The sequence below is a fragment of the Xanthomonas euvesicatoria pv. euvesicatoria genome (assembly GCF_020880415.1).
Taxonomy (GTDB): domain Bacteria; phylum Pseudomonadota; class Gammaproteobacteria; order Xanthomonadales; family Xanthomonadaceae; genus Xanthomonas; species Xanthomonas euvesicatoria.
Map to the genome: position 1 here is coordinate 1 of NZ_JAJIUJ010000069.1, position 115343 is coordinate 115343.

The following is a 115343-nucleotide window of genomic DNA, read 5'->3' on the forward strand; positions in this document are numbered from 1 at the left end:
GCCAGCGCGGCACCTGCACCGACCGCCGCGGTGGCCGCCATGCCCTGACGCAGAAAGGTTCTACGGTCCATCGTTGCTCCCTCGAATGATCGTGGCCCATCGTGCGCGCGTTCATGCACGACGTCTTGTGACAGCGGTCAGACACCCGTGCGGAAATCCGCACATCACGCCCAGGCAGTGAAGCCTGCCGTCGTCCGCGCCGGCGCCCTGGATGCGCCAGGCCGCCAGCGCCGCAAGCCACGCGGCCACACGGCACGCTGTCGCAGGATCTGAGGCGCAGGCAGGCGATGCTGATCTTGCTGCAACCGCTTGCCGTTGCGTGCCATTGGCCGGTGGCCCACCAATCGATGCGTCCGTGCTTCGTATTGCAGTCCATCGCACGCGGTACCCCGCTGCACAGACAGCTCGCGCATGGCATTGAATGCACACTGCCGTGCTACTGGCAGCCGCGCGTGCCGCGGTGGTCGCGCAGCACGCGCCGGCTACATTTGGATCTGCACTAACCCACTTTGACTCACCACTTCGATGGAGTTCTCCCCCGCATGCACACGATCCTGGCTGGCAGTGAGCGCCGTATCGCCCCCTCCACCATCGAGGCCGGACAACCGCCGCAGGACGAACGCATGCGCGTCCTGCTCGCGGTGCGGATGCCGGCATTGAATGCCGCTGCCGATGCGCTGCTGCACCTGCAGCCCAATACGCTACCGATTGCGCTCACGCGCGCGGAGTTCAGCGAACGCTTCGCCGCCAGTGCGACAGATCTGCAGGCCGTTGCCGACTTTGCCGCCCGCTATGGTTTGACGATGGAGCACGCGCACGCAGACAGCGGCAACGTGATCCTGGAGGGCACCGTGCAGCAATGCGAGGCCGCATTCCAGGTCAGCTTGCGCGACTATGTCGATGGTGCGATGCGCTATCGCGGACGCACCGGCCCGGTATCGATTCCACAGACCCTGGGCGGCATCGTCACCGCCGTGCTCGGGCTGGACGCACGCCCGCAGGCTCAGACGCTGCCCAGCGCGCCCGAGGCGACTGCATCCTCGCCGCCTGCGCTACAGGCCACTGCACCGGCCGGCAGTGAAGATGGTCCGATCATGCAATACACCCCGCCGCAGCTGGCGCAGCTCTACGGCTTTCCCGAGCACGACGGGCAGGGTCAATGCATCGGCATCATCGTGCTGGGCGGCGGCTATGCACGCGCGCAGATGGCCGCCTATTTCGCGCAGCTGCGCGTCCCCATGCCGACACTGGTCGATGTGCTGTTGCCCGGGGCCACCAACACCGTCAGTCGCGGCAATGCAGATGCCGATGTCGAAGCGCAGATGGATATCCAGATTGCCGGGGCAATCGCACCGGGCGCCAAACTGGTGGTGTATTTCGCGCCCAACACCGACAACGGTTTTCTGGAAGCGATCAACGCCGCCATCCACGATGCAGAGCATTCTCCCGGCGTCATTGCCATCAGCTGGGGTTTCACCGAATCGCAATGGACGCCGCAATCGCGCCAGGCCTACAACTGTGCGTTTCAGGCCGCTGCACTGATGGGCATCACCGTATGCATTGCCGCTGGCGACGATGGCGCCAGCGACGGGCAGCCAGGATTGAATGTCTGCTTTCCCGCATCCAGCCCGTTCGTGCTCGCCTGCGGCGGCACTCGGCTCCAGGTCACGGCCGACAGCGCCACCGAACAAGCCTGGGCGAACGGCGGCGGCGGAGAAAGCAGCTTCTTTGCACGCCCTGCCTGGCAGAAGTATCTGCGCATCACCGATGCACGGCACCAGTCGCGCCAGCTGGGCATGCGCGGTGTTCCCGATGTGGCGGCCAATGCCGACGCGCAGACCGGTTACTACCTGTCGATCAATGGGCAGCCGGCCGTGATGGGCGGCACCAGCGCCGCCGCGCCGTTATGGGCGGCCTTGCTGGCACGCATCTACGGCGCAAACCGCATGCAACCCCATTTCGTGTTGCCGCGCCTGTACGGTCGACCGGACGCATTCCGCGACATCGTTGCCGGCGATAACGCCGGCTTCCGTGCATCCACCGGCTGGGACGCCAATACCGGCTTGGGCGTGCCCGACGGTGCACGCCTGACGGAGGTGTTGCGACCCGATTGACCGGCGCGCACATCGTGTGAACGGCCGGGGCCATATGCGGGTTGGCGTTGAGTGCCAATGCACCGGCCGCAAGGGCACCGCTCCACTGCGCAGTCGCATGAAGGCGCTGCATTGGAAACGCGAACGGCTGTGGCGTTACAAGCAAGGTATGCGCAGCGCATCCCGACGCGAAACGACGACGGCATGGCGGCCGGACCGCACCAGGTGGCACCAGGTGGCACCAGGCGGGCCATCAAACGGGGACCCGTGCCCCTGGGGCAACGGGTCGGTGGCAGCTTTCATCCACTTCGAACTGCTTAGGTCACCACATCCAGCAAGCTCCCCAGCATCTCGTCGGAGCGCCGCAACACATTGGCATTCGCCTGGAAATCGTTGCGTGCCGATAGACCTTCGACCAGATCGCCGGCTGGCGCAGATGGATCGGCGTTGGCATTCACCACACTGGCCGCCACGCCGCCATTGGCCTGGGTCGTGGCCGCGACAGACTGACGTGGGCTGCCGTCCACTGGCTGACGGGCCACATTGCTGGCCGCCACCTGCTGGCGCAGCGCGGCGACCTGCATTCCGGAACTTGCGATGCTGCTGATGCTCATGGTGGCTCCGGCGTGGCGGTGAAGATTCGAACAAGGCTCAACCCATTGCAGACAACAGGCCGAAGGCAGCAGCGACACGGTCAGCAAGGCTCAGTAAGTCCCTACCCGCACCCGCAACACCACAGGCACATTGCCGGTTGCATCCACACGCCCGAAGTTGAGGCCGTAGTCGGTCTGGTCGCCGTTGAGCTGCCTTTCCATCTGCCAGCGCCCGTCGACATACCGTCCCTGCTCCACCCGCAACAGTTGTCCATGACGGGTATCGGCCGCGTCGCGAAAAAATCCAATGCGCGCAGCCATACCGGTCACCAGGAATTCCTCCGGCCCCAGTTGGGCCACCAGCAGCCGGCCGGCGTGGTCGTCGTTGCCGATGGGCGGCGCATCGCCCCACATGGGCGCACCGAACGACACCTTGGCCTCCCACTCGCCGAAGCGCAGCGTGCGCTGCGGTGCGCCGGGCTGCTCGGCCACCGCCTGCAGGCGGCCGTCGAAGGCGGCCTGCGCCAGGATCCGCTGCATCGGCGCCAGCAGCGTGAAGTTGGCCGCATGGGCTGCAACCGCCGCGCGGTTGGCCTCGCTGTCGGGGTTGCCATCCATGCCGAACACCGAAAAGCCGACCCCGCCCTGCCCCAGCACATGGAACAGATACGGCGCAGTGGCAGCTTCGAAGCCGGTTTCCGAGACCCAGGCCGGATTATCGGGCCGCGCGTATTGGCCGACGACCTTGGTGTATTCGGTGTAGTCGCTGGTGTATATGTCGGTACCAATGAAATCGATCGACGGCGTGGCCGCGCGCCACAACGCGAATACGTTCACCGTCGCGCCGCCGGACGGATAGTCCATGCCCGGATAGCGCTTGCCCTTGTAGCGCAGCCAGGTGTTGACGTAGAACGGCAGCGGATAGACACGCTTGCCCGCGGCGGCCACCTGTTCGATATACGCAGCGGTTGCATATGCGTTGAACGCTTCGGCAGCTTCGGCGCCGAACAGTTGCTGCCAGCTGCCCTGCGGTTTGCCGAGTGCGCGCGCAATCGCGGCTGGTACCGGTTGCGCAAACGCTGCCTCGCCTGCCGGGCCGTGATCGCGCACGGTGCCGATCGCGCCGGGCTCGTTTTCCACCTGCACCAGAATCACCGTGTGGCGGTCGCCATCCACCTTGCGCAGATGCTGCATCAACGCGGTGAACGCCCACGCATCGGCCTGCATGTTGGCGGCCACATGGGGCGACAACACATCCACCGGCTCGCCATTGGCATCGCGCATGCGCGGGTACGTCGCCTCGTCGCGCTTGATCCATTCGGGCACGTAATGCATCTGGCCGTTCTTCCAGCTACCGAACCACAGGAGCGCGACACGCAGGCCACGCTTGCGGGCGCCGGCAATCAGCGCGTCCACATTGGTCGTGTCGAAGCGGCCCTGTGCCGGCTCGAACTGCTCCCAGTACACAGGCGCTTCCACCGTATTGGCGTGCAGGGCAACCACATCGTCCAATGCCTTGGGTAATACCGCCGGCCATGCGCTGGAGTTATGCAACTGCGCGGCCAGGATGGTATACGGCGCACCATCGACAAACAGCGCGTGGCGGCCATCCTTGGTGACGAAGCGCGGCAGTTCTTCGGCGGCCGCAAGCAACGGTGCGTTGCCAGCCAGCAATGCCAGCGACCACAGCAGACCCGCCACCCGGCTGCGCCGCTGCGGCTTGAATCGAGCAGACAAACGCATCATTGCGCCTCCGATGGCAGGGAATTCCAGTGCGGCGTGGGCTCGTTGCGCAGATGGCGCACGAAGAAGTCGTACTGTCGACGTTGCACGTAATCGATCGGCCCGCTGGAGCGGCCAACCGAATGCTCGCCACCCGGCACGGTGAGCAGGTCGAATTCCTTGCCGGCCTTGATCAGGGCATCGACGACTTGTGCGGTGGACGCCGGATCCACATTGCTGTCCTGCTCGCCCACGATCAGCAGCAGGTCGCCCTGCAGCTTGCTCGCATTGACCACGCCCGAGGCTGCGACGTAGCTGGCATCCACCGGCCAGCCCATCCACTGCTCGTTCCAGCTGATCTTGTCCATGCGGTTGTCGTAGCACCCGGCGAACGCAACGCCCACCTTGTAGAACTCCGGGTGACGCTCGAGCGCTCCCAGCGTGCTCTGCCCGCCGGCCGATGCACCGTAGATGCCGACGCGGCTGATGTCGTAGGACGGGTCCTTGGCCGCCAGCGCACGATGCCAGGCAATGCGGTCGGCAAACCCTGAATCGCCCAGGTTTTTCCACGCGACATCATGAAACGCCTTGGAGCGGTTGGCGGTCCCCATGCCGTCGATCATTACCACGATGAAACCCAGATCGGCCTGCGCCTGCATGCCGATCTGCTTGTCGCCGCCGGAGTGATAACCGAACGGCCAGAACGTCTTGGGCACGAAGGAATCGTGCGGCCCCGCATAGATGTTTTCGATCACCGGATAGGTCTTGCGCGGATCGTAGTCGCGCGGACGCACCACCATGCCCCAGATATCGGTGGTGCCGTCGCGCCCCTTGGCCACGAAGGTCTCCGGCGCGCGCCAGCCGGCGGCCTGCAGCTTGTCGATCGTGCCACGCTCCACGGTGTGCAGCAGCTGGCCATCGATGGCGTGCAGCTCCATCACCGGCGGCAGGTCCGGACGCGAATAGACATCGACGTAATGCAGGCCATCATCGGCAATGGCCACGTCGTGGTCGGCATCGGCGTGGGTCAGGCGGGTCAACCGGCGGCCGTCGAAATCAACGCTGTAGAGCTGCCGGTCGTACGGGTCCTTGCCCGCATCCATCCCGCTGGCAGTGAACCAGATGCGGCGTTGCGCATCGTCCACGCGCAGCACATCGCGCACCACCCACGGCCCGCGGGTGAGCTGGCGCTTCACCTTGCCGCTGCGTCCATCGAACAGATACAGGTGCCGCCAGCCATCGCGCTCGGAGATCCACAGCACCTCATCGCCACGCGCGTCTACGTCGTGGCGAAAGCTGCGGTCGGCATACACGAAGGTGCGGGCGTCTTCGCCGACTGCCACGCGCGCGCGCCCGCTGCGTGCATCCACCGCAATCACGCGCATGCGCTGGAAGCCGCGTTGCACATAGTCGAACGCGACACTGCGCCCGTCGCTGCGCCACTGCAGCGGCGACAACGAATACGGGTTGTCGAACAACGCCGTGTCCACGTCGCGACGTGTTCCGTCCAGGGAGAACAGCACCGGCCGTTCCACATCCACCGCATCGCCCGGCTTGGGATACAACTGGGTGTGCACCACCGGTTGCCCACCGCCGGCAGGCGCGGCTTCGACGCGGGTGACACGGCGAGCCAGCCCCGGACGCACGCGATACACCGCCAGCTGCCGCGAATCCGGCGACCAGGCAACACTCTCCAGATCGAAATAGTCATCGGCACGGCCGTCACTGCTGAGCCGGGTGACCTGCCCGTCGGCGACACGGCGCAACACCAGGTTCCAACCATCGGCCAACACCTCCCACCTGGCATCCGGCGAGCGACGCGGCGTGGTGTCGGCCGGCACCAGCGGGTCGCGCACCACGCCGAAACCGCGTGGGCGTGAAGTGGCCTGCAGCCGAGCATCGGGCGCGCAGTGGTAGGTGGTCAGCGTGCAACGCCAGGGCGCATCGTCCAGTGCGAAAACAATGGCGCCATCGCTGCGTTCGCCCTCGGTTGAAAACGAAAACTGCTCGAACGGCAGACGCAGCGCCGCATAGGGCTTGCCGGTTGCCGCACTCAGGCCCTGCGCCACGCGTGCCTGATCGAAGGCCGGCTGCTTCTGCAAGGTGGCCACATCGGCACTGACAAACGCAAAGCCGCCCGGCACCGTCTTGCGGTAATAGAACCTTCCATTGTCCTGCCATTGCGCCGGCCAGGCGACATTCTCCGTCAGCGTGATCCACTGCTCGCGCAAACCCAGCGAACGTTGGTAATCGGCAACGCTGGGCGCAGCCTGCACAGCACCCGACAACACCATCATGTACCCGGCCAGCGCAGACCATCGACGCAAACCAAATGCGCGGCGGCGCGCATCACTCACCATCGTCCTCCTCCAGCGCAAGCTCGTCGCTGCGCAAACCGCTGCGTGCGCCCCAGTGATAGATGCAGAACGCGATGACCGCCACGCTCAACGTATCGAAGGGATGCGCAATCCAGCCATGTCCACCGAACGTGCCCGCCCACGACACCAGCATCACCAGCACGAAGAACACGATCAGCCACAGCGACGCGCGTACCTGCCGCACCAGGCGCGCGCGGCCCTGGCGCAAAGGCAGGCGAAATAGCACGTACAGCACGAACGCCAGCACCTGCAAGCCGAGCAACCACGACAAGGTCGGCCAGGTGGACCAGTACACGATCAACGCCGCAACCATGAACGACAGCGGCCCCATCACCGGCAGGCCACGCACGAAAAATGGGCGTGGCAAGTCCGGCGCGCTGCGGCGCAGGGCCGCCACCGTGATCGGCGCCACCGCATAGCTCAGCACCAAGGCGGCCGACACCACCCCGATCAGCGTTTCCCACGAGGGGAACGGCAGCGTCCAGAAGATCGACAACCCCAGGCTCAACCACAGTGCCGGACGCGGGATACCCGAAGCCGGGTCCACCCGCGTCAGCACCGGCAAGAACCCGCCACTGCGCGCCCAGCCGTACACCACGCGCGGCGTGGCATTCATGTAGATGTTGCCGGTGCCGCTGGGCGAGACCATCGCATCGCAGATCACCAGCGCAGCCAGCCACGCCATGCCCAAGGCCAGGGCGATGTCGTGATACGGCAGCGAGAAGGCCTTGTCGATGCACGCCCAGCCTTGCGCGAGCTGCGCGGCCGGGATGCTGCCCAGGAACGCCAGCTGCAGCAGCACGTAAATCACCGTGGACAGCGCCACCGACAGGATCAGCGCAATCGGAATATTGCGCTGCGGGTCGCGCACCTCACTGGCCACCGACACGATCGGCGTCAACCCCAGATACGCGAAGATGATGCCGCCGGCCGAGATCGCTGCTTCCACACCGGCCATGCCAGAGGGCGCGAACCCATGCACGCTCAGATTGCCGGCATCGAAGTGCTGCATCAGCAGCACGATCACCAGGATCGGCACCAGAAACTTGAAGATGCTGACGATGTTGTTGGCCAGCGCGAAGGTCTTGACGCTGAAATAGTTGAGTACGAAGAACAGCACCAGCAAGGCCAACTGCACCAGCCAACCCGCCACGCTGGGATGGGTGCTGTGCGGCTGGCTCAACCACGGGAACCACGCCGCTGCGTATTGCCGCGCCGCCTCCACTTCGATCGCGATCAGGCTGGAGAATGCGATCAAGGTGATGAAGCCGGTCAACGAACCGAGCAAGGCGCCATGCGAATACTCCGGGTAGCGCACCACTCCGCCGGCGCGCGGCAATGCCGCGCCGAGTTCGCAATACACCAGCCCAAGCAGCAGCACCGCGATACCGCCGAGTATCCACGACACGATGCCGGCCGGCCCCGCGATCGATGAGACGTGGCTGGCCGAAAACAACCACCCGGAACCGAAGATCGAACCCAGCCCGATAAAGGTCAGGTCGGTGAGGCTGAGGCGCTTGTGGAACTTGCCTTGCGTGGTCGCAGCGTGTGTGGTCATACGTCGCCCCGAAGTGTGGAAAGCGCGGTTACTGCACTTAGAGCATCACGTGCGCGCACGTGTCAGTCGCTGGCAGAGGCCTTCGCCTCTGCCGATGCCTCTGCCTGGTCATCCGGCGGGTATGGCGACACGCCGCCATCGGCGATGAAGCGGTCGATGCGCGCTTCCAGCACCGGTAATGGCACCGAACCGGTCTGCAGCACCGCATCGTGGAAGTTGCGCAGGTCGAACTTTTCGCCAAGCGCAGCTTCTGCCTTGCGGCGTAGCTCCAGTATTTTCAGCTCGCCCAGGTAATACGACAGCGCCTGCCCCGGCCAGGCGATGTAGCGGTCCACCTCGGTGGTGACTTCGTGCTCGCTGAGCGCAGTGTTGTCGCGCAGGTAGGCCTGCGCCTGCTCGCGCGTCCAGCCCTTGTGGTGGATGCCGGTATCGATCACCAGGCGGCAGGCGCGCCACATCTGGTAGGTCAGGTAACCGAAGCGGTCATAGGGCGTGTCGTACATGCCCATTTCCTGGCCCAGATACTCCGAATATAGCGCCCAACCTTCACCGTAGGCGGAGATGAAGCCGTAGCGACGGAACTCCGGCAAGCCTTGCGCCTCTGCCGCGAGCGGCATCTGCAATGCGTGGCCCGGCGAGGACTCATGCAGTGTCAGCGCGGTCAGGTTGTACAGCGGCCGCGACGGCAGGTTGTAGGTATTGACCAGATAGATGCCCGGCCCACCGCGACCGCCGGTGTAGAACGGCGCCAGCTCCGGCGGCACCGGCTCGATGGCGAAGCGACGGCGCGGCAGCCGGCCGATGTAATCGCCCACCTTGGCGTCCACGCGCTTGGCGATCCAGGCCGCCTGCTTGAGCAACTCTTCCGGCGTCTTGGCGTAGAACTGCGGGTCGGTCCGCAGGAAGTGCAGAAACGCCGGGAATACCGCCTGCCCGGCCGGCGGCTTGAAGCCGCTGGCCACGATGGTCTGGTCCATCTGCGTGCGCAGCTTGGCCACCTCCTGCAAGCCGATCTGATGGATCTGGTCAGGGCTCAAATCCAGCGTAGTGAACTCGCGAATCTGCGCACGGTAATACGCCTGGCCGTCCGGCAACGCTTCGCCGGCCAGCGTGGTGCGTGCGCGCGGCTGGTAGTCATTGCGGATGAAATCCAGCAGCTTGGCGTATGCCGGCACCACCTGTGTATCGATGGCCTTGACTGCCTGCTGGCGCAGTTGCGCCTGCACATCGGCCGGCAGCGTCGCCGGCATCTGCTTGAACGGCGCGTAGAACGGGTTGGCCTCGCCTTTGGCCTGCGCCACATCGGCGATGGACTGGTCGCGCCCGGTCATCGTGACCCGCGGCTGGGTGAAACCGCGCGCCAGCCCGGCGCGCATATTGTGGGTGTGCTCGGCGAAATAGCGCGGGATGTCGGCCAACATCTTCAGATAACGCTGGTAATCCTCGCGCGTGCGCAGCGTGGCCTCGGCGCTGAAGCCCAGATCGCTCCAGAACGCCGAGTCGCTATTGAACGGCATTTCCCAGGCGCGAAAATGCTGCTGGTCCAGCAGTACCTGCAATTGCTGCCGATACACTTGGTAGCTCACCTGATCTTCGGCCGACAACTGTGCCTGCGGGATGGCATCCAGTTCCTTCAACACCTGTTGCCAATACGCCGTGCGCTGGTTCTGCGTGGCGACATCGACCTTGGGCAGATGGTCGGCCTGTTGCTCCTGCGTGGCCTGGTTGTCTTCATCCACCGCGCCCGACGCCTGCGCCTGGCGCCAGCGCCACTCGCGTGTGTACAAGGCCTTGAAGCGTGCCGCTGCAGTGTTCTGCGTGGCCGCAGCCGCAGCCTCGGCCGCGTGCACAGGCAAGGCCAGCCCGCCCAGGCAGGCCGCAATCAACAGGGTCAATGTGCTTGCGCGTAACGCGCTGGTGGTGCTCATGGGTGTGCCTCCGGCGCCGCCTTGGCCTGCGCAATCCACTGCCGCACCCGTTGCTGCAACAGTGTCAGCGGCATCGCGCCTCCGCCCAGCACCGCATCGTGGAAGGCACGCACATCGAAGCGCTCACCGAGTTCCTTCTCGGCTTCCGCACGCAGCGCCAGGATCTGCAGCTGGCCGAGCTTGTACCCCAGCGCTTGGCCCGGCCACACGATGTAGCGATCGGTTTCAGACTGGATGCTGGGCTCGTCATCGGACGGATGTGCGTGGAAGAAATCCACCATTTGCTGGCGGTTCCAGTGCTTGTAGTGCACGCCGGTGTCGAGCACCAACCGGTTGGCGCGCAGCAATTCGCCGGACAGGCGCCCATAGTCGTTGTACGGATCTTTGAAGAAACCGATCTCCTTGCCCAGGCGCTCGGCATACAGCGCCCAACCTTCGATATAGGCGTTGTAGCCGGCCTGCTGGCGGAACGGCGGCAACGGCAATGTCTGCGCAAGCGAGATCTGCAGGTGATGCCCGGGCACGCCTTCGTGGTAGGCGGTGGTTTCGATATTGATCAACGTGCGGCTGGCGAAGTCACTGGTGTTGACCTTCACGATCGCCGGCTTGGTGCCTTCCGGATTGCTCTGCCAGTATTCGGCGCCCGGTGCGGTACGCCGGAACGCCGGCATCGCCTGCACTTCCAGCGGGGTCTTGGGCAGATGGCCGAACAACTTCGGCAGCTGCGGTTGCATCGCTGCGATGTACTGGCGGTATTGCTGCAGGATCTGGTCGCCCGAGGTGGCGAAGTGTCGCTTGTCGGTCTCCACGGCCTTGCGGAAGCTGGCCAGATCCGCAAAACCCTGCGCCTTGGCGATCTGCGTCATCTCGCCTTCGATGCGCGCCACCTCCTTCAGACCAATCTGGTGGATTTCCTCCGGCGCCATGTCGGTGGTGGTCTGGGTGTGGATGGCGTAACGATAGCGGCGCTCGCCATCGGGCAGCGACCAGACACCTTCCTGCGCGCGCCCCTGCGCGGCATATTCGTCGCGGACGAACGCGGCCAGCTTTGCGTAAGCCGGGCGCACCTGTTGGTCGATCGCGGCGAGCAGCTGTTGGCGCAGCACATCGCGTTGATCGGCCGGTACGGCGGCGTCGAGCTTTTTCAATGGCGAGGCGAACGGGCTCTGCTCCCCGGTCAAGGCCGCAATCTTGTCGATCTGCTCGGGTAGGCGCTCCAGCAGATAACGCGGCTGGGTGAGGCCCTCCTTCGCCCCCTGCCGCGACACCGCGATCACCTGGTCGATCACCGTCGGAATCGCCTGCAACCGCTTGATGTAGTCCTGGTAATCCTTGGCATTTTCGAACGGGAAGGCATCGCCGTAGCCGGCCAACGCCAACTGTATGCCGCCGATCGGTTCCAGCGGCATTGCATAGGTTTTCAGGTCGATCCCTTCCAGCTTGTCGCGCAACTGGCCCAGCATCATCTGCAGGCTGAGCTGGCGTTGCTCGTCCAGCGTCTTGGCATCCACCGCTTCGAACTGCTTGAGCAGGTCGGCCGTTGCGCTGCGCTCTGCCTGCACGGCCTCCAGCGAGTAATCGCTCCAGCGGTCGTTGTAGCGCTTGTCGCCGATGATGCTGGCGAACTCGGGGTTGTGCTGCAGTTGGTACTGCCACTGCTTGTCCAGCAGCGCATCGAAGGCCTTGGCAGCCTGCTCGCCGGTCGAGGCGGAGGCAGGTGTAGCCGCCCGCTCCGCTGCGGGCGGCGCCGGCTTGCAGGCGGTGACCAAGGCCGCGGCGAGTAGACCGATGGCAACGGGACGCAGGTGTTTCATGCATTCACTCCAAGATGCAATGGCGGCTGCAGGAGCGCGCCTGAGCGCGACGGCTTCATCGGGACTGCCCGTCGCGCCCGGGTGCGCTCCTACGCGTGCGTGAACCTGTAACGGCTCACGCAAACGGTTGATCGATCGCCACCGACGGCGGCGTGAACCACTGCGCGCCATCGTCGGTCACGTGGAAATGGTCTTCCAGGCGCACGCCGAACTGTTCCGGCACCACGATCATCGGCTCGTTGCTGGCACACATGCCCGGCTGCAACGGCAGCGCATTGCCGCGCACCAGGTAAGGCGCCTCATGAATCGCCAGGCCGCAGCCATGACCGGTGCGATGCGGCAACCCGGGCAATCGATAGTCGGGGCCGAGCCCGGCTGCCTCCAGCACCTTGCGCGCAGCCTGATCCACCGCCTCGCATGCCACGCCCGGGCGGATCGCTGCGAATGCCGCCGCCTGCGCGGCCTGCTCCAGGTCCCAGATGCGCTGCTGCGCGTCGTTGGCCGCGCCATAGATCCAGGTGCGGGTGATGTCGGAGTGGTAGCCCTGCACGGTGCAGCCGGTGTCGATCAACACCAGTTCGCCTTCGCGCAGGTGCTGGACACCCGGGATGCCGTGCGGAAACGCAGTGGCGTGGCCGTACTGCACGATGCAGAAGGTCGATCCGTTGTCGGCGCCCAGCGCGCGGTGCGCCTGGTCGATGAAGCGCACCAGTTCATCGGTCCCGATGCCCTCGTGTGCGATACCGGCCGCCAGCCGCTGCACCAGCAAGGTCATATCGCAAGCCTGCTGCATCAATGCCAGCTCGGCCGGCGACTTGCACATGCGGCAGCCATCGATGATCGCGCCGGCATCACGAATGGCCTTGCCCAGATGCGCACGCAGACCGGTATGCACGGCGAACGCAATGCCCGGGTCCAGCGCCAGGGCATGCGCATGGCGCTCGTCCATGGCCTGTACCACCAGTGCGTACGGGTCGTCGTGCTCTTCCCACAGGTATTTGGTCACCGGGATCTTCAGCACCGCATCCAGCGAGCCTTCCTCGAACATCGGGCAGATCAGCACCGGCTCGCCATCCAGCGTCAGCAGCAGGGCCACCAGACGCTCGCTCGCCCCCCACGGCCCGCCGGTGAAATAGCGCAGCGACGTGCCGGCACCGATCAACAGCGCATCCACGCCATGCGCGCGCATGAGGGTGCGCGCACGCTCGATGCGGCGCTCGTATTCGTCCGTGGCGATCGGCGCGGCGCATTGTGTCCACGGCGTCAGTTGCGCACGCGCTTGCGCAAGCGACAGCCCGCCGATCTGGCTGCTCATGCGCCGGCTCCAAGATCGGCCGTGCTCCATTGCCCATCGACCAGACGTGCCACGCCGCCCGGATTGCGCTGGCGCAGTTCGGCAGGCAGCAGTGCATCGGGCACCGCGTCGTAGCTGTGCAAGGCGGCAAAACGGCGGATGGCGCCGGGCATGCCCACCGCCGTGAAGCCCGGATGCCCGGTGCTCGGGAACGGGCCGCCGTGGTTCTGCGCCGCGCTCACGGCCACGCCGGTCGGCATCTTGCTGTTGATCAACCGCCCCACCCGCGCGCGCAATACCGGGGCAATGGTCTGCCACGCCGCATCGTCGCTGCCGTCGGCCGCGCGGTACAACGTGCCGGTCAGGTTGCCTTCGAACGCGGCAGCCACCTGTGCCATCTGCGCCACATCGGCTGCGCGCACCAGCAGGCTCACCGGGCCGAAGGCTTCGGCCTGCAGGGCGTGCGGGTTGGCCAGAAAGGCTTGCGCATCCACGCTCAACAAGGTCGGCGCATAACGGTAGCCATCCTCGCCGGTGTGTCCGCCGGCCAGCATGCTGGCGCCGGCGGCACGCAGGCTCGCCACACCGCGTTGCACGCCTTCTACACCGGCGGCGGAGAACAGCACCATCGGCATGGCCGCTTCGAAATGCGCCTTGGTGGCCGCAATGAACGCCTCGCCAGCCGCGCCATGCGGCACCACCACCACACCGGGGTTGGTGCAGAACTGCCCGCTACCCAGCGTGCAGGAGGCGAAGAATTCCTGCGCAAGCGCGTCGCCGCGTTCGGCCAGCGCGCCCGGCAACAGGAAGACCGGGTTGACGCTGGAAAGCTCGGCATAAAACGGCACGCCCGCCGCGTCTGCGGCCGCCTTCAGTGCCAGCCCACCGGCACGGCTGCCAGTGAAACCGATCGCGCCCAGCCGCGCATCGCCCGCCAAGCGCAGGCCGACGGCAGTGTCGAAGTGATACAGCAGTTGCACCGCCGCCGCAGGCAGACCGGCCCCAACCAAGGCCTGATGCGCGAGCTGCGCCATGCGCTGGCTGGTGGCCGGATGCAACGGATGCGCCTTGGCAATGACCGGGTTGCGCGCGGCAATCGCCGAGGCGAAATCGCTGCCGGCAATTGCATTGAACGCGAACGGAAAGTTGTTCGGGCCGAACACCAGCACCGGTTTGCCCAGTGGCGCCAGGTGCGAACGCAGGTCTGCCGCGCTGTCGATGATGGGCTGGGTCCAGCTGTAGCTGCGCACGGCCTGTGCGGCCTGCCGCAGTTGGCCGCTGGTGCGCGGCAGTTCGTTACCGCGCAAGCGTGTGGGCGCCGGTAACGCCGTCTCGGCATGCGCCAGCGCGACCAGGGTCTCGGCATCGGCATCCAGCGCGTCGGCATAGCCTTCCAGAAAGGCCGCGATCCGCTCGACCGGTGCGGCCGCCAACGCCGCCGCCACTGACTGCGCCGCAACCACGGCCGCTTCCACATCGTCCGCACCACTGACCGGAAAGTACGGCCCGATCGGCTCGCCGGTGGCCGGGTCGGCAGCGCGGAAACTGCCGGTGGCGGCGCGGCTGGCTTGCCATTGCCCTGCCAGCAGGATCTCGGCTGCGGCCGCGGGAATGGAGTGGTTCGTCTCGTTCATTGCGGCACCTTCGGTGACAGGGAGGCAGGACCTGCGCTCGGTGCGCTGGCGGCAGACCAAAAAGACGATGAGGATGCAGCACTGGATGCCACATCCGCATCGGCCAACGCATCGCGGCGCGCGCAGGCAGGGCGCGTGCTACGAATCGGCACAACTGGCACCTGGCGCTCACCCGCAGGCACGACGGACCAGGGCAGCATCAGTGCGCCATCAAGACAATGTAGGCGCGGTGGCGATGGCATGGTCGATCACCTTCAAGGCGGCATCGCGCTCGGCGCCGGCCACCACCAGGCGTGGCGCACGCACCTGCTCGCTGCCCATGCCGACCTTGGCCTGCACCAGTTTGATCAGCTGCACGAAGGTGGGCACCGTATCCAGGCGCAGCAGCGGCAGGAACCAGTGGTAAAGCTCCCTGGCCGCCGGGTAACCGCCATCGCGGGCGAGTTCGAACAGGCGCACCGATTCCTTCGGATACGCATTGACCAGGCCGGCGATCCAGCCCTTGGCGCCCATGCTCAGGCCTTCGACGATGGCATCGTCCATGCCCACCAGCAGCGCCAGGCGATCGCCCAGCAATTCCTGCAGCGCAGCGAAGCGGCGCACGTCGCCGGAGGATTCCTTCACGGCCTGCAGGTTCGGGAATTCGGCGGCCAGCTCGGCGATCTGCGCCGGGCCGAAATCGGTCTTGTAGGCCACTGGGTTGTTGTACAGGATCACCGGCAGATCGGTTGCGCCGATCACCGCGCGCACATGCGCGCCCATCTCGCGCCAGTCGGTGGAATACACGTACGGCGGCAGCACCATCAAGCCGCCGCAGCCGATGTCCTTGGCCGCCTTGGCCAGCGCGACCGCTTCGCCGGTGGCCAGGCTGGCGATGCCCGGCACCACCGGCACGCGGCCGTTCAGGGCGGTGCCCAGGGTGCGCAGGATCGCCAGCTTGTCTTCCACGCTCAAGGTCGCGGCCTCCCCCAACGAGCCCAGCGGCACGATCGCGGTGCAACCGGCATCCACCAGTTGATTGGCGTGCTTGCCGAGGAACTCGTGGTCGATGTCGCCGTTGGCGGTGAACGGGGTGGTGATGGCCGGCAGCACACCGTGCCAGAACGCAGCATTGCTCATGGATGTTTCCCTTGCGAGTCGGAAGTGAACGAGTCGGCCAGCGCCGCGAGGCGGACCGGGAACAACGGCGGCCGGCGGCCGGCGTCGGTAGAAAGATCGGGCGGGCAGCGCCCCAGTTCGGCCAGCGCCGCGCCGCAGATACGGCCCTGGCAGGCGCCCATGCCGCAGCGCGAGGCGAGCTTGGCGTCGCGTGCATCGTCGAAGCTGTCCAGGGCGGCCAGCGGCACGTCTTCGCAGCGGCAGATCAAGGTGTCCGCCTGTGCCAGCGTGCGGATGCGCGGGTCAAGCGCGAAGTGCTGCTGCAGCAGATCGGCAAACGCACGCGCGGCGTGACGCCGTGGCTGCAGACGCAGCGCCGCCTCCGGTGCATCGGCCGCCATGTGTCCGGCCATCGCTCCTTCGATCAATGCGCAATCGCGCCCGCCGATGCCGCAGACTTCGCCGGCGGCAAAGATCTGGTTAACGCTGGTACGCAACAGCGCATCCACCTGCACCTGCTGGTGCGCGCCGCAGGCATGCAGCTGGCAACCCAGCAATTGCGCAAGCTCGGTGTTGGGTACCAGCCCATAGCCCACCGCCAGTTGATCGCAGGCCAGACGCGTGCGGCCGCCGGGCCCGGCGAGCTCCACTTCGCGCAGCTGCGTGTCGCCATGCGCGGCAACCACGATGCTGCCGGCGCGATATGCCACTGCACGCAGCTGCAGGCGCAAGGCCACCGCCTGCGCGGCCTTGCCCGGCCAGCGCCACAACTGCAGTGCGAACTGGCGCAAGGCGGCCGGCGAGGTCTGTTCGTGAATGCCGAGCACCTGCGCGCCATGCCGTTGCAACGTGGCCGCACTGGCCAGCAACAACGGGCCACTGCCGGCCACCAGCACGCGCTTGCTCGCCAGCGGCCAGCCCTGCTTGGCCAGCGCCTGCGCGGCGCCGGCACCGGTGACGCCGGGCAAGGTCCAGCCTGGAAATGGCAACAGCAATTCGCGCGCACCGGTGGCCAGCACCAGGGCGGCGTAATGCAGTTGCAGCGTGCCGTCGGGGCCATCGGCCAGCAGCCAGCCCGGTTGCGCCAGCAGAATCTGCGTCCGCGTCAGCACGGTGATCGATGCATTGCCCGCCACCTGCTGCCGCAATGCGCGCGCATCGGCCGGCGCGCCGTGTTGCACATCGCTGCGCCACACCTGACCGCCGGTACGTGGCTGCATGTCGACCACGCCCACGCGCACGCCTTGGCTGGCCGCCGCCTGCGCCGCCGCCAGCCCGGCCGGGCCGGCGCCGATCACCAACACATCGAAATGCAGCACGCGCTCAGCCATCGGTGCGCACCTGCATGCCATCGCATGCGTCCACCAGGCAGGCGCGTTGCTGTCCCACGCCATCGATGCGCACGCGGCATTCGAAACACACGCCCATGCCGCACAGGGGCGCGCGCGCTTGCCCACTGCTCGATTGGCGAAACTGCAACGTCGCCTGCGCCACGGCCGCCGCCACGCTGGCACCGGCCGGCACCTCGACCATGCGCCCGTCCACCTGCAGACGCACCGTCGCGCTCATGCGGGCGCTCCTTGCACGGCACGCGCCGGTGCGTAGGGCGCCGGGTCGATGGCCGGGGTGCGCCCGAGCAGGCTGTCCACGATCACCCGTGCGCTCCCCAGCGCCGTGGTGACCCCCAACCCCTCGTGACCGGCGGCCACCCACACATCGCGTCGGCCGGGCACCACCCCCAAATACGGGCGCCCGTCCGGCGTGGCCGGACGCAGGCCGGTCCACACGCGGATCGCCTGCAGCTCGCGCAGGACCGGCAGGTACGCAAAGGCGCGCTGCAGCATCTGCTGCAGCACCGGCATCGACAAGGCGCGGTCGTGTTCGCCGAACTGGCGCGAGGAGCCGATCAGAATCTGCCCGGTGGGCCGCGGCTGCACATTGAAGGCCACGCTGGTGTCGTCGGCCCCGTGCGCCGAATCCGCATAGCCCAGTTCCAGCAGCTGATGCCGGATCAGCCCCGGGTGCCGGTCGGTGATCACCAAATGGCCCTTGCGCGGGCGCAGTGCCAGCTCGGGCAGCAACTGCGGCAAGGCCACACCGCTGGCCACCAGCACCGGCCCGGCGAGCGTCTGCCCATCGTCCAGACGCACCGCATGCGCCTGCAGCTGCACCACGCGGCGGCCGGCAAACAAGCGTGCACCGGACGTGCAGGCCACGCCCACCAAATGCCGCGCGACCCGCGGCGGATACACCACAGCTTCATCGGGCACGCGCATGCCGCCAGCCAGCCCGGGCACCAGCTCTGGCTCCAGCGCATACAGCTGCGCGGCATCGATCGCTTCGGCATGCAGGCCGGCCGTTGCCAGGCGCGCGATCTTGGCTGGCACCGCCGCCAGTTCGCGCGCGTCGCGGGCCACCCACAGCGTGCCGCAGCGGCTGAATTCGGCGTCGCTGAGCGTGGCGAAGCGTTCCCACAGCCGCAGCGAATACGCCGACAACGCCAGCTCGGCGGGGTCGTCGTCCATCGCCACCAAATGCCCCATCGCCGCGGCCGTGGCGCCGCCGCCGATCGGTCCCGGCTCGACGATCGCCACGCGAAGGCCCTCGCCCGCCGCCGCTTCCGCGCAAGCGGCGCCCACAATGCCGGCGCCGATCACGATCAGGTCGTAACTGCGTCGCGTGTACGCGGCAGACGCGGCGGACCCGGATTCGGCAACCGCACCCAATCCAAGCGCCGCTGCCGACGCAGGCGTTGCAGCAGCAGTTCCTGCCAGCGCAGCAGACAGTGCTGCGCCAGACGGCGTGACCGACGCAAGCACCGGTGCGGGCCGCTGGGGTTCCATCAGGCCACGATGCCCCAGGCGAACGGGTCCGCCGGGTCGATCACCAGTTGCGCGCGCGCGGTGATGTACGCCCGCCCACTGATGCGCGGTGCGATGCCACGCCCGCTCAACCGATAATTGCCTTCGAAGGCGCTGCCCAGAATGCCTTGCTGCACCCAGCGCTCGCCTTCGGCCAATTTGCCGTCCGCCGCCAGGCAGGCCAGCTTGGCGCTGGTGCCGGTGCCGCACGGCGAGCGGTCGTAGGCCAACCCCGGGCACAGCACGAAATTGCGCGCCACGCCGCTACCGTCGGGCGCAGCGCCGTTGACTTCGATATGGTCGATCTCGCCACCGGCCTCGCCCGTGATTCCGGCCGCTTCCAGGGCCAGCCGAACCGCCTCGGTATAGGCGGTCAGCTCGCGCTGGTGCGCCAGGTCCAGCGCGCACGGCGCCTGCTCGGTGATGAAGAACCAGTTGCCGCCCCAGGCCACGTCGCCGCGCACCCGGCCATGCCCCGGCACCTCCACCTCCACCCCGCTGGCAACGCGATAGCTCTCGACATTGTCCACCCACACCGTGCCGTCGTCGGCCAGCTCCACGCCCACCGTGCCGACCGGCGTCTCGATCCGGTGCTGGCCCGGGCCGATGCGCCCCAGCTCGGCCAGCGTGCGGACCACCCCGATGGTGCCGTGCCCGCACATGCCCAGGTAGCCCACGTTGTTGAAGAAGATCACCCCGGTGCAGGCGCCTGGGTCGCGCGGGGGCAGCAACAAGGCGCCCACCATGGTGTCCGACCCACGCGGCTCGCAGGCGATGGCGCTGCGCCAGTGGTCGAACTTGCTGCGAAAGCGTTCGCGGCACTGCGCCAGGTCGCCATCGCCCAGATCTGGAAAACCGGAAAGGACCACGCGGGTAGGCTCGCCAGCCGTGTGGGAGTCGATGACGTCGATGGTGTGCATACCCCATGCTCCCACTGCCGACCTGCGGGCGACTAGCGTTCAATGCCAAGTGAAAATGCGGAAATCCGCACAATCATCAACCCGAATCACAACCGCGCGTTTGCGCTAGGATCATTGCTGGGCTGCACCGTCGTGCAACCGTCTAATCGTGACCGCTACCATGACCCTGATGGACCTCAACCTGCCCGCCCTGGAAATGCAGACGCTGTTCGATGCACTGCCGGATGTGGTGTTCTTCATCAAGGACAGCGAGGGCCGCTACACCCATTGCAACCTGACCCTGGTGCGCCGGTTGGGACGCAAGCTGCGCAGCGAGATCATCGGCCGCTCGCCGCTGGAAGTGTTCCCGTTGCCGCTGGGCGGCAGCTACATGATGCAGGACCGCCGCGTGCTGTGCGGCGAGCTCATCGACAACCAGCTCGAAGTGCATCTGTACCCCAACCGCCTGCCGGGCTGGTGCCTGACCTTCAAACGCCCGCTGTGCGAGGCCAATGAGGTGATCGGCGTGGTCGGCATCTCACGCGACCTGGGCCAGCCCGACAGCCGACATTCCGCGTACGAACGCTTGAGCCAGGTGATGGAACACATGCAGGCCAACTTCGGCGACAACCTGCGCGTGCAGAGCCTGGCCGACCTGGCCGGGTTATCGGTGGCGCAACTGGAACGCCACTTCCGCCGCGTGTTCCAGGTCACCCCGCAGCAATTGCTGACCAAGTTGCGCATCGAATCGGCGATGCGGCTGCTGTACGGCGACGACAGCATCGCCAGCATCGGGCAACGCTGCGGGTTCGCCGACCAGAGCGCGTTCGCGCGTCAGTTCAAGGCCACCGTCGGCATGACGCCGCGCGATTACCGCGCGCTCAAGGGTCAGTTATAAGGACACAACTTCGCGTTGACACATCGCTGGCACAAATGCCGAATTCGGCAGGATTTGCCATGCACTGGCGCAGCCGGGGCAGTCGCCAGACCTGCGGGACTGCGCTGCATGCAATGCGTCCGGACGCGGCGCCGCGCTAAAGGCAGCGTCAAGGTGTCAGCAGGGCCGGATGATAGAATTTCCGGTTTCCCCTACTGCGTTGCCAATGGCCAGCTTTTTTCGCCGTAACAAGCCAACCACGCCCGACAGCTCGCGTACCTCTCGCTACAGCCTGGAAGAACTGGCAGCCGCATTCCCCACCGCGCCGTCTGCCGCCACCCCGGCATCGCCGGTCGACGCGCTGCCCACGGCCGAGCCAGGCAGACAGACGGCCGCAACGCCGGCTATTGCGCCTGTCAGTCCTGCTTCGGCAGGCAGCGAGCCTGCGGCGCCAGCACCGCCGCAGACCACCGCCGCGCCGGCCGACCAGCTGGCGCAGGAAATCGCTGCACGCACTGGCCAGGCGCAGAGTATTGCCGCCGTCCCCAGCGCGCCTGCAACTCCGGCGGCGCCCGCGCCGACCGCATTGCAGGCGCTGCCAGACCCAATGCCCGCCAGCGCGCCCCGCGCGCCGGTCGTGGTGGTGCCGCCGGTCGTGGTGGTGCCGCAGACCGTTCCAACGCCGCCTCCCGTCGTGCCTGCCCAGCCGGCCACACCTTCGCAACCCGTAGCCCCTGCCGTGGTCGCACCGCCGGTGGCCGCTGCGCCGGTCTCGACGCCTGCACCGGCTGCTTCAGCTCCCGCCAGCGCGCCCCCGACCAGTACCGCGCCGACGGTCACCGCACCGGCCATCGTCAGTGCACCGCTGGCGAGCACGCAGGACGACAGCATCGTCGGCCAGCGCGACGCCCTCCCCGCCGCGCCGGCGGGAAAACCCGGCTGGCGCGAGCGGCTGCGCAACAGCACCTTCGCACGCAGCTTCGGCGGCCTGTTCTCGCGCAATCCCAAGCTCGATGACGACCTGCTGGATGAAATCGAAACCGCACTGATCACCGCCGACGTCGGCATCGGCGCCACCACTGCGTTGATCGACGGCCTGCGCAAGCGGATGAAGTCGCGCGAATTCGTCGACGCCCAGGCTCTGTTCAAGGCCTTGCGTGCCGATCTCATCGCGCTGCTGCAGCCGGTCTCCAAGCCGCTGGTGATCGACCGCTCGCTCAAACCGTTCGTGGTGCTCACCGTCGGTGTCAACGGTGTCGGCAAGACCACCACCATCGGCAAGCTCGCCAAGCGCTTCAAGGACGAAGGCAACAGCCTGATGCTGGCCGCCGGCGACACCTTCCGTGCTGCGGCGGTGGCGCAATTGCAGGCCTGGGGCGATCGCAATGGGGTGGCCGTGATTGCGCAGGGGCAAAATGCCGATGCCGCGTCGGTAGCGTTCGACGCGCTGCAGGCCGCCAAGGCGCGCGGCACCGATGTGTTGATCGCCGACACCGCCGGCCGCCTGCACACCCAGACCGGGCTGATGAACGAGCTCGGCAAGATCCGCCGCGTGCTCGGCAAGATCGATGCCGCCGCGCCGCACGAAGTCCTGATGGTCATCGACGGCACCACCGGCCAGAACGCCATCTCGCAGCTGCGCCAGTTCCACGCTGCCGTGGGCGTCACCGGCCTGGTCGTGACCAAGCTCGACGGCACCGCCAAGGGCGGCGTGGTGTTCGCGCTGGCACGCGAGTTCAATATTCCGATCCGCTTTGCCGGTATCGGCGAGCGCCCGGAAGATCTGCGCGTCTTCGACCCGGTCGCCTTCGTCGACGCGCTGTTGCCCGACGCTTTGGGCGGCTGATTGGAAGATGCCTGCCCGCACCTGCAACCGCTGTGCGCGCAGGCGCTACAGGCAGGTTGCACGGTGCGCCGGGTGCCATGCGATTGGTTGCAGGCAAGATGCGTCCTGGAGGTTGCCCAGCCCTTGCGCGCAGGACGCTGAAGGCAAGGTCGCGCGGATGCGTCAGCGGCCTGCTCCCATGCGCCGACACCACCGCATCGGGCTGGCGATGAAGGATCCTTCTGCGAACGGTGCCTGGGCGGAATGACGTTTGCGCTGCAGCGAAGGGACGCCACGCACGACACGCGCAGCAGATCCACTCCCCCGTCCCGCCACTCTCGCCTCGCCCTCCATCGCCCGCAAAGCTCATGCCAGCCGACCACGCCACTCCCTCCGCCGATGCCTTTGTCGACCGCCTGTTGCACTGGTTCGACGGCCATGGCCGCCATGATCTGCCCTGGCAGCACCCACGCACGCCCTACCGGGTGTGGCTGTCGGAAATCATGCTGCAGCAGACCCAGGTCGCGGTGGTCATTCCGTATTTCCACAAGTTCATGGCGCGCTTCCCCGCGCTGGCCGATCTGGCGGCGGCCGACAACGACACCGTGATGGCGCAGTGGGCGGGACTGGGCTACTACGCCCGCGCGCGCAATCTGCATGCCGCCGCCAAGCAATGCGTCGCGCTGCACGGTGGGCAATTGCCGCGCGACTTCGATGCACTGCTTGCGCTGCCGGGCATCGGCCGCAGCACGGCAGGCGCGATCCTGAGCCAGGCCTGGAACGATCGCTTCGCGATCATGGACGGCAACGTCAAACGCGTGCTCGCGCGCTTCCACGGCATTGCCGGGTATCCCGGCCTGCCGGCGATCGAAAAACAGTTATGGCAACTGGCCACCAGCCATGTTGCGCATGTCCCGGCTGGCCGCCTGGCCGACTACACCCAGGCGCAGATGGATTTCGGCGCCACGCTGTGCACGCGCGGCAAGCCCGCCTGCGTGCTGTGCCCGCTGCAGGCCGATTGCATCGCACGCCGCGATGGCCTGGTCGAGGCATTGCCCACTCCCAAGCCCGGCAAGCAGCTGCCCGAACGCGAGGCCACTGCGCTGCTGCTGCAGAATGCCGAGGGCCACATCCTGCTGCAGCGACGCCCGCCAACCGGCATCTGGGCCGCGCTGTGGACGCTGCCGCAGGCCGATACCCACAGCGGCATGCGCGCCTGGTTCGCAGCGCATATCGACGGCAACTACGAGCGCGCCGACGAGATGCCGCTGATCGTGCACACCTTCAGCCATTACCGGCTGCATTTGCAGCCCTTGCGCCTGCGCAAGGTCGCGCTACGTCCGGCGGTGGGCGACAATGACGATCTACGCTGGGTAGCGCCTGCCGATCTTGCATCGCTGGGCCTGCCGGCGCCGATCCGCAAGTTGCTCGACGCGCTGTAAACGCGTGTCCCAAAGGAATCCGAATGTCCCGCACCGTGTTCTGCCACTACCAGCAAAGCGACGCCGAAGGCCTGGATTTCGTGCCGTATCCGGGCGAGCTCGGCCAGCGCATTTTCGTGCAGATCGGCAAGACCGCCTGGCAAGCGTGGCTGGCGCATCAGACCATGCTGATCAACGAAAACCGGCTGTCGCCGCGCGACCCAAAACACCGCGCCTTTCTCGAAGCCGAACTGCAGAAGTTCCTGTTCGAGCGCAATGCCGACAAACCCGAAGGTTATGTGGCGCCGGTGCGTGACTGAGCGCGCGGAGGTGGGATCGGCAGCAGCAGCACTGCCTTTACGCGACCAGTGCGTTTTTGGACGTGATCGCGGGAACCTGCCTGTGGTGCAGAGCGTGCCGGAACGATCAGCTATTCACCGACGTGCTATTCACCGACGTGACCTGGATGTTTTCGCCGCAAGACAAGCTTGGTGATCTGGCCACAGCCCCGCGCAGGACGTCGGTGATCTGGCGGAGGCGACAGGCGCCCAGCTCCGCTGCCTCACGCTGCCAGGCTGCTCCCGACGCCTGCGGCTGCGGGCGCTGCGCTGGCGAACTGACGCAATCTTGAAACTGCGATCGCGGCTGCAGTGCGATGCCGCAGCGGCATCGCACTGGCGGTCTGCCGGCCTCAACCAACCCCGGTCGGCCCATCCAGCAACATGCGGATGCGCTTGAGCAGTTCCTTCTGCGTATAGGGTTTGTCGACCACATCGAATTCGGCGCCGCCCACATCGGTGCGCTGGATGCTCGCATCGGCGTAGCCGGTGGTGAGCAATATCTTGATCTTCGGCAACATGCGGCGCGCCTCACGGGCGAGCATCACCCCGTTCATACCACCAGGCATGATCAGGTCGGTGAACAGCGCATCCACCTGCGGGGTCTTCTCCAGGATCTCCATCGCCTCGCGTCCGCTGGATGCAGACAGGACGCGGTAACCGGCGTTTTCCAGAAACATCCGCGCCACCACCGCCACGTCCTGCTTGTCTTCCACCACCAGGATGGTTTCGTTGCCACCCTTGTCGATGGCGCGGCTCTTGGCGGCCTGCAAATCGTTTTCGAATTCGCTCGAGGCGGGGAAATACAGCCGCACCGTGGTGCCTTCGCCCACCTCGCTATAGATGCGCACGGTGCCGCCAGACTGCTTGACGAAGCCGTACACCATCGACAGGCACAGGCCGGTGCCCTGCCCTTCCTCCTTGGTGGTGAAGAACGGTTCCATCACCCGGCTGACCACCTCCGGCGGCATGCCCGAGCCGGTGTCGGTCACGGCGATGCTGACGTAGCGGCCCGGGGACAGCTGGTGATACATCGCCAGGTCGTGGCCTGAGATCTCCACGTTCTGGGTCTGCACCGTGACTTCCTTGCGTTCTGCCTGCGCCATCGCGTCGCGCGCATTGATCAACACATTCAACAGCGCCACCTCTGCCTGGGTGGTGTCGATCTGGCAGTTCCACAGCCCTTCTTCCAGCGCTTGGCGCAGGGTGACGCCGCCCCCCAGCGCGCGCTCGGCCATGTTGGTCATGCCGGCCACCAGCCCGTTGAGGTTCACGACCCGCCCGCGCAGTTTCTGCTTGCGCGAAAACGCCAGCAACTGCTGGGTCAAGGTGGCCGCCTTGGCAGCGGCGGCCGCCGCGTGTTCGGCACTGAAGGCAATCCGCTCGGCATTCCCCGCGCCGGCGCTGGCCATCATCTGGATCACTTCCAGATGTCCAGACATCACCTGCAGCAGATTGTTGAAATCGTGCGCGATGCCGCCGGTCAGCTGGCCCAGCGCTTCCATCTTCTGCGCCTGGCGCAGCGCATCTTCGGCATCGCGTCGCCGGCTCACATCCAATTGCGAGCCGAAGAAATAGACCAGGTTGCCCTTGTCGTCGAACACCGGCGAGATGAAAAGCGCATTCCAGAACGAGGAGCCGTCCTTGCGGTAGTTCAGCACCTCGGTGGCAAATTCGCTGCGGCTTTCGATCGATGCGCGCACATCGCTGATGCTGGCCGGATCGGTATCGGGCCCCTGCAGGAAACGGCAGTTGTTGCCGATGACCTCATCGGCGGCATAGCCGGTCATCTCCAGGAACGCGCGGTTGGCGAACACGATGGGGTTATCCGGAAGATGGGGGTCGGTCACCGTCATCGGCATGCGCGTGGTTTCCACTGCGGCAAAGAAGATGTCCGAGCGGTGCTTCTCGACAGGCAGGCCGCGTGTGTCGCTGATCTGAGGCGCCCGCAGCTCTCCGTGACCGGGATCGTTCAAGTGATGTTCTCCGCGGGGCCATTCCCGTGGCCACAGTCTAGTTGGGTCCGGTGAGGCGATTCGTCACATCCATGAGCCTTTCCCGTACGGCCGCGCCCGCCATCGAACCGGATGCGCTGCGATAGCGCCATCACGGTGCAGGCGTATAGGCAGAGAGCAGGACCGGCTTACGCGGGTCGGCGGCAATTTCCTTGTGCTCGCTCAGGCGCAGCGCTTGGGCATCGGGCGTGTCCTGGGTGTTCATTTCCCATGATTCGATCACGCGCTTGTGGAACACGAAGACGCCGCGGCGGCGGTCGTAACGAAAGGTGATGTAGTCGGTCCAGTGTTGTCCGCACGCCACCGCGTTTTGCACGGTGAAATACGCGCCCTTCGTGACCAGGCCCTGGTCGCTGTCCAGAAATGGATCGCACTGCCCGCCTTCGTCGGCGTTGAAGATCACCCGCATGTTGCGCGCGGCTTCCACAAACCCACCGTCGGCGTTTGCAACCAGCACCAGCAGGGTACGCGGCGGTGCTGCATGGCCAGGGCCGCGCAGCGTTTGTTCTGCGGATGCACGCAACGCAACCACGTAATCCTGCCGGCCATCGCCGGTGAGATCCGCACTAGCGACACTCATCACCGACTGCCCGGCAGGTAACAGTCTGGTGGCACCGGCTGGCAGCGTGGCGGCGCCGGCTGACATGGCCAGCGTCGCGGTCGTTGCCAGCACGGTTGCCCACCATCGGCATCGTGTCGTCATCGCGGTGTCCTGGTCTGCGTCGGGGCTGCCAGCATAGCCGGCCGCTCCTGCCCCGCGCACCGGCATCGGCGCGCAACACGTAGGGGCGTGTCGTCGCACGGTCGCCGCATGCCATTCGGCGCACGCGCACGATGGGGCCGCAATCCTGTCGAGCGTCCGCCGCATTGCGTCGCCACACCGCGTTTTTCGCCAGTGAAGATCGCGCGTCAAGTCCGCTTGCCGGCTCACGCCCGGCTGTCGAAATCCCCACGTCCGATTGATGCCTCCACCGCGATGCTGGCCTTGCACCACGGCGTCCAGTGGTGCATTCCCCAACCGACGAAACGAGAATCTGCAATGGCAAATCAGAACGACAACAAGGGTGGCACCAGCAACCGCGGCTTTGCTTCGATGGACGAAGACAAGCAGCGCGAAATCGCTTCCAAGGGCGGCAAGGCGGCCCACGAAAGCGGCAACGCCCACGAGTTCACCTCGGAAGAAGCACGCGAGGCCGGCAAGAAGGGCGGCCAGGCGAGCGGTGGCGGCAACAACCGCTGAGCTCCACAACACGGCAGGTACCACGGCGCTTCCGCAAGGGCTGCAGCTCTTCCGGAAGCGCGTTCTTTTCAAGAATCGGGCGGCGTCTCAGCTGATGCGACAGCACATAGGCACGCTGCCGCCCGATGACCACGATGTTCCGCACACACTCACACCCCACCGTGCATGCAGCAGCGCCAGGCCCCCTGGATGGTTGCGCACGCGTCGATCCACTGACGCAGCAGCAGAGCAAGGTCCGCCGTGGCACGCAGTGAACGCGTTCGCCGCGGGCTCGGTGCGGTCGAATACGCCTACCCCGAGCATTTGCGCAGCACGCTCGAAACCTTGCCGACGACTGCCGGGGTGTATCTCTTCCACGGCCAGGACAGCGAGCTGCCGTTGTACATCGGCAAGAGCGTCAACTTGCGGGTGCGGGTGATGGATCACTTTCGCACGCCACGCGAAGCCTCGCTATTGCGCCAGACCCGTCGCATCAGCGTGTTCGAAATGGCCGGCGATCTCGGTGCGCAGCTGCTGGAATCGCAGCTCATCAAATCGATGCGCCCGCTGGTATAACCAGAAGCTGCGGCGCGTCCCGCGTCAGTTTTCGATCCGGCTGTATTGCGGCGACGTGTCCATCGTGCATTTGGCCGAGCGCGACCCGGCGGTCATACCGTGGCTGTATGGGCTCTATTCCAGCCCACGCGCCGCCCAGGAAGCGCTGCGGCGGCTGGCCGATCGCGACCGCCTTTGCTACGGGCTGCCCGGCCTGGAACGCGCCACCGATGGTCGCCCGTGTTTCCGCGCCATGTTGAAGCGCTGTGCCGGTGCCTGCCATGGCGCCGAATCGCTGGGCGACCACGAGATGCGTTTACGCGCCGCCCTTGAGCATCTGGAACAGGCCGTCTGGCCGTTTCCTGGCGCGGTGGCGTTGAAGGAAGAGGGCAAGCAGTTGCGTCAGTTTCACGTGCTGCGCAACTGGCACTATCTGGGCAGCGCCACCTCGCTGGCTGCGGCCCGCAAACTGAAGACCGCACCCGGCGACTTCGATCGCGATTGCTACCGGATTTTGCGCAAGGGCCTTCAAACGCATTTGCACAACGTGGTGTTGCTGTAGGCACGACATGGGTGGCGTGTTCACTTGGGCACGCGCAGCAGGTGCTGAGTTCATGCGAGGCATCGCGCGACGCGACGCCGGCCTGTCCTGTTCCCCCACCAACAACGGTCCCGCCGCCTACGCTCTCCAAGCGCATGCGAGAGCCCGCGATTCAGCCACTCTGCCTCTCGCAGCTGCGGTATTCCTTGGGGTCCAGAAACTCCGCCAGACAAGAACCGACGCGCAGCGCCTGCTCGCGTGCGTCGCCCCGGTATTCGCCCTGCCCTGCGCCCTCGATCGTGGCTACGGGCGCGGCACGGTCGCGGTGGTAGACGAACGCGGTGGAAAGCCACAGCGTCGCGCCAGGCGCCTGGCTTTCCAGGGTCTCCACGCGGAATTCACCGCAGTAACCGTGGATCAGGGTGCGTCGAAGTGTCTTGTGCGTCATGCGCGCAGTATCGCCATGCGCATTTGAAGACCACGTCGAAATCGATTGCATTGCGTGCACATAGGACCTACGCGGATGAACGGGTGGCCGGACCAACGCGCGAGTCTGCGTCCACGCTGGATCACGTCAGCGCAAGCACGCGCGCATGCAGCACAAAGACTGTGCAGCGCGCGCAAAATCGAGGCAGTGACGGGGGAACAACAGATCCGGTGAGAACCGGGAAGCCTTGCGAACGAAGGCTTGGATATGGTGGCCGAGGACGGAATCGAACCGCCGACACGGGGATTTTCAATCCCCTGCTCTACCAACTGAGCTACTCGGCCACTTAACCTGCAACACGATGCCTGCGTTGCGAGGACGCGCACTATAGCGAGCAGGCGCAGTTTGGGCAAGCGTTGCGAGCAACTTTGTTGCCGGCCGCCGTGGGGGCCGCGTTTCTTGCACCGCTTCACGCCGCGCGGCCGGCGACATGGCCTAGCCTGCGCGCGTCCACCGGAGATTGTCATGCGCCTGCCCCGCCTGCTGTTGTCGTTCGTCGCCCTGCTGCCGCTGACAGCGTTTGCGCAACAACCGGTGCGCGCGGTGCCGCAGCTGGACATCTCGCGCTATGCCGGCCAGTGGCATGAGATTGCGCACCTGCCGGTGTCGTTCCAGAAAAAGTGCCGCAGCGACATTACCGCCAGCTACACCTTGCGCGACGATGGCTTGATCGGCGTGCGCAATGGCTGCCGCACCGCCGATGGCAGCCTGACCCAGGCCGACGGCGTGGCGCGCCCGGTCGCCGGCCAGCCCGGGCAGTTGCAGGTGCGCTTTGCTCCCGAGTGGCTGGGTTGGTTGCCGCTGGTGTGGGCCGACTATTGGGTAATCGCGCTCGACCCGGATTACCAATGGGCGGTGGTCGGCGAGCCGGATCGCAAGTACCTGTGGATCCTGTCGCGCTCGCCACAGATGCAGCGCGCGCAACTGGAACGGCTCAAGGCGCAGGCGACCGAGATGGGCTACGACCTGTCGACGTTGATTGTGGCCGCGCCGTTATTGTGAGGCTGCGTATCACCTGGCGTAATGATCCGGCACCCGCGCTTCGCGCACTCGGGAGCGGCGACCGTACTGCGTAGTATTCTTGGCGCCGCCTTATTCCGCCAAGGACCCGAGTCCATGCGTCGTGCCTATCGCCTTCTTCTTGTGTCGCTGGCCTGCGGGCTGCTGCTGAGCGCCTGCGGCGGCGCAGTCCGCCGGGTGTCCGAGCCGGCCGCCAGCATCCAGCAACTGACCGTGCGTGCCGACGGCTCCTGGTCGGTGGACCTGCGCCTGCAGAACTACAGCAGCATCCCGATGCAGTTCGAACGCGTGGCACTGGAAATCTCTGCCGGCGATCAACTGGCCGGCAAGCTCGACCAGGCCGTGGGCATGTCGATCGGCCCGGAAACCGCAGACGTGGTCACCGTCACCGTGCAACCCACCTCGCTGGGCCGCATCACCGCGGCCGACGTGCTGGCCGGCGGCCGCTCGTTCCCGTACACACTCAAGGGCACGGTCTGGGCGACCCCACAGGACAAGAAACAACGCGAGTTCAGTGTGGAATCGCGCAATACGCTCAGCCCGGCTCCCGGCCTCAACGGCGTGCTGCGCTAAGAGTCGCTAAGGCGCACGCGCACGCCTCCCGTACCCGCTTCCAAGGATCCCGCATGAGCAGCTATACCGCCCCGCTGACCGATTTCCGCTTTGCCCTGCACGACGTGCTCGGCGCGCACGCCCTGTTCGCCCGGCTCGGCTACACCGAGGCCAGCACCGACATCATCGACGCCGTCCTCGAAGAGGCCGGCCGCTTCACCTCGCAAGTGCTGGCGCCGCTCAACAGCGTGGGCGACGAGATGGGTTGCGCGTTCGACAAGAGCACGCACGCGGTGACCACCCCGCCCGGCTTCCGCGCCGCCTACGATCAATTCGTGGAAGGCGGCTGGAACGGGCTCACCGCCGAACCGCAATTCGGCGGCCAAGGCATGCCGCACACGCTGGGCGTGCCGCTGAGCGAAATGATCAACGCTGCCAACCTGGCCTGGGGCAACTTTCCGCTGCTGTCGCATGGCGCGATGGAAGCCCTGCGCCAGCACGGCGAGACCTGGCAGCAGGACGTCTTCCTCAAACCCCTGATCGACGGCCGCTGGACCGGCACCATGTGCCTGACCGAACCGCATTGCGGCACCGACCTGGGCCTGCTCAAGACCCGTGCCGAACCCAATCCCGATGGCAGCTACGCCATCACCGGCACCAAGATCTTCATCACCGCCGGCGAGCACGACCTCACCGACAACATCGTGCACCTGGTACTGGCCAAGCTGCCGGACGCACCGGCCGGCGCCAAGGGCATCTCGCTGTTCGTCACCCCCAAGTTCAAGGTGGGCCGCGACGGCAGCGTGGGCGAGCGGAATGCGCTGCATTGCGGCTCCATCGAGCACAAGATGGGCATCAAGGGCTCGGTCACCTGCGTGATGAACTTCGAGGGCGCGCAAGGCTACCTGGTCGGCCAGCCCCACAAGGGACTGCAGGCGATGTTTACGATGATGAATACCGCACGCCTGAGCGTGGGCCTGCAAGGCATCGGGTTGTCCGAGCGCGCCTACCAGAACGCCCTGCGCTACAGCCGCGAGCGGTTGCAATCGCGGGCGCTCAGCGGGGCCAAATTCCCGGACAAGCCGGCCGACCCGATCATCGTGCACCCGGACGTGCGCCGCATGTTGCTGACCATCAAGTCGCTGACCGAAGGCAGCCGCCTGCTCGCGTTGCATGCGGCCAGCCTGGTCGACGTCGCCCATCGCGGCGAGAGCGAACGCGAACGCGCCGACGCCGAGACCCTGGTGAGCTTCCTCACCCCGATCTCCAAGGCCTGCCAGACCGAATGGTCGATCGAGAACACCTACCACGCGCTGCAGTGCTTCGGCGGCCACGGCTACATCCGCGAATACGGCATGGAGCAGCTGGCCCGCGACGCGCGCATCACCACCATCTACGAAGGCACCACCGGCATCCAGGCGCTGGACCTGATCGGCCGCAAGACCGCCGCCAGCCAGGCCGCCGGGCTGAAGCTGTTCCTGGCCGACGTGGAAGCCTTCGCCAACGCCCAGGACGGCAACGCTGCGCTGGCCGAGTTCATCAAGCCGCTGCGCGACAAGTGCAGCGAATGGGCGATGCTGACCCGCGATGTGCTCGATCGCGCCGCGCGCAACCCGGACGAACTGGGCGCGGCCAGCCACGACTACCTGTTTTATTCGGGCTACGTGGTGCTGGCGTACTGGTGGGCGCGCAGCGTGGCCGCTGCCGACGCATCGGCGCACAGCGAGGACTTCAAGCGCGCCAAGCGGGAGACGGCGCGGTTCTACTTTGCCCGCATCCTGCCGCGCACCCTGACCCATGCCGCCGCCATCCGCAGCGGCGCCGCACCGCTGATGACCCTGGAAGCGGAGCTGTTCGGCGAAGGCTGAGCGCCTCGCGGCCAGGTGCGCTCCTACGGCTCACGCCGCGGAATTCTGCCGCTGTCGTAGGAGCGGACCTGGCCGCGACAGAGCGGTATCGCTCGACAAAGCCTCGCGCCCGGGGGCGCTCCTACGGCTCATCAACGCCATCACTGCGTTCGACGAGCGATTCCGCAGCGCGGCGGCACGCAATGGCGGGCAACGGGACTTGCCGAGCCAGTGCTTTGAAGACACGCGCCAACGCCATTCGCTGCGATACACAAACTGTCAACGATCGGGTATAAGCTGTTTTCCCGATGGAGACAGACACGCACGTTCGTGATGTGATCGTCCCCGGAGGCAGCGCTGCCCCGGACACGGGCAGCGCTGTCGCCGCAATCCACCAACTCCCCACGCTTCGCCTGCTGTCGCTCGATGCGCATGGCCGCGTTCTGGACTGGATCAACTGGCAAGACGCTGCCTGCCTGTACGCCCGCGATGCGGTGTCGTGGACGCTGGGCGAGCCATGCATGCAGATCCACGGCGGCATCTCGCGGCTGACCGGCGAGCGCAGCACGCTGGAACTGCACCCCATCATCGCCGCGCGCGGGCATGCCCGGTCGCGCGCGCTGGACCCGACCCCGACCCTCAGCAACACCGCGTTATTCGCGCGCGATTCGCAGCTGTGCATGTATTGCGGCCAGCATTTCAGTCGCCCGCACCTGACCCGCGACCACGTCATGCCGGTGTCCAAAGGCGGTCGCGACAGTTGGGAAAACGTGGTGACCGCCTGCTTCCAGTGCAATTCGCGCAAGGCCAACCGCACGCCGCAACAGGCGCATATGCCGCTGCTGGCGGTGCCCTACCGGCCGAGCTGGATCGAGCACCTGATCCTGTCCAACCGCAACATCCTGTCCGATCAGATGGCCTTTTTGCGCGCGCAACTGCCCAAACGCTCCAAGCTGTCGCTGTAAGCCGGCTGGCCACGCGTTGCGCCTGCCGGCTGGTGAGTGGCCGCGCCACCCTTCGGCCGAGTGCCAAGACAACCACGGGCGCTTGGGCCTGGATGCGCGTGCGGTTGCCCCACTCGCGCCGCAGCGCTGGCGGCTTCGCTGGCGCACGGGGTGTCCGACGTGACATCGAACCCGGCCACGGCGATCCAACGCATGAGGCACCCGGACACGGCCAAGCGTCCCATCCCACGCAGGCAAGGGCCAAGTGGTCTAGAGGACTCGGCGCAATCGGTCCATCGAACGGTGCGGCAGATTGCCGCAGGTGTGGGTAAGCATCGCGCGCGCCAGGCGTGACGGTGTGTGTGCCCATCACTTCCCGCTGACAGCTGAACCGGTTTGCTTGCCGGGCCTTCGCATGGGGAGGACAATACGGCTTCAGAAGATTGACACGATGATGATCGACACCACCCGCTATCCGCGCCTGTCCCGCATCCAGACTCCCGACGATCTGCGCCGCTTCGACGAAGCCGAGCTGACCGCGATCGCCGAAGAACTGCGCTCCTATCTGATCGAATCGGTGGGCAAGAGCGGCGGGCACTTCGCGGCCGGCCTGGGCGTGATCGAGCTCACCGTCGCCCTGCACTACCTGTATCAGACGCCGGTGGATCAACTGGTGTGGGACGTCGGGCATCAGACCTACCCGCACAAGATCCTCACCGGCCGGCGCGACCAGATCCACACGGTCAAGCAGAAGGACGGCGTGGCGCCGTTTCCCAAGCGCGAAGAGAGCATCTACGACACCTTCGGCGTGGGCCATTCGTCGACCTCGATCTCGGCCGCGCTCGGCATGGCCATCGCTGCGCAGCGCAACGGCGACGACCGCAAGGTGGTGGCGGTGATCGGCGACGGCGCAATGACCGCCGGCATGGTCTACGAAGCGCTGAACCACGCTGGCGGCATGGACCCGGAACCGAATCTGCTGGTGATCCTCAACGACAACCGCATGTCGATCTCCGAAGCAGTGGGCGGGTTGACCAAGATGCTGGGGCGCGCCAGCGGCAGCCGCACGCTCAATGCGATCCGCGAAGGCGGCAAGAAGATCCTCGGCGACAAGAAGAACAACCCTACCGCGCGTTTCGTGCGGCGTTGGGAAGAACACTGGAAAGGCATGTTCGTGCCGTCCACGCTGTTCGAGGAGATGGGCTTCCATTACACCGGCCCGATCGATGGCCACGACCTGCCCAGCCTGGTCGGCGCACTGAAGACCCTGCAGACGCTCAAGGGCCCGCAACTGCTGCACGTCATCACCACCAAGGGCAAGGGCTACGAGCTGGCCGAAGGCGATCAGATCGGTTATCACGCCGTTGGCCCGTTCGATCCGAGCAAGGGCCTGGTGGCAAAGGCCGGCGCCAAGAAGCCGACCTATACCGACGTCTTCAGCGACTGGGTCTGCGACATGGCCGCCGCCGAACCCAAGCTGTTGGTGATCACACCGGCGATGCGCGAGGGCTCGGGCCTGGTGCGCTTCAGCAAGGAATATCCGCAGCGCTATTTCGATGTGGCCATTGCCGAGCAGCACGCGGTAACGCTGGCCGCTGGCATGGCGACCCAGGGCGCCAAGCCGGTGGTCGCGATCTATTCCACCTTCCTGCAGCGCGGCTACGACCAACTGGTGCACGACGTGGCGGTGCAGCAACTGGATGTGCTGTTTGCGATCGATCGCGGCGGCGTGGTCGGCCCGGATGGCGCCACCCATGCCGGCAATCTGGATCTGAGCTTCCTGCGCTGCGTGCCGCACATGGTGGTGATGGCGCCGGCCGATGAGGCCGAATGCCGTCAGATGCTGAGCACCGGCGTGCAGTACCAGGGCCCGGCAGCGGTGCGCTACCCGCGCGGCACCGGCCCGGGTGTGGCGCTCGATGCCTCGCTGGCCACCCTGCCGATCGGCAAGGCGCAGCTGCGCCACAGCGGCACCCGCATCGCCCTGCTCGGCTTCGGCGCGACGGTGGATGCGGCAGAGGCGGTCGGCCGCGAACTGGGGCTGACGGTCGTGAACATGCGCTTCGTCAAGCCGCTGGACAAGGCGATGCTGCTGGAGCTCGCAAAAACTCACGACGGCTTCGTCACCATCGAAGACAACGTGGTTGCCGGTGGCGCAGGTGCTGGCGTGTCGGAACTGCTCAACGCCGAAGCCATTACCATGCCGATGCTGCACCTGGGCCTGCCGGACAGCTTCCAGCATCACGCCAGCCGCGAAGACCTGCTGGCCGAGGCCGGCATCGACCAGGCCGGCATTCGCGCCGCCGTGCTCAAGCGCTGGCCGCAGCTGATGACCAGCAAGACGCCTGCGTTGAACGCTGCGGCAGGCTGAGCGCGCCAACAGATTCGTTGTGGCGCGCGCCGCATTACACTGGCGGCACCGCGCCAGTACGCGCGAAACCCTCCACCAGCTGCGCGATGCGCGCCTGCGATTGGATCAGTTGTAGCGCCGCCTGCAGGCGACGCACGCCGTGTGGCACCTCGCCGGCGCCGAGCGCCTGACGCAGCAACGCCGGCAAGCCATCCAGATCGCGCAACCACCAGGCAGCACCTGCCACCTGCAGGCGCGCGGCGTGATCGAACTGGTCGTAATCCAGCGGGTAGACGATGGCCGGCAATCCCGCGGCGAGGCAGGCGTAGAGAATGCCGGCACCGCCGTGATGGATCACCAAGGCGTAGCGGTGCAGGTGCTGGGCGTAATCCACATAGGGCAGCCGCTGATAGTTGCCCTGCCCCGGCTGCGGCGAAGCGCCGGTGTCGCCGTCGCTGAAATGGAAGACCACCTCCGGGAACTGCGGCGCCAGCGCACGCAGCACGCCATCCATGCGCTGCTTGACCCATTGCAGATGCGTGCCCAGCGTCACCAGCACATGCCGGCGACCGTCGACGAAGGTGGGCGCCGGCACCGACGAAGGCGGCGTGCACAACTGCGGCCCGACAAAGCGCACGGCCGTCGGCCAGCGTTGCGCCAGCTCGAACGACGGGACTCCCAGGGCCAGGATGCACTGCGGCGAATACACCGCCTCGCTGCGATCGCGTCGATAGATTGCCGGCAACCCGCACGCGCGCATCTGGCGCCGATAGCAAAGGTGCAGGGTCCGTTTGAAGCCACGTGTGAGCCGGCGCGCCGCTGCATGCCAGACACGCTGCAAGGGTGTGGTCGCAGGCAGCAACCCGCCAAAGTATGCGGGCGGCCCATCCGTGGTTTCGATCACGCATGGCGACGGCATGCTGGTCCACCAGGCAATGCCCATCGTCTGTGCGGCCAGTCCTGCGCTGGGCAGGGTGAAGTCGACGATCACCAGATCCGGCCGCCGCGCGCGCCAGCGCTGCTGCAGCGCTTCGCCGAGCTGCGCCATGAGCCTGAGTGCGTTGTGCAACTGCCGACGCAGGCGCACGGGGTTGTGGCCCACTGCATGCGGCGGGTTGGCGATGGAAAGCAGCAAGCGATCGGCATGCGCATCCAGCACGCTGGCAGCGGCGAGCCCACATGCCTCGATGTGCGCCCGCGCAGCAGGCGTGCTGATGACGCAGACCTCGTGCTGCGCGGTGAGCTGTTGCGCGATCGCCAGGATGGGATGCAAATGGCCGCTGTAGGGCGGTGCGATCAGATCAATGCGCATGCGCTGCGCCCTGTCGCATTCGTTCGATCTGCGCGACAAAGCGCTGGCACTCGGCAAGCACCTCGGCGTTGCGCAGGTACGCCATGTGTCCGCACGCAGGCCTGGCATCGACCTGCCCATCGAACAGTGTTCGAGAAATCCAGTCGCTGCGGCCCTGTACCACGCGCAGCTGGCCGAACACTGAGGGCGCATCACACACCGGGCCGTACGCAAAAACCGCCAGGCGTGCACGCAGCGCATCCGGCAACTGCAATGCGGTCAACAGCTGCAGTCCGCAGCTGCCGGCAAGAAGCAGCGTCATCGGCGCCTGATCCAGCAGCGCATGGACACGCTTGCGATCGGCTTCGGCAAGGCGTGCATGTCGGGCCGCAAGATACTGCCGTGCATTGGACAGGCTGGCACGCCACAACGGCGTGCGCCGGTGCGGCGCGCCGTTGCGGCGATACGGGTAATTGCAATCCAGCAGCTGCCGGCCTGCGCCCTGCAGCTGTTGCAGAAATGCGCCCTGCTCCGCACTCAAGGCGCAGCTTGCCGGATCGCTTTGCCCGGTGAGGAAGGCGATCTGCAGCGGCCCCGACTCACTCCGCACGAAAGCACCCATTCGGTAGCACGCGGTAACGCCGCGTGCGCCAGCGGATCGTGCGCACCAGCGCTGCGTGCAGCAGATGCAGCGGCTGCAGGCATTCGGCGCATAGCGACACCAGCAGGCGGTGGCGAACGGCGCCGGTGACGCGCCATTGCACAGCGCACAGCAGCAGCGCACGCACCAGCAAGACGATCAGCACGCAGAGTGCAGCCGGCCAGGTGTGCTGCACGCAAGCGCAGACCAGCATGGCCACCAGCAGCAACGGCGGCAGCCCCTGCAACACGCCGATGGCAGTGCGTACGTGCAGGCGTTGACGGCCTAGCAGGATCGATGCGAACAGCATCCAGCGATGCATCTGGCGCACATAGCCACGCAGGTCGGGCATGGCGGTACGCATCGCCACCGGCGCAGTGGATTGCCAGAGCCGCCCGCCGCGGTCGCGCACCAGGGTGGCGAAGGCCAGATCGTCGGTCAGCTGCTCCAGCAATGCAGTAAAGCCATCCCAGCTGCGCAGTTGTTCGGTACGCGCGGCGTAGCACATGCCATTGATGGTCAGCGGCGCTGCGAATGGCAGCCAGCCCAAGTACGTGAGCGCGGCATTGTTGTTGACGAACTGCGCCAACAGGCGCCCGGCCAGCGTGGCGCTGTCGCGGTAATACGGCAGTGCGGTGACCACATCTGCATGCGTGAGGTCCGACAATAGTTGCGACAGCGCATGGCCGCCGAGGTGCGCATCGTCGTCGAGAATCAGGCTGACAGGCGCATCGATGTGCGGCAGCGCGTAATCGAGTTTCCAGGCCTTGGGGTTGATGCCTGGTGGCGCCGCGGGCACGAGAATGCGCGCGATCCGCAGCTGCGGATATTGTGCAACGACAGCAGCGGCAGCGGCGTTTCCCGGGCCATCGTCGGCATCCAGCAACCAGACGAACTGCGCCTGCGGCAATGCCTGCGCGTTGGCAACAAGCACCTCTTGCAAATGCGCATCGCCACCAAGAATAGGCTGCAGGATCGCCACCTCGGCCGGCGTGGCAACGGCACGGCGCGCCGGCCTCGCGCGTTCGCCACGCATGACCCACAGCACGGCCGCCGTCTTGACCAGCAGCACGGCCAGATACAGCGCCGCCAGGATGGGAACGATCAGGTCCACTGCGCTGCCTGCCAGTGCACGAAGGCGTCCACGCCCTCGTCCAGGCCGACGCTGGGCGGGCCCAGATCGGCAAGCGTGCGGCGCGGATCGAAGGTCTTGGAATATGCGAACACGCCAACGCCGAAGCGCGTGATCGGCGGCTCGCCCCGCAGCCGCAGCCCGCGATACACCGCCTCCACCACGCTGGCCATGCGCAAGGCGGTGCCGATGCGCACCTCGCGCCGTGGCAACGGCAGCTGCAGGCGCGCCAGCACCTCCAACAACAACTGCTGCAGGTCCACCGGGTGTGCGTTGGTGAGATTGTAAGCAGCCTGCAACTGCGGCGCGGTGGCCGCGCGGTACAGGTAATCGCACAGCGTATCGATATAGATCAGGTCGCCGATCACCGGCTGGGTCTGACCGACGAAACGTGGCAATGCACCCTTGCGCGCGGCGGCGATCACGCGCGGAAACAGCACCGTGTCGCCGGGCCCGAATACCGCACGCGGGCGCAACACGCTCTTTTCCCCGGGATAGTCATCCAGCAACGTCTCGCCAAGATACTTGGTTTGTGCGTATGTATTGACGAACGCCGGGCCGATCGGGCTGTCTTCATCCAGGCCGTATTGATGCGCTTCGCGATAGAACACCGAACTGGAGGAGACATACAGCAGGCGCGGGCAGCCGTTGCGCTTGCAGAAGTCGATGAGGTTGGCGGTGGCCTGGACATTGTGCCGCTGAAACTGCGCACGCGTGCCCCACGGCGAGGCCAAGGCAGCTGCATGAATCACCACATCCGGTTGCCAGTCCAGCGAGAAGGCCTGGCTCAGATCGATGCGATGGTAGTTGGGCAGGTCGCTGGCGCGGCGGCCGATACCGTGAATCTCGACGCCCGGCTGCCCCTGAAAGCGCCGCAGGAATGCACCACCGACAAAACCGGACGCGCCGGTCACGAGAATGCGCAGGCTCATCGCCACTCCGGTTGATAACGGTCAAGACTCGGCTGGCAATGCGAAGGCAGGATGACCAGTTCCGGATGGGCGTGCGACAAGGCGTGCAAGCGATGCACGGTGTGCTGGAATGCGTGCCAGTCGTGCATCAGCAGACGCGTGGGCCAGGCCGGCCATTGCAGCGTGGCCCAGGTGGCCGAGGACCATACCGCGTCCGCACACAGCAACACCTCGCGGTCGTGCTGATCGCGTACCCACAGTCCCATCTGGCCGGGCACGTGCCCGGGTAGCGATACCGCGAGCACGCTGCCGTCCTCGAACAGATCGTAGGCCGGGCCGAGCCCCTGCCAGGCTCCAGTCAACGCGCGCTGCGGCGCCTGGTCGGCAAACTGCAGCCGCTGGTCGAAGTCGTCCGGCAGCAGCTGCGGCAGCAAGGCGCGGCGCAACCCACCCATGCGCGAACAGCTGCGCAGCTGCTGGTAATCCGCGCGCAGGCAGAGAAAGCGCGCATTGGGCAGATCGCGCAGGCCGCCGACATGGTCGGCGTGGAAGTGCGAAATCAGGCACCAGGCGATGTCATCCAGCGATACGCCACGTTTGTTCAACTGCGCGCCCAGGGTTTGGTCGGCGGGCAAGCTGACTGGCGTGGTCCAGCGGTACAGGCGCTCCGGCCAGGGATCGGTGGCACGAAAAAAATGCGCGGCATAGCCGGTGTCGTACAACAGCGCGCCACGCTGCGGATGCCGGATCAGCACGCTCAGTGCGGGGAATTCCACCGCATGCCAGTGACCATCTGCACGCACCATGCGTTCGCAATGGCGACAGTGGCCCACGCGCAGCAGCTCGAGCGACACGCGGACCGGCATCAGTAACGCAACACCATGCCGCCGATGGCAAGCCCTGCCCCGGTGCCGAGCAGCGCGACCAGATCGCCACGCTGCAGGCCCAGGTCGACGCGTGCGTGATGCAGCGCATGCGGCAACGACGCGGCGACCTGGTTACCCGTGTGTTGCAGGATGCGCACCACCTGTTCGGGGCGCAGTCCCAAGGTCTGCACCACATGATCCAGGCCGCCGCCGGAAGCCTGGTGCGGTACCAGGCAACGCAAGGCTGCGGTGGCGGTGCCGGCCTCGTGCAGCAGCTGTTCCCAGAACGCCGGCAGATGCCGCGCAGCGAAACGGTAGGCGCCGCGTCCGTCCATGCAGAACACGCGCGAGGCATCGGGCGCGCTGTCTTCGCCATGCGGGTAACGCGTGCCACCGCCGCGAATGCGGCACAGCTCGGCGCCATTGCCATAGCTGGACAGCCGGCTGGAGAGCAGCGCCGAGCCCTGCCCTGCGTCGCTGCGTCCAACGACCACTGCGGCTGCGCCATCGCCGAACAAGCCGGCCGTGGCCGGCGTCGCCGCATCCAGCCCGGCCGATGCGACTTCGCTGGAGACGATCAGCACGCGCTCGTAGCGACCTAGCGCCAGTGCGTTGGCCGCCATGTCCAGGGCCACCAGAAAACTGAGGCAGGTTGCATTGACGTCGAATGCGGGGATGCCCGAATCGCCGAGGCCGAGCGCGCGCTGGATCAGCACCGCCTGGCAGGGAATCGGCTGCTCCATGACGCTGCAGGCGGAGATCAGGCAATCGATCCGGCTGGCATCGAGCCCGGCGCTGGCCAAGGCCTGCTGTGCAGCGGCTGCCCCCATCGACGATGCGGTCTCGCCCTCGCCCACGTAATGGCGCGTCTCCACGCCCAGACGCGCGAACGTGGTTCCGGCCGGCAACTGCCAGCGCTCGTCCAACTGGTGCGATGTCACTTCCGTCGCCGGAACATGGCGCCCGGTGCCCAGGATGCGCAGCGGCAATGCGTTCAACGCGGAGCTCTCGAAACATGAAGGCGCGCAGCATACCGTGGCCGCATCGGCAGGCCCACCGCCGTGCATGCCGATACACCTTTAAGCGCATGCACCGCGAGGCACGCCGCGCAACAGCCGCCTGCCGCATCCATTGCATCTCTGCCAGCTGCTGTGCTCGTGCTCGGCATGACGCGCCAGGCGCACGCGGCGACATCGCATCAAGGCGCTTCCACCTCATAGCCCAGCGCTTGCAGGCGTGCCAGATAGCCATCCGGCGCGGTCAACCGGCTGATCGGCAACACCGCGAACGTGCTGCGATTGCGTTGCAGGGCAGCGGTGGCGATACCCAGCCAATGCTCGCGCATGCGCCGTTCCAGATCGTCGATGCCGCGTTTCCTTGCAGCACCGGAGCTGGCCATTGCGTCCATGCAGGCGGCCTGCGGATCTTCGCGCGGCAGCCTGCGCAAGGCCTCGACATCGCCCACCGACCAGGCATTGGCGCGCTCCACCATCGTCGGCAGGTCGCGCTCCACGGCCACCAGAATGCTGCGGAAACATGCGGTATCGTCCATTCCGCCGGCGCGGAACTCCTTGAGCGCCTGGCGCGGGTCCTTGATCTTGTAGTCCAGCGCGGTCGGTGTGGGTTTGATGCCGGCACGCTTGGCAGCGCGTTCCACCACTGGCCAAACCACCGGCGAACGGGCCAGGCCGGAGCGCTTGATCGCCGCCTGATACAACTCGCCGGCAGCCAGCATCGGGCGTTTGCGCTCAACGCCGCGGTCGCTGCCGAGATAGCGCGCCTTGGACACGCTCCAGCGCGCATACAGGTCGGCCGGCAAGATGTCGCGCAGCTCGCGCCCGTCTTCGTTCTTCATCGCTTTCATGGCCGACGGGAGCAAGGTCAGCTTGCCGAAGAATCCCATGTCCGCATCTACCTGCACGGTTGGCGCTGCCAGCACCTGCTGGGACTGGCCGATGATGGTTTCCACTTCGGTCGACTGCCACTGCAGCCGCTTCGGCAAGGGCGACAAGGTACCCAGGATCCACAACACATGATCGCCCTTGCTGACCTTCCACAAGCCCGGCCCGGGCTGCACGCCGCGCACGACCATGGCCTCCAGATCCACCACTGCTGGTGCCGGCGTCGCCAACTTGGGCGGCACGGCTTCCCCGGCGGTCGCCAGCAGCGACACCAGCATCAAACCCATTCCCCATCCCGCGACCTTGCGTTGCATGGTGTCTTGCCCCCTGTTTGAGGCGGACAGTACGCCAAGCCGGCAGCAGCCGCGTTAGGGAAGCGTTCGGACGCGCAAACGCGGTCGATGATCAGCGTGGCAGCAGCGTCGCCAGGCGTGCAGCCAGCGGCGAGGCCTTGTCGAGCAACGCAAAGCCTTCCCAGACGAATCCCGGCGATACCGTGCAGCCCGCCAGGGTGAAATCGCCGAGCGAACGCGCCGCTTGCCAGCAGCCTGCCGGCACCACATGCATCGGCTCGCCGCGTTCGGCGGCATCCACGATCACACGCTGCACTTGCTCGGTACAGGTGTCATAGATCAGCAGTTCCAAGGCATCGCCCAGCTGCCAATGCCAGGTTTCTTCCGCATCCACGCGGTGCCACGCACTGCATTCGCCGGCACTCAGCAAAAAACGGATGGCGGTCATTGCCGGGCGGGTCTGGCCGTTGTCGGTCACCTGACGCGCAGAGGCATGGATGCGGCGGTAGTGCCCGCCTTCCGGATGCGGGGCGAGGTCCAGCGAGCGGATCAGGGCGGCGGCGGTCGGATGCATGCAGGCATGCTAGGCCAGACACGCCTGCGCTGCATCAGGGCAGCTGCTTTCCCGCGCGCAAGCAGGTGCGGAAGAACACCAACAAATCCCAGCTATAGCGCTTGAGCAAACGGCGTGGCTCGTTGAGCAGCCGATACATCCACTCCATGTGCAGGCCTCGCACCCACTCGGGCGCACGCTTTGCGGTACCGGACAAGAAATCGAGCAATGCGCCCACCCCGAACACCAGCGGCACGCTCAGCGCATGGCTGTGGTCCAGGATCCAGCGCTCCTGCAGCGGATTGCCGAACGCCACCAGCAGCACATCGGCACCGGAGCGATTGATGCGCTCGGCCAGGCCCTCGCCCGCCGCCGCAAATTCGCCATAACCATCGCACATGCCGACCACCTGCTGCCCCAAGGTCCCGGTCAGCGTCGCCGCAGCGGTCTTGCCCACACCCGGACGGCCGCCCAGCAGAAAGAATTTCAGCGGTTGCGCACTCTCACGGCACAGATACGGAATCAGGTCGGTGCCATTGAGGTTGCCGGCAAAGCGGCGGCCGTGGATCAGCCGCGCAGCCAGATCCATGCCGATCCCGTCGTTGACGATGCGCACGCTGGGCTCGCGCATGCGCGTCCGCAGCGCCTGGCATTGCACGATGAAATTGGTATTGGCAAAGAACACCCGTCGCGGCTGACGGGCGGCCAGCGCGTGGAATAGATCCAACGCAAAGGCTTCCTGCGTGGTGGACAGGACCGGAAAGCCGCCCAACGGAATCACCACACCCGGCGGCGTGGTTCCGCTGGCAATCCCCGTTGTTTCCACATCCACGCGCTGGCCCTGCATCATCGAATCACCAAAGGTCGTAAGGGAAGGCAGCCAACAGCCCGGCCTGCAGCTTTTCCAGATCGAAATCGCCGTTGCCGCCCAGTTGCAGACACTCCTCCACGCTGTTGCCGGAATGCCATTGCATACGCCCGGTGCCGTTGTAGTAGTCGTCGTACTTGAAGCGATCTTCGCCATTGCCCCAATCCAGATACACCGCCGGGATTCCATAGGCTTCGGCAAGGATCAGGCCGTGCAGCGAGCTGCTGATCACCAACTCGGCGCCAAGCAACGCGCTCATGAAGGTTGCGGGCTTGACGTTGGGAAAGACCAAGTGATCCTTGTACGCGCTGTACTTTTCAACCGGCTCGTTGAAGTGCGGAACGATGGCGAACGGGCGCTTGTTGATCGCACCGAGCGCATCGGCCGGGAAGAACATCGGCGTCAGCAGCCCGGGATCGCCATACACTTCCGGCACTGCGATGCCGCGATCGAGCAGAAATTTGCGCGTCTTCGGCCCACGCACTGCACGGACATCGAGCGTACTGAAGGTGTTGCGCTCGGCAGGAATCTTGCCGTTGATGCCACTACCCCAGACGGTATCGCCGTCTTTGGCGAAGTGCAGTACCGAACCGATCGCGATCAGCTTCTTGCTCAGATCCTGCTTTTCGATCAGCGTCTTGTCCTGCAGGGACAGCACGCAGGAGACGATCACCTTGGACAGGTGATCTCCCATATTCACGCCAGCGTTCTTGGGCTGCCACCAGAACAGCGCACGACGTTCTGCATGTTCTATCCACTTCTGCAGCAAGGCGTTGGCCATAACGTGTGAGTCTCCTAAAGAAAAAAATGTGCGCGCATTAATGCGAGAGCGCAGCCTCCGACGAGGCATGCACCGCTGCGCTTTGCTGTGGATACAAACGGGTTTCCGGATACGCACTGGGATCCAGCACGCGATCGGTGGTGTCGGACCAATTCAGGCACTGGCGATAACGCACGCGCGGTGCTTCCAGGGCGCGGCCGATTGCTGCAACGACAGAATCGGCGTTCCCCGGAGTGTAGCCGAACCGCGACTGATACGGCCCCACCACGGCGTTCGGACACACCGCAGGCAAGCCGAAAAAGTCGTATTGCAGCAACTTCATCGAACTGTCGGCCAGGTAGACCGGCACTTGCTCGGAGGCATACGGCGCAATCCCGAACCGCGCGTGCTTGATATAGCCAATGGTCTCGGCGTGTTTCATCTCGCCATAGACCACCACGTTATCGCCGTAGCCCGGATGCCGGCCCATGCCCGAACCGATCACATGAAACGTCACCTGCGGGAACGCCTTGCTGGCAACGACGAAGAATTCCGGATCGAACAACATCGAACCGACCGCAACTGCGTGAATGCCCTCACCGTACGGCGACGGGTCGCCGAGTTGATCCAGGTTGTGATCCACGCCATGGCCAACGTGATAGACATTGTCGCGGCTGGCGATCTCCTCTGCCATTGCCGGCGATACCAGTGCAATCACATCGAGCTTGGGCGCCACGCGGTCGAACTCGCGTTCGATATACGACGCAACATTGATCGTGCTCAATCCGTCCGACGCGCGATAGACCAGCTTGGCTGCAGGATTGACGCGCTTGGCCAGCTCGATGAAAGCGACCGCAATGCCGCTTTCGAACACGATCACATCCGCCTCGCGCATCCAGTCGAGCAACTGGCGCGGCGGATGCGCAGCATACCAACGGAACATCGCATCCTCGACCGACCGCAACCATGGACGACGCGTATTGAACGGATGCACCGTCGTGCGCCACAGGTAGCAGTCGACGCCCTTGTGCGAGACGACCTTGTTCGCGGTTTCGTCGAGCGGCAGCCGCATATCGCCCTTCATGCGCGACAACCGGCTGTAACGCAGCGAGAAGAACCGCGTGGTCCCGCGCAACGCCAGTTGATCGGTGATGAAGTGGATATTGGCGCGCCGCGGCGTGCGGTAATCGTGGGCGGACAAGACCAGATAGCAAGGCCGGCGGATGCCGGAAGCGGCGGCGGGTGTGTCGCTCATGGGCCGTGTCCTATGAATGAGTGAGAGAAAGCATGACCGACTGCAGGCGAAGACAATGTCGACTCATCGACGTGCCTTGGCCTGCGTCAGCAGCTTGCGGATGTTGATGATGGCAATCACATCGCGACGGAATGCCGGCCAGATCGCCAAGGCAAGCAGGCAAACGGCAAGCATCGTCACTGCGCCGACAGCCAGTTGCTCCCACAGCGGGCCGCCAACCGTCATGGAGGCGTAATACGCACAGCCACCTGCCACGCCGTAGGCGACCATGGCGCGCAGTGCATTGGTGAACAGGGCTCCGACCGGCGCGTCTGAAATCTTGCCGATCCACAGCAGCGACAGCGGCCAGGTCAACAACAGACCGAACGAATAGCCGATCGCCACCCCCATTGCGCCCCAGCGCGAGCCGATGAAGATGCAGGCAATCAGCAGGACGCGACTGACCAGCGAATACACCAGCTGCGCGCGCATCAGTCCCCGCGCAAGGAACACCCAATACGTTGCATAAGCGGCCGTCTGGAAGATACCGCCCAGTGTCAGCACCTGGAACAGCGGCACCGCCTCACGCCACTGCTCGCCCAGCACCAGCACAATCAGCGGCATCGCCAGCGCGCAGGCGAACGCAAACAGCGCAAAGATCAGGTGCACCATCACGGTCTGCCCGCGCAACAGGAAGGCACTGAAGCGCTCGCGGTCGTCCTGCAGCTGCGACAACACCGGCAGCGCCACGCTGGTGGCAGGCGCATTGATCTGGTTCAACGGCATCATCAACAACTGGAATGCGCGGTTGTACAAGCCCAGCGCGTCCGGTCCGGTCCGCCAACCGATGATGACCTGGCCCACGTTGCGACTGGCATACCCCAGCAACTGCGCCGCCATCAGGTTCCAGCCGAAACTCATGAAATCGCGCATCGGTGCAGAACGCTGGTAGCCACCCGGCAACCAGCGCGCGCAGCTGGCGGCGATGATGAAATTGACGCCGGCCTGCACCACCTGCTGTACCACCAGCGCCCAGTAGCCCCAGCCCAGCAGCGCAGCAGCAACCGCTGCGCCCAGACCGAGCACCTGCGAGCCCACATCGCTCAGCGCCACCTGCCCGAAGCGCAGCCCGCGGCTCAGATGCGCGCGGTACTGCGTGGTCATGCCGTTGATCAGGAAGGTGACCGCCAGCGCCTGGGAAATCGTCACCAGGGCCGGCTCCTTGTAGAAGTTCGCAATCAGATGCGCCGAGGCGAACACCACCAGCGACAGCAGCAGGCCAATGCCGCTGTTGATCCAGAACAGGTTGTCGCGCTGCTCGCGACTCACTTGCTTGGCTTGCACAGCCGCGGCCGACAGACCGAAATCGCGCAGGATCTCGGCGGCGCCGACGATGGCGGTCACCATCGCCATCAGACCGTAGTCGTAGGGCGTCAGCAAGCGCGCCAACAGGATGATGCCGCCGAACTGCACCACCATCTTGGCCGACTGCCCCAGCATGGTCACCGCTGCGCCGCCGGCAGCGCGCGACCCCAGGCTGCGCTGTGGCGGTGGCGGCGGTGTGGAAGATGTCATCGTAGGTGTCTCTGCGGTCACAGCGCGGCGTCTCCATCCTTGCCCAACGCTTCCAGATAGGTGCGGTAATGCAACTGCCCGATCCGCGGCCAGTCGCGCTGCGACAGATCCGGTGCCGGGCCGCGTGGCGCAGCACGCACCTTGTCCAGCATGCCGGTCAGCAGCGCGGCATCGAACTCGCCTTTATACAGGAACACCCAACCGGGGCCGACTTCCTCGGCGATGGCCGCGTTGGATTCGCTCCACGGCGCCAGCACCGGGCGCGCCAGCGACAACGCCAGCAGCAAGGTGCCGGAGTTATGCATCTGCCGATACGGCAACACCACCAGTTCGGCCGCGCTGACTTCGCGCGCCAGCACCGGCTCTTCCACGTAGGCCAGCAATGCGCTGATCCGCGGATCCTGCGCGCAGGCGTCCTCCACCAAGCTGCGCATCTGCGGCGTGGCCGGGTTGCCGACGATACGCAGGTTGAGACGCGCATCGTCGACCTCGCGCATGACCTCGATCAAGGTTTCCACGCCTTTGTACGGGCGGATCAGACCGAAGTGCAGCAGCCGTCCGGGCACCGTGTTGCCCTGCTCCATGGTCGCGAACCAGTCGCGATAATGGCCGTGCAGAATCGTATCGGTGAACGGCGGACGTGGCGGCGTGGTCGCATTGATGCGAATCCAGCGCCGCGTCAGCCGGTCGATCCAGCGCAGCAGGCTACGTTCGCGCCAGCCGCGGTCCTCATGCGGCGCAAGATTGTGCAAGGTGCGCACCACCGGCGTGCCGGTCAGCTGCAGCTTGAGCAACAACAACGCAGCGCAGGCCTGCTTGGCCAACGTGCCGGCAGCGGTCGGATGGCGCAGCAGGTATTCGGGCCAATGCAGATGCAACACGTCGTAACGCGACAGCAATGCATCGCGCATCGAAAAGAAGCGCGGATGCACTGCGGCAGGCAGCGCGTCGTAGAGCTGAGTCAGGTACGGATTGGTGTTGGCATTGGGCTTTTCAGTGGAAAACAGCACCGTCACCTGCGGCTGCGTTGCCGCATGCGTCATTGACGCAGGAGCAAGCGCGCTCATCGCACAGCCTCCTGCACGCGCGGAATGCCCAACGCATCGTGGTATTCGTCGACGTAGCGCCCGACCACATGCTTCCAGTCATAGCGGCTCACATAGGCCATGGACGCCGCGCGACGGGTGTCGAAATCGCTGTCGGACTGCAACGCAAGCGCCTGCACCTGATCTGCCGCCGCTTCGATTCTGTCGCGGCTGACGATCACGCCCTGCCCCGATTCGCTGGCGAGCCGCACGAATGGCGGGATATCGCTGAGGATCGGAATCAAGCCCGCACTCATTGCCTCCACTGCCGCGATACCAAAGCCTTCATGCCGCGACAGGCACACGAAGAACTGCGCCTGCTGCATCAATGCACGCAATTGCTCCTGCGAGGGCGACATGCTCAGCTGCACCTTCTCCTGCAGCCCGCGTTGGGCAATTGCCTTGCGCAGATCCGCTTCGTTCAGATCGTACTCGCGGCCGGCAATGATCAGCCGCCAGTGCGGGTCGCGCTTGAGCGCTGCCTGCAACAGCTCCAGGGTTTCGATCAGCCCCTTGTTGACCGACCACCGGCCGAAATACAGCATGGTCCGGCCGGGCGCGGTCGCTCCCTGCCCTGCATATTTCTCTACATCCACCCCGTTTTCGATCACCCGCAGCCGCGCCGGTGCCACCACCTTGGCGAACAGATCGCCATCGTTTTCGCTGGTGGCGATCACCCGTGCATAGGCCAGCGCCGAGGTGCGCGTGAGCGTCTGGAACCACAGCTGCTTCATGCGCGATGCGTAGGCGGTATGGAAAAAACCGCCGTGCGTGGACACCACCATCGGCTTGCCGTGCAGCGGCTTGGTCAATGCCAGATAGTCGTAAAAAAAATCGATGCCATGCAGATGCACAACGTCGGCCGAACGAATCGCACCGAGCACCGAGGGCGCCAGCGGGTAGCGCGACGAGCCGCGATAGCCAATCCGCCGGATCGGCAGCCCTTGGTGCGTGTCCTGCGCCGCAAGCGGCGTACCGGGATTAGTAAACACACGATCCAGCGTCACGATCTCGACCGTATCGGCGCTCGTGGCCTGATGTTGGCGGGCAACATTGAGAACGACCTCTTCCATGCCCCCGATCGAAGGATGGAATTGGCGGACGACATGCACCACTTTCATTACGCCACTCTCCTTTGCCAGCGGCGCGCACTCAGTTGCTGCGACGGCTGATTCTGAAAACTCGTCATTTGCGTTTCAACCCCAACATCCACGGTGCGATCGGCACCAGCACCGCGCGCATCGGCACGCTTACAGCAATCGCGAACGCGCTCAGCCCCAACGCCCAGGCAGGTGTACCGATTGCGCTACGTGCGATCAGGCCCGTACGCGCCACCACGCTGGTGGCCACCAAAAAAACCAGGGTATGCGTGCACAGAATCAGCAAGGTATTGCTACCGATCCATTGCACCCAGCGCAGACGCCGAATGAAATAAGCGACGCAAAACGTCATCGCCGTCCCGAGCAGACTGGCCAGCAGGAAGACGGCCGCCGACTGCCCGAACTGCAGGTTGTTCACGTCCACCTGCCCGTTCCATCCCGCCAGCCACCACCACAGTGCAGCCAACGGCAACAAGGCAAGCGCCCACACCTGCGCGCGCAATGATCGCAACGCATCGGCAAAGCGCGATAGCCAACCGCCGACTGCAATGAAAAACAGCGCCACCGGCAGCACATCCAGCGCGAGCGGCAAGCGCTGCTGCAGCGAAGGGAACCAGCCCGCCCACGCCAACGCGATCGGCAGGCTGATCGCCGCCACTGCGGCCGCACTCAATCGCGCACGCAACCCAATGTAGGCCAGCGTCGTGACAAAGAGCGCTGGCAGAAACCACAGCGCCGGAAGCACATACAGGCGTGACCCGTTGGCCCACAGCAATCCCGTCAGCGGGTGCCACCACGGGCGCGTCTGCGGATGACCTGCATGCCCATCGATCGCAGCAGTCAACAACCACAGCGCATAGGCCACCATGAAAAAAGCGAGATACGGCACCAACAGCGTGCGCGCCAGCTTCGCGACGGATGCCCCCGTCAATGCCCGATGCCCGAATCGCTCGCCAACCCAACCCGACAACACGAAAAACAGCGGCACATGGAAGCTGTAGGCGAATAGCTTGTACGCTGCCGGCATGCCGCTGGCATGGCCCAGCACCACCAGCGCGATGGCCAACGCTTTGGCGGCGTCGATCTGCCAGTCACGCGTCGGCGCACGTGCCGTTCTGGCGTCCGCCAAGTGATGCGCACGCGCAGCGTGCGGTGAAGAGGATGTGCTTGTCATGCCAAGGCGCCGCTCATGCCGCCACCCGGCGCGCGCCCAGCGCCCAGCGCCCACGGAGCGAAGCGCATCAGGATCCAACGCAGCGGCACGCTGGCGGCCAATGCGAACAGCGTGACAAAGACCGCCCAACCCAGCCCCGGACGCGCCCCACCGAATCCACCAGCCAAGGCAGCAACACCGGAGAGCACGAAGAACACCAACATATGCGTACAAAGAATCAGCAAGGTATTGCGGCCGATCCACTGCAGCCACGCCCAGCTCTGTACCAGCCGCGCCGCGCAGATCACCATCAACGAACCAAGCAACGCGCTAACCAGGAACAGCGCGTGGTTACTTCCGAATTCGAGCATGTTGACGTCGATTCGCCCATTGGCGACAGCCAGCCAGGCCACCGCCAATCCCAACACGACCGTCGCCAGGGCGCTGCCGGCCAAGGATGTCGGCAGGCGTGCCGAAACGTGGATCAGCAAGGCGCCCAATGCGTAAAAGCACAGCGACACCGGTAGCACATCCAAACCGAAAAAAATCCGCACGTGCTGTGTCGGAAACCAGTTCATCCAGAACCACGCCACGATCAATGCCAGCCCCGCGATCAGGATCGGCGCCAGCAGGCGGCGCAAGACCATGTAACTCACAACGGTCACCAACATGACGGGCAAGAACCACAGCGGAGGCTGCACATACAGGTCCGGGCCGATACCGGTGAACATCGCCACGATCGGTTCCCACCACGGGTGACTTCCCCAGCGCGCAGCCTTTTCTCCGATATTGCGGGTCAACAGCCAATAGGCATAGCCAAGCAGATAGAACGTGACGTACGGCAGCAGCAAGCTGCGTACATGCCTGCCGACTGAGCGCCTGTCCAGCCCAGTCGTGGTCGACGCATAACCCGCTGCCAACCAGCCGGATACCAGGAAAAACAGCGGCACATGGAAGCTATAGGCGAACAAGGTCATGCCATGTGGGACGCCCTTGGCATGACAGAACACCACCAACAGGATCGCAATGGCCTTGGTGGCGTCGATGCGCGGGTCGCGGACGCGACCGCCTGTTGCAACCTGCGCGTCGGCGGCCGGCAAAGCCGACCGCGATGCCGGCATTGCCGACACGCTCATCGTGCTGCTCCCGCAGGCAATGGCAACTGCGCGCCATCTGCCGTTGGATCGTCCTTGATCAAGGCGGTTTGCGCGCCGGACGCAGACCAGGTCGGCAGCATGTGCCACATGCAACCGCAGACAAACCACCACAATGCCGATGTCTTGATCGAGAAGTAACCGTTGGAGACAAGCAGGCTCAAGGCGAACGCAAAGATCGCCAGGTTCTTGAACAGCTGCCCTTCCTTGCTCGGCATCAGCAGCAGGAACGAATAGGCCAGCAGGAAGGCCAGCACGCCCACGATCGATTGCGATGCGATGAAGTACGAAATGCCACTATCGAAGTAACGATACGCCTGCGCAAAATCCAGGCCCATCCAGGATTCGAACGACAGGTTATTCATCGAATAAACGGTGAAGAACACGCGCCCCATCGTGGTGTCCTGGTATGCGGTGATGCCCGTGACCCAGACCAGCAGCCATGCGCTCATGATCACCAGCAGGAACACCAGGAAGGCCAGCCGCTGATCCAACCGTTTCAATAGCGGCGTCAGCAGCACCATCAAGACACAGGTACCCGCCGCCAATCGTCCGTCTGAGGCCACGATCATGAAACCGATCAACCCCACCGACAGGATCAGCGCCGCCGGCCGCATCCAACGCCAGAACACCAGCACGATCGCGGTGAAGAAGCAGATGTAATTACCCATCGTCACCGGCTCGATGAACATCGAAGAGGCGCGCGGCAGATTGGAACCCGGCAGGAAGTTACGCTCGCCCGGCCGTGTTGCGCTGACGAACAGATTACTGTCTTCGTTCCAAAAGCCTTCGGCGCTCATGCCGCGCGCGTTGACGAAGAAGCTCTTCGGATTAATCAGATCGCCGTATTTGACTGGCATCGCCAGCTCGAATGCGGCAACCAGTGAGACGATGATGGTCATGCGGATGAACAGCTTGGGCACCGAGCCCGTGTAGGCAGAGCCAAGCACGACGAAGGCGAACACCACCAGCGCGTCGCGGAAGAACTTGGGGTCGATCTGCCAGTTCACCAAAAACCGCACGAACATCAGCGTAACGATCAACCCGAGCCCGCTGACGATCAGGGCAATGCGTTTGCGGCTCAACGAACCCATGCCAAGCAGGAAGCACGCCGCGTAGACCATGAATTCGACCGCGTAGGTGATTACCGGTCGCACGGTGAACACGTTCGCGTTGATGAACGCCAGCACCAGGTTATAGCCCACGCCGACCAGCAACGTGAGCTCGATCAGCAGGTTATGCCAGCGCACGCGAGTTTCCTCGCTCATTCGAATCAGCATGCAGATGCCCGCTTGAAAGGAGCGGCTGCAATGCAGCCGCCCGCGGCGCCGAACGCGCCTGCTCGCACGCTCCCCACCATCATCAGTACGCGGTCTTCTGTCCGAGCACGCGCACAGCGGTCAGCACGATGATGCGGATGTCCAGCCACAACGACCAACGGCGGATGTAATCGAGGTCGTACTGGATACGCTTCTTCATCGTCCGCAGTTCCGGGGTTTCGCCACGGAAGCCGTTCACCTGCGCCCAACCGGTGATGCCAGGCTTGACGTAGTGACGCTGCATGTAGTGGTTGATCAGCTTTTCGTAGTGCGTGTTGTGCTGCGCAGCGTGCGGGCGCGGCCCGACGATCGACATGCTGCCACCCAGCACGTTGAAGATCTGCGGCAATTCGTCCAAGCTGCTACGACGCAGGAATGCACCGAAACGGGTAATACGTGCGTCATTCTTGGTCGCCTGCTGGATCGTCGTGCCATGGTCGTCGTGCACACGCATCGAGCGGAACTTGAACATGTAGAACTCGCGGCCACCCAGGCCATGACGGCGCTGGCGGAAGAACACCGGGCCGGGCGAGCTCAACTTGACGCCCACGGCAATGGCGGCCATCAGCGGCCACAGGCCAAGCAGCGCGATCACGGCCAGGATCTTGTCCTGCAACGCCTTGGCCACCACGAAATAATTGTCGCGGTCCACCCCGCCCTGGCGCAGATTGATCACCGGCACGTTGCCGATCTGTTCGCCAGACTGATTGAGCAGACCGAAATCGAACAGGTCAGGCACCAGCTTGACGTTGATCGGATAACGATCCAGGCGCTGCAACAGCTGCTTGATGTGGTCGCGTTCGCCCAGCGGCAGCGAGATCCACACCTGCTCGACCTGGTTTTCCTTCAGATAATCGATCAACGCGTCCGGCTCGCCCAGGCACGGCAATGACTGACGCTGTTCGGTCACGGCAATGTCGTAAGGAGTGCGAAAATAACCGACCAGGTTCATGCCGACCCACGAGTTACGGCTCAGGTAGTGGTTGATTTTCATCACCGGGTGACGCAGTCCCACCACCACCACGCGTTGCACGTCCACGCCCTGGGTACGCAGATGGTTGAGGAAGCCGCGCAGCACCGTGCGTGCCGCCACCAGCGAGGCCAGGCCACCGACGAACCACAAGCCGATCCAACCGCGCGACACCTGCTCGCCCACCTGCACGATCAGCGCATGCACGGCAAACAGCGCGAACACACCGCCGAATGCGCCGCCCAGCACCATCAGTTCGCTCAACAGTCCACGGCCGCGCCAGCTGCGGTACAACGGGAACAACGCAAAGCAGATCACCGAGTACAGCAGCGTGGTGGCGATCGCCAGCCGATACGGCGCGGCCGGCACCCAGGAGCCAAACACGATGCGATAAGCGACCAGACCGGACACCACAACCATGGTCAGGTCGAAGACGCGCAGAACCAGATCGGCCGCAGCCGAATATTTGGACAACAATCGCGGCGAGGAAGTCGTGTAAGTCGCGCTACTCAAGTCTGCCAAAAGCATGGGGATGTCCTCCAAACTCGATACGACGCATGCGGGGGAACATACGAATCGCACGCGAGCTTTCAATCATCTCCGCCAAGCGATCACCGCGGTAGAACCTACCGACCCCAGATCACTCGACAGCCCTTTGTTTCAACAGAGACAAACTTTCAAACGAAGGAGCCCGAAACATACGGGATCCCACCTTTTCCACGCTGAATCAGTTGTCACTTTAATTAACCATCGTTTTGCAACATCACGATGTCAGTTCGGCCGCGTTTCCTGCACATTGACGCGCAGGAAGTACCGCACCAGAGCCACGGCCAAACCTAGGAATACGCCAAAGATCAGGCCCAACGCGAGGTTCAATTTCAGTTTCGGCGAAGTCTTCGACGTAGGCACATCTGCGGTATCGACGATGGTCACGTTGTTGGCGCCGACATTGCCCGCCACACCGATTTCCTTGTAGCGCTGAAGCAGCGCATCGTAGAGCTGACGGTTGGTGTCGACGTCGCGCTTGAGCATGTTGTAACGAATGCTGCGGCTCTGCAGATCCAGCTCGTTGTTCCGCAAGCCGGCGATGCGCTCGTTGAGCAACTGCTCCTGATGCACCGACGCATCGTAGGTCGCCTTCAGCGACTGGCGCACGTTGATGACCTCGCCATTGATCTGCCGGCGCGACTCTTCGATTTGCGCCTTCAGACGCTGCATTTCCGGATAGTCCGGCTTGAAGGTCGACAGCTTCTGCTGGTACTCGGTGGTGAGACGCACCTGCTCGCTCCGCAGGCTCTGGATCAACGGACTGCTGAGCACCTGAGGCAACGACATGCCATCGCCACTGGATGCCTGACGCCAGGCGGCCTCGGCCTTGATACGGGCGTCCTGCGCAGAAGCCAGCAAGGCGTTGAGATCGGTCAGGTTCTGCGCCGGCAACGAGGGCTTGTCGTCGCCCACCGACACAATCTGCTCGTCGGTGGAGTATGCGACCAGCGACTTCTCCGAATCTTCGACCTTGCTGCGCAACTGCTCCAGTCGCTCGGCAAGGAACTTGGTCGCGAACGAGGACGCCTTCATGCGGCGTTCCTGCGTACTGATGATGAACATCTTCGCGTAAGTGTTGGCGATCTTGGCCGACAGCACGGGGTCCGGCGAATCGTAGTTGACGTAGACCAGGCGCGAATTGAGGATGGGTTCGACCACCAGGCCGGCCAGCAACGTATCGGTGAGGCTGCGCTCGATGATCGCCTGACGCGAATCAACCGATTTGCCTGCTTCGGGATTCTTCGCTGCGGCCTTCTCCAGTGCCTCGTCCACCTGGTCCTTGAACGCCGGCTCCTTGTCGAGCTTGGCTTCGCGGATCACTGCACGTGCCAGTGAACGGCTCTGCAGCAGCTGATACTGGGTCTGGTAGAAATCGCGATCCTGCGGCGACTCCACCGGCATCAGGTTGTCGACGTTCACCACGTTCAGCGAATCGCGTTCGATCTGCAGCGTGCTGGTCGCGCGGTACTTCTCCGGCATCAGCAGCGTGATGGCCAGCGCCAGCAGCAATGCGCCCAGTGCGATTGCGATAATCAACCAACGCTGCGACACCAGGGCGCGCCAGTAGTCGAGCAACCCCACATCGGCGAGTTCGAGATGCCCGTGACGCTGCGACGAAGAGGAACGATTGTCGGAATTCATGCTCATCGGTAAGCGCGCCACACCATCACAAGAGGAGTCAGTTCCAGCATGGTGCGCAACCACACGCGCGCATCCGAGCGGTACACCACCACGATGTCGCCGCCGTAAATCTCAGGATCGGGGTTGGTTCCCTTCTCGATTTCGGTCAGGTCGAACCGCGCGAGCATCTTTTGCCCATTGACCATGCGGAACACGATGACATTGCCGCGGCTGGCGACCGTGCTCACGCCCTTGGCCTGCGCGATGGCTTGCTGCAAGGTCAGGTTGGCCCCGATCACCGGATAAATGCCCGGCTCGTCGACCGCTCCGGTCACGGTGACGCGACGGCCGTTGGATTCCTGCACGAACACCGACACCTGCGGATTTTGCAGGTAGCCGTTGCGGTACCGGTCGGCCACCATCTTTTCCAGCTCGCCGACGCCCATGCCGGCCGCATTTACGTCGCCGATAAGCGGCAACGAAATGTGGCCGTTCTGATCGATACGGACCTGCCGTTCCAGATCGTCGATCTGGAACACCTTGACCAGCAGCAGGTCGCCTGGCGAGAGCCGATACTCGGGCTGCACTGCGGACATTGCGAGCGGGTCAGGCAGTGGCAACGAGGTCGCCATGTCCTTACCGGTGCTGCAAGCGCCCAGTGTTATCGAGCAGATCAACGCCAGGCTGAGCGCTTGGCAAAATCGTCCGATCAGTTTCTTCATGCGTGTGGCTGGCTGCCTCGGTTGGGTGGGACAGGAGCTCGCGCAGCATTCAACCGGCCAAACACGCCAGCACGAACGTACGACAGAGGGTTCATCCCGGGACATCGGGATCACGACAGGTAAGGCGTGTTGCACTGCACTATGGCACAGAAAAATCGCACCGCAAGAGACCGCACGCCATTTTTTTGACAGCGTTGGCCTATTGATTCAAGTTCGTCGATATCGCGTTAACGAACCGTGATCCACGTTTGAATCTGGAGAAAATGTTTCGGAGTGTTTTCGGACACTTAGCACCATTGCGTGATCCAAGTCCATAGCGAACCGGACCGCAAAAAGCCGGCGCTAGTGCGCCGTTCATGCTGCATCGCGATATGCCGATATGCGTATTCGCCCAGGCCGTCGCGGACACAAAAATGCAATGTTGCGACGCAACAAAAAAGCCCATGACCTGACGTCATGGGCTCGTTGTTTGGTCGGGGTAGCCGGATTCGAACCGACGACCACTAGTCCCCCAGACTAGTGCGCTACCAGGCTGCGCTATACCCCGAAGATGCTGCGCTCCGCCGCGAGGGCGGCCTGCGATTATAGCGGCTTTGTGAAACGTTTTCCTAGCGGCGCAGCAGTTGCAGGACTTCTTCCAGCTCCATCCGCACCTGCTTGATGATCTGATTGCTCAGCGCCGACTCGCTCTTGGCGCCATCGCCCTCCAGACGCAAGCGCGCACCGCCGATGGTATAGCCCTGTTCGTACAGCAACCCGCGGATCTGACGCACCATCAGCACGTCATGTCGCTGGTAGTAGCGCCGGTTCCCGCGCCGCTTGACCGGCTCCAGGCTGGGAAACTCGGTTTCCCAATAGCGCAGCACATGCGGCTTGACGTCGCATAGCTCGCTGACCTCACCAATGGTGAAATAGCGCTTGGCCGGGATCGGCGGTAGCTCGCGATTACTGCCCGGATCCAGCATAAGCCTCCACCCGTTCCTTGAGTTTTTGGCCGGGGCGGAACGTCACCACCGTCCGTGCCGAGATCGGAATTTCTTCGCCGGTCTTGGGATTGCGACCGGGCCGTTGGTTCTTTCGCCGCAGATCGAAGTTGCCGAAACCCGACAGCTTCACCTGACGGCCCTGCTCCAGCGCATCGCGCAGCACATCGAAGAACGCGTCGACAAATTCCTTTGCCTCACGCTTGTTCAGACCGACCTCGTCGAACAGACGTTCGGCCATCTCCGCTTTCGTCAATGCCATGCCAATCCCCTGGTTACCGCCTCAACTCCGGATCCGGGCGCGATGCTCGCGCTCGATCACGGCCACCACGTCGGTGACGACCGCATCGACGTCCCGGTCGGTGAGAGTGCGCGAGTTATCCTGCAAAATCAAGCCCATAGCCAGACTCTTGAAACCTGGCTCGACCCCCTGCCCGACATAGCGGTCGAACAATTGCACCTCACGCAACAATGGCCCGACCGTAGTGCGCACGCTGGCCGACACTGCCGCCCAGCTCACCTCGTCGGGCACCAGGAAGGCCAGATCGCGGCGCACCGAGGGGAACCGCGACAGCTCGCCGGCGCGCGGCAGGGCCCGCTGGACCAAGGGCATCAGCTGCAACTCGAACGCGATCACGTCCACGTCGATGTCCAGCGCCTTGGCCAGACGCGGATGTACCTGCCCGATCCAGCCGATACAGACGCCGTTGCGATAGATATCGGCCGACCGGCCCGGGTGTCCGAACGGCTGCGTCGACGGCTGGAACTCCAGCTGCGCGCCGCTGGCCGCAGCCAGCGCCATCAAGTCGCCCTTCAAATCGTGGAAATCCACCTTGCGCGCTGGCTCGCCCCACTGCAGCGCCAGCGCATCGCCGCACACCGCCGCGGCAACGTGCTGCGATTCTCCGGGTGCCGCACCGGCATCGGCCGCAGCTGCGAACACCTTGCCCAGCTCGAACAAGCGCACCCGCCCAGCCTGGCGTGCAGCATTGCGGCCCAACGTGGCGACCAGGCCCGGCAACAGGCGCAGACGCATGATCGCCAACTCCGCACTGAGCGGGTTGGCCAGCGGCACCAGGCCTTCGGTAAGCTGCCAACGCTCCAGCAAGGCTGCATCGACGAAGGCGTAATTGATGGTTTCCTGCAGCTCGCGCGCCACCAGCTGGCGCCGCACGCTGAGCTCGTCCAGCTGGGTTTCGCTCGGCATTGCGATGCGACTGGCGCCACCAGGCAGCGTGGTCGGCACCCGGTCGTACCCGTGGATACGCGCCAGCTCTTCAATAAGATCTTCTTCGATGGCGATGTCGAAGCGACGGCTCGGGGCCATCACCTCCCAGCCTTCGGCAACCGCTTCGACGTGCATGCCGAGCGCCCGCAGCATGCGCACGACGTCGGCATCGTCGATCTGAATACCGAGCACGCGTGCAATGCGCGCACGGCGCAAGCGGATGCGCGCCGGCTGCGGCAGATGCTCCGGCAGCTGCGCATGCACCACCGGGCCAGGCGTACCGCCGGCCAGTTCCAGCACCAGGCGCGTCGCCACTTCAATCGCCTGCGGCGGCAGTGCCGGATCCACGCCACGCTCGAAACGGTGCCCGGCATCGGTATGCAGGCCGAGTTTGCGGCCACGGCCCATGATGGCCTCAGGGGCGAAGTACGCCGACTCCAGGAACACATTGCGGGTGGTATCGGTGACGCGTGTGTCCAGCCCGCCCATCAAGCCGGCCAATGCAACCGGACGCCCGGCATCGGTGATGGTCAGAAAACTCTCGTCCAACGTGACCTGGCGACCGTCCAGCAGCACCAACTGTTCGCCAACGCGGGAATGGCGCACGCCGATCGGGCCTTGCAGCGTGTCTAGGTCGAACGCGTGCATCGGCTGTCCCAGCTCCAGCATCACGTACTGGGTGATGTCCACCAGCAACGACACCGGACGCACGCCGCTGCGGCGCAGCCGCTCGGCCAGCCACACCGGCGTCTTGGCGGACGGGTCGATTCCTTCGATCACACGACCGCAATAGCGCGGCGCATCCTTACCGGCGTCCAGTTCCACTGCCAGCGTGCGCGTGGACACCGGCGCCACCATGCCGGCGTCGAACGCCACCACTTCGCTGGCGCACGCGGCGGCCACGTCGAAGGCGATGCCGCGTACGCTGAAGCAATCGGCACGGTTGGGCGTGAGCTTGATCTCGATGCTGGCATCGGGCAGCCCCAGATACTCGGCCAGCGCCTGCCCCACCGGCGCATCGTCGGGCAACTCGAACAGACCCGACGCATCGCTGTCCAGACCAAGTTCCTTGGCCGAACACAACATGCCGTTGGACGCCACACCGCGCAGCTTGGCCGCAGTGATCGTCAGCTCGCCGATCTTCGCACCGACCAGCGCCAACGGCGCCACCAGACCCGCACGCGCATTCGGCGCGCCACACACGATCTGCAGCAACTCGCCCTGCCCGGCATCGACGCTGCAAACCTGCAGACGATCGGCTTCGGGATGACGCACCGCTTCGACGATACGCGCCACCACCACCTGACCAAGCGACTCGCCCAGCGGCGTGACTTCTTCGACTTCCAGACCGATCGCCGTCAGCGTCGCGGCCAGTTCATCGCGCGTGGCCTGGATCGGAACGTGGCTGCGCAGCCAATTTTCAGAGAATTTCATGAGAGGCCGGGAATCGAGAATTGGGAATGGGGAATCGCAAGAGCAGGGTTGCCGGGCCTTCGGAACCGGACCGATGGAGCCAATGGCTCTTGCGATTCCCGATTCCCAATTCCCGACTCCCCGCCGTCAAGCAAACTGCCGAAGAAAACGCACATCGTTCTCGAAGAACGCGCGCAGGTCGTTGACGCCATAGCGCAGCATCGCGAAGCGCTCCACGCCCAGGCCGAAGGCGAAGCCGGTGTAGCGCTCAGGGTCGATGCCGACGCTGCGCAGCACATTCGGGTGCACCATGCCGCAGCCCAGCACTTCCAGCCAGCGCGTGCTGCCGTCGGGCTGCTGCCAGGCGATATCCACTTCCGCGCCAGGCTCCACGAACGGGAAATAGCTGGGACGGAAGCGCATTTCGAAATCGCGCTCGAAGAACGCACGCACGAACTCGGACAAGGTGCCCTTGAGGTCGGCGAAATTGGAATGCTCGTCCACCAACAGGCCTTCGACCTGATGGAACATCGGCGAGTGGGTCTGATCCGAATCGGAGCGGTACACCTTGCCGGCCGCGATCATGCGCAGCGGCGGTTTGTGCGCGTCCATGTAACGCACCTGCACGCCTGAGGTATGTGTGCGGAGCAGGCGTCCGTCGCCGAAATAGAACGTGTCGTGCATCGCGCGCGCCGGATGATGCGGCGGAAAGTTCAGGGCTTCGAAGTTGTGCCAGTCGTCCTCGATCTCCGGGCCGTCCGACAGCTCGTAGCCGAGCCGCGCGAAGATTTCGACGATGCGCTCCAGCGTGCGTGTCACCGGGTGCAGACCGCCGCGTTCGCTTCGACGCCCCGGCAAGGTGACGTCGATGCGTTCGCCGGCAAGACGGGCATCCAGCGCGGCGGTTTCCAGCGTGTGCTTGCGCTCGGCCAGCGCTGCAGTCAGCGCGTCGCGCGACAGGTTGATCGCCTCGCCAGCCGCCTTGCGTTGCTCTGCCGGCAACGTCCCGAGCTGCTTGAGCTGGGCAGTGATGCTGCCGCTCTTGCCCAGCAATGCAACACGCAAGGCTTCCAGTTGGTCCGGCGTCTGCGCCGCGGCAACATCGGCCAGCGCGCGCTCGGTCAGGGATTGAATCTCACTCATTGCACTTGCGCCTCAACTGCTAGCCGAACGGTGTTTCCGGATACACCGGAACGCATTGTCACTGCATTGACCTGTCATCGCCCACTTGGCGACTTCGCTAAAACGCAAAAGGGGAAGGACTCGCGCCCTTCCCCCTGCATCTCTGCGTTTCACGCATCGAAAGCATCCGCACCGAGGTGTGACTACTGACGATGACTCGCTTCTGTCAAAAGTCCGCACATGGATGTGCGGGCTCTTGCAGAGGGACCTGCATTTACGCCGCCAGCGCGCCCTTTGCCTTCTCGGCCAGCGCGGCAAAACCGGCGGCGTCGTGCACGGCGATATCGGCCAGTACCTTACGGTCCAGGGTGATGCCAGCCTTGAGCAGGCCATTCATGAAACGGCTGTAGCTCAAGCCGTTGATGCGGGCAGCCGCATTGATGCGGGTGATCCACAGCGAACGGAAATTACGCTTCTTCTGCTTACGGCCAATGTAGGCGTACTGCTGTGCCTTGATGACCGCCTGCTTGGCAACGCGGAAGACCTTGCGGCGAGCGTTGTAGTAGCCCTTCGCCAGGGTCAGAATTTTCTTGTGGCGGCGGCGCGCCTGCACACCACGCTTTACTCGTGCCATGGTTCAGTCCTCAGAGATAGGGAAGCATACGATCGAGACGGCCTGCGTCCTCGGCACGGACGTGGTTCGTCTGCCGCAGGTTGCGCTTCCGCTTGGTCGCTTTCTTCGTGAGGATGTGGCTACGGTTTGCGTGGCCGCACTTGTACTTGCCGGAGGCGGTTTTGCGGAAACGCTTGGCCGCCGCCCGGTTGGTTTTGATCTTGGGCATTGCAATGTCCTTGATGGTGTTTTGTCACTGACACGGGCGGCAGTCTTGCGACCACGCTTTCCATCCTTGCCCTTGCCTGCTTGTAAGTCCTTGATCGAACACGATCCGGACAGGTCCTGGTGCCGCTTGCACGGCGCCCCGATAAAACCGGGCCGCGCAGTCTACCCGTTGCCGGGAATTGTTGCAAATCGTGGAGCTTGCACTGCAACAAACCTGTCGGGCCCGTTGCAGTGCCGAATCGGATCCTCAGACCTTCTTCTTGGGAGCGATCATCATGACCATCTGGCGCCCTTCCAGGCGCGGACGCGACTCGATGACGATGTCGTCGCCCAGATCGGCCTCGATCCGCGCCGCCATCTCGCGGCCCAGCTCCTGATGGCTCATTTCACGGCCACGGAAGCGGATGTTGACCTTGACCTTGTCGCCCTCTTCCAGGAAACGGCGCATGTTGCGCAGCTTGATCTGGTAGTCGCCCTCGTCGGTGACCGGGCGGAACTTGAGTTCCTTGATCTCGACCTGCTTGGTCTTCTTCTTGGCCTCGTTGGCCTTTTTCTGCTGCTCGAACTTGAACTTGCCGAAATCCATGATCTTGCAGACCGGCGGATCGGCCTGCGGCTGGATTTCGACCAGATCCAGGCCTTCTTCTTCGGCCTTGGCGAGCGCTTCGTCGCGCGACAACACGCCGACCATCTCTCCGTCACTGCCGATCACGCGAACGCGCGGCACACGGATTTCTTGGTTCTTGCGGTTCTGTTTGTTGTCAGTGGTACTGATATTGCAATCTCCCAGAGGAATCGAACCGGCGCATCCGGATCATCCAGACCGGCCGGGGTTGGCTCACGCTGCCTGCTCTGCCTGCAGACGTTCGATGAAGGCCGAGACCGTCATGGTCCCAAGGTCCTCGCCTGAACGGGTCCGCACGGCGACAGCGCCATTTTCCTTCTCGCGGTCGCCGACCACGAGCAGATATGGCACGCGTTGCAGCGTATGCTCGCGAATCTTATAACCGATCTTCTCGTTACGCAAATCTGCGCTGACACGGAAGCCTTGATTTGCAAGGGTTTTCCGCACCGAGTCGACATATTCAGCCTGAGCATCGGTGATGTTGGCGACAACGACCTGCACCGGGGCCAGCCAGGACGGGAAGGCACCGGCGTGGTGTTCGATCAAAATGCCGATGAAACGCTCCATCGAGCCGACGATGGCCCGGTGCAGCATGACCGGATGCTTCTTCTGGCTGTTCTCGTCCACGTACTCGGCGCCGAGGCGGCCCGGCATCATGAAGTCGACCTGCATGGTGCCCAGCTGCCAGGTGCGGCCGATGGCGTCCTTGAGGTGGTACTCGATCTTGGGGCCGTAGAAGGCACCCTCGCCCGGCAGCTCCTGCCACTCCACCCCGCACACGCCCAGCGCGCTGCGTAGCGCAGCTTCGGCCTTGTCCCAGGTGGCATCGTCGCCCAGGCGCTTTTCCGGACGCAGCGCGATCTTGATCTGGATGTCGTCGAAGCCGAACGCGGTATAGACCGCCAGCGCCTGCTGGTGGAAGGCGGTGACTTCGGATTCGATCTGCGATTCCAGGCAGAACACGTGCCCGTCGTCCTGGGTGAAGCCGCGCACGCGCAGGATGCCGTGCAGCGCGCCGGAAGGCTCGTTGCGGTGGCAGGCGCCGAACTCGCCGTAGCGGATCGGCAGGTCGCGGTAGCTGTGCAGGCCCTGGTTGAACACCTGCACGTGGCCGGGGCAGTTCATCGGCTTGACCGCGTAGGTGCGCTTCTCCGACTCGGTGAAGAACATCGCGTCCTGGTAGTTGTCCCAGTGGCCGGATTTCTGCCACAGCGACACGTCCAGGATCTGCGGGCAGCGCACTTCGCCGTAGCCGCTGTCGCGGTAGACCTTGCGCATGTACTGCTCGACCACCTGCCACAGCGACCAGCCCTTGGGGTGCCAGAACACCAGGCCGGGTGCTTCTTCCTGCAGGTGGAACAGGTCCTGCGCCTTGCCGATGCGGCGATGGTCGCGCTTGTCGGCTTCTTCCATGCGCAGGATGTAGGCATCCAGCTGTTTCTTGTCGGCCCAGGCGGTGCCGTAGATGCGCTGTAGTTGCTCGTTCTTGGCATCGCCGCGCCAGTAGGCGCCGGAGATGCGGGTCAGCTTGAAGGCCTTGAGGAAGCGCGTGTTGGGCACGTGCGGGCCGCGGCACATGTCCACGTATTCCTGGTGGTAGTACAGGCCCATCGCGGTGATGTCCTCGGACATGTCCTCGATCAGGCGCAGCTTGTACTCTTCGCCGCGCTGGGCGAAGACCTCGATCACCTCGGCGCGCGGGGTGACCTTCTTGATCACGTCGTAGTCCTGCGCGATCAATTCCTGCATGCGCTGCTCGATCGCGGCCATGTCGTCCGGCGTGAACGGGCGTTCGCTGTAGATGTCGTAATAGAAGCCTTCGGCGATGACCGGGCCGATCACCATCTTGACCTCCGGGTACAGCTGCTTGACCGCATGCCCGACCAGGTGGGCGCAGGAGTGGCGGATGATCTCCACGCCTTCGGCGTCCTTGGCGGTGATGATGCGCAGGCTGGCATCGTGGTCGATGACGTCGCTGGCATCGACCAGCTGGCCGTCGACCTGGCCGGCGATGGTGGCCTTGGCCAAGCCGGCGCCGATCGACTGGGCGACCTGCATCACCGAGACGGGGGATTCGAATTCGCGGCGGCTGCCGTCGGGAAGCGTGATGTTGATCATGGGCAAGAATGAGGTCTGGTCTGGCTGCAGCGGTCGGCTGCCATGGGAGATCTGGCCATCGCTGGTCAGGCTCGGAGGGAAATGCGGGACGAGAGGCAAGACAGCGCCATGCAGGCGCTCTGCGCGTTGGCGCAGGCAAGGATCAGCGGTGGGCGGTGGTAGTGCTCATGTCGCACGCTGGGCCGGCGCCGGGCGCGGGCCACCTTCTCGCAGGGGGTCTTGGGCGTGAATGGTAAACCAATCAGCCGTCCGCTGCGTACGGCGGCGCGGCGCTGGCGGGCGCATGGCATGATGCCGGCCACCTGTCCTGCCGTTGCCGACCATGACCATCAAGGGTAAAGCCACCTCGCTGGATATCGCCTACCTGGCCGGCGTGTCGCAGCCGACCGTGTCGCGCGCACTGCGCGGCAGCCCGATGGTCAACGAGGAAACCCGCAAGCGCATCCTGCGCATCGCCCGCGAGCTGAACTACAAGGTCGACAAGAACGCCTCCTCGCTAAGGCTGCGCAATGCCGGCACGCTGGCACTGCTGTTCTTCGAAGACCCCACTGCCGACGACTCGCTGATCAACCCGTTCTTCCACTCGATGCTGGGCTCGATCACCCGTGCCTGCGCGCTGCAGGGCTACGACCTGCTGGTGTCGTTCCAGCAGTTGTCCAAGGATTGGCAGGCCGATTACGAAGACAGCAACAAGGCCGACGGCATCATCCTGCTGGGCTATGGCGACTATCAGGAATCGCGCCAGCGGCTGCAGCTGCTGGTCGAGCAAGGCACCCACTTCGTGCGCTGGGGCGCGGCCCTGCCCGGCCAGCCCGGCATTTCGATCGGCAGCGACAATTACCAGGGCGGGCTGGACATTACCGACCATCTGCTGGCGCAGGGCTGCCGGCGCATCGCGTTCGTCGGACACGCGTCCAACCACTACCCCGAATTCGAAGAGCGCTACCGCGGCCATGCCGCTGCGCTGGCGCAGCATGGCCTGGTAGCCGACCCGACACTGCAGTTCGATGCGATCACCACCGAGTTGTCCGGCTACACCGCATGCCTGGCACTGCTGGACAGCGGCAATGCGTTCGATGCAGTGTGCGCAGCCAGCGATCTGATTGCGATCGGTGCCATGCGCGCCCTGCGCGAGCGCGGCCTACGGGTGCCGCAGGACGTGGCGGTCAGCGGCTTCGACGATATTGCGTTGGCGGCGTCGGTGGCGCCCGCGCTGTCGACCGTGCAGCAGGACACCAAGCAGGCCGGCACATTGTTGGTGGAGAGCCTGGTCGCCCTGATTCGTGGCGAGGCCGCGCAGAGTCGCACGATTCCGGTGCGTCTGGCGCTACGCGATTCCTCGCGCAGCAGCGGGCTGCAGCCGCCACTGGGATGGGCGCCGTCTGGCGCAGAGACCGGCGATGCGATGACGGGTCGAGCGTCGGATGGGACGGTCAGGCGCTGATTCAGGATTCGGGATAGCGCGCCGGTTGGGTCGCGAGATCTCGCGACCCGCTGCGTGCGGCGCAAGAGCGCAACCGGGCGCGACGGGCGTTAGCGGCAATGCCTGATCGCGCCCAGGTGCGCGCCTACCTGTTGCGCGCGTCGCGTGCAGCCTGCTCGACCATTTGCAGGTCGAGCTGCTTACGCAGGGCCGGGTCGGTGATCGGCGCATCCGACAGCAACACGCGCACGCCGTGCGCCGGCACCGCTGTTGCGAAACCACGCTGCACCTGCAACTGCTCGCCACTGACCGCATCGCGCCACGCGCCAGGCTGCAGGAAGCGCGTCACTTGAATGGTGGCTGCGGTATCGGCCTTGTTGAGCAGCACCAATGCGGTCTGGGTTGTACCTGCATGCTGATAGACGCGCAGGAACGCGGCTTGATCGCCGTGTAACCGCACATCGACCTGCACGCCACGCTGCAATGCCGGGGTGTTGCGACGCACCTGGGCGATGCGTTGCAGCGGGCCGAAGATCGGGCTCTGCTGTGCAGTGCGAATGCGCTCGACGCCGAAGTAGTTGCGATTGCCGGCATGTTCGGCACGCCCACGCATGAAGCCGATTTCCGAGCCGTAATAGATCACCGGAATGCCGCGGGCGGTGAACAACCAGTTGTGTGCATCGATAAACCCGGCATCGCTGGCATCCAGACGCGCCATGTCGTGGTTGTCGTAGAAGCTCATCAACTCGTAGGGGTTCGCATAGGGCCCTTGACGCAGGAACAAGGGCACGGCGAGTTTTTCGAAGCCGGCCTGTTCATGACCGAATACCGCGGCAAGCTGCTGCTTGAGCGGGAAATCCAGCACGCTGACGCCGGCATTGCGCGTCCAGGTATGCCCGGCGATCTTGTTGGTGTCGTAATCGAAGGCTTCGCCGAACATGAAAAAACCCGGACGTTTTTCACGAATGCGCGCCACGAAGGCATGCCAGAAGCGATCCGGCATCCAGCCGATGGTATCGATGCGAAACGCATCGGCGCCCTGCTCCATCCACTGCAGGTACGCGCCGGCCAGATAATCCAGCACCGCCGGATTGTTTTCGTTGAGGTCGGACAATTCCGCCAGGCCGCCGCCGGTGTTGTAGAAGGCATGCAATGGGTTGTGCTGCGGATCCAGTTGCGCAGGCGCGAGATTCTGGTGGTCGGCGACCAGGCGCCCCTGTGCATCGTAGAGTTTGCCGAAGCCGGGTTGCGCCTGCGGCATGGTGTAGGCCGGCGAACCGTGGTTGCCCACGATGTCCAATACGACCTTCAGCTTGCTGGCATGCATGGCGCGGGTAAAGCCGGCGAAATCCAGGCCCGGGCTGGGCAGATGTTCATCGAGCTTGTAGAAGTTGACGCCCCAATAGCCGTGATAGCCGGTCTTGCCATGGTCGCTGAGCGTGCTGCCGCAGGTGATCGGCTTGCCGCCGGTGAACGCTTCGTCGGGGTTGTCGACGATCGGGGTGATCCACACCGCCCCGAAGCCCAGGTCGCGGATGTAATCGGCATGCTCGACGATGCCTTTGAAGTCGCCACCGAGATAGCCGATGTTGTCCTCGCTGCCATCGGCGCATGGTGTGGGCACATCGAAGGTGCGATGCGCACCACCCTGATCGCGATGGTCGTTGCCGGTATCGCCGTTGACGAAGCGGTCGGTCACCACGAAGTACACCGCCTCGGCGGCAAACGGCTCCAGGGTGCCGTAGTAGTCCTTGGCTGCAGGCGCCGCCATTGCCGCGCCTGCGTACATCGTCAACGCCACATACATCGCACTGCGCATCACTGCCCTCCCGAGGCCACTGGAACCCGCACCACGCACACGCCTGCAATCAACAGGCTGAGCCCGCCAATGGCCAATGCATAGATCGGCTGCCCGCCCAGCCACACGCGCAGCACAAAGCCCAGCGCGCTGGCGGCGACCAACTGCGGAATCACGATGAAGAAATTGAAGATGCCCATGTACACGCCCATCTTTGGAGCAGGCACACTGTCTGACAGCAAGGCATACGGCAGCGACAGGATCGAGGCCCAGGCGAAACCGACCCCCACCATCGACAGCAGCAACCACTGCGGGTCGCGGATGACCAGCATCGACAACAATCCGGCGGCACCCAGCCACAGGTTGCACAGATGGCCCCAGCGCAAGCCGATCGCACGCACCAGCAGCGGAATCACCACTGCAGCCAATGCAGCAAACCCGTTATAGGCGCCGAACAACACGCCGACCCAGTTTGCGCCATCGTTGTAGGCCGCCGAAGCGGTGTCGTTCGCACCGAAATGCACTTGCGTCACTGCGGCAGTGGTGTAGATCCACATCGCAAACAAGGCAAACCACGAGAAGAACTGCACCCAGGCCAGGCGACGCATCGTCATCGGCATGCTGCGCACGTCCTGCACGATCGCCACCAACATGCTGGTGGCGGGCAACATGCGGGCCAACGCAAGCAACACGCCGTAGGCAAGACACAACCCGGCCAGCACGTACAGCATGCGGTCGCCGTGCTGCCAGGCGATGGCCGTGGCGAGCAGGACGCCCAGACCGCACCACAGCACGCTTGCCATGGGTGTCGGCGCCATGCCAGTGCTTGCCACCTGTGCGAGAGGCGGATGCGCATCGTCAAAGCCGGCCAACTGCTCTGGGCTGTACTCGCGCGTACGCAGCACCGTCCAGGTGATCGACAGGAACAATACCGCCGCGCCAAGGTAGAACGTGTAGCGCACGCTGTCGGGCAACTGGCCTGGCGGGGCGGTGTTGGCAATGCCCCAATGGGTCAGCAGCCAGGGCAGAAAACTCGCGACGATCGCGCCGATGCCAATGAAGAAACTCTGCATCGCGTAGCCGGTCGGCCGTTGCGACGGCGGTAATTGGTCACCCACCAGCGCACGGAAAGGCTCCATCGAGATGTTGATCGATGCATCCAACACCCACAGCGTCCCGGCAGCCACCCAGAGCATCGGCGCGTTGGGCATCACCAGCAAGGCCAGCGTGGTGAAGACAGCGCCCACCATGAAGTACGGACGCCGGCGGCCCCACGGGGTCCAGGTGCGATCGGACAGGTAACCGATGACCGGCTGCACGATCAGGCCGGTGAGCGGTGCAGCGATCCACAGGCCTGGCACGTCGTCGACCTGCGCGCCCAGGGTCTGGAAGATACGGCTGGCATTGGCGTTCTGCAGTGCGAAGCCGAACTGGATGCCGAGAAAGCCGAAGCACATGTTCCAGATCTGCCAGAAATTCAAGCGTGGCTTGGCGGTCATGGCGCGGCCTCCACGCGTGCTGCAGGCCCGACCAATAACGCACTGACCTGCGCCGCATTGACCACACCATCACGGCCGCCGCGACCGCCGTTGTATTGGGCAAAGTGCGCCAATGCGCTCATATTGAAGCCGTTCTCGAGCCGGAACGTACAGGCCTGCCCCGCCACCGCATCGAAAGTCCCTTGTGTGGAGAGCTGCTCGCCCACGCTATGCGGCATCACGATGACCTGCGATTGCGCGGGTTTCCCCGGGCATTCCAGCACCAGGTGTTTCACCGCGGCCGTGATACCGGTATTGATTGGGCCATTGGCATTGCGGTAACGCAGCGATACCCGATGCACGCCTGCATGTGCCGGACGCCAGCTCCAGTGCTGGCTGCCCGGCAATTGCTGCAGTGGGCCCAGCGTCAACGACGGGCTATGCAGCGACTCCAGACCATCGCGTCGCCGGGTCAGGCTGAGCACATGCAGCAGGCCATCGTCGGGAAGATCCCAGTGCGCGCTGGCATCGAGTGCGCGACCGTCCAGATACAGCGTTGTTCCTTCCGGAATGCCGATGCGATACGTGTTGCCGATCTGTTGCGCGACCGGCGCCGGTGGCATCTGCGGTGCGAAGACCTGCTTCGGTCGCGGCGGCGGCGTCAGGTCGGCATTGCGCCCAACCAACTGCACCAGCGTGGTCTGACCCTGCCGTTCGCTGCGTCCTGCCACCAGCAACTCGCCGGCATCGTTCGCCGGGCGCTGCAGCACGTACCGTCGTGCGCCCTGTTCCAGCACGATCTGCTTGGCGTCGCCAAACAACAGGGGCAGCAAGGACCGCGGCAACTTCGGTTGTAGCTTGCCATCGGCCGACAGCCCGAACACACCCTCCTGCACTGCAGACAGGTAGCCCGCCACCGACCACAGCTGGCGTGGCGAGTTCACCACCGGGCCACTGCGCGCGCCCTCTTCCACGTGTACCGCAAGGCGCTGCATCTCGTAGTTTTCCATGTTCGAGCCCGCCAGCGCGCTACCACGCATCAGCGATTGCAGCTCCAACGCGATGCGTGGCGCATCGTCCAGCGTGCGTGCAGCGCGTAGCGCATAGGCACTGACGAACGGCCATATAGCGCGGTTGTGGTAGATCGGCTGCGCGGCCTCTTGCGGCCACACCACCGGGCTGCCGCCCGCAACCATCGGGTAATTGCGCAGCGCAAGGCGCGCCCGCTGCGGCGGAAACACATCGGCCAGTACGCCCAGCGAGAGGCCGAGCAGATCCACCTTGGCGTAGCGCACCGGATGCGCTGCGCTGCCGAGATAGCTGACGTATTGGCTGCTGCGCGCATCCCAGAAACGCCTATCGATGGCCTGGCGGAGTGCATCGGCCCACTGCGCATATTGCACAGCGCGTGCATCGCCCTGCTGGCGCGCCAACTGTTCGGCCAGCCGCAACGCCTGGTAATGCAGCACGTTGGTGGAGAGCGCAAAGGATTCGGCAATGAATCGCACGTCCTCGCGCGTCCAGTCCGGGTAGGTCTGTTCTCGCCAATCCAAGAACGAGGTTTCGCCGCGGTAGAGACCGATCTGCGCATCAAACACGGCATCGCGGTCCTGCGTGATCGTTGCCTGTAGTGCCTGCGACACCTCTTCGGCAAACGGCTTGTCGTCCAGCAGGCCGCGGGCGGCAAGGAACCACACCACTCGGTCGCTGCTGATCGGCCAACTGCCGCCGGAGCCGGTGTCCTGCGCCACGAACAGTCCCGGCGTGCGCCCATCGCGTGCGGCCGAGAGCTTGAAGCGCAGTGCATTGCGCGTGCGCTCCGGCTCCAGCTGCGCCAACGCAAGATCGGCCGCAAAGCTGACATCGCGCGTCCAGACGTAGGGCCAGCGTTCGCCGGTTTCGAAGCAGGCGCACGGCACCGGCTTGCCATCGTTGAAGGCGGGGTCGCGGATCGCCTCGACGCGGTCGTCGGCCATTTCCTGCTGTGCCAGCGCGAACAAGGCGTCGAACAGCGGGCTGGCGGTGTGCGTGCGCATCGGTTGTGCCGCAATGCGGCGTTCGCCCTGCGGCCAGCGCAACACGAAGCTGCCGTCGTCCAATGCCTGCGCTTGGGCCCGGCGTCCTTGAAATTCCAGTTCGTCGGCCAGTGCCGGCGAGCTTGCCGCAACGCCCAGCGTTGCAGCCATGCAGATCATCTTCAACATCGAAGCGGCAAGACAGCTTGCGCCGTCGGCCTTCCTCCCTCGTTGCACGCGTTGTGGTGCGCGGCACGGACGTGCCACGGGCGCGGACCCTCCCAGGTGCCGTGGCGCCATGGTAGACGCGCACTCTGCTGTTCCGCACCACTGCATACGTATTCATGGGTTTCCAGCAGTGCGCAGCACGGCGCATCCACTGCAAGGCACTGCATAGTCACTGCTTGCGCAACGGTCACCTTGGGAGGGGATATGCCGCTGTCTTCACGTCGAGCGCACTCGACACTGGGCGCCGCATGGATCGCCCAGCTGCTGGTCCTCACGCTGTTCGGCGGTGCCGCGCCGCAGCTGCATGCCGAAGTCACCACCGTCAGCGTGGAGTCGCCGAACAAGGTGCTGCAGGTCAGCCTGGAGGTGGATGGCGGCACGCCTTATTACCGCGTGCAGCGCCTCGGCGAGGCGGTGGTGCAACGCTCGCGGCTGGGGTTTGAGCTACGCGACGGCCGGCTGGACCGCGGCATGGCGGTGCTTGCCCAGGCGCGCCAAAGTCACGATGACACCTGGGAGCAGCCCTGGGGCGAGACGCGGCTGGTGCGCAATCACTACAACGAGTTGCGCGTGAGCCTAGGCGAGCGCGACGGTGCGCAGCGCACGTTCGACGTGATCTTCCGCGTCTACGACGACGGGCTGGGCCTGCGCTATCGCTTCCCCAAGCAAGCAGGCATGCGCGAGGCGATCATCGACGAGGAAGTGACCGAATTCGCCATCGCGCAACCGGCCGATGCCTGGTGGATTCCCGCAGGCGAGCCGATCCACTACGAGTATCTGTATCGGCACACGCCGTTGAACCAGGTTACGCTGGCGCATACGCCGCTCACGCTGCGTACCGACAGCGGGCTGCACATCGCACTGCATGAAGCGGCCTTGGTCGACTACGCCGGCATGTGGCTGCGCCGCACCGACAACCAGCGCCTGCGCGCGCAGTTGTCGCCGGCTGCCGAAGGCTGGAAGGTGCGCCGCAGCCTGCCCTTCGATACGCCATGGCGCACGCTGCAGATCGCCGATCAGGCCACCGGCCTGGTGGAATCCAACCTCATCCTCAACCTCAACGAACCCAATATGCTGGGCGACGTGAGCTGGATCAAGCCGTCCAAGTACGTGGGCGTGTGGTGGTCGATGCATCTCAATCAACAGACCTGGGCCACCGGCCCCAAACACGGCGCAACCACCGCGACGACAAAACGCTATATCGACTTCGCCGCAGACCACGGCTTTCGCGGCGTACTGGTCGAAGGCTGGAATCCCGGCTGGGATGGGGAATGGTTCGGCAATGGCGGCAGCTTCGATTTCACCCGGCCCACGCCGGATTTCGACCTGCCAGCACTCAGCAGATACGCCGCAGCCAAGGGCGTACATCTGATCGGCCATCATGAAACCGGGTGCGCAGTGGACCATTACGAAGATCAGATCGCCGAAGCGATGGACTTGTATGCGCGCTTCGGCGTGGACTCGGTCAAGACCGGCTATGTCTGCGACGACGGCCAGGTGGAACGGCGCAACCCCGCGGGCGGCACGCCGCTGCGCGAATGGCACGACGGGCAATGGATGGCACGTCACCACCTGCACGTGGTGCAGGAAGCGGCGCAGCGCCACATTGCGGTCAATGCGCACGAGCCCATCAAGGACACCGGGCTGCGCCGTACCTATCCCAACTGGATCTCGCGCGAAGGCGCGCGCGGCATGGAATACAACGCCTGGGGCCAGCCGCCCAATCCACCCGAGCACGAAGTCAACCTGGTGTTTACCCGGCTGCTCGCCGGGCCGATGGATTACACGCCCGGCATCGTCAGCCTGAAGGGCCGCAACGGCCAGGCGATTCCCAGCACGTTGGCGCGGCAGCTGGCGCTGTATGTGACGCTCTACAGCCCGATCCAGATGGCCGCCGATCTGCCCGAGCATTATCTGCAACACCGCGATGCGTTCCGCTTCATCGAAGATGTGGCGGTGGACTGGGACCAGACCCGCGCGCTGAATGGCGAAGTGGGCGATTACGTCACCATCGCACGCAAGGACCGGCACAGCCGCGACTGGTTCCTGGGCAGCATCACCGACGAACACGGCCGCCTGCTGCAGGTGCCGCTGGGCTTTCTCGAACCCGGCGTGCGCTACATCGCGCAGATCTATCGCGATGGCGACGGCGCGGACTATGCCAGCAACCCGTTCGCCTTCGTGCGCGAAGAACGTCAGGTCAGCAGTGCCGATACGTTGGAGCTGCGTCTGGCACCGGGCGGTGGTCAGGCCATTCGCTTTGTTCCGATGGGTGGCAAACGCTGACCACGACATCGCTTGGGCGCCAACGCGCACAGCCAGCACGATCGATTGCACGGCGCAGCGGTCATACCGCCGCTGCGCATCGCGCAGCATGTCGTTGCTGAGCGCAATCACCTGGCCGTCGCCGGCATGGCCCTGGGTGGAATCGATTTCATCGCGCAACACCGCAGTGAATACGTATGCAGTGCACGTTTGCACCCAGGTGCCGTGTCTACCATACGTCGCAGTCGTGTGACGTCCATCGTGGCACGCGACGCATGACATCCAGGCAGCCCTGCCGGATCAAAAATCAAAAAACAACATGTACCTGGGAGGGGAAAATGTTGAAGCACAAGCGCTCCGCGCTGAGTATCGCCCTGGCCGTTGCCATGGCACCGACATGGGCCGCCGCGCAAACGGCAACGCCTGCACAAGCAAGCGACGCCCAACAAGGTGCGTCCGAACAGACTGCCGGCGCGGTCACCGACTTGGACAAGGTCCAGGTCACCGGCCTGCGCCGCGCAATCGAAGGCGCCATCTCGGTCAAGCGCGATTCCACTTCGATCGTGGAAGCCATTTCGGCCGAAGACATCGGTCGCCTGCCGGACGTCAGCATCGCCGAATCGCTGGCGCGCCTGCCCGGTCTGGCTGCGCAACGCGTTGCCGGCCGTGCGCAGGTGATCAGCGTGCGCGGCCTGTCGCCGGACTTCTCCACCACGCTGCTCAACGGGCGCGAAGTGGTCAGCACCGGCGACAACCGCAGCGTGGAGTTCGACCAATATCCATCAGAACTGGTCAGCGGCGTCACCGTCTACAAGACTCCGGATGCCGGCCTGGTCGGTCAAGGCCTGTCGGGCACGGTAGACATGCAGACCGCCCGCCCGCTGAGCTACAACGAGCGCGTGATCGCCATCGGTGGCCGCTACCAGCGCAACTCCTTGGGCAAGGCCGCCAACGTCGACCCCTACGGCAACCGCTTCAATGTCAGCTACATCGACCAATTCGCAGACCGCACCATCGGCCTGACCATCGGTTACGCGCATACCGACATGCCGATCCAGGAAAACCAGGTAGGCCTGTACGAACCGTGGCAGCAGGTCAACGCGCAGCGGCAACGTCCTGGTGTCGCCGATGGCGTGTATTTTTCCGATGGCATCAAGGCGCTGCGCCGCACCGGCAATCAGAAGCGCGACGGCGTCATGGCCACGCTGCAGTATCGCCCGTCCAATGCCTGGACCAGCACGCTCGATGCCTTCCACACCGAAGCCGAGCAGATCGACACCGCCAACCAGTTCGAGCTCAATCTGAGCAACTACAACGGCGGCTACACGCCTGGCCTGAACATCAGCAACGTGCGCGTCAACGATCGCAATACCTTCATCGGCGGCGATGCCAGCGGCGTCTATCCGTTGGTGCGTGGCATGTACAACAAGCGCGAAGACAAGATCGACGCCTTCGGCTGGAATAACGAAATCACGGCCGGCTCCGTCAAGATCGTCGCCGACCTGAACTACTCCAAGGCCACACGCGACGAACTGAACCTGGAAAACAATCTCCAACGCGCACCGATGCCGCAGCTGGATACCGTGGGCGTGTCGGTTGTCGGCAACGGCTTCTCGCAGCTGACGCCGGGCATGAATTATTCCAATCCGGACGAGCTGTTCCTCACCAACACCATCTATGGCTCCGGATACGGCAAGGTGCCGAGCGTGGAAGACGTGCTCAAGGGCGCGCGGCTGCAGGCCAGCTTCCCGATGCCCGAAGCGCTGAGCTGGTTCTCGGACCTGGATGTGGGCGTCAACTACGCCAATCGCGAAAAGCAGAAGACCCAGCCCGAAGGCAATATCACCCTGGGCGCACAGGGCGAGGCCACGGTGGCGGCAGACCTGCAATACGCGCCGGTCAATCTCGGCTTCGCCGGTCTCGGCTCCCTGCCTGCGTGGAATGTGCCGGCCACGGTGGCGCGCTACATGTTGTTCAACCCCAGCGACGACGCCTCGTTCCTGGTGTCCAAGGCCTGGACGGTGGAAGAAAAAATCACCACCGCCTGGCTGCGTGCCAATATCAATACCGAGTGGGGCGAAGTAGGCGTGCGCGGCAATATTGGCGTGCAGCTGCAAAGTGCAGACCAGTCCTCGCAGGCCAACTACTGGGACGCCTCGCAGCCGGCCGGTAGCGAAGTGCGGCCCATCGACGATGGCAAGACCTATCGCGACTGGCTGCCCAGCTTGAACCTGGCATTTCAGTTCCCGTACGAGCAAACGCTGCGCTTCGCCATGGCCAAGCAGGTCGCACGCCCGCGCGTGGATCAACTGCGGGCATCGCTGGAATTCGGTGTCGACACCTCCACCGGGCGCCCCGGAGCCAGCGGCGGCAACCCCATGCTCGATCCATGGCGCGCCAATGCCCTGGACATCTCCTACGAGAAGTATTTTGCCGACCGTGCTTACGTGGCCGCGGCGTTCTTCTACAAGGACCTCAAGAGCTACATCTACACCCAGAGCCGCGACAACTACGATTTCTCCGCACTGGTCGCCGGCTACGTGCCGCCGCCGGGCTCTGCACCGGTGCTGACCACCGGCACCTTCAGCGCCCCGTTCAACGGCAAGGGCGGCACCTTGCGCGGCGTCGAACTCACCGCCTCGCTGCCGCTGGATTTGATCTTGGCGCCATTGGAAGGCTTTGGCATCCAGGCCAGCGCCACCTTCAACGACAGCGACGTCAAGATCCGCGACCCGGAAAGCGCCTCCAGCGTGGGCGACGGTGAAATCAGCCTGCCGGGCTTGTCCAAGCGCGTGTACAACCTGACCGCGTACTACGAGCACAAAGGCTTCGAAGCACGCGTCAGCCAGCGTCGGCGTTCGGACTTCATCGGCGAAATCGGCAATTTCAACGGTAACCGCACGTTGCGCTACGTGGTCGGCGAGAACATCACCGACGCGCAGATCAGCTACAACTTCAGCGAAGCCAGCAGTCTGTCCGGCCTGACCCTGTTGCTGCAGGCAAGCAACCTCAGCAACTCGCCGTATCGCACGTACGCAGAAACCAAGGACCGCCCGCTGGAATACATCGAGTGGGGCCGCACCTTTGTGCTGGGTGCGAATTACAAGTTCTGAGCCATTGTAGGGATAAATAGCGCTGTTAGCCCCTCTCCCTCCGGGAGAGGGGTTGGGGTGAGGGTACGGATTCCACGCGAACACCCTCGGCATCCAAAAAGCGCTGCTTTCACCTCCTAATCGATCTACCGACAGGAGCGATGATCTATTACGCGCAATGCAATCACGGCGTCTCGCTCCAGAACTTCGAAATCTCCACCAAGGAAAAGCCGCCGGCTAGACACCGGCGGCTTTTCTTTGAACAGCATTTTCCCTTCGGGTCGGATCGTCTGGTACAGGCTGGAAGGAATCGAGCGCAAGGCCCAGACGCGCGCACTTCACGTCCTGCAGTTTCCGAGCGCCAGACATCCTCTGAAACGTTAGCCGCGGCATCGCTTGGGAATATGCTTTCGCAATCGATTTTCATCAGGCAGCCGATTCTTCAAATTTGATCGACCAAGAGGAGATACCTAACCATCTCCTACAGCGGCGCCACTACATAACTCATCTCGGTTCGCCTACCAGGCACCGCGCATCGCATGCACGCCAACTCGGATCTAACAACCCACCACAAAAAAGCGAGGCATCTCAAGGGAACGCCTCGCCGGTATCAATCAAACACACCCATCAAGCTTTCTGTGAAGCGGTAGCGTCACTCCCCGCCCATTGCACAAACGACGGCGTGCCCCGGCAAGCGCAAGCGACCATGATCGATCACCCCACGCTCAACCCCCGGCACATCGATCTGGCGCCATGCACCTGCAGGCACTGCCAGCTCGGTGATGTCGGCAGACAAGTTGAACGCCAACAGCATGACCTGGCCGGCATGCTCACGCCGGAACATCAGCACCGGCTCTGCGGTGTCGTAGAACGCGATCGCCCCTTCCCGCAAGGCCGGCATGCTCTTGCGCCAACTCAGAAATGCCCGCACGGCGCTCAGCACAGACTGGGCATCATCTTGTTGCACACTCACTGCAGCCAGACGATGCGGCTCGGACAACGGCAGCCACGGCTTGCCGCTGGTGAAACCCGCCGACGGCGCATCGGTCCACGGCATCGGCGTACGGCATCCATCGCGGCCCTTGAAAGTCGGCCAGAACGTGATGCCATAGGGGTCCTGCAGATCCTCGAATGCCACATCCGCCTCGCCCAGCCCAAGCTCCTCGCCCTGGTACAGGCAAACCGAACCACGCAACGAACATAGCAGCGCCACCACCATGCGGGCGAACGCAGGTGACGCATCGTCGCCGCCCCAACGCGTCACCGCACGCACCACGTCGTGATTGGAAATCGCCCAGCACGGCCAGCCTTCCAGCATGGTCGCCTCGAGCCGGCTGACCGTTTCACGGATATAGGCAGCACTGTAATCCTGCACCAACAGCTCGAAGCTGTAGCCCATGTGCAGACGGCCCTTGGCGGTGTACTCGGCCGTGGTCGCCAACGAATCTTCCGACGAAATCTCGCCCAGGCTTACCGCATTCGGATAGCGATCGAGCAGCGCACGCAGGCGCTCCAGGAACGCCAGGTTTTCCGGCTGCGTGTTGTTGAAGTAGTGATATTGATAGGCATACGGATTGTCCGCACTGAAGCCACGCCCTACCCGCTTGTCGGCCGGCTTGGCGGGGTTATCGCGCAGCTGCGCGTCATGGAAGCAGAAGTTGATCGCGTCCAGGCGGAAGCCATCCACTCCACGGTCCAACCAGAACCGCACATTGTCCAGGGTTGCCTGCTGCACCTCGGCGTTATGGAAATTGAGGTCGGGCTGGTCGACCAGGAAGTTATGCAGGTAGTACTGCTCGCGCCGCGGCTCCCACTGCCACGCCACACCACCGAATAGCGACAACCAGTTGTTCGGCGGCGTCCCGTCCTCGCGCGGATCGGCCCATACATACCAATCCGCCTTCGCGTTGGTCCGATCCTGACGGCTTTCCTGGAACCACGCATGTTCGATCGAGGTGTGGCTCAACACCTGATCGATCATCACCTTCAGCCCGAGCGCATGCGCCTTGTCGAGCAGACGGTCGAAATCGTCCAGCGTCCCGAACAACGGATCCACCGCACGATAGTCAGCGATGTCATAGCCGAAATCGGCCATCGGCGACTTGAAGAACGGCGAGATCCAGATGGCATCCACACCCAGCCCAGCGATGTAGTCGAGCTTGGCAATGATGCCCGGCAGATCGCCGACACCATCGCCGTTGGAATCCAGAAAACTACGCGGATAGATCTGGTAGATGACCGCCCCGCGCCACCATGGTGTCTGCAACATGCACGCCCCTCCCGGGCCACTGCTGGCAGCCAACACGGCCGCCGACTAAGGGCGTTAGCCTAGCTGCGTGGCGCACCACGGGCGCGTACGTGCATACGTATTCATTGCTCTCACGGAGAGATCACCGGCAGCCAAAAAGTGATTGCGGACGCAGCCTATTTACCACTGCTAACCTTCCGCGATTAGTGCCGTCAAAATGAGAGGACGGCGCTTGGTGACGGCTTTACCCCGTCTGGCCACACAAATTTGAAAAATTTAGCCTCTGAGCTTGAAGCGACGTCCATCGGGCAGCGGATCGATAGCAAAGCATAAAACGATCATCTGCGTCGGACACCGCCAGCTGCGACTTCAATACGATGATCGCTAGAGCGTGTTATGAACTTTGAAGTAGAGATGGGGGTATTTCCCAACATCAGGATGGAGAAGACGCCGAAGTGGAGTCCTGCCAGTGTTTCCGGCAGGCCTTCGTAATTACCTGCCAGGCGTTGGAAACGATTGACCCAACCGAAACTGCACTCCACGACCCAGCGGCGCGGCAGCAGCATAAAGCCTTTCTTGGCCTCCGGCAGTTTTCCGACGTGCAGTTCGATTCCTTCCGCGTCCGCGGCTTCGGCCGGTCCTTCGCCTGTGTGGCCTTGATCGACGAACGCTAGTTTCACCGTCTCTCACGTCACGTGCCGAACTTCCTGCGCCAGCGATCGCACTTGGGCGCGTTCCTGCTCTTCGGCCACCATGATCTGCACTACAAGCAAATGGCCGAGCATGTTCACCGCCATGTGCACCTTGCTGCCCTTTTTGCGCTTGTAACCATCGTACCCAGCACACGGTCCGCTTTCGCAGATGGACTGCAGCGTTCGCCATCTAGGATCATGCAGCTGGGCTGCGCCTGCTTGCCTTGAGCCAGCCGCAAGATGGAAAGCAAGTCGTTGATCATGGCCTCAAAGCAGCCACCGCTGGGTTTGCTGTAGACCGTCTCCCACGGCGGAAACTCGGGGGCACTCAAGCGCCATGGCGCCCCGGCCCGCGCCATCAGCGCAATGCGTTGAACATCAAACGCAGGTCATATCTGCTCTATCGTGCCTGCGGAGCCAATAGGGTCAAGCAGGGCGCAGCGAATGCCCATGCTTCATCGGATACATCGGTCGGATACGGGCGTGGCGGCCTCATCCGCTTACGATAGCCGCGCAAGCCTCAAACTCATAACACGCTCTAGGGGCAAGCCACACCATCTTCTGCAAACCAGCGCCAACCTATATAAATAGTAGGCCGGATCAAATCAGAAATCATGCGTTATCTTCGACGCTATCCTTGCTCGACTTTCGCTTACCAGAACCCTTACGGTTAGCATAAAAATCCTCCAGCCATTGCTCGGGCGCGAGTTGATCAACACTCACGCCTACCTGACCTGCCTTGCGCGAAAGGACCTGATTCATAATCTCAATATTGTCAGTGGAAGAAGAAATCACGGAGAGCGCATCATCCATTCCACGCAAGTTGAGCTGGCATACAGCTGAAGCATGCCCTTGCTTGACCAAGAAGCAGCGCGACCGCTCATCCAATGAGACCACAACCTGATATTCGGCATCAGTGAGCTTGAGTCCTTCGATATAATCGTCGCGACTGGCGTTGGGATTAGGTAAGAGAATCATGGTCGCGGTCTGCTCGATCAGCGCCGCAGCAATATCGCTGGCTAGAGCATCTTCTGGACTTTGCGTGGCAAAAATACCCAAGCCATTCTGCTTACGGATGGTTTTCTGCTTATTCTTAGCGAACTCCTTCAAACCTCCCTTACCATCCAGAATTTTCCAAAACTCGTCCATTACATAGATTAGTGGACGCCCATCAATTAGCGCCTCTAATCGATGAAGCAAGTAATTAATCACAGGCACGCGCACTTCAGCGTTATCGATTACATCCGTGTAGTCGAAGCCGATGATCGAAGCACGTGTTAGATCGATTGTATCCACCGGATTATCGAAGACCCAACCTAGCGAGTTACCAGCAGTCCAGCGACGCAAGCGGGCGTATAAACCATCATCACCCATATTAGGCAGGCTCTTCCTAAAGTTACTCATGCTGCGCAAGTGCATAGGAGTATCCAACATGCCTTCTACCGCACGATAAATATCCTCCTCTTCCCGCGAGCTGTATTCAGGCTTCCCACCCAAAACCTTGATCAACTCTGCCAGAAACTGGGTATTAGCCTCGGTGCGTTCGCACTGAAAAGGATTAAAACCAGTCGGCGCTCCGTTTTCTAACGCTAGATAGTTACCCCCACAAGCACGAACGAAGATCTCCGCACCACGGTCTTTATCGAAGAAAAAAATCGTTGGTACTGGATCGAACTTCTGCACCTGACTCAGCAAAAAATTGATAAGCGCGGTTTTACCGGTGCCTGACTTACCAATCACCATTGTATTAGCAATCGCTTTCTCCCCTAGCGAATTTTCAGCGGGGTGAGTGGCGTGAAAGTTAAAGTAATATGGTTGACCATTTGTTGTCTGCAGCGTAGTGACACAATCACCCCAAGGATTGTTGTGTTGTTTGCCCTGAGCAAAATTATGTAGCGGTGAAAGGCCAAGAAAATTAAGCGAACTAAGGTTGGCAATACGAGTACGGAATCGCCAGTTACCAGGCAGCTGGGCATAAAATGAAGAAGCAATTGCCAGGTCTTCTTTTGAAGAAACAAAACCAGCGTTAGAGAGCTCTGCTCTTGTAGTTGCAATCTGCCTTGCGAGTTTTTCCTGGCTATCTGCGTAGACTGCAAGAGTAAAGTGGTACTCACCCAAAACGAAATTACCAGATGCCACATCATCCATCGCCAAATCCAAGTCGCGAATTTGACTAGAAGATTTGTCACCTGACGAAATCATCATCCCTTTCGTGCGTTCAAGCACCTTTAGGGCATCATGACGGCCTACTGGACTGAAAGAATGCGTGATCACATACTCGAAGTCCAAATATTTTAGACCATTAAGAATGCCAGGATACGTGCCATCAGCATACTCTTTGACATTAAGGATCGCACCAAAGTGATTGATGCCATCTGGCGTGCGAATTACGAAATCACCGGTTTTATTAGCAAACATGTGCTTACTAACTGGCAAATAAGCCGACACTGGCGCTTGCAAAACCGGTACAGGCTCATCAATTCGATTCAATAGATAACCAAGAAACTCAAGGCTTTCCGAGAAGACAATGCCATTTTTTGCCTCGTACATACTCAGGCGATAGGGAGAGTAATCCTTCAATACCGCCTCAACATTGGTAGCAAGCTCAATCACCTTGGCAATAGCCTGCTCTTCTTCAACCCTGATCTTATTAGGATCGCTGGATTTTTCAACCAAGCGTTTCCCACTAAGAACGGGACGATATATCATGCTGAAGTACAACTCGTTCTGCATGATTTTCTGCCCCGACAAAGCCGCATAATAATCATCGGACAATGCCTGGTTGAAAGATTGCTTGAACCGACTGGAGTCGTTAATTTTGCGCCTGCGACGAACGTCATGCACCCAAAACGCTACATTTGCAAAATCTGGGGCACGCAGCGTTTGCACTAATCGATTAAAAGTGTTGTGGCGTTGCTCAAGCTCGAACTCATCCCGGCCGACAAAAGGTAGGCCAGCTAGATGCCAGATCAACAAATAATCACCCCCAGTCGTCTTCAGAACAGAAGGAGCGACATGAGTAGAGACCGAGACAAATTCACTGATCGGGCTATCTGGGCTAAACATTTTATTACCAGGTTAAGAAGAGAGCGTCGCAAGGGTTTGATAAAATAAACTACCCACCCCGTGCGATCTATTCAGACGGGGTGGGTAGTTGATAATTTTACTGACGTTTTCCGGGAGGATTTTTACGATATTCGTTAGGACTGAACACCCACATCCCGGAGTAGCGTTGCACATTACGAACACGCATACGAAACAGCAAGCGCAGCCCCATCAATCTAAAAATCATCTCGTCCCGCCTCGCCATTTGCCGCATCACAAAGATAATGACGGGAATAGTCAGCAGGTACCAAAAGTTGATGTACATTCCCAGCAGCAGTCCTCCACCGGCGCCGATGAAGAATGGGATATAAGGCACTCCCAAAAACATGGCTGGGCGCGTACAGCCGCGAAAAAGAACATCTTTATGCATAGTATTGAATGAACTGGATTAGAGCCGCAGCCGCATCCCCTTTACATGTATTGCTTCCGCGGTCGCCGATGATCATGTTGGCAACTTGTCCCGCTGCACCAATAAGCACACCACCAATCAAAATTGGAGAAACTTCGGAAATACGCTTATGAGCAAATGCAATCTGATAGCCTGCAACAATCACAGCAATCGTCACTACAGCAACAGAACCCATTGTAAGTAGGCTGTTCACATTCCCTAAGAAACCACAAACCTTAGTGTCTGTATTTGCCAATTGATTGGTCTGAGCAAATGTACCGCCGGCTACAAGCAGTGCCGATGTAAAAACCAGAGCCTTCAATGCCTGCATCCCGATCATCTTTGCATCGGCTGCTGCCTTTTTGTCAATTTCAAACTTCATTTTCATCTCCTTTAGAGCGGGGGGTCTATTGGCCCATCCTAGGCAAATTATCCATCCTGGTTAAAAAACAAACGCAGTATCGACTTGCTGATTTTTAGGACTCGTCTGCGCCGGCGCCACACTGGCTGGCGCTTGGTTTGTTGCAGTAAAAGCTTTCTCTAAGCCAGCAGGTACAGCCACACCCTTACCCTGTCCTGTCGCTTTAACCACGTAAAATGCGGCATCGGCAGGCGGAAGCGGAGATGCCGATGGCCCCTGACCTACTGGCGTGGGTGATGCAATCATAGGACCTTGCTGTGAAACCTGTGTCTGCGGATTTGCAATGTCTCGAATCCGTCGAGCCACGACAGCATCTGCCAACTCGGTAAAAGCCTGTTGCAGGGGCTTTTCTGCACGCATCTTGATTGTGCGATTTGGAACTACCGCAATAGGCTTCACTCCCGAAGATCCAACTGACTCTCGGATGGACGCATAAATCTTCTGCACATACCCGTGCTTGAAGCCGGTCTCAAAGTTACCAGAATAGTAACAACTAAAAGATTTACCCCAGTTCGCGCCCGAACGTGAGTGGCACTCGGCCAAAATTTTAGAGGCGGCCACTAGGTTGGGGCACTTAGCAAATGCCATTTCGTAGCTAGTTAAACCATACTTTTGCAGGTTGTAACGATTGACTTGGCCAAGTCCCAGTGAAAAATTAAAGCCTTTCTGCTCCAGCATCTTAGCCGTGGCTACAGCTTCCTCAAGACCGCGAGGCTCGCGCACCAGACGACCACCGACAACACCGATAGCATATGGATTAAGCGAAGACTCAACGCGGACGACATGCTGCATAACTTCTCCGGGCACGGCAAGTCCCGTGCAGCCCATTAACTCCATGCCAGGCAGCATCACCCTCTCCTCCAGGCCAGATCGACATCAATCATTGGCAGCAATTCAGCCACCTCGCAACGTCCTCACAGGATCGAAATCGATTCCGGTGATAAAACGGCGCCCTGCGTGCGCCTTGATATGTACTACGATATCGATAGTCATACGTAACAAACGCTTGATTACCTCAAACTCCAGGCCGGAACCCTCGTTCGATGCTTTCACCATCAGCGCTAGTTGGTCCCAAGTTTGCTCAACACTACCAGCGTGACAACTTGTAATGGAGCCAGGATGGCCAGATGCACAGTTTCTAATAAAGTAGAACGACTCATCGCCACGCAATTCTGCCAAAATGATCCGATCAGGCTTCATACGCAAACAGGCCTCCATGCAGCTCTTAGCCGTTACGTTACTCGCACTCTGCCCCCCCTTCGAGTAAAGCAGATGCACTGAGTTAGGCTGACTGATGAATAGCTCCCGGGCGTCTTCAATAGTAACCAAACGCTCTTCATTGGGGATGTGGTTCACAAGAGCCTTCATAAAAGTAGTCTTTCCGCTGCCGGTCGCGCCGGCTACGACTACGTTCTTTTTATAAAGCACTGCTTTCTTAAAAAACTCGGAATAGTTTTTATTTCGACGTAACTCAAGCAATTCGCGATCATGCTCGCTTACATCAGCAGCCTCCTCTAGCACCTGATCGAAAAACCCGTCACTTGAGTATTGCTCAAGCGTCTTCGTGTGCTTTGAGGGCAAGCGAATCGTAATCGAGACCTTACCGGCATCGCAGGCAGGCGGAATCACAAACTGCGCACGTTGGCCCGTGGGAAATGTCAAAGAAACCACGGGATCAGCATCGGTGATGCGCTGTCCAGTATTACTCTCGTTCACGACCGCGGTGCAGAACTGTCTAGCACGATCAAAGGTTAGCGAGGGTACCTCCATCCGCTGCCAACCATTGACCGTCTCAAGATATAACTCACCCGGACGATTGATGCAGATCTCCGTAACTTCGGGCGAGTTCAAGTAATCCAGAATGCCAAGTACAGAGTACTGGTAATCCAGAAAATCATTTGAAATTCGCGCGGTTGGAGAGTCGTCAATCGTCATGGCACTCACTTTGGCAGCACCGCTGAGAAATCAACGTCTTTTGCGACGTACACGTTCAAAACAGTACCTTGATTGATTGTCAGCGTTGCTGGGCGACGGCCGGATTTCTCCACCGCCTGCTCAGCAAGCTGTTGCATGGTACGCGCCGTATTACTCTCAAACGGTTGCTGAGTCACTATGCCAGAGCCTACGCCGATTGTAGTGGTTTCAGGACCGTACTCTGCTGCAGCATATTTAAACGCATCACTCAGAAGACTTATAAATAAAGCTGAAGCAATTTTATTACCCCAGTGAGCGTTATACTGACCGGGATGACCGGAACTGCCTAAAGTATCGATACCGGGGCCGACAAGCGTTACATCAAGCCCAGTCGGCGTAGTAACTCGATCCCACACAACTTGTAAACGCCGAGTACTTGGCTCCCCCGCGCTGTATTCACCCAACATCTTGGAGCCTTTGGGCAACAACAGATTGTGTCCATTGATCGAATAGACGGGTTCGGTAACGATGCAGGAGGTATATCCGCCAAAGTCGGAAAGTATCCTGGTCTCCAGCACACAGCGGATATAGGTGCCGCGAACCAGTAACCCATCAGGATTACTAATCGGCTTAGCCAGTGTCACCTGTTCATCGCGCGGGGTTGCAGATTGCGCTTCGGGCTGCCCGGGAATTCCGGCAATACCCGAACTATCCGGAACAGCAGACTGTTGCTCAGCAAGAATACGCCGCTCAAGGAGCGTTGGAGCCCTCGGGCGTTCGGGGACTGGCGCCGTGGTTTCGATCTCATCGGGGGGCATCGGCGGCAATGGCGGCATACTAGGCGATTGCACTAGAGGTACCGGCGCCGTGTCTACTGGCGTAGTCATGTTTTGAGGAAGGGCGGGCGCAACTACTGTTTCAGTTCGCGGCTTCACTGGTGCTGTGTCACCAGAGCCCTGTTTTGCCAACCAAAATATCGCCAAAAGAAGCAAGCCAGCAACTAGCGCAAGAAAAACCAACGCTTTGCGGTTTAGTCGTTTGATGTCATTGGAACGCAGTACGGGTTCATTCGCGTCCAGATTCGGCTCGGCACCCTCCTGCTGGCGAACGAAGTAGGGATTGCTGCGCTCATCATATTGACTACGGGCTTGATCGCCATCACGGTTGTCGTGAGAACGCTCATCAGGGCTGTTTGGAATATTTGAGTTCACTTTTGCTTGTTCCTTCGCAGACCGACAACATTATCGCCGTGACGAACCACCAGGAAAGGATACGTCCCGTGAACGATCAAGGTATTACCTTCGACGGTCGTATTCACAAGAAAGTCCTCGCTATGCTCTTTTTCCCGGGCAAAGACGGCGGGAAAATTTCCTGACGGGAAGCGCGTCAAATCCATATTAATATAAGTGAATTTTCCATCATCATATACACGACTTGGAATCAGCCATGACTTTTTACTTCGAGTCGAGTAATCATAATCATAGTAGTACCTTCGATCCTTGAGGATTTTGGCACTCAGCAATGGCCCATTTTTTGCCGCATCAGCGTCTTCGACGTTATTAAAACTTGTGTCTTTTGGGTAGGAGAAAACAACCTTATATTGAACGCCTGCCTGCTTAGCTTGCTCAAGCCGCTGCCAATCTGTCGCTACAACTTTCAGTTCTAAAATGTAAGAATGAGTGGCCGTACGAATCATCATATTCGTATCTACATCAACATTCTTGGGCTTTAGATAAAAAACGTTTTCACGCCGAGTAAGTTCCCAGCCTCCGGAAAACCCAGTGCTGTAGTCCAGAATTTTCTCATTCGGGCTGAGTTCAATCTGAGTGGTGATACCTAATCCAGTACGGACCTGATAAATTTGATTGGGAGCGTACTCATACTCCTGCACGACCTGAGCGTTCACCGAACTCACACATAAGGGAAATATTAGCGCTGCAGTCAATACAGCCCCATAGATTTTAGAGGGTTTCATCGACCGCTAGCTCCTTTGACATTGTTCGGCATCCCTTGATATTGGACCGCGGGCTGCGCCTGAGGTTGGCTCGCCGGCTGCACTTGGCTGGAATATCCTGGCGGCACCTGCTGGACAGGCATCCCCTGTTGATTAAGAACACCCTGCTGGGCTGAAACACTACCCTGCCCGGCTGCGGCGGCCGCGTTTGGATCTACTACGCCTAATGCGGCCTGCTGAGGAGCTGCAATCTGTGGCGCAACTTGGGCTTGCGGGCTAACCGAAGAGGGCGCTGCCGGTAAAGACGAATAATCATTATCCACACGATAATCTGTGACACGAAATCCCAGTGGATTTTCCACCCGAAGGGTATCACTCATCTCAAGATTATCTTGATAGACAAAACCCATTGTAGCGATCTTGTTATCTAAGAACGTGGCCGCGGCCGAGGCTTTGTCATACACATTTCGTTGGAAACGTACAGTGGCACCAGTGTAAGGCTTACCACTTCCTCCTATAAGCGTAATACTGAGAATATTGACCCGAATAGCACGAGAGGTGCCGTAAGTATTAAAAGGTCTGGCGGGATTATTTCCAGCATGTAGCGCACGATATTCACCAAGAACGTTACCTGTAGCCATGGCAACGACAGTGTTCCAATCACGGTCACCTATCGTCGAGGCATCAAACGATTCACGCGATGTAATGAAACGTGCAACATTGCTGCGCGCTAATGCCTCGCTAGTGCTGACCATGCGTCCACCAAAATTCGCTTCAAGCTTCGCAATGGTGCTGGTACCGGAATACGCGTCCGCCATGACCAGATATGGCACTTTCTCCTTCAACGGCAGCATGTAGTAGTAGCCGCCCGCTGTCATGACGGTGACCAGCATCGACAGCGTCGCCACGATCCAGGCACGCTTTTCGCTGCGGCGCGCGAGGTCCGCAATGCTGACCTCGTAATTCACCGCTTTTTGAACGGCCGCACCTACTTGGGCGGAACCGTCCTTTTCACTGACCTTCTTACGCAACATGTCTAGATCCGTCACCGTGAGGCCTTGTCAGGCCTGAAACCATCGCCGCAACGCGTCGCGGGTACTTGAGAAGGTAGGAACACCGCCGGCCCCATGCCTGAAAGGCATCGAGCAGGAGGCAGCCCTTAGAGCTTGGCGCCAGACGACACCGGCACTGGTTGGACCAGCAACTTGTTGGCAGAAACCGACACCGAAACTCCTTGGGCTGCGTACACGGCACTCAGCTCGGTTGCGGCCTGTTGGACGCTGGTCGTGCTGATTGCGGAAACCGGCCCGATCAAGGTGTAGTCCGATGGCAAGTTGTAGGACAGCTGCATATTGGAATCCGCAGCCCAGCGTTCCAGCATGGTCTTCAGCGTGCCGTCCATGGGCGTGGCCTGATACGTGTACGAGGTGTAGAGCGGAATTTCGGTGGGCGCCTCGTCAAAGTGGTTGACGTGCTTCCAACGACCACCAAAGTCAGGAGCAGGCTTGGTCGCGCACGCGCCTACCAATGCTGCAGCCACTAGCACCAACGACAGCTTGGACACATACATCGGATTCACTCTGACTTCTCCAACTCATGAAATTTCGGGCTTAAGACGGACAGCACTAAGCCTCCGCGCACCAGTGGGTACCGGAGGAAACGTGTTATTGATGCGTTTCTCGCGGCTCTACCACCCGCTGGGTCGCCCCAGTTGCGAGTGCGTGCTGCCGAGAAAAATGAATACGCTGATAAACCATCCATAGCCTTACTCCAGTACGGCCCATCCGGCGCCGCTCCCCTACGACCATCTATCTACACCGCAGATTCTTGCTAACTTTGCCCTTAACAAGCAGATCCGTCAAGAATTGCGCACCAGGCACCGCACTGCAAATGTGACATCAATCACACTTTGATGGTAAGCGTTTTCACTTCAGTTTTTGGCAGTAAGCGCGCAGTGAAGTAGCGATCCTCGTAGTAGCGAATCTTGTCGCACTTCACCGGATGCGGGATCCCCTCGTACAGGAACACTTCCTTCTCGTTGCCCATGGCCTTGAGCTCCTGGGGCAACATCAGAGCCCGCCGCTCTTCTGACACGCTATGGGTGGTCTCCCGCCCTCGGGTGACGTTCTTCTTCTTGATGGTGGTGTAACCCAGCATCTCGGAGTAGTCGTTGGCGTCCTGCTGTTCGCGCGGCGCGTAGAGGATCTGCAGGGCGTGGTTGGTGATGATGGTGCGTGACAGATCTTTGCCGTAGGTTGCGTCCAACTGCGCCATGCTCTGGATGATGGGCAGCAGGCGGATGTTGTAGCCGGCCATGTAGGCTACCGCGGTCGCGATGATGTCCACCTTGCCGATCGAGGTGAATTCGTCCATCAGCAACAGGCACTGATATTTGAGCTCAGGGTTGGACTTGGGCAGTTCGCGGGTATTGAGGTTGATGATCTGGCTGAAGAGCAGATTGATGATCAGGCGGCTTTCGGCCAGCTTGTTGGGCTGGATGCCGATGTAGATGGTCATCTTCTTCTTGCGAAGGTCCGTGAGCAGGAAGTCATCCGCACTGGTGGCGGCGTCCAGCACCGGATTGATCCATGCATTGAGCGGCTCCTTCAAGGTGCCCATGATCGAGGCGAAGGTCTCATCCGCCTGGGACAGCAGGTTGGCAAAGGCCGACTTGGCGTTGCTGCTGAGGAACCGCCGCTCGGACAGCGACTTCAGATATTTCTTGAGATCGGTACCGTCGCCCGAGGACAGGCGATAAATCCCGCCCAGCGTGGGCGCCCCTGCCCCACCCGGGAAACCGAGCGACAGCTCCTCGTCCCAGTTCTCGAACAGGTACAGCGCGAATGCCATGAACGCGTTGCGCGCCTGGCTGACCCAGAACTTCTGGTCGTCGGAGCCGTCCGGGTACAGCATCGCCGCGATGCTCATCAGATCCGAAACGCGGAATGCGGGGTCGTTCGACACATAGGTCAACGGGTTCCAGCGATGCGTGCGACGGTCTTCGGCGAACGGGTTGAACAGGAAGACTTCGTGGCCCTGACTGGCGCGCCACCCGCTGGTCAGGTCGAAGTTCTCCTGCTTGATGTCCAGGACGACGATCGACTCTTGATACTCCAAAAGGTTCGGGATCACGACACCGACACCCTTGCCCGAGCGCGTCGGCGCAGCAAGAATCACGAATTGCTGGCCGCTCAGTCGCACCAGCTTGCCATTGAACTTGCCGACGACAATGCCGTTTCCGGCGGGCTTGAACAGCCCATGCTTGGAGAGGTCGGCGGCGCCAGCGAAGCGCGCGTCACCGTGCAGGGCGCGCGCCTTGGGCTTGACGATGAGCACAACGGCAATCGCCCAGACCAGCACCGGCAGGCCAAATCCAAGCGCGCCCGCAATCTTGATCTTGGTCGCGTAAGGCGCCACTTGGGGCAACCCAAGCGCGCTGAAATAGCGGTAGTAGGTGTCCCACCCGTACAGACCGGTGTCGAGCCGCAGCAACAGCAGGGTGAGATAGCCAGACAGGCAGTATCCGACTAGCACCGCCACCAGCGTGGCAATTGCGATGATTTTGGGTTTGGACATGCGCCCTTCTCCTTAGGCTTGCATCACGATGGCGGGCTAGCGACGCACGACCGGCTTATGGTCGACAAGCTCGGACTTGCGTCCGCCGCTCTCGCTCTCCACCAGCGAATCGATCCAGACCTTGGCCTGGTCCAGAGACAAATCCGGCGTGATCCGCGTACCCGCATCGGTCACGACGGCGTATGCCACGACCGCGTCGGGTGCATACACCTCGTCACGCGTAATCGCCACAACACGATATCCGCCCCTGGTCAGCACGGTGTGCTGATATTCGTCCATCGCCAGCCTTCCTTTCCGTCAGCGCGGTGGCGATGCTAAAGCAAGACGTGTGACGGTGAAAGCGGTATCGGCTAACCGGGCGGCGGTGGGCCGCGCTAACCCGCAAAACAGCCGCACTGAACACTTATTTCCGACACTCGAGGCACTTTCGGTGCGCTTGGGAGGAAGAGAGCGGCATTGGGAGTTCGTCCATCTGGGGGGGCGATACGCCCATGGCATCGCGCATCGTCCGAAACGGGCAGATCAGACAAATGGCGCGGCACGATTCCGCATCGCCGCGCACCTGGCTGGGGACGTTTTGACCGAAGACAGCCAACATCCATATGCGAGCGACATGCTTCAACATTGCCAATCGACACGCAACGCGCAGCGCAGGCAGGCAGGCAGGCAGACAGGCAGACAGGCAGACAGGCAGACAGGCAGAGATGAAAGCACAGGAAGGCCGTGATTCCAGTAACACAGACCCGAACTGACACATGCCAAAGCTGCAAGAGCTTTTGCGTGGGGTCGCTTTGGGGGTCAATGGCAGACGTCGCTGCCGATCTTGAAACCACTCAAGCCTCTGTACCGTCTGGACTTAGAGTGGTGGGCGGTACAGGGTTCGAACCTGTGACCCCTACCATGTCAAGGTAGTGCTCTACCGCTGAGCTAACCGCCCGAATCCTGCGTCAGCATTGCGCTGTGCAGGGCGCGCATTCTAGCGCAGGGTTTTACCGACCACAAGTCCTATCGTGTCTGCAGGGCGAGTCACCCGCCCTATCCCAAGCTGGCAGCCTTCAACTTCTGGATCTGGTCGCGAATCTGGGCTGCGGCCTCGAACTCCAGATCCTTGGCGTGCTGGTACATCTTCTGTTCCAGACTCTTGAGCTTGCCAGCGATTTCCGCAGGCTTCATGGCACGGTAATCGGGCGTCTCCTCTGCAACCTGGCGCGATTTCGAACGGCCCTTGCCCGACTTCTTCTCGGCCGCATCGTCGCGCGCGCCTTCCATGATGTCGGCGATCGGCCGCTCAACGGATTTCGGCGTGATGCCATGCTCCAGGTTGTACTCGACCTGCTTCTCGCGGCGACGATCGGTCTCGTCGATTGCCGCCTGCATCGAGCGCGTTATCTTGTCGGCGTACAAAATGGCCTTGCCGCGCAGATTGCGTGCTGCACGGCCAATGGTCTGAATCAGCGATCCGGTCGATCGCAGGAAGCCCTCCTTGTCGGCATCCAGGATGGCCACCAGCGAGACTTCCGGCATGTCCAAACCCTCGCGCAGCAGGTTGATGCCCACGAGCACATCGAACTTGCCCAGGCGCAGGTCGCGGATGATCTCCACGCGCTCGACGGTGTCGATATCCGAGTGCAGGTAGCGCACCCGAATCCCGTGCTCGCCCAGATACTCGGTGAGATTCTCGGCCATGCGCTTGGTCAACGTGGTCACCAACACGCGATCGCCGAGCTTGATGCGCTCGTGAACCTCGGACATGAGGTCGTCGACCTGCGTACCAACCGGACGGATCTCCACCACCGGGTCGATCAGACCGGTTGGGCGCACCACCAGCTCCGTGACTTCGCCGGCAGACTCGCGCACCTCATAAGGCCCCGGCGTTGCCGAGACATAGATGCTGCGTGGCGAACGCGCCTCCCACTCTTCGAAACGCAAGGGGCGGTTGTCCAAGGCAGACGGCAATCGAAAACCGAACTCCACCAGCGTTTCCTTGCGCGAACGGTCGCCCTTGTACATCGCGCCGATCTGCGGAATGGTCACATGCGACTCATCGATGACCAGCAGCGCGTCCGGCGGCAGGTAGTCGAACAGGGTCGGCGGCGGCTCGCCGGGCGCCTTGCCGGTGAGATGACGCGAGTAGTTTTCGATACCGTTGCAAAAACCCACCTCGGCCATCATTTCCAGGTCGAATTGCGTGCGCTGCGCCAGACGTTGCGCCTCGACCAGCTTGTTCTGCGCATAGAGCTGCTCCAGGCGTTCTTTCAGCTCTTCCTTGATGGTGTCCACCGCACTCAACGTGCGCTCACGCGTCGTGGCGTAATGGGTCTTCGGGTACACGGTGTAGCGCTGCAACTTGCGCAAGGTTTCGCCAGTGAGTGGATCGAACAAGGTCAGCTGCTCGATGTCGCCATCGAACAACTCGATGCGCAAGGCTTCGGTATCCGACTCGGCCGGGAACACATCCAACACCTCGCCGCGCACGCGAAAGGCACCGCGCGTCAGTTCGAACTCGTTGCGGGTGTATTGCAGATCGGTGAGATGGCGGATCAACTGGCGCTGATCGATGTGCTCCCCAACCGACAGGATCAGGCGCAGCGATAGATAGTCCTCCGGCGCGCCGAGGCCGTAGATTGCCGACACCGTCGCCACCACCAGCGAATCGCGCCGAGACAGCAAGGTCTTGGTCGCCGACAAGCGCATCTGCTCGATGTGTTCATTGATCGAACTGTCCTTCTCGATGAAGGTGTCCGACGACGGCACATAGGCCTCCGGCTGGTAGTAGTCGTAGTAGCTGACGAAGTACTCGACCGCGTTATGCGGGAAGAACGACTTGAACTCGCCGTACAGCTGCGCCGCCAACGTCTTGTTCGGCGCCATCACCAGCGTCGGCTTCTGCACCTGCTGGACCACATTGGCAATGGTGTAGGTTTTGCCCGAGCCCGTTACACCCAACAAGGTCTGCTTGGCCAGCCCAGCCTCGAAGTTGGCCACCAACTTGTCGATGGCCGCAGGCTGGTCGCCCGCTGGCGAGTAAGGGGATACGAGCTGAAAACGGTCGGTCATGGAGCGGATCTCGGGGGGAGGCTGCACGAATTTACGGAGGCCAGCATCGGTAGAACCCTGACAGCTACGCAAGGAAAGGCAGGGTTACCTGGCAAGCAACCAATGTTGAGACTGCTTGCTCCACTTCAAGGAGACGCGCAATGGACGCAGCAGGCTATTCGAGCGCGAGAGGGTACACCGCAGTCCAGTTGCTCATCGTGATGGCGATCATCGGAATCGGCGCAGCCATCGGCATGCCCAGCTTCAAAAGCCTCATCGAGTGGCAGCGAGCGACCACGCGCGTGCACCTGCTAACTGCGCACCTTGCAATGGCCAGAAGCCTTGCCGTCACCCAAGGCGGGCCTGTCAGCCTTTGCCCCTCCATGGATGGCACACGTTGCCGAACAGATCGCATCTGGAGCCAGGGATGGATTCTCTTTAAGGATCCAGGGCGCGATGGGCAGCCGCCAAACGCTGCATCCGTGGTCCGAGTGGAGCAAGACTCCGCCACCGGCGGCATCGATATCGTCAGCACAGCTGGACGATCAATCGTTCGCTTCCTGCCGAACGGCCGCAGCAGCGGCACGAACATCACCATCAGCCTCTGCAGCAACGCTAGGCGACTCGCTGACGTGGTGGTCAACAACTCCGGAAGAGCACGCACTGTGCGCTACACCAGCCCTACCAGCTGCGCAGCCCGATGACCAGGCAAACAAAAAGCCGCGACACGTCGCGGCTTTTTGAACATCTTGGCGCCCGAAGTTGGACTCGAACCAACGACCCCCTGATTAACAGTCAAGTGCTCTAACCGGCTGAGCTATTCGGGCGGGGTGGGCATTGTAGCAAGATTCTGAGGCAATGCAACACCTCAAGACTTTTTTCATCCGCTACCAGCAATCTGACTGGAGCCCCTTTGAATTGGTCTTACGAGAGGCCTGATCGATACTCAAGGTTCCGCACTTGTCCGCGACCTGAGCAGCGCCCGGCGTTGCTGTGATGACATATCCCGACTGCGTCTGCTGTGACAGGGCAAGACTGTAAGCCGCGGTTCCCCCCTCGCGTGGTGACACCGTCGATGGCAAACTGAAACCAATGTAAGTGTTCTGCACTGTGTGAAATCGCTCCGCTAGCTGGCCATATTCGACCAAATCAACTTTTGCCTGCGCGCGCCTCGACTTCCGTACGTGTTCGGTATAGCTCGGATACGCGATCGCAGACAAGATCGCAACCACGGCAACGACAATCATCAGCTCAATTAGCGTAAACCCACGCATCTGCGCCACAGTGCGAGTCATCGCTCTTGCACGAGAGTGTTCGAATAGCATCGTCACTGAATTTGCCTCCACGACTGTCTTCCGCAGGGATAAGGAACATACATCGGCTGCGCGCCCGCCACACTGATCACCATCCAGCAAGAGCTACCACCGGGTGGCAGAGACCCGCCCGTTTCGGAGGGAGTCAAGCGTGGAATCGCTGAAACACCCACGTCTTTCACGGGTGTCGTCCCCTGCGTGGTCAATGACGTCGCCGCAGTCCCGGAAGCAAAAGCTGCCCCTGAGGGAGAGCCGTTTCTTGCAACATCCAGCGCCGCACCACCTGTGCGGGTGTTCAGCCCAAACAGCCAGTTGCTCCCCTGGGATGCACAGCCCACACTGTTGGGATTGGGGACATAAGTGGGTATGAAAACGATACCCGACGCGACACTAGGATTCCCCACCATACGCTCGCCAGCCGGTAGATCCACATACCACCCCTGCCCGCCTGCCACACTGGAGCCCATAACCAGACTGCGAGATGTACCAGAAGTGGCGATCGAATTGGCCTGAAGGTTCGAACGCGTAATCGTGCTGGTGACGCTCCCCGCAGCGACGTCGTTGATGCCGTACAGGGACTGGATCGCTGTATCGAACGGGTCGTTCCGGAAAGAGAAGCTGCCAGTACCGAAGAACAACGTCACACCACCATTTTCACCGGCACTGGCCACCAGGCCACCCGTGATCGGCTGCCGGTATGTCGCGCTATTCTCCACAGACGTACGACTGGTGAATAGCGGGACCGTAAGCGCAGTCGTGGTGTTGCGCAAATCGAATTTCCAAATAGCTCCCTTTTGATCGGCAGCATAGACAGTATCTGCGTAGCCATCACGCACCCTTTCCGACTGGCCCGTGCCGCCCCACCGATCAACAACCACGATATTGCCCAAACCGTTGCTACCGGAGATAGTACTGCCGCTCTCGGCAGCTTCGATCATCGTTACGGTGGGCGTACCCGCCTTGATATCTACAAGAAACAGGACAGCTTTCCCGCTAGCGCTGTTGTAGCCGTTGCCGAAGACCGCCTTCCAGGTCACCGTACCATTCGAACTCAACACCGGCACGATGACTGGCTTGCCGAGCACAAATCCGATATTGGCACGTATCGCAGCAGACAATGAGCTGTCGAGATCGCTGATCTCCCAAAGCCGGCTGGCCGCAGTCACACTGGTAGGCGTCGTAACGTCCATCGCAAAAACGCTTCGGCCGCCAGCGCCAGCAGTGCCGACTAGACTGGTCTTCCATGCGCCGCCGTAGTACGTGTCGGATATGGCCAAGGGCCCATCGACATAGTAGCGATGACCGAATTTCTGATCGCTTTGATTGGCCGGGTCATATGGCAAGAGCAGATTACCCATATGGCCCAGTGCGGTCGACGGGATATATGCGAAACGCTCGACCCCGCCGTTGGAGGCCATAACGCCATCGCCATTCATACCACCGTCAAAGCCATGCAGCATTCCATCATTGGCCCCCACATAGACCATATAGTTACGGCCGGCCTTTTTCGTATTCAAATAGGCCTGATAGGTAGCCCCCGGGTTGCCCGGCAGACTGCCGTAACCATAATCATCCAGTGGAGAACTGATCACAGGAGTCGAGTTGACGATGTCGCCCAGAACGGTCGTTCGGTCACGCAAGCGACCTCCGCTTCGCACTTCTCCAGACGCGTCCCCGCGCAGATAAGCGGTCGCCGTGGCCGCATTCGCCCCAAGAGTTGCAAGATCCAAAGCAGTGCACAAGGACATACCCGGGTAAAGCGCAGTCGACTTGGTGCACAGATCCGACAAAGAGATATTCGTCTCGTTGAACGCTGAAACCACCCCGGCCTTGCTCACCAACACATTACGAGCCGCCGCGGACGGCATGCGCGCACTAGCTTCCCATGCAGCAGTGCTGACCGCCACGCGGGTCTGCGGGTTGACCGAGACAGTGTATCCGGTGAGCCGCCCAAACCAGTCAGTGCCCTCATTTGCAATTTCATAGTTTGGGGCAACCGAGAAGGATCCTACGCCGATACGGGCACCACTTTGAGCCAGCGTACCTGAAGGCGAAGAACCCGCCGTCACCGAGGAAAGTACACGTCGCATTGCTTGAGTGATTTCAGCCGGCGTCCGGGCATTGATGTACTGCCCACGCGTGTTCGTAGCCGCATGCCAGATATCGTCGACAGTACTTCTCTCATCGTTCTCGCGCGGCGGCCAGTTTTGATAAATCGCCGGTGTCGTGTACGCGTCTTGTACAACATCTGGATTGAAAAGATTACCGCGCGCACCTAGCGTGATGCCATAGAAGTTAACATGCAGATTCTTCTGACAATCCAGTCTGACACTTGCATTAGCGGTGTTGCATGAGCTTGGAACGGGCACCAAACCAGATGGCATATCCGCTCGAATGGGAGAACCACCATTGATATTATTATAATACTTGGCAGCAATGTCGCCCATGGTGTTGTCATAGGTGTCGGCAAAAGGAATCCCCATATTCCCGTCGCCGCTCGCGTTACTTACGGATGGGCCATCCTGGTTACTGTATCCATCCGTAAACAGCATGACCGCATTTTTTTGACATGCCAACTGGACAGGAGCTGCACTATCGGTCCGCTGAAACTGGATACCAGCCGCGTTGACTGCCTGCCGATTCGGCGTGCCGCCACTAGCGGGCAAGGCCAGAATCGAATTATACAGGGCCGTTTTCTCGCTTTGCGTACCCATGTTGCGCATGGGCAATTTTTCATTGACCGAGTCGTAACTTGCGTTCTGGTTGATCCTGAAAAAACCAACCCGCATATTATTGACGTTAGCCAACGACCTAGTCATGCCGGCAATGATGGCTCGGTTTCGATTTCCATAGAATGAAAACCAATTTGCAAAGTTCTGAAGGGCATCAGTATTTGCCGCCTTTATTGTGTACTTCCACATATCGCAGCCGGTACCACATACATTGCGTACCCGATCGCGCTGGACCGCATCGTAAGCGGCGGCGCCAGCGAGAAGCGGCCTGGCATCCGTGTCGCTTGTATAAGGCACAAAGAAGGTCGCCGGCCAGAACCTGATCAGTAGCGTCTGCGAACCACCATTCCAGGTTACGTCGGAAGTCGTTACCTGTTCAATTCCGAAGTAGAGATTGCCATTGTTATCCTGGAAACGCTGCCTGTATCCCGTACCGCGAGGTAGCACCATTCCATTCTGAATTCTGAAACTGCTGCTGAAATCGTCCCCCATATAGTTGGAAGCAAGCGCCACAGTGGCACCTGCCTGGAGCGGGTTGATCCGCGTATTGACTAAATCTGCCTGAGGGAAGGGATTCCCATCGTTATTTATCCACGGATCATATTTGACAACAGGATCGTAATAGGTGGGGTTGTAGGCAGAAGAGCGCGCAAACCCAAGACTGTCCAGGGGTGGGACGCCGCGACGGTTTTCGTCGATACGAACGCCGGGCAGGACATGGTTGTAACTACACGTCACGCTCGGCGAATCCTCTGTGTTCAATGCGCCTTGAGCAGAAAAGAAGCTCTGCCTAGCCGTGCTCCAGCATCCTTGACCGTCCTGTCCCGGAAACTGAGTCTGAAATGTCATCGAGCCCGAGTCATCCACCGCCATGATGAACGCGGGAGGCGTCTGCACCTGGTCGTTCATCGGCTCCTGAGCCAGTACGCCCTGTCCCTGCGCAGCAATCAATGTATAGATGAAGAACCCCAATCCGACTGCGCCGGTCAACGCAGAAGCAAGGATTACTTTCTTTTTGTTAGCTGTCATGTGCGTTTCTTCAAAGTTTGAAGACGGTGTCTACTGCGGCTTCGGAACTAGGGTTGTTCTTGTCATCGGCTGCAACACCCGTGATTTGGAAAACAGGAGATGCCGGATCGACGGGCTGGCCCATTCCGATATTTGCTTCGCCTTGAATACATTGATCGATTTGACGAACGTTGACGGCTCGATTGGATGTCTGCGCCTGTGCCCATTGCATCGGATCAAAGCCGTCGTCGCAAACCCGCTTTATGTCACCTGATGCCACCAGGCTGGTAGTATCAGTCGATGAGGTGGTTCTATTGGAAATTTTTTCCACTGAATTTTCGGCATTTCTAACAGTCCCCTCCGCCTCCTCGAAGGCACGATTCACTGCTCGGTAATTGGATGCCATCTTCTCCTGCATGCCGGAGACTTGGATGCCCGCGATACCAATCAATGCCAAGAGCACCAGGATGATCAGCGCGACATAGAGAACGGCACCCGTTTGCCGGACAGCTCCGATTTTCAAATTCATACGCGTTTTCAATAGAGGCAGCATTGACATTATCAGTTACCGAACAGTCGGTTACGGAGAGCGACTGACAACTCATAGGTGGCCCGATACCGCCCATCGCTAGCCGTAGGTGGAACCACCGTTACTCCGAGTACACCAAGACGATTGGCCTCAATCGGAGCAGCAGCAGCTGGAGTCGGACTACGCACAAGCACTCCAACCTGCACTTGACCGACCCGCCGCCATTGATTGGCAGCTGCTGCGTCAGTTGCTGTTGCAACACTGCTCGCAACCCTCTGCTCCGTAATGTTTCCAACGGGTGGGGTTTGCGTTGCAATGGTTTCGGTGCTGTCCAGTCCATAAAGGAATTGCAGGCTTTCGATGCCCTCTACCAGTTCCTCGCTGGTGTACTGGCCGTTACCTCCTGCTCTGGCACGCCGCAATGCGGGCTCCCCTGTATCTGGATTGTTCGCGACGTAATACACAAGCGATTCGGCGCGATACACCATGGTCTGGCCAGTGGGCTGTACAACATATCGACCGGCAAGGTTTACTCCTGAGGCCACCACTGTTCCAGCAGTGGTCGTGCCTGCAAACACATCGGCGTGCGCGCAGTCCGCGATTCCGAACAGCGTCGGTGCTGCGACGCCATCATCCGTCAACCTCGCCCAGCGGGTAGCGTCCATCGTCAACGTCGTATTAGAGCCCGCCGCCGCAATGCCCGTGGCAGGAACCCCCTCAGCGGAAAGAAAGCGTAAGACGATGATGTCGCTCCCAGCCCGCGGCGCCGGGCTCAGGTTCTGGATCGCAGCAGGCAGCCCGGTAATCGAACCTGCGGTTGCCCCAACTGTTACCGTTTGCCCTGGCGAAGTACCTGGCGCCTCGTAACCCTGAATCGACACCGAAAAGTCCAGTGGACTGCCGCTCCCCGTGGTGGCGGAAAGATTGACCCGCGGGTCGCCTTGCCCCTTAACGAACTGCGCCTGATCGTTGACGCATCCAAAATGTCCTGCCATACGGATATCACGCGCCAAATAGTCCAGCGCAAATCGCCCATTTTCTTGGGCCCGCGAGGCACCTTCGGATAGCTGAGCCGCAGTACGCGATGCGGAGAAAACCTGGATGACGCCTAACAACAGCACCAGTCCGATCACCATAGCAATCATGAGTTCAATCAGGGACAGACCTGCGTTGCGTCTATACACACTCATCGCTGTTAAATCTCCGTCCGCAAAGCAAAACTCGTAACGGCATCCGGATTATCCTTGTCCCAGCGCTGATCACCCCAGCTGATCGAGACTGTCGCAACCCCATTGGCATAGGTGACTGTAGCAGCAGCCTTATCTCCCAATGCTTTCGCGACTTGGCACTGCCAGCGCGCGATGTTTTGCGTGATTGCCACCGCCTCGCCGGTGGGATATATACAAGCACCTGCTTGAGTAACAGAACCTGCAGCGAAACTCGCTGCAGTGTATTGGGTCACCAAGTACCGATTTGACCGCATTTGATCAATCAGATCGTATGCAAGATTGGTTGCCTGCGTACGATAATTGGCGCTTTGTACAAAGCGGACATTCATGGTTTGCAGCAGTGCGAACCCAAGTAAACCGAAGGCCAGCACGAGGATCGCGATCAACACTTCGATCAAAGTGAAGCCTCGCGACGACCGTGCACTAGTGTGAGGGACCTTCTTCATACACAAGCCTCTTTTTTGCTACGGATTTGACCGGATGCATTCACGGTCAATGATCTTCTCAGGGGCTGCCCCCCGCACTGATCCGGCTGAAGAGTGACTTTCTGGTCTGCAGCTGCGCGGCGGCGCCCACGCGCATCAAACGCGATCACCGTCCCAGTGGTGGGTCCCTGGACAACAAGCCGAGGATTGCCGGTCGAGTAGCGTAGCACTGCTTCTCCTGCGTCAAAGGTGCCGTTGCCGTTGGAGTCACTCCAGGCCATGACTCCCCCACTCCAGCTACCGTCGCAGCTGGTCCCATTGGAGCTACCACACACGCCTCCACCCTGACCATTCCGTATGGCCTCGGTCCTGGAGAGATTCAACAAAGCCATTAGCTCGTTATTGGCGGCAGCCGCCCGATTTGATCGCAGGACTCCTTGGAAACTCGGGTAACCAATGGAAGCTACGATCGCGAGCACGGCCACGGTTACCATGAGCTCAATCAGGGTGAACCCACGCGAACGGACAACTAACATTAGACGCTCCCCAGCGTTGGTTTTGACAGCATCGTCAAGCTTCAGGCCTAACGCAATCTACTGCAGACAAACGGTAGGAATGGCCGACAAACGACGCCGGCCTTTCCCAGATCCCCACCAACCTTTAAGTCACCACCCGATAACAAGGCCGATAGTCCCCCGAGATCTTCATCCGGCGCTGCTCAACGAAGCCGCGCAGCAGCGCATCCAGGGCCTGCATGATCTCGGGATCGCCGTTGATTTCGAAGGGGCCGAATTCCTCGATGCGGCGCATGCCGTCTTCCTTGACGTTGCCGGCGACGATGCCGGAGAAGGCGCGGCGCAGGTCGGCGGCCAGGGCCGGCGCCGGGCGGCCGTGGTGCAGGTCCAGCGCGGCCATCGCTTCGTGGCTGGGCTCGAAGGGCTGCTGGTACTCGAGCGGGATGTGCACGGACCAGTTGAAGTAATACGAGTCCTTCTGGTCCTTGCGGTGCGCGCGCACTCCGTGGACCCCTTCGGCCATACAGCGCGCGACGGCGACCGGGTCGCCGACGATGATCTCGTAGCGCGAGGCGGCAGCGTCGCCTAGGGTGAGGCGAATGAAACGGTCGATCTGCTCGAAGTACGGCGCGGCGATGGTCGGGCCGGTGAGGATCAGCGGGAACGGCACGTTCGCGTTTTCTTCGCGTAGCAGGATGCCGAGCAGGTAGAGAATTTCCTCCGCGGTGCCGACACCGCCCGGGAACACTAGGATGCCATGTCCGATGCGGACGAAGGCCTCAAGGCGCTTCTCGATGTCCGGCATGATCACCAGATGGTTGACGATCGGGTTCGGCGATTCGGCGGCGATGATGCCTGGCTCGGTGACGCCGATGTAGCGGGTATTGTGCTTGCGCTGCTTGGCATGCGCGATGGTGGCGCCCTTCATCGGCCCCTTCATGGCGCCCGGGCCGCAGCCGGTGCAGATATCCAGCCCGCGCAAGCCAAGCTCGTAGCCGACCTGCTTGGTGTAAAGGTATTCATCGCGCGAGATGGAATGGCCGCCCCAGCACACGACCAGGTTCGGATCCAAGGGCTGCAGGATGCGCGCATTACGCAGCTGGCCGAACACGGCATTGGTGATGCCTTCGCTGGTGTCGAGATCCGCGCGTTGCGCTTCGAGCTCGATGGCCATGTAAGCGAGATCGCGGACGACGGCAAACAACAGTTCGGCCACGCCGCGGATGATCTCGCCATCGACGAAAGCCATTGCCGGTGCGTTGATCAGATCGATGCGGATGCCGCGATCCTGCTGATTCACCTGGATGTCGAAATCCGGGTAGAGATCGCGCGCAGCGCGCGGGTCGTCCGATGCGCTTCCGCTGGTCAGCACGGCCAGCGCACAGCGGCGCAACAGCTCATGCATGCCACCGCTGGATGCATCGCGCAACCGGGCCACTTCTGCCTTGGACAACACATCCAGACCACCACGCGGGTAGATCCGCGCATCCACCACCGGCAGCGCCCGTGCTGCCGTACTGCTGAGTTCCATAGCATGCTCCTGTCGTATGCACGGAACTTTAGCGTACTCACCCGCACAAAAGAAAACGGCCGGGAGACACCGGCCGTTTTTGCAAACATCGACACGCTAGCCGGCTTTAGAACTGGTAGCGGAAGCCCAGCTGCAGCGCCCAGCGGGAGATGCCCTTGTCGTCGTAGACGGTCGCGGCATCCGGCTCATTGAAGCGGTAAACATACTTGCCAGTCGCCGCGTCGATACCGCCGTATTCAGCAACACCCTTGAAGCCCGGGAATGCGTACTCATCGACGCGGCCCCACTTCTTGTTGAGCAGGTTGCCCACGTTCATGACGTCGACCCAGATCTGCGCCTTGTTGCCATCGAAGAAGCCAGGAAGCTCCTGCTCGATGTGTAGATCGAACTGGTTGACCCAGGAATTACGTACCGCATTGCGGCCAGCAACCTGGCCCTTGTGCGTGGACAAGTACTGGTCATTGTTGACGTAGTTCCAGAACGCGTTTTCTTCGGCCGCGTTACGGAACAGCACATCGCCGCGCGCCGCCGGGATGTACAACAGGTCATTGGAGCGACCGTCGCCATTGGCATCGTTGTCGAACGTATAGCTGTAGGGACGACCGCTGCGGCCTTGATACACCAGACCGACCTTCGTTGCAAAATCGCCGAAGAAATTATGCTTCCACTGCAGCGTACCCAGGAAACTGTCCTTGATTTCGTATGCCGAGGTTGCATTGACCTCTTCATTCGCCTGGAAGGTTGCGGTGTTGAGCAGCTGCGACCCCGAAGTGGAACTGGTCAGACCGCTGACTTCCTTCGCGTTCGAGTAGGTGTAAGCCAAGCTCCACGACCAGTCGCTGTCGTTGAACGGCTTGTTCAAGCCGACAGTGAAACTTTGCGAGCCACCCTGATCGGTGGGGCGCGCAATGATGGCATCGTTGAAGCTCATGTTGCGACCAGCACGGATATCGGTACCGCTGTTCACACATGACGAACCAGCCGCCACACCCGTTTCGCGGAGACATGCATTACCCAGGGAATTCCAGTTAGCCGGATTGCGGCCATTGGCATTCCAGTAGATATCACGACCATCCTGGCCAACTGCCGTCGGATTACCGAGATTGAGCTGCTGGTAATAAATCGCTTCCTTGACCTTGGTCACCACACCTTCCATCGAGGCGACGATGCCGTACCACGGCAACTCGGTATCGAAGGCGAGGTTTGCTTTCCAAACGGACGGCTGGCTCAGATCCTTGTCAACAAAGTCGACCGACTGCGTGGCGCCCGATGTTCCGCGCGGCTGGTTGTTGATATCCGGCGTGAAGCGGATACCACTGTTGGACGCGTTGTTGAAGTTGTAATCGGTATAAGCCAAACCAGTATTGGAATACGGATTGGACAACCAAACCGACGCGGCAGCACCCTGGAACAGGCCAACGCCGCCACGCAGCTGGGTCGGACGATCTGCATCGAAGGTGTAGTTGAAACCAAAGCGCGGCTGCCACAAGCCGTTGCCGTCAATGGTTTCATCATTGCGAAGACCGAATGCGTTAAACGCAGCCTGGTTGAACTGCGGCGAGTTCTTCACCATCGGCTCGTCATAACGCAGGCCGAAGTTCAGTGTCAGGTTGCTATTGACGGCCCAAGAATCCTGCAAGAACACGCCCACGTTCCGCACGCCCCACTTCGCAGCGATATTGTCGATACCGGTGGGCGAATACGAGTAACGATACGCGTTCGGCAAATTTGCCTGGTAATTGGCAACCGAGTTGAAGGTGTAGCTACCGAAAACACGCGGACCATATAAGTTGTAGATGTCGTTGTCTTCGTAGTCGAACCCGAACTTGACCGTGTGGTCATTCAAGAACAGCGTGCCGGCGAAGAAGGCGTTCCAGGTTTCGGTGCGCAACTCGTTAGCCTGAGTATTGGCTTCAGTACCCAGATTTAAAGTGTTGTTGCCGAAACGCACGGCGATGGCCGGCAACTGCGATGCCGCAGTACGAACTGCCGAGTAATCGCGATAAGACACCTTGGCTTCGGTCGAAAAAGTATCGGTCCAGTCGCTGAACAACTGACCGGTGTAGGTCTCGAGTTCGAAGTCGCGCACATAGTGGTACGAGTTCAACGCCAGCTGATTGTTGCCGAACCCATTGAGATTGGCCGTGCTCTGCTCGGACTTGCCATAGCGGAACGAACCACGATGCTTGTCGCTGATGTTCCAATCCAGCTTGAAGCCCTTCTCTTCTGAATCAGAATCCAATGCCGGCAAGGCCAGGGTCCCAGGGTCGAAGCCATAGACATTGCGCGAGATATCGATCACCTGATCGACCTGCGCCTGGGTAATACCGACTTCATTGCTGGCACCAGAACCGGCTGGACCGTAGCCACTGTTACCGGTAAACACACCCTTACCCTTGTACTTCTCATAGTTGGCGAAGAAGAACAATTTGTCCTTGACGATCGGGCCGCCCAGAGTCAGACCATACGTCGCTTCGTTGTCGAACAGCTGCGGGCGGATGTTGTTCTGATTCTTGCCCGACCAGTCGTTCTCGCGATAAGTGCCGTAGACCGAACCATGGAATTCGTTGGTGCCCGACTTGGTGACGGCATTGATCACGCCACCGGTGCCGCCACTGATCGTCACGTCGTAGTTGGCCACGTCCACCGAGATTTCATCAATGACGTCCATCGAGAACGGCTGGCGCGGGGTCGGCAGGCTGTTGGATTCCAGACCGAAGGCGTCGTTGGTGCTGATGCCGTCGACGCGGATCGCGTTGTAGCGCGGGTTCTGGCCGGCGATGGAGATTTCGTTGCGCGCCTTGTCGGTTTGCGCAACGCGCGGATCCAGACGCACATAGTCCTGCAGGTTACGGTTAATCGACGGCAGCGACTCGATTTCTTCGCGGGTCACGTTGGTGCCGGTACCCATCTTGTTGGCGCTGAAAATGGCCGAGCCGTAATTGCCGGCGATTGCCTGCACAGTGCCCAGCGTCGCCAGATCGCCGCCCAGAGCGGCATCGACCTGATTGACCTTGTCCAGATTCAGATACACGCCTTCGCGGGTGGTGTTGCCAGCGCCCGAAGCGGTAATGGTAATGGTGTACGGCCCGCCCACACGCAAGCCGCGCGCGTTATAGCGTCCGCTGGCATCGGTGGTGGCGCGGCTGACCGTTCCGGACTCCACGTGCGTAATGGTGACTTCGGCGTTCGGGACGGGCTGGCCGCCACTGCCGGTCACCAGGCCGGCGACGCCAGCCGAGGTGCTTTGCGCAAACACAGGAGCGGCGGCGAGCGCGGCGACAAGGCCAAGCGTCAGCTTGGACATGCGGAGATAACGGGGGTGGGTCATTTCGGTAGCCTCGATACAGGTTGGGCAGTGACAAAAAGGCGCAGTCAGCCCAACCGTTCCCGGGGGTGGGCTGCCGATGATCTGGGGTCCCTTGCCGCGCGACTGGTTGCTGCCGCAACGGTTAACAACAGATTAACACGCTAAGCCCTGATTGTGACGACGGCGTGACAAACTTCGCGCGCTGCTACATGAACTGCGAAGGTCAAGGCGTAATCGCCAGATCGTGCAAGGTCGCAACTTGAGCGAGACGCCCATCGCGCCTTTGAAGCTACGAAGTGGCCAAATTGGGGCAAATCGCCCAAACGCTTGCATTCGGCCATGGCGTGCGTGCTGCACATGGGGTTGCCATCTGTCGATGCGCCCCACCGAATATGACATTCCACCTGCACTCATGCGTCAGTGACGGATCAACCTCAAGACAGTCGCCAGCGGCCAAGGGCTGCGCCGCCTTTCATCGTCCAGAGCCCATTGCGTCGCACCGCTAGATGTCCGGACGCGACGGCGCGCTGGTTGCCGGCACCATGGACCGTGCGCACGTAACCCACGGCCAGTGCGGGTTGAAACCCCGGGCCATCGATGCGTGTCGACGCACACACGCGGCGCGATCGCCAAGCCGCCCCGAGCTGCGCTAGATCGACACCGGCAGCTTGAAGTACGTGCCCAGGCCGTCCAGGAACATCTGTACCGAGATGGCGACCAGCAGCATGCCCATCAGGCGCTCGATGGCCGTCAGGGCGCGGTGGCCGAGCAGTTTGTACAGCAGCGGCGCGGCGGCCAGGATCGCCGAGGCGCCGATCCAGGCGATCATCAGCGCAAGGCTCCAGTCCCACAGCCGCGTGGGCTCGTTGCTGCCCATGAGCATCACCGCGGCCATGCCGGACGGGCCGGCCACCAGCGGGATGGCCAGCGGCACGATGAAGGGTTCGCCGTCGGGAATTTCGCCCATCAGGCCTTCGGGCCGCGGGAAGATCATGCGGATGCCGATCACAAACAGCACGATGCCGCCGGCAATGGCCACCGATTCCTGGCGCAAGTGCATCAGTTCCAGCGCGTACTTGCCGCCCCACAGGAACGCCATCAACACGCACAGCGCGATCAGCAGTTCACGCGCAAGCACGAAACGCTGGCGCTTGGGCGGCAGCGGCTTGAGCACGCTGAGGAACACTGGAATGTTGCCCAGCGGGTCGAGAATCAGAAACAGCAGCAGCGCCGCAGAAAGAATGGTCATACCTGCGGACTCCAGATCGCACCGCGATGCGTCGCCCCTGCGGCTGACAGCATGCTGACGCATGCAGGTGCGTAACGTGCGGCATCGACCGCGTCGTTGTCTTCGTGATGGGTGAAAGCGCGTGCGCGCAATGCGGTGCGCATCGGGCCGGGCTGCAGGCCGCCGACGCGGACCGGGCCGGCGGCGGTTTCATGATGCAAGGTGGCGATCAAGCCGCGCTGCGCATGTTGGGCGGCGCCATACGCCCCCCAATAGGCCTGACCCACGCGCGCGGGGTCGTCCACCACGAAGACAGCTGCCGCATCGTCCTGCTGCCGCAACAGCGGCAGGCATGCCTGGGTCAGCCAGGCGCGCGCGGTCAGGTTGACATGCAGGGTGCGTGCGAAATCAGCGGGTGAGACGAGTTCGGTTGGCGTCAGGCCGGAAAAGTCGGCAGCGCACTGCAGCAGACCATGCAGGCCACCAAGCTCGGTCTGCACCCGTTGCGCAAGCGCGGCGTAGTCGTCCGGGGTGGCGCCGGCCAGATCCAGCGGATACAACAGCGGCTCGGCACCCAGCGCTGCAACCGCGTCGTAGACGCGCTCCAGCGGGCGCACCTTGCGACCAAGCAGCACTACCGTGGCGCCGGCAGCCGCGCATGCCTGCGCCGCGGCGGCGCCGAGGCCACCGGCGGCGCCGGTGATCAGCACGACGCGCCCCGACAAGGCAGCCGACTGCGGCTGGGCCTGCACCGAACTCACGGCTGGTACGCCTCGCTGACGATGCGCTTGAGCTCGCCGGCTTCGAACAGTTCCAGCGTGATGTCGCAGCCGCCGATCAGCTCGCCATGGATGAACAGCTGCGGAAACGTGGGCCAGTTGGAGTAGCGCGGCAGATTGGCGCGCACTTCAGGCTCTTCCAACACGTTGACCGTACGCAGTTGGTCGGCACCGGCGGCCACCAGGGCCTGCACGGCGCGACTGGAAAACTCGCACATCGGAAATTGCGGGGTGCCTTTCATGAACAGCACGATCGGGTGTTGTTCGACTTCGGCCTGGATCCGTTCCATCACCGGCATTGGACTCTCCTGACTGGGAGCGGCAGGCCCGACCGCCGGTCGGATAAACTTCCGCAAAGGCGCGCATTGTAAGCCTTCAGCGCGACCTATCGCCGCACTCCCTTCGCTGCCACTGCCATCATGCCGATCGAACACGTTGCACTGCCCTATTCCCGCGCCGCCCTGGAACCGCATCTGTCGTCTGCGACGCTGGAGGCGCATCACGGCGTCTGTCACCGCAGTGAGGTCGAACAGCTCAACGCACGCCTGGAAGGCAGCGAGTTTGCCGAGCTGACGCTGGAAGACATCATCGCGCAGGCGCAGGGCACGTTGTTTCATCTGGCCGCGCAGGTGTGGAACCACAATTTCTATTGGCAGTGCCTGCGTCCGCGCGCTGGCGGGGAGCCGCTTGGGCGGCTGGGCGACGGCATCGCCAAATCGTTCGGCGACTTCGTGCATTTCAAGCAGGAGTTCAATCGCGTGGCCCTGAGCACGTTCGGCTCGGGCTGGGTGTGGCTGGTGCAGCGCCCGGACGGCGCGCTGGCAGTAGTCGCCACACCCAATGCCTCCACCCCGCTCACCGGGCCAGACATTCCGTTGCTCGCCTGCGATATCTGGGAGCACGCGTATTACCTGGACTACCAGCAGGATCGTGCGCGCTATCTGGAGGCTTTCTGGAAGCTGGTCAACTGGGATTTCGTCGCAAGCCGGCTGGGCTGACCTGGCCGCTCAGCTTCCAGCCGCAGATGCGGACCGGCTCATCTGCTGACACATCGCAGAACGGGTCCGCGTCCGACACCGACGCGCCCGCGCAAACGGAGGTGTCGTCGCGCGTGATCGCAACCGAAACGCTACGCGCCTCACCCTTCGTTCAAACGCGCAACCACCGGCCGAGCTTGCGCATCGCGCTGCAACGCCGCGCCGGCATCGCTCACCGCCAGTGCCAGCGCCTGCGCTGTCTCCGCGCGCAGCGTTGCGTGCCCCACCTTGCGTCCATCGCGCGCTTGCTTGCCGTAGTCGTGCCAATGCCCACCGGGCACCGCCAGAAACGCCCTGGCCTCTGGCATCGCGCCCAGCCAGTTGAGCATGCAGGCGTAGCCGCGCATCGCAGTACTGCCCAGTGGCAAGCCAAGGACGGCCCGCACATGATTTTCGAATTGCGAGGTCTCGGCACCTTCGATGGTCCAGTGCCCCGAGTTATGCACGCGCGGCGCCATTTCGTTGGCCAGCAACTCACCGTCGCGCACGAACAGTTCCAGCGCAAATACACCGACATAGTCGAGCTTTTCCGCCACGGCACGCGCGTGCGATTCGGCCGAGGCTTGAAGGGCCGCCTCCACGCTCGCCGGTGCCAGGCTGGCCGACAGCACACCGTCCACATGCCAGTTTTCGGTCAACGGCCAGGCGCGGAATTCGCCATCGCGGCCGCGTACTGCAACCACGCTGACCTCGCGCTGGAACGGCACGAACGCTTCCACGATCAACCCGACGTGCGCCGCCTGGGCGCCAAGCGCGTCCCACGCTGCATCGGCATCGGCGAGCGTCTTGATCCGGAACTGGCCCTTGCCGTCGTAGCCGAAGCGGCGCGTCTTCAGCACGCAGGGCGTACCGATCCGCGCGAGCGCTGCGTCCAGGCCGACGCGGTCGTCGATCGCGGCAAACTCGGGCACCGGAATGCCGAGTTCGCGGAACAAGGTTTTTTCGCTGAGCCGGTCCTGCGCAACCGCAAGCGCCGCCGGACTCGGAAACACCGGCACCTGCGCGGCAAGTTGCTGCGCGCTGGCGGCCGGCACGTTTTCGAAATCGAAGGTGATCACGTCCACCTGCCCGGCGAATGCGGCAAGGGTCGCCACGTCATCGAACGCGCCAACCTGCAGCGGTGCCACCTGGCCTGCGCAGGCATCGACTGCCGGATCGAAGACCGCAAAGCGTATGCCGAGCGGCGCACCGGCCAGTACCAGCATGCGCGCCAGCTGGCCGCCACCGAGAATGCCAACCGTGCTCATTGGCGCGGGTCGTCGCTGGCCATGACATCGTCGGTCTGCTTGGCGCGGAACTGCGCCAGCGCCTGACCGACCTGCGCCTGCTCGGGCGCCAGCATGGCCGCCGCAAACAACGCCGCATTGGCCGCGCCCGCATTGCCGATGGCGAAGGTGGCCACCGGAATGCCTGCAGGCATCTGCACGATCGACAGCAGCGAATCCATGCCGTTCAGCGCCTTGGACTGCACCGGCACGCCGAGCACCGGCACTGCGGTCTTGGCGGCCAGCATGCCCGGCAGGTGCGCCGCGCCGCCGGCGCCGGCAATGATCGCGCGCAGTCCGCGTGCGCCCGCCTGCTCGGCGTAGGTGAACAAGACGTCCGGGGTGCGGTGCGCCGAGACCACCTTGACTTCGTACGGCACGCCCAGCGCGTCGAGCTTCTGAGCTGCATGTTGCATGGTCTCCCAATCCGAACGGGAACCCATCACGATGCCGACCAGCGGCGCGGAGTGGTTGGAGGTCATGGCCCTGCCCTGCGGTAAAGACGTATTCTAGCCAATCTCCACGCAAGACAAGACTTCGATGGATCGCAAATTGCTCGACCTGCTGTGCTCGCCCGACACCCGCCAGCCGCTTTCGCTGCTCGACGGCAAGGGCCTGGAAGCACTCAATGCCGCCATCGCAGGCGGAACCCTGCAGCGCGCCGACGGCACCGCACAAACCCAGCCGCTGCGTGAAGCGCTGATCACCCGCGACCGCAAGCAGATCTTCCGCGTCGACGACGGCATTCCGGTGCTGCTGGCCGAAGAAGCCATCGCCACCGCACAAATCGCCGACTTCCCCGAGAAGTGAGCCTGTCTCAGCACACCAACGTGCCGGCCGCGCCGCCCGCCGAATCGATCGACGCCGACGTAGCGCGTGCCCTGGCCGAAGACATCGGCAGCGGCGACGTCACCGCCGCACTGCTACCCGACCAAGCCGACAGCGCCTACCTGCTGTGCAAGCAGGACGCGGTCATCGCCGGCCGCCCCTGGTTCGATGCCACCCACCGCGCGCTCGACCCGCAGGTACGCATCGACTGGCACGTGCACGAAGGCCAGCACGTCGGCGCCGGCACGGTGCTCGCGCTGTTGCAGGGGCGCAGCCGTAGCCTGGTCAGTGCCGAACGCACTTCGCTCAATTTCATGCAGACACTGTCTGCCACGGCGACCACCACCGCGGCGTATGTGACTGCGGTGGCCGGGACGCGCGCGCGCATCCTGGACACGCGCAAGACGCTGCCGGGCCTGCGCGCCGCGCAGAAATACGCCGTGCGCTGCGGCGGTGGCGACAATCACCGCATCGGCCTGTTCGACACGGTGATGCTCAAGGAGAACCACATCCGCGCCGCCGGTTCGCTGAGCGCGGCCGTGCATGCCGCACGCGCGCAGCAACCGCAGCTGCCGCTGGTGGTGGAAGTGGAAACGCTGGAGCAACTGCACGAAGCACTGCAGGTTGGCTGCACGCGCATCCTGATCGACGACTTCGACCAGGCCATGCGCCGAGAAGCGGTGCGTCTCGTTGCTGCGCTACCGCCGGAACGACGCATTCCGCTGGAAGTCTCCGGCAGCGTGGATCTGGCCGGCATTCGCGCAATTGCCGAAGACGGGGTGGACTGCATCTCGATTGGCGGACTCACCAAGCATGTGCAGGCAGTGGATCTGTCGCTCAAACTCGGCCCACCGCCAGCGCGCTGATTTCACGCGTGCGCGCAGCCGGCTCTGGCAGCCTGCTGCGATTGTTCCGTGCAGGACCTGCAATGACCGTCAAACCTTGGCCGTGGATCTGCTTCTTGCTGGCAGGTATCGGAAGTAGCGCTGCGGCTGCGGAGGTGTGCGATATCCCGCCACGGTTCGGAACGAGTCCTGCCGCGATCGCCATCGTGCGCAGCGCCTGCAATGAGCATCGGTTGTGGCAACGCCCGTTTATCGATGCCAAGGGACGCCTGGCCAGCCTGGGCGTCACAGAAGCCGAATCGGGCTATCTCGCCGATCACGGCGTGGTCGCCTGGCAACGCGTTGCAGGCTACTGGCGCGACAGTGGCACGCTTGCGTCGATGGGCGGACGCCCCGGCGCATCGAGCTGCGCGGCACTGGATGGTACGCGCTACACCGCCAGCGACTGCCGCGCATTTCTGATCGACAACCCATGGTCGGCCGCTTTCATCTCCTGGGTGATGACGCAGTCGGGGCTGAGCGGTTTTCATCGCTCCGCGCGCCATCTGGATTACATCCGCAGCGCCTACAACGACGGCACTACCGGACCGTACCGGTTCACCGATCCAGCGGTCGAGAAGCCGGCGCCCGGCGATCTGCTGTGCCTGCTGCGCGGCCGCAGCACCGCGTTGGGCTATGCCGGCCTGAAGGCCGCGCTGGGCGGCAGCGCACCGATGCCATGGCAGTCGCATTGCGATGTGGTGGTGGCCGCCAACGTCGGCGGCGATCGCACGCTGTATCTGATCGGCGGCAACGTATTCAACACGGTGATGATGCGCAAGATGCCGCTGGATCGCGCCGGCCGCGTGGTGTTGCCAACACCGCAATCGGACAGCAGCCAGGACCAGAACGAAGACAGCCTGGGCATCGCCAGCGAATGCACGCCGGCGCACGAAGACCTGTGCGACTTCAATCGCCGCGACTGGGCTGCGCTGTTGAAGCTGCGTCCTGATGCAGCGATGGTTGCGCCGCCACCCACTGCGCCGCTGCCGACACCCGACACCGCACCCACAGAACAAACGATGCCGCCGGGCTTCCCACGCGTCGTGCCGCCGCGTCCGCAAACGCAGCAAGCGCCGACGGAGCAGCAAGGATAGATCGAAGCAGTAACGCCGGGCGTACCCTCATCGGTCCCTGCGGGGCACCTTCTCCCAATGGAAGAAGGATTCAAAGCCCCTCTCCCGCGGGAGAGGGCTTGAGGTGAGGGT

At 62.6% G+C, this 115343-nt stretch carries 93 protein-coding genes, 4 tRNA genes and 3 pseudogenes; 21 read left to right on the forward strand and 79 right to left on the reverse strand.

The features are described from left to right. Positions 1-542: 542 nt before the first annotated feature. Positions 543-2114 (forward strand): S53 family peptidase, encoded by a 1572-nt coding sequence (locus tag LN450_RS11475; RefSeq protein WP_011347858.1) that lies wholly within the window; start codon positions 543-545, stop codon positions 2112-2114. Positions 2115-2410: 296 nt separating this feature from the next. Here the strand turns inward: LN450_RS11475 and LN450_RS11480 are convergent, their stop codons facing one another. The 13 genes from LN450_RS11480 to LN450_RS11540 all read right to left on the reverse strand — a co-directional run bounded on the left by LN450_RS11480 (position 2411) and on the right by LN450_RS11540 (position 19893). Next, positions 2411-2707 carry a flagellar basal body rod protein FlgC gene (locus tag LN450_RS11480; protein ID WP_011347859.1) on the reverse strand — a complete coding sequence of 99 codons (297 nt, stop codon included), beginning with the start codon at positions 2705-2707 and terminating at the stop codon, positions 2411-2413. Between the two features lie 90 nt (positions 2708-2797). Further along, the gene (locus LN450_RS11485; RefSeq protein WP_074038774.1) at positions 2798-4429 is read right to left on the reverse strand and encodes a DUF5597 domain-containing protein; all 1632 of its coding nucleotides are present in this window, start codon (positions 4427-4429) and stop codon (positions 2798-2800) included. Further along, a complete protein-coding gene (locus LN450_RS11490) occupies positions 4429-6768 on the reverse strand; it encodes a S9 family peptidase (protein ID WP_039417372.1) in 2340 nt (779 codons plus the stop codon). Before LN450_RS11490 ends, LN450_RS11485 begins: the two co-directional genes overlap by 1 nt. Continuing rightward, entirely contained in the window at positions 6758-8344 is a 1587-nt protein-coding gene (locus tag LN450_RS11495) for an APC family permease (protein WP_011347863.1), read from the reverse strand. The genes LN450_RS11490 and LN450_RS11495 overlap by 11 nt, the downstream gene beginning before the upstream one ends. Before the next feature lie 62 nt (positions 8345-8406). Next, positions 8407-10272, reverse strand: coding sequence for a DUF885 domain-containing protein (locus LN450_RS11500; RefSeq protein WP_011347864.1), 1866 nt, complete (start codon positions 10270-10272; stop codon positions 8407-8409). Next, complete coding sequence (locus LN450_RS11505) at positions 10269-12086, reverse strand: DUF885 domain-containing protein (protein ID WP_011347865.1); 1818 nt, start codon at positions 12084-12086, stop codon at positions 10269-10271. Before LN450_RS11505 ends, LN450_RS11500 begins: the two co-directional genes overlap by 4 nt. Before the next feature lie 115 nt (positions 12087-12201). Next, on the reverse strand, positions 12202-13401 hold the full coding sequence (locus LN450_RS11510; RefSeq protein ID WP_011347866.1) for a M24 family metallopeptidase: 1200 nt from the start codon (positions 13399-13401) through the stop codon (positions 12202-12204). Then, complete coding sequence (locus LN450_RS11515) at positions 13398-15014, reverse strand: aldehyde dehydrogenase family protein (protein ID WP_011347867.1); 1617 nt, start codon at positions 15012-15014, stop codon at positions 13398-13400. The genes LN450_RS11510 and LN450_RS11515 overlap by 4 nt, the downstream gene beginning before the upstream one ends. 210 nt (positions 15015-15224) lie before the next feature. Next, positions 15225-16133, reverse strand: a complete 909-nt coding sequence (locus tag LN450_RS11520; RefSeq protein WP_011347868.1) for a dihydrodipicolinate synthase family protein — start codon at positions 16131-16133, stop codon at positions 15225-15227. After that, on the reverse strand, positions 16130-17443 hold the full coding sequence (locus LN450_RS11525) for an NAD(P)/FAD-dependent oxidoreductase (RefSeq protein WP_011347869.1): 1314 nt from the start codon (positions 17441-17443) through the stop codon (positions 16130-16132). The genes LN450_RS11520 and LN450_RS11525 overlap by 4 nt, the downstream gene beginning before the upstream one ends. Further along, positions 17436-17681, reverse strand: a complete 246-nt coding sequence (locus tag LN450_RS11530; RefSeq protein WP_008571374.1) for a 2Fe-2S iron-sulfur cluster-binding protein — start codon at positions 17679-17681, stop codon at positions 17436-17438. Before LN450_RS11530 ends, LN450_RS11525 begins: the two co-directional genes overlap by 8 nt. Continuing rightward, complete coding sequence (locus tag LN450_RS11535) at positions 17678-18838, reverse strand: NAD(P)/FAD-dependent oxidoreductase (RefSeq protein WP_087944908.1); 1161 nt, start codon at positions 18836-18838, stop codon at positions 17678-17680. Before LN450_RS11535 ends, LN450_RS11530 begins: the two co-directional genes overlap by 4 nt. Positions 18839-18954: 116 nt before the next feature. Then, complete coding sequence (locus tag LN450_RS11540) at positions 18955-19893, reverse strand: proline racemase family protein (protein WP_011347871.1); 939 nt, start codon at positions 19891-19893, stop codon at positions 18955-18957. A gap of 160 nt (positions 19894-20053) precedes the next feature. Between LN450_RS11540 and LN450_RS11545 the strand changes: the two genes are divergently transcribed. The 4 genes from LN450_RS11545 (at position 20054) to LN450_RS11560 (ending at position 24315) form a co-directional block, all read left to right on the forward strand. Beyond that, the gene (locus LN450_RS11545; protein ID WP_007965956.1) at positions 20054-20770 is read left to right on the forward strand and encodes an AraC family transcriptional regulator; all 717 of its coding nucleotides are present in this window, start codon (positions 20054-20056) and stop codon (positions 20768-20770) included. 205 nt (positions 20771-20975) lie between these two features. Next, positions 20976-22595, forward strand: coding sequence for a signal recognition particle-docking protein FtsY (gene ftsY, locus LN450_RS11550; protein WP_039418172.1), 1620 nt, complete (start codon positions 20976-20978; stop codon positions 22593-22595). 347 nt (positions 22596-22942) lie between these two features. Beyond that, positions 22943-24016 (forward strand): A/G-specific adenine glycosylase, encoded by a 1074-nt coding sequence (gene mutY, locus LN450_RS11555; protein ID WP_011347874.1) that lies wholly within the window; start codon positions 22943-22945, stop codon positions 24014-24016. Positions 24017-24039: 23 nt separating this feature from the next. After that, positions 24040-24315 carry an oxidative damage protection protein gene (locus LN450_RS11560; RefSeq protein ID WP_011347875.1) on the forward strand — a complete coding sequence of 92 codons (276 nt, stop codon included), beginning with the start codon at positions 24040-24042 and terminating at the stop codon, positions 24313-24315. 371 nt (positions 24316-24686) lie between these two features. Here the strand turns inward: LN450_RS11560 and LN450_RS11565 are convergent, their stop codons facing one another. Next, positions 24687-26309, reverse strand: a complete 1623-nt coding sequence (locus tag LN450_RS11565) for a hybrid sensor histidine kinase/response regulator (protein ID WP_011347876.1) — start codon at positions 26307-26309, stop codon at positions 24687-24689. Positions 26310-26439: 130 nt separating this feature from the next. Continuing rightward, entirely contained in the window at positions 26440-27051 is a 612-nt protein-coding gene (locus LN450_RS11570; RefSeq protein ID WP_011347877.1) for an FG-GAP repeat domain-containing protein, read from the reverse strand. Between the two features lie 336 nt (positions 27052-27387). On the opposite strand from LN450_RS11570, the gene LN450_RS11575 reads away from it, so the two are divergent. Continuing rightward, positions 27388-27588 carry a KGG domain-containing protein gene (locus LN450_RS11575; RefSeq protein WP_005914053.1) on the forward strand — a complete coding sequence of 67 codons (201 nt, stop codon included), beginning with the start codon at positions 27388-27390 and terminating at the stop codon, positions 27586-27588. A gap of 342 nt (positions 27589-27930) precedes the next feature. Further along, positions 27931-28684: pseudogene (cho, locus tag LN450_RS11580) on the forward strand (excinuclease Cho). Positions 28685-28835: 151 nt separating this feature from the next. Here cho and LN450_RS11585 read toward each other — a convergent pair. Next, positions 28836-29111 (reverse strand): hypothetical protein, encoded by a 276-nt coding sequence (locus tag LN450_RS11585; RefSeq protein ID WP_005914051.1) that lies wholly within the window; start codon positions 29109-29111, stop codon positions 28836-28838. Between the two features lie 247 nt (positions 29112-29358). Continuing rightward, positions 29359-29434: transfer RNA gene (locus tag LN450_RS11590), tRNA-Phe, on the reverse strand. 181 nt (positions 29435-29615) lie between these two features. On the opposite strand from LN450_RS11590, the gene LN450_RS11595 reads away from it, so the two are divergent. The 5 genes from LN450_RS11595 to dxs all read left to right on the forward strand — a co-directional run bounded on the left by LN450_RS11595 (position 29616) and on the right by dxs (position 35884). Further along, the gene (locus tag LN450_RS11595) at positions 29616-30152 is read left to right on the forward strand and encodes a lipocalin family protein (protein ID WP_011347882.1); all 537 of its coding nucleotides are present in this window, start codon (positions 29616-29618) and stop codon (positions 30150-30152) included. Between the two features lie 114 nt (positions 30153-30266). Beyond that, positions 30267-30743 (forward strand): LEA/WHy family protein, encoded by a 477-nt coding sequence (locus tag LN450_RS11600; RefSeq protein ID WP_011347883.1) that lies wholly within the window; start codon positions 30267-30269, stop codon positions 30741-30743. 53 nt (positions 30744-30796) lie between these two features. Beyond that, complete coding sequence (locus LN450_RS11605; RefSeq protein ID WP_011347884.1) at positions 30797-32590, forward strand: acyl-CoA dehydrogenase C-terminal domain-containing protein; 1794 nt, start codon at positions 30797-30799, stop codon at positions 32588-32590. 287 nt (positions 32591-32877) lie between these two features. Next, complete coding sequence (locus LN450_RS11610) at positions 32878-33534, forward strand: HNH endonuclease (RefSeq protein ID WP_011347885.1); 657 nt, start codon at positions 32878-32880, stop codon at positions 33532-33534. A gap of 433 nt (positions 33535-33967) precedes the next feature. Continuing rightward, a complete protein-coding gene (dxs, locus tag LN450_RS11615; protein WP_011347886.1) occupies positions 33968-35884 on the forward strand; it encodes a 1-deoxy-D-xylulose-5-phosphate synthase in 1917 nt (638 codons plus the stop codon). A gap of 34 nt (positions 35885-35918) precedes the next feature. Here dxs and LN450_RS11620 read toward each other — a convergent pair whose 3' ends face one another. The 20 genes from LN450_RS11620 to LN450_RS11715 all read right to left on the reverse strand — a co-directional run bounded on the left by LN450_RS11620 (position 35919) and on the right by LN450_RS11715 (position 57559). Next, entirely contained in the window at positions 35919-37175 is a 1257-nt protein-coding gene (locus LN450_RS11620; protein WP_008571391.1) for a glycosyltransferase, read from the reverse strand. Next, entirely contained in the window at positions 37165-37776 is a 612-nt protein-coding gene (locus tag LN450_RS11625) for a hypothetical protein (protein ID WP_014090466.1), read from the reverse strand. The genes LN450_RS11620 and LN450_RS11625 overlap by 11 nt, the downstream gene beginning before the upstream one ends. Further along, a complete protein-coding gene (locus LN450_RS11630; RefSeq protein WP_011347888.1) occupies positions 37754-38908 on the reverse strand; it encodes a glycosyltransferase family 2 protein in 1155 nt (384 codons plus the stop codon). Before LN450_RS11630 ends, LN450_RS11625 begins: the two co-directional genes overlap by 23 nt. After that, a complete protein-coding gene (locus LN450_RS11635) occupies positions 38899-39858 on the reverse strand; it encodes an NAD-dependent epimerase/dehydratase family protein (RefSeq protein WP_011347889.1) in 960 nt (319 codons plus the stop codon). Before LN450_RS11635 ends, LN450_RS11630 begins: the two co-directional genes overlap by 10 nt. After that, on the reverse strand, positions 39855-40703 hold the full coding sequence (locus tag LN450_RS11640) for an MBL fold metallo-hydrolase (protein ID WP_011347890.1): 849 nt from the start codon (positions 40701-40703) through the stop codon (positions 39855-39857). Before LN450_RS11640 ends, LN450_RS11635 begins: the two co-directional genes overlap by 4 nt. Next, positions 40703-41701: a 3-oxoacyl-[acyl-carrier-protein] synthase III C-terminal domain-containing protein gene (locus LN450_RS11645; protein ID WP_039416249.1), complete on the reverse strand. Its 999-nt coding sequence runs from the start codon at positions 41699-41701 to the stop codon at positions 40703-40705. Before LN450_RS11645 ends, LN450_RS11640 begins: the two co-directional genes overlap by 1 nt. A gap of 200 nt (positions 41702-41901) precedes the next feature. After that, positions 41902-42918 (reverse strand): TraB/GumN family protein, encoded by a 1017-nt coding sequence (locus LN450_RS11650; RefSeq protein WP_014090470.1) that lies wholly within the window; start codon positions 42916-42918, stop codon positions 41902-41904. 91 nt (positions 42919-43009) lie between these two features. Next, the gene (locus LN450_RS11655) at positions 43010-43471 is read right to left on the reverse strand and encodes a cupin domain-containing protein (RefSeq protein ID WP_011347894.1); all 462 of its coding nucleotides are present in this window, start codon (positions 43469-43471) and stop codon (positions 43010-43012) included. A 34-nt stretch (positions 43472-43505) separates the two neighbouring features. Beyond that, a complete protein-coding gene (locus LN450_RS11660; RefSeq protein ID WP_008574554.1) occupies positions 43506-44300 on the reverse strand; it encodes a WecB/TagA/CpsF family glycosyltransferase in 795 nt (264 codons plus the stop codon). Positions 44301-44304: 4 nt separating this feature from the next. Beyond that, on the reverse strand, positions 44305-45099 hold the full coding sequence (locus LN450_RS11665) for a polysaccharide pyruvyl transferase family protein (RefSeq protein ID WP_008574556.1): 795 nt from the start codon (positions 45097-45099) through the stop codon (positions 44305-44307). 37 nt (positions 45100-45136) lie between these two features. Beyond that, a complete protein-coding gene (locus LN450_RS11670) occupies positions 45137-46333 on the reverse strand; it encodes a GumK N-terminal domain-containing glycosyltransferase (protein ID WP_011347895.1) in 1197 nt (398 codons plus the stop codon). A 63-nt stretch (positions 46334-46396) separates the two neighbouring features. Further along, positions 46397-47887 (reverse strand): lipopolysaccharide biosynthesis protein, encoded by a 1491-nt coding sequence (locus LN450_RS11675; RefSeq protein WP_039416245.1) that lies wholly within the window; start codon positions 47885-47887, stop codon positions 46397-46399. A 17-nt stretch (positions 47888-47904) separates the two neighbouring features. Then, positions 47905-48954 carry a glycosyltransferase gene (locus LN450_RS11680; protein WP_011347897.1) on the reverse strand — a complete coding sequence of 350 codons (1050 nt, stop codon included), beginning with the start codon at positions 48952-48954 and terminating at the stop codon, positions 47905-47907. After that, on the reverse strand, positions 48951-50093 hold the full coding sequence (locus LN450_RS11685; RefSeq protein WP_011347898.1) for a glycosyltransferase family 4 protein: 1143 nt from the start codon (positions 50091-50093) through the stop codon (positions 48951-48953). The genes LN450_RS11680 and LN450_RS11685 overlap by 4 nt, the downstream gene beginning before the upstream one ends. Positions 50094-50157: 64 nt before the next feature. Next, on the reverse strand, positions 50158-51246 hold the full coding sequence (locus LN450_RS11690) for an acyltransferase family protein (RefSeq protein WP_039416263.1): 1089 nt from the start codon (positions 51244-51246) through the stop codon (positions 50158-50160). Beyond that, entirely contained in the window at positions 51243-52361 is a 1119-nt protein-coding gene (locus tag LN450_RS11695; RefSeq protein ID WP_011347900.1) for an acyltransferase family protein, read from the reverse strand. The genes LN450_RS11690 and LN450_RS11695 overlap by 4 nt, the downstream gene beginning before the upstream one ends. Then, positions 52358-53647, reverse strand: coding sequence for a hypothetical protein (locus LN450_RS11700; protein WP_029819710.1), 1290 nt, complete (start codon positions 53645-53647; stop codon positions 52358-52360). The genes LN450_RS11695 and LN450_RS11700 overlap by 4 nt, the downstream gene beginning before the upstream one ends. 94 nt (positions 53648-53741) lie before the next feature. After that, the gene (locus LN450_RS11705; RefSeq protein WP_005920304.1) at positions 53742-55196 is read right to left on the reverse strand and encodes an undecaprenyl-phosphate glucose phosphotransferase; all 1455 of its coding nucleotides are present in this window, start codon (positions 55194-55196) and stop codon (positions 53742-53744) included. Positions 55197-55439: 243 nt separating this feature from the next. After that, positions 55440-56879 carry a GumC family protein gene (locus tag LN450_RS11710; protein ID WP_029819711.1) on the reverse strand — a complete coding sequence of 480 codons (1440 nt, stop codon included), beginning with the start codon at positions 56877-56879 and terminating at the stop codon, positions 55440-55442. Beyond that, complete coding sequence (locus LN450_RS11715; protein ID WP_005914015.1) at positions 56861-57559, reverse strand: polysaccharide biosynthesis/export family protein; 699 nt, start codon at positions 57557-57559, stop codon at positions 56861-56863. The genes LN450_RS11710 and LN450_RS11715 overlap by 19 nt, the downstream gene beginning before the upstream one ends. Here LN450_RS11715 and LN450_RS11720 point away from each other — a divergent pair. Beyond that, entirely contained in the window at positions 57468-57800 is a 333-nt protein-coding gene (locus LN450_RS11720; RefSeq protein ID WP_162483012.1) for a hypothetical protein, read from the forward strand. The two genes, LN450_RS11715 and LN450_RS11720, sit on opposite strands and share 92 nt — an antisense overlap. A 229-nt stretch (positions 57801-58029) precedes the next feature. On the opposite strand, the gene LN450_RS11725 is transcribed toward LN450_RS11720, so the two are convergent. The 9 genes from LN450_RS11725 to thrS form a co-directional block, all read right to left on the reverse strand. Further along, positions 58030-58106, reverse strand: a tRNA-Pro gene (locus LN450_RS11725). A 61-nt stretch (positions 58107-58167) separates the two neighbouring features. Continuing rightward, positions 58168-58524 carry a MerR family transcriptional regulator gene (locus LN450_RS11730; protein ID WP_005995911.1) on the reverse strand — a complete coding sequence of 119 codons (357 nt, stop codon included), beginning with the start codon at positions 58522-58524 and terminating at the stop codon, positions 58168-58170. Next, positions 58505-58804, reverse strand: coding sequence for an integration host factor subunit alpha (locus LN450_RS11735; protein ID WP_002811076.1), 300 nt, complete (start codon positions 58802-58804; stop codon positions 58505-58507). Before LN450_RS11735 ends, LN450_RS11730 begins: the two co-directional genes overlap by 20 nt. 21 nt (positions 58805-58825) lie before the next feature. Continuing rightward, a complete protein-coding gene (gene pheT / locus LN450_RS11740; protein WP_011347903.1) occupies positions 58826-61204 on the reverse strand; it encodes a phenylalanine--tRNA ligase subunit beta in 2379 nt (792 codons plus the stop codon). A 126-nt stretch (positions 61205-61330) separates the two neighbouring features. Next, a complete protein-coding gene (gene pheS / locus LN450_RS11745; RefSeq protein WP_008574581.1) occupies positions 61331-62326 on the reverse strand; it encodes a phenylalanine--tRNA ligase subunit alpha in 996 nt (331 codons plus the stop codon). Positions 62327-62579: 253 nt separating this feature from the next. Then, positions 62580-62939: a 50S ribosomal protein L20 gene (gene rplT, locus LN450_RS11750; protein ID WP_003484828.1), complete on the reverse strand. Its 360-nt coding sequence runs from the start codon at positions 62937-62939 to the stop codon at positions 62580-62582. A gap of 10 nt (positions 62940-62949) precedes the next feature. Then, entirely contained in the window at positions 62950-63147 is a 198-nt protein-coding gene (rpmI, locus tag LN450_RS11755) for a 50S ribosomal protein L35 (protein WP_002811096.1), read from the reverse strand. 246 nt (positions 63148-63393) lie between these two features. Then, positions 63394-63936, reverse strand: coding sequence for a translation initiation factor IF-3 (infC, locus tag LN450_RS11760; RefSeq protein ID WP_080505888.1), 543 nt, complete (start codon positions 63934-63936; stop codon positions 63394-63396). Between the two features lie 48 nt (positions 63937-63984). Beyond that, positions 63985-65889: a threonine--tRNA ligase gene (gene thrS, locus LN450_RS11765; protein WP_008574582.1), complete on the reverse strand. Its 1905-nt coding sequence runs from the start codon at positions 65887-65889 to the stop codon at positions 63985-63987. A gap of 322 nt (positions 65890-66211) precedes the next feature. Here thrS and LN450_RS11770 point away from each other — a divergent pair, with 322 nt between their 5' ends. Next, complete coding sequence (locus tag LN450_RS11770) at positions 66212-67333, forward strand: LacI family DNA-binding transcriptional regulator (protein WP_011347904.1); 1122 nt, start codon at positions 66212-66214, stop codon at positions 67331-67333. 124 nt (positions 67334-67457) lie between these two features. Here the strand turns inward: LN450_RS11770 and LN450_RS11775 are convergent, their stop codons facing one another. Genes LN450_RS11775 through LN450_RS11785 form a run of 3 tightly spaced genes read right to left on the reverse strand, consistent with a single transcriptional unit; the run spans position 67458 to position 72792 of the window. Then, positions 67458-69083 (reverse strand): alpha-amylase family glycosyl hydrolase, encoded by a 1626-nt coding sequence (locus LN450_RS11775; RefSeq protein ID WP_039416259.1) that lies wholly within the window; start codon positions 69081-69083, stop codon positions 67458-67460. Between the two features lie 47 nt (positions 69084-69130). Further along, entirely contained in the window at positions 69131-70609 is a 1479-nt protein-coding gene (locus LN450_RS11780) for an MFS transporter (protein WP_011347906.1), read from the reverse strand. Next, positions 70606-72792: a glucosidase family protein gene (locus LN450_RS11785; RefSeq protein ID WP_039416230.1), complete on the reverse strand. Its 2187-nt coding sequence runs from the start codon at positions 72790-72792 to the stop codon at positions 70606-70608. Before LN450_RS11785 ends, LN450_RS11780 begins: the two co-directional genes overlap by 4 nt. A 243-nt stretch (positions 72793-73035) precedes the next feature. On the opposite strand from LN450_RS11785, the gene LN450_RS11790 reads away from it, so the two are divergent. Continuing rightward, positions 73036-75117, forward strand: a complete 2082-nt coding sequence (locus LN450_RS11790; protein WP_011347908.1) for a glycoside hydrolase family 97 protein — start codon at positions 73036-73038, stop codon at positions 75115-75117. 3 nt (positions 75118-75120) lie between these two features. Here the strand turns inward: LN450_RS11790 and LN450_RS11795 are convergent. Further along, positions 75121-75446, reverse strand: a pseudogene (locus LN450_RS11795) (hypothetical protein); the annotation flags it as partial. On the opposite strand from LN450_RS11795, the gene LN450_RS11800 reads away from it, so the two are divergent. Next, complete coding sequence (locus LN450_RS11800) at positions 75435-78209, forward strand: TonB-dependent receptor (RefSeq protein WP_011347909.1); 2775 nt, start codon at positions 75435-75437, stop codon at positions 78207-78209. The pseudogene LN450_RS11795 and the gene LN450_RS11800 sit on opposite strands and share 12 nt — an antisense overlap. A 631-nt stretch (positions 78210-78840) precedes the next feature. On the opposite strand, the gene LN450_RS11805 is transcribed toward LN450_RS11800, so the two are convergent. The 15 genes and pseudogenes from LN450_RS11805 to uvrB all read right to left on the reverse strand — a co-directional run bounded on the left by LN450_RS11805 (position 78841) and on the right by uvrB (position 95543). After that, the gene (locus LN450_RS11805; protein ID WP_011347911.1) at positions 78841-80457 is read right to left on the reverse strand and encodes an alpha-amylase family glycosyl hydrolase; all 1617 of its coding nucleotides are present in this window, start codon (positions 80455-80457) and stop codon (positions 78841-78843) included. A 317-nt stretch (positions 80458-80774) separates the two neighbouring features. After that, positions 80775-81624, reverse strand: a pseudogene (locus LN450_RS11810) (IS5 family transposase). Between the two features lie 116 nt (positions 81625-81740). Further along, entirely contained in the window at positions 81741-84194 is a 2454-nt protein-coding gene (locus LN450_RS11815) for a VirB4 family type IV secretion/conjugal transfer ATPase (protein ID WP_039416225.1), read from the reverse strand. Positions 84195-84291: 97 nt separating this feature from the next. Beyond that, complete coding sequence (locus LN450_RS11820) at positions 84292-84603, reverse strand: VirB3 family type IV secretion system protein (protein ID WP_039416223.1); 312 nt, start codon at positions 84601-84603, stop codon at positions 84292-84294. Continuing rightward, the gene (locus LN450_RS11825; protein ID WP_039416256.1) at positions 84596-85003 is read right to left on the reverse strand and encodes a TrbC/VirB2 family protein; all 408 of its coding nucleotides are present in this window, start codon (positions 85001-85003) and stop codon (positions 84596-84598) included. Before LN450_RS11825 ends, LN450_RS11820 begins: the two co-directional genes overlap by 8 nt. 60 nt (positions 85004-85063) lie before the next feature. Beyond that, complete coding sequence (locus LN450_RS11830) at positions 85064-85879, reverse strand: lytic transglycosylase domain-containing protein (RefSeq protein ID WP_039416254.1); 816 nt, start codon at positions 85877-85879, stop codon at positions 85064-85066. 57 nt (positions 85880-85936) lie between these two features. Further along, positions 85937-86986, reverse strand: a complete 1050-nt coding sequence (virB11, locus tag LN450_RS11835) for a P-type DNA transfer ATPase VirB11 (protein WP_170808609.1) — start codon at positions 86984-86986, stop codon at positions 85937-85939. Further along, the gene (locus LN450_RS11840; RefSeq protein ID WP_039416218.1) at positions 86983-88167 is read right to left on the reverse strand and encodes a TraB/TrbI/VirB10 family type IV secretion system protein; all 1185 of its coding nucleotides are present in this window, start codon (positions 88165-88167) and stop codon (positions 86983-86985) included. The genes virB11 and LN450_RS11840 overlap by 4 nt, the downstream gene beginning before the upstream one ends. Beyond that, positions 88164-88931, reverse strand: coding sequence for a TrbG/VirB9 family P-type conjugative transfer protein (locus LN450_RS11845; RefSeq protein ID WP_011347913.1), 768 nt, complete (start codon positions 88929-88931; stop codon positions 88164-88166). Before LN450_RS11845 ends, LN450_RS11840 begins: the two co-directional genes overlap by 4 nt. Then, the gene (locus LN450_RS11850; protein WP_011347914.1) at positions 88928-89944 is read right to left on the reverse strand and encodes a VirB8 family type IV secretion system protein; all 1017 of its coding nucleotides are present in this window, start codon (positions 89942-89944) and stop codon (positions 88928-88930) included. The genes LN450_RS11845 and LN450_RS11850 overlap by 4 nt, the downstream gene beginning before the upstream one ends. A 125-nt stretch (positions 89945-90069) precedes the next feature. Next, the gene (locus tag LN450_RS11855; RefSeq protein WP_005914237.1) at positions 90070-90480 is read right to left on the reverse strand and encodes a TcpQ domain-containing protein; all 411 of its coding nucleotides are present in this window, start codon (positions 90478-90480) and stop codon (positions 90070-90072) included. Positions 90481-90812: 332 nt separating this feature from the next. Next, on the reverse strand, positions 90813-92486 hold the full coding sequence (locus LN450_RS11860) for a type IV secretory system conjugative DNA transfer family protein (RefSeq protein WP_011347915.1): 1674 nt from the start codon (positions 92484-92486) through the stop codon (positions 90813-90815). Between the two features lie 36 nt (positions 92487-92522). Then, entirely contained in the window at positions 92523-92765 is a 243-nt protein-coding gene (locus LN450_RS11865) for a hypothetical protein (RefSeq protein ID WP_011347916.1), read from the reverse strand. Positions 92766-93348: 583 nt separating this feature from the next. Continuing rightward, positions 93349-93423 (reverse strand) — tRNA-Val (locus tag LN450_RS11870). A gap of 98 nt (positions 93424-93521) precedes the next feature. After that, complete coding sequence (gene uvrB, locus LN450_RS11875; protein ID WP_014090504.1) at positions 93522-95543, reverse strand: excinuclease ABC subunit UvrB; 2022 nt, start codon at positions 95541-95543, stop codon at positions 93522-93524. Between the two features lie 140 nt (positions 95544-95683). Here uvrB and LN450_RS11880 point away from each other — a divergent pair, with 140 nt between their 5' ends. Then, positions 95684-96226 carry a GspH/FimT family pseudopilin gene (locus tag LN450_RS11880; RefSeq protein ID WP_011347918.1) on the forward strand — a complete coding sequence of 181 codons (543 nt, stop codon included), beginning with the start codon at positions 95684-95686 and terminating at the stop codon, positions 96224-96226. Between the two features lie 46 nt (positions 96227-96272). Here the strand turns inward: LN450_RS11880 and LN450_RS11885 are convergent. The 12 genes from LN450_RS11885 to grxD form a co-directional block, all read right to left on the reverse strand. Then, positions 96273-96349: transfer RNA gene (locus LN450_RS11885), tRNA-Asn, on the reverse strand. A gap of 60 nt (positions 96350-96409) precedes the next feature. Next, positions 96410-96817 carry a type IV pilin protein gene (locus LN450_RS11890; protein WP_011347919.1) on the reverse strand — a complete coding sequence of 136 codons (408 nt, stop codon included), beginning with the start codon at positions 96815-96817 and terminating at the stop codon, positions 96410-96412. A 32-nt stretch (positions 96818-96849) separates the two neighbouring features. Next, complete coding sequence (locus tag LN450_RS11895) at positions 96850-100596, reverse strand: pilus assembly protein (protein ID WP_011347920.1); 3747 nt, start codon at positions 100594-100596, stop codon at positions 96850-96852. 10 nt (positions 100597-100606) lie between these two features. Beyond that, a complete protein-coding gene (locus LN450_RS11900) occupies positions 100607-101134 on the reverse strand; it encodes a pilus assembly PilX family protein (protein ID WP_039416210.1) in 528 nt (175 codons plus the stop codon). Positions 101135-101136: 2 nt separating this feature from the next. Then, a complete protein-coding gene (locus LN450_RS11905) occupies positions 101137-102294 on the reverse strand; it encodes a PilW family protein (RefSeq protein ID WP_011347922.1) in 1158 nt (385 codons plus the stop codon). Between the two features lie 5 nt (positions 102295-102299). After that, a complete protein-coding gene (gene pilV / locus LN450_RS11910; protein WP_011347923.1) occupies positions 102300-102779 on the reverse strand; it encodes a type IV pilus modification protein PilV in 480 nt (159 codons plus the stop codon). Further along, complete coding sequence (locus LN450_RS11915; RefSeq protein WP_011347924.1) at positions 102776-103294, reverse strand: GspH/FimT family pseudopilin; 519 nt, start codon at positions 103292-103294, stop codon at positions 102776-102778. Before LN450_RS11915 ends, pilV begins: the two co-directional genes overlap by 4 nt. 124 nt (positions 103295-103418) lie before the next feature. Beyond that, on the reverse strand, positions 103419-104804 hold the full coding sequence (gene ppnN / locus LN450_RS11920) for a nucleotide 5'-monophosphate nucleosidase PpnN (RefSeq protein WP_011347925.1): 1386 nt from the start codon (positions 104802-104804) through the stop codon (positions 103419-103421). Positions 104805-104910: 106 nt separating this feature from the next. Beyond that, positions 104911-108135, reverse strand: coding sequence for a TonB-dependent receptor (locus LN450_RS11925; protein WP_011347926.1), 3225 nt, complete (start codon positions 108133-108135; stop codon positions 104911-104913). 628 nt (positions 108136-108763) lie between these two features. After that, positions 108764-109363: a YhgN family NAAT transporter gene (locus LN450_RS11930; RefSeq protein ID WP_011347927.1), complete on the reverse strand. Its 600-nt coding sequence runs from the start codon at positions 109361-109363 to the stop codon at positions 108764-108766. Continuing rightward, a complete protein-coding gene (locus tag LN450_RS11935) occupies positions 109360-110103 on the reverse strand; it encodes an SDR family NAD(P)-dependent oxidoreductase (protein ID WP_011347928.1) in 744 nt (247 codons plus the stop codon). The genes LN450_RS11930 and LN450_RS11935 overlap by 4 nt, the downstream gene beginning before the upstream one ends. Further along, complete coding sequence (gene grxD, locus LN450_RS11940; RefSeq protein ID WP_003485599.1) at positions 110100-110420, reverse strand: Grx4 family monothiol glutaredoxin; 321 nt, start codon at positions 110418-110420, stop codon at positions 110100-110102. The genes LN450_RS11935 and grxD overlap by 4 nt, the downstream gene beginning before the upstream one ends. 120 nt (positions 110421-110540) lie before the next feature. Between grxD and LN450_RS11945 the strand changes: the two genes are divergently transcribed. After that, a complete protein-coding gene (locus LN450_RS11945) occupies positions 110541-111119 on the forward strand; it encodes a superoxide dismutase (RefSeq protein ID WP_008570987.1) in 579 nt (192 codons plus the stop codon). Positions 111120-111259: 140 nt separating this feature from the next. On the opposite strand, the gene LN450_RS11950 is transcribed toward LN450_RS11945, so the two are convergent. Both LN450_RS11950 and purE read right to left on the reverse strand, forming a co-directional pair. Next, positions 111260-112405, reverse strand: coding sequence for a 5-(carboxyamino)imidazole ribonucleotide synthase (locus tag LN450_RS11950; protein WP_011347929.1), 1146 nt, complete (start codon positions 112403-112405; stop codon positions 111260-111262). Beyond that, the gene (gene purE, locus LN450_RS11955) at positions 112402-112905 is read right to left on the reverse strand and encodes a 5-(carboxyamino)imidazole ribonucleotide mutase (RefSeq protein ID WP_008570985.1); all 504 of its coding nucleotides are present in this window, start codon (positions 112903-112905) and stop codon (positions 112402-112404) included. The genes LN450_RS11950 and purE overlap by 4 nt, the downstream gene beginning before the upstream one ends. A gap of 58 nt (positions 112906-112963) precedes the next feature. Between purE and LN450_RS11960 the strand changes: the two genes are divergently transcribed. From LN450_RS11960 to LN450_RS11970, 3 genes are all read left to right on the forward strand, one after another. Next, a complete protein-coding gene (locus LN450_RS11960; RefSeq protein ID WP_011347930.1) occupies positions 112964-113233 on the forward strand; it encodes a Trm112 family protein in 270 nt (89 codons plus the stop codon). Beyond that, positions 113230-114117, forward strand: coding sequence for a carboxylating nicotinate-nucleotide diphosphorylase (nadC, locus tag LN450_RS11965; RefSeq protein ID WP_011347931.1), 888 nt, complete (start codon positions 113230-113232; stop codon positions 114115-114117). Before LN450_RS11960 ends, nadC begins: the two co-directional genes overlap by 4 nt. 62 nt (positions 114118-114179) lie before the next feature. Then, positions 114180-115232, forward strand: coding sequence for a DUF2272 domain-containing protein (locus LN450_RS11970; RefSeq protein ID WP_011347932.1), 1053 nt, complete (start codon positions 114180-114182; stop codon positions 115230-115232). Positions 115233-115343: the final 111 nt, after the last annotated feature.

Bases quoted from the DNA above. Each gene is read 5' to 3' on its own strand.
- LN450_RS11770 (WP_011347904.1), top strand. From the start codon at position 66,212: ATGACCATCAAGGGTAAAGCCACCTCGCTGGATATCGCCTACCTGGCC.
- mutY (WP_011347874.1), top strand. From the start codon at position 22,943: ATGCCAGCCGACCACGCCACTCCCTCCGCCGATGCCTTTGTCGACCGC.
- LN450_RS11705 (WP_005920304.1), bottom strand. From the start codon at position 55,196: ATGCTTTTGGCAGACTTGAGTAGCGCGACTTACACGACTTCCTCGCCG.
- LN450_RS11700 (WP_029819710.1), bottom strand. From the start codon at position 53,647: ATGAGCGAGGAAACTCGCGTGCGCTGGCATAACCTGCTGATCGAGCTC.
- LN450_RS11915 (WP_011347924.1), bottom strand. From the start codon at position 103,294: ATGTTAGTTGTCCGTTCGCGTGGGTTCACCCTGATTGAGCTCATGGTA.
- LN450_RS11805 (WP_011347911.1), bottom strand. From the start codon at position 80,457: ATGTTGCAGACACCATGGTGGCGCGGGGCGGTCATCTACCAGATCTAT.
- LN450_RS11715 (WP_005914015.1), bottom strand. From the start codon at position 57,559: ATGAAGAAACTGATCGGACGATTTTGCCAAGCGCTCAGCCTGGCGTTG.
- LN450_RS11560 (WP_011347875.1), top strand. From the start codon at position 24,040: ATGTCCCGCACCGTGTTCTGCCACTACCAGCAAAGCGACGCCGAAGGC.
- LN450_RS11650 (WP_014090470.1), bottom strand. From the start codon at position 42,918: ATGCAACGCAAGGTCGCGGGATGGGGAATGGGTTTGATGCTGGTGTCG.
- LN450_RS11480 (WP_011347859.1), bottom strand. From the start codon at position 2,707: ATGAGCATCAGCAGCATCGCAAGTTCCGGAATGCAGGTCGCCGCGCTG.
- LN450_RS11800 (WP_011347909.1), top strand. From the start codon at position 75,435: ATGTTGAAGCACAAGCGCTCCGCGCTGAGTATCGCCCTGGCCGTTGCC.
- LN450_RS11670 (WP_011347895.1), bottom strand. From the start codon at position 46,333: ATGAGCGACACACCCGCCGCCGCTTCCGGCATCCGCCGGCCTTGCTAT.
- LN450_RS11675 (WP_039416245.1), bottom strand. From the start codon at position 47,887: ATGACATCTTCCACACCGCCGCCACCGCCACAGCGCAGCCTGGGGTCG.
- ppnN (WP_011347925.1), bottom strand. From the start codon at position 104,804: ATGGAACTCAGCAGTACGGCAGCACGGGCGCTGCCGGTGGTGGATGCG.
- LN450_RS11830 (WP_039416254.1), bottom strand. From the start codon at position 85,879: ATGGAGTTAATGGGCTGCACGGGACTTGCCGTGCCCGGAGAAGTTATG.
- LN450_RS11890 (WP_011347919.1), bottom strand. From the start codon at position 96,817: ATGACTCGCACTGTGGCGCAGATGCGTGGGTTTACGCTAATTGAGCTG.
- LN450_RS11865 (WP_011347916.1), bottom strand. From the start codon at position 92,765: ATGGACGAATATCAGCACACCGTGCTGACCAGGGGCGGATATCGTGTT.
- thrS (WP_008574582.1), bottom strand. From the start codon at position 65,889: ATGATCAACATCACGCTTCCCGACGGCAGCCGCCGCGAATTCGAATCC.
- LN450_RS11505 (WP_011347865.1), bottom strand. From the start codon at position 12,086: ATGAAACACCTGCGTCCCGTTGCCATCGGTCTACTCGCCGCGGCCTTG.
- grxD (WP_003485599.1), bottom strand. From the start codon at position 110,420: ATGCCGGTGATGGAACGGATCCAGGCCGAAGTCGAACAACACCCGATC.
- LN450_RS11500 (WP_011347864.1), bottom strand. From the start codon at position 10,272: ATGAGCACCACCAGCGCGTTACGCGCAAGCACATTGACCCTGTTGATT.
- LN450_RS11690 (WP_039416263.1), bottom strand. From the start codon at position 51,246: ATGACAAGCACATCCTCTTCACCGCACGCTGCGCGTGCGCATCACTTG.
- LN450_RS11585 (WP_005914051.1), bottom strand. From the start codon at position 29,111: ATGACGCACAAGACACTTCGACGCACCCTGATCCACGGTTACTGCGGT.
- pheT (WP_011347903.1), bottom strand. From the start codon at position 61,204: ATGAAATTCTCTGAAAATTGGCTGCGCAGCCACGTTCCGATCCAGGCC.
- LN450_RS11620 (WP_008571391.1), bottom strand. From the start codon at position 37,175: ATGCGCATTGATCTGATCGCACCGCCCTACAGCGGCCATTTGCATCCC.
- LN450_RS11775 (WP_039416259.1), bottom strand. From the start codon at position 69,083: ATGGCGGCGCCTGCAGCCAAGGACTACTACGGCACCCTGGAGCCGTTT.
- LN450_RS11730 (WP_005995911.1), bottom strand. From the start codon at position 58,524: ATGCTGGATCCGGGCAGTAATCGCGAGCTACCGCCGATCCCGGCCAAG.
- LN450_RS11780 (WP_011347906.1), bottom strand. From the start codon at position 70,609: ATGACCGCCAAGCCACGCTTGAATTTCTGGCAGATCTGGAACATGTGC.
- LN450_RS11655 (WP_011347894.1), bottom strand. From the start codon at position 43,471: ATGCATCCGACCGCCGCCGCCCTGATCCGCTCGCTGGACCTCGCCCCG.
- LN450_RS11735 (WP_002811076.1), bottom strand. From the start codon at position 58,804: ATGGCATTGACGAAAGCGGAGATGGCCGAACGTCTGTTCGACGAGGTC.
- LN450_RS11635 (WP_011347889.1), bottom strand. From the start codon at position 39,858: ATGAGCCTGCGCATTCTCGTGACCGGCGCGTCCGGTTTTGTCGGTGGT.
- pheS (WP_008574581.1), bottom strand. From the start codon at position 62,326: ATGAGTGAGATTCAATCCCTGACCGAGCGCGCGCTGGCCGATGTTGCC.
- LN450_RS11530 (WP_008571374.1), bottom strand. From the start codon at position 17,681: ATGAGCGCGACGGTGCGTCTGCAGGTGGACGGGCGCATGGTCGAGGTG.
- LN450_RS11900 (WP_039416210.1), bottom strand. From the start codon at position 101,134: ATGTCAATGCTGCCTCTATTGAAAACGCGTATGAATTTGAAAATCGGA.
- LN450_RS11640 (WP_011347890.1), bottom strand. From the start codon at position 40,703: ATGCCGGTCCGCGTGTCGCTCGAGCTGCTGCGCGTGGGCCACTGTCGC.
- LN450_RS11720 (WP_162483012.1), top strand. From the start codon at position 57,468: ATGTCCTTACCGGTGCTGCAAGCGCCCAGTGTTATCGAGCAGATCAAC.
- LN450_RS11950 (WP_011347929.1), bottom strand. From the start codon at position 112,405: ATGAGCACGGTTGGCATTCTCGGTGGCGGCCAGCTGGCGCGCATGCTG.
- LN450_RS11785 (WP_039416230.1), bottom strand. From the start codon at position 72,792: ATGTTGAAGATGATCTGCATGGCTGCAACGCTGGGCGTTGCGGCAAGC.
- LN450_RS11510 (WP_011347866.1), bottom strand. From the start codon at position 13,401: ATGAGCAGCCAGATCGGCGGGCTGTCGCTTGCGCAAGCGCGTGCGCAA.
- LN450_RS11665 (WP_008574556.1), bottom strand. From the start codon at position 45,099: ATGGCCAACGCCTTGCTGCAGAAGTGGATAGAACATGCAGAACGTCGT.
- LN450_RS11880 (WP_011347918.1), top strand. From the start codon at position 95,684: ATGGACGCAGCAGGCTATTCGAGCGCGAGAGGGTACACCGCAGTCCAG.
- ftsY (WP_039418172.1), top strand. From the start codon at position 20,976: ATGGCCAGCTTTTTTCGCCGTAACAAGCCAACCACGCCCGACAGCTCG.
- purE (WP_008570985.1), bottom strand. From the start codon at position 112,905: ATGACCTCCAACCACTCCGCGCCGCTGGTCGGCATCGTGATGGGTTCC.
- LN450_RS11515 (WP_011347867.1), bottom strand. From the start codon at position 15,014: ATGAACGAGACGAACCACTCCATTCCCGCGGCCGCAGCCGAGATCCTG.
- rpmI (WP_002811096.1), bottom strand. From the start codon at position 63,147: ATGCCCAAGATCAAAACCAACCGGGCGGCGGCCAAGCGTTTCCGCAAA.
- LN450_RS11570 (WP_011347877.1), bottom strand. From the start codon at position 27,051: ATGACGACACGATGCCGATGGTGGGCAACCGTGCTGGCAACGACCGCG.
- LN450_RS11525 (WP_011347869.1), bottom strand. From the start codon at position 17,443: ATGGCTGAGCGCGTGCTGCATTTCGATGTGTTGGTGATCGGCGCCGGC.
- LN450_RS11815 (WP_039416225.1), bottom strand. From the start codon at position 84,194: ATGTTTAGCCCAGATAGCCCGATCAGTGAATTTGTCTCGGTCTCTACT.
- LN450_RS11820 (WP_039416223.1), bottom strand. From the start codon at position 84,603: ATGCATAAAGATGTTCTTTTTCGCGGCTGTACGCGCCCAGCCATGTTT.
- LN450_RS11905 (WP_011347922.1), bottom strand. From the start codon at position 102,294: ATGAGTGTGTATAGACGCAACGCAGGTCTGTCCCTGATTGAACTCATG.
- LN450_RS11610 (WP_011347885.1), top strand. From the start codon at position 32,878: ATGGAGACAGACACGCACGTTCGTGATGTGATCGTCCCCGGAGGCAGC.
- LN450_RS11575 (WP_005914053.1), top strand. From the start codon at position 27,388: ATGGCAAATCAGAACGACAACAAGGGTGGCACCAGCAACCGCGGCTTT.
- LN450_RS11945 (WP_008570987.1), top strand. From the start codon at position 110,541: ATGCCGATCGAACACGTTGCACTGCCCTATTCCCGCGCCGCCCTGGAA.
- LN450_RS11485 (WP_074038774.1), bottom strand. From the start codon at position 4,429: ATGCGTTTGTCTGCTCGATTCAAGCCGCAGCGGCGCAGCCGGGTGGCG.
- rplT (WP_003484828.1), bottom strand. From the start codon at position 62,939: ATGGCACGAGTAAAGCGTGGTGTGCAGGCGCGCCGCCGCCACAAGAAA.
- LN450_RS11490 (WP_039417372.1), bottom strand. From the start codon at position 6,768: ATGGTGAGTGATGCGCGCCGCCGCGCATTTGGTTTGCGTCGATGGTCT.
- LN450_RS11625 (WP_014090466.1), bottom strand. From the start codon at position 37,776: ATGGGTGCTTTCGTGCGGAGTGAGTCGGGGCCGCTGCAGATCGCCTTC.
- LN450_RS11790 (WP_011347908.1), top strand. From the start codon at position 73,036: ATGCCGCTGTCTTCACGTCGAGCGCACTCGACACTGGGCGCCGCATGG.
- dxs (WP_011347886.1), top strand. From the start codon at position 33,968: ATGATCGACACCACCCGCTATCCGCGCCTGTCCCGCATCCAGACTCCC.
- LN450_RS11895 (WP_011347920.1), bottom strand. From the start codon at position 100,596: ATGACAGCTAACAAAAAGAAAGTAATCCTTGCTTCTGCGTTGACCGGC.
- LN450_RS11660 (WP_008574554.1), bottom strand. From the start codon at position 44,300: ATGATGCAGGGCCAGCGCGTGGATGTGGAAACAACGGGGATTGCCAGC.
- LN450_RS11600 (WP_011347883.1), top strand. From the start codon at position 30,267: ATGCGTCGTGCCTATCGCCTTCTTCTTGTGTCGCTGGCCTGCGGGCTG.
- LN450_RS11540 (WP_011347871.1), bottom strand. From the start codon at position 19,893: ATGCACACCATCGACGTCATCGACTCCCACACGGCTGGCGAGCCTACC.
- LN450_RS11685 (WP_011347898.1), bottom strand. From the start codon at position 50,093: ATGAAAGTGGTGCATGTCGTCCGCCAATTCCATCCTTCGATCGGGGGC.
- LN450_RS11860 (WP_011347915.1), bottom strand. From the start codon at position 92,486: ATGTCCAAACCCAAAATCATCGCAATTGCCACGCTGGTGGCGGTGCTA.
- LN450_RS11595 (WP_011347882.1), top strand. From the start codon at position 29,616: ATGCGCCTGCCCCGCCTGCTGTTGTCGTTCGTCGCCCTGCTGCCGCTG.
- LN450_RS11545 (WP_007965956.1), top strand. From the start codon at position 20,054: ATGACCCTGATGGACCTCAACCTGCCCGCCCTGGAAATGCAGACGCTG.
- LN450_RS11475 (WP_011347858.1), top strand. From the start codon at position 543: ATGCACACGATCCTGGCTGGCAGTGAGCGCCGTATCGCCCCCTCCACC.
- LN450_RS11960 (WP_011347930.1), top strand. From the start codon at position 112,964: ATGGATCGCAAATTGCTCGACCTGCTGTGCTCGCCCGACACCCGCCAG.
- LN450_RS11680 (WP_011347897.1), bottom strand. From the start codon at position 48,954: ATGAGCGCGCTTGCTCCTGCGTCAATGACGCATGCGGCAACGCAGCCG.
- LN450_RS11855 (WP_005914237.1), bottom strand. From the start codon at position 90,480: ATGTATGTGTCCAAGCTGTCGTTGGTGCTAGTGGCTGCAGCATTGGTA.
- LN450_RS11495 (WP_011347863.1), bottom strand. From the start codon at position 8,344: ATGACCACACACGCTGCGACCACGCAAGGCAAGTTCCACAAGCGCCTC.
- LN450_RS11845 (WP_011347913.1), bottom strand. From the start codon at position 88,931: ATGAAACCCTCTAAAATCTATGGGGCTGTATTGACTGCAGCGCTAATA.
- LN450_RS11930 (WP_011347927.1), bottom strand. From the start codon at position 109,363: ATGACCATTCTTTCTGCGGCGCTGCTGCTGTTTCTGATTCTCGACCCG.
- LN450_RS11925 (WP_011347926.1), bottom strand. From the start codon at position 108,135: ATGACCCACCCCCGTTATCTCCGCATGTCCAAGCTGACGCTTGGCCTT.
- pilV (WP_011347923.1), bottom strand. From the start codon at position 102,779: ATGAAGAAGGTCCCTCACACTAGTGCACGGTCGTCGCGAGGCTTCACT.
- LN450_RS11850 (WP_011347914.1), bottom strand. From the start codon at position 89,944: ATGTTGCGTAAGAAGGTCAGTGAAAAGGACGGTTCCGCCCAAGTAGGT.
- uvrB (WP_014090504.1), bottom strand. From the start codon at position 95,543: ATGACCGACCGTTTTCAGCTCGTATCCCCTTACTCGCCAGCGGGCGAC.
- LN450_RS11695 (WP_011347900.1), bottom strand. From the start codon at position 52,361: ATGAGCGTGTCGGCAATGCCGGCATCGCGGTCGGCTTTGCCGGCCGCC.
- LN450_RS11970 (WP_011347932.1), top strand. From the start codon at position 114,180: ATGACCGTCAAACCTTGGCCGTGGATCTGCTTCTTGCTGGCAGGTATC.
- LN450_RS11605 (WP_011347884.1), top strand. From the start codon at position 30,797: ATGAGCAGCTATACCGCCCCGCTGACCGATTTCCGCTTTGCCCTGCAC.
- LN450_RS11825 (WP_039416256.1), bottom strand. From the start codon at position 85,003: ATGAAGTTTGAAATTGACAAAAAGGCAGCAGCCGATGCAAAGATGATC.
- LN450_RS11520 (WP_011347868.1), bottom strand. From the start codon at position 16,133: ATGAGCAATGCTGCGTTCTGGCACGGTGTGCTGCCGGCCATCACCACC.